Annotated in this window: 118 protein-coding genes, 1 pseudogene and 1 riboswitch (2 of these 120 running past the window's edge); of the genes and pseudogenes, 76 read left to right on the top strand and 43 right to left on the bottom strand. The window is 38.7% G+C overall.

The window, feature by feature from the left end:
- The 7 genes from larC to V7108_RS18445 form a co-directional block, all read left to right on the top strand.
- A protein-coding gene (larC, locus tag V7108_RS18415; RefSeq protein ID WP_335512929.1) for a nickel insertion protein crosses the window boundary here: on the top strand, positions 1–37 show its end. It extends 437 nt beyond the left edge of the window; only the last 37 of its 474 coding nucleotides appear in the window; its start codon lies off the left edge, out of view; it ends in the stop codon at positions 35–37.
- Between the two features lie 313 nt (positions 38–350).
- Positions 351–848, top strand: coding sequence for a TRAP transporter small permease (locus V7108_RS18420; RefSeq protein WP_335512931.1), 498 nt, complete (start codon positions 351–353; stop codon positions 846–848).
- Position 849: 1 nt separating this feature from the next.
- Positions 850–2145: a TRAP transporter large permease gene (locus tag V7108_RS18425; protein ID WP_335569035.1), complete on the top strand. Its 1296-nt coding sequence runs from the start codon at positions 850–852 to the stop codon at positions 2143–2145.
- A 51-nt stretch (positions 2146–2196) separates the two neighbouring features.
- Entirely contained in the window at positions 2197–3222 is a 1026-nt protein-coding gene (locus V7108_RS18430; protein WP_420489055.1) for a TRAP transporter substrate-binding protein, read from the top strand.
- A 101-nt stretch (positions 3223–3323) separates the two neighbouring features.
- The gene (locus tag V7108_RS18435; RefSeq protein WP_335569036.1) at positions 3324–5150 is read left to right on the top strand and encodes a sensor histidine kinase; all 1827 of its coding nucleotides are present in this window, start codon (positions 3324–3326) and stop codon (positions 5148–5150) included.
- Positions 5150–5923 (top strand): response regulator transcription factor, encoded by a 774-nt coding sequence (locus tag V7108_RS18440; protein ID WP_335569037.1) that lies wholly within the window; start codon positions 5150–5152, stop codon positions 5921–5923. The genes V7108_RS18435 and V7108_RS18440 overlap by 1 nt, the downstream gene beginning before the upstream one ends.
- Positions 5924–6468: 545 nt before the next feature.
- Entirely contained in the window at positions 6469–8676 is a 2208-nt protein-coding gene (locus tag V7108_RS18445; protein ID WP_335569038.1) for a glycoside hydrolase family 3 protein, read from the top strand.
- A 71-nt stretch (positions 8677–8747) separates the two neighbouring features.
- Here the strand turns inward: V7108_RS18445 and V7108_RS18450 are convergent, their stop codons facing one another.
- Complete coding sequence (locus V7108_RS18450) at positions 8748–9233, bottom strand: QueT transporter family protein (RefSeq protein WP_335569039.1); 486 nt, start codon at positions 9231–9233, stop codon at positions 8748–8750.
- An 8-nt stretch (positions 9234–9241) separates the two neighbouring features.
- Positions 9242–9287: riboswitch (PreQ1 riboswitch) on the bottom strand.
- Positions 9288–9451: 164 nt separating this feature from the next.
- Here V7108_RS18450 and V7108_RS18455 point away from each other — a divergent pair.
- The 10 genes from V7108_RS18455 to V7108_RS18500 all read left to right on the top strand — a co-directional run bounded on the left by V7108_RS18455 (position 9452) and on the right by V7108_RS18500 (position 19351).
- The gene (locus tag V7108_RS18455; protein ID WP_335518696.1) at positions 9452–9946 is read left to right on the top strand and encodes a hypothetical protein; all 495 of its coding nucleotides are present in this window, start codon (positions 9452–9454) and stop codon (positions 9944–9946) included.
- A gap of 174 nt (positions 9947–10120) precedes the next feature.
- Positions 10121–10981 (top strand): energy-coupling factor transporter ATPase, encoded by an 861-nt coding sequence (locus tag V7108_RS18460; RefSeq protein WP_335569040.1) that lies wholly within the window; start codon positions 10121–10123, stop codon positions 10979–10981.
- Positions 10981–11868 (top strand): energy-coupling factor transporter ATPase, encoded by an 888-nt coding sequence (locus tag V7108_RS18465; RefSeq protein ID WP_335518690.1) that lies wholly within the window; start codon positions 10981–10983, stop codon positions 11866–11868. The genes V7108_RS18460 and V7108_RS18465 overlap by 1 nt, the downstream gene beginning before the upstream one ends.
- Positions 11861–12703, top strand: a complete 843-nt coding sequence (locus V7108_RS18470; RefSeq protein WP_335569041.1) for an energy-coupling factor transporter transmembrane component T family protein — start codon at positions 11861–11863, stop codon at positions 12701–12703. Before V7108_RS18465 ends, V7108_RS18470 begins: the two co-directional genes overlap by 8 nt.
- Before the next feature lie 215 nt (positions 12704–12918).
- A complete protein-coding gene (locus V7108_RS18475; protein ID WP_335518684.1) occupies positions 12919–13470 on the top strand; it encodes an ECF transporter S component in 552 nt (183 codons plus the stop codon).
- A gap of 197 nt (positions 13471–13667) precedes the next feature.
- The gene (licT, locus tag V7108_RS18480; protein WP_335513086.1) at positions 13668–14501 is read left to right on the top strand and encodes a BglG family transcription antiterminator LicT; all 834 of its coding nucleotides are present in this window, start codon (positions 13668–13670) and stop codon (positions 14499–14501) included.
- A gap of 473 nt (positions 14502–14974) precedes the next feature.
- Positions 14975–16843, top strand: a complete 1869-nt coding sequence (locus tag V7108_RS18485; protein ID WP_335569042.1) for a beta-glucoside-specific PTS transporter subunit IIABC — start codon at positions 14975–14977, stop codon at positions 16841–16843.
- A 69-nt stretch (positions 16844–16912) separates the two neighbouring features.
- Positions 16913–18352: a glycoside hydrolase family 1 protein gene (locus V7108_RS18490; protein ID WP_335569043.1), complete on the top strand. Its 1440-nt coding sequence runs from the start codon at positions 16913–16915 to the stop codon at positions 18350–18352.
- Between the two features lie 117 nt (positions 18353–18469).
- The gene (locus V7108_RS18495; RefSeq protein WP_335569044.1) at positions 18470–18886 is read left to right on the top strand and encodes a VOC family protein; all 417 of its coding nucleotides are present in this window, start codon (positions 18470–18472) and stop codon (positions 18884–18886) included.
- Positions 18887–18958: 72 nt separating this feature from the next.
- Positions 18959–19351, top strand: a complete 393-nt coding sequence (locus tag V7108_RS18500) for a globin (RefSeq protein WP_335569045.1) — start codon at positions 18959–18961, stop codon at positions 19349–19351.
- A gap of 57 nt (positions 19352–19408) precedes the next feature.
- On the opposite strand, the gene V7108_RS18505 is transcribed toward V7108_RS18500, so the two are convergent.
- The 4 genes from V7108_RS18505 to V7108_RS18520 all read right to left on the bottom strand — a co-directional run bounded on the left by V7108_RS18505 (position 19409) and on the right by V7108_RS18520 (position 23471).
- Positions 19409–20164, bottom strand: a complete 756-nt coding sequence (locus V7108_RS18505; RefSeq protein WP_335569125.1) for an SDR family oxidoreductase — start codon at positions 20162–20164, stop codon at positions 19409–19411.
- 130 nt (positions 20165–20294) lie between these two features.
- A complete protein-coding gene (locus V7108_RS18510; RefSeq protein ID WP_335569046.1) occupies positions 20295–21587 on the bottom strand; it encodes an ABC transporter substrate-binding protein in 1293 nt (430 codons plus the stop codon).
- Positions 21588–21675: 88 nt separating this feature from the next.
- Positions 21676–22503 (bottom strand): carbohydrate ABC transporter permease, encoded by an 828-nt coding sequence (locus tag V7108_RS18515; RefSeq protein ID WP_335513069.1) that lies wholly within the window; start codon positions 22501–22503, stop codon positions 21676–21678.
- On the bottom strand, positions 22503–23471 hold the full coding sequence (locus tag V7108_RS18520) for a carbohydrate ABC transporter permease (protein WP_335513067.1): 969 nt from the start codon (positions 23469–23471) through the stop codon (positions 22503–22505). Before V7108_RS18520 ends, V7108_RS18515 begins: the two co-directional genes overlap by 1 nt.
- Before the next feature lie 144 nt (positions 23472–23615).
- Here V7108_RS18520 and V7108_RS18525 point away from each other — a divergent pair, with 144 nt between their 5' ends.
- The 3 genes from V7108_RS18525 (at position 23616) to V7108_RS18535 (ending at position 28087) form a co-directional block, all read left to right on the top strand.
- Positions 23616–25472 (top strand): sensor histidine kinase, encoded by a 1857-nt coding sequence (locus V7108_RS18525; protein WP_335569047.1) that lies wholly within the window; start codon positions 23616–23618, stop codon positions 25470–25472.
- The gene (locus tag V7108_RS18530) at positions 25469–27055 is read left to right on the top strand and encodes a response regulator (protein WP_335569048.1); all 1587 of its coding nucleotides are present in this window, start codon (positions 25469–25471) and stop codon (positions 27053–27055) included. The genes V7108_RS18525 and V7108_RS18530 overlap by 4 nt, the downstream gene beginning before the upstream one ends.
- Before the next feature lie 204 nt (positions 27056–27259).
- On the top strand, positions 27260–28087 hold the full coding sequence (locus tag V7108_RS18535) for a glycerophosphodiester phosphodiesterase (RefSeq protein ID WP_335569049.1): 828 nt from the start codon (positions 27260–27262) through the stop codon (positions 28085–28087).
- Between the two features lie 45 nt (positions 28088–28132).
- Here the strand turns inward: V7108_RS18535 and V7108_RS18540 are convergent, their stop codons facing one another.
- The gene (locus V7108_RS18540; RefSeq protein WP_335513056.1) at positions 28133–28909 is read right to left on the bottom strand and encodes an AraC family transcriptional regulator; all 777 of its coding nucleotides are present in this window, start codon (positions 28907–28909) and stop codon (positions 28133–28135) included.
- A 130-nt stretch (positions 28910–29039) separates the two neighbouring features.
- Here V7108_RS18540 and V7108_RS18545 point away from each other — a divergent pair, with 130 nt between their 5' ends.
- The 6 genes from V7108_RS18545 (at position 29040) to V7108_RS18570 (ending at position 35346) form a co-directional block, all read left to right on the top strand.
- Positions 29040–29798 (top strand): sugar phosphate isomerase/epimerase family protein, encoded by a 759-nt coding sequence (locus tag V7108_RS18545; RefSeq protein ID WP_335569050.1) that lies wholly within the window; start codon positions 29040–29042, stop codon positions 29796–29798.
- Positions 29799–29906: 108 nt separating this feature from the next.
- Positions 29907–30629: a ThuA domain-containing protein gene (locus V7108_RS18550; protein ID WP_335513051.1), complete on the top strand. Its 723-nt coding sequence runs from the start codon at positions 29907–29909 to the stop codon at positions 30627–30629.
- A gap of 2 nt (positions 30630–30631) precedes the next feature.
- Entirely contained in the window at positions 30632–31666 is a 1035-nt protein-coding gene (locus tag V7108_RS18555; RefSeq protein WP_335513049.1) for a Gfo/Idh/MocA family protein, read from the top strand.
- Positions 31663–32682: a Gfo/Idh/MocA family protein gene (locus V7108_RS18560; RefSeq protein WP_335513047.1), complete on the top strand. Its 1020-nt coding sequence runs from the start codon at positions 31663–31665 to the stop codon at positions 32680–32682. Before V7108_RS18555 ends, V7108_RS18560 begins: the two co-directional genes overlap by 4 nt.
- Entirely contained in the window at positions 32679–33647 is a 969-nt protein-coding gene (locus tag V7108_RS18565) for a sugar phosphate isomerase/epimerase family protein (protein WP_335513045.1), read from the top strand. Before V7108_RS18560 ends, V7108_RS18565 begins: the two co-directional genes overlap by 4 nt.
- A 28-nt stretch (positions 33648–33675) precedes the next feature.
- Positions 33676–35346, top strand: a complete 1671-nt coding sequence (locus V7108_RS18570; RefSeq protein ID WP_335513043.1) for a glycoside hydrolase family 13 protein — start codon at positions 33676–33678, stop codon at positions 35344–35346.
- Positions 35347–35450: 104 nt separating this feature from the next.
- On the opposite strand, the gene V7108_RS18575 is transcribed toward V7108_RS18570, so the two are convergent.
- Positions 35451–36806, bottom strand: a complete 1356-nt coding sequence (locus tag V7108_RS18575; RefSeq protein ID WP_335569051.1) for an MATE family efflux transporter — start codon at positions 36804–36806, stop codon at positions 35451–35453.
- A gap of 220 nt (positions 36807–37026) precedes the next feature.
- Here V7108_RS18575 and V7108_RS18580 point away from each other — a divergent pair, with 220 nt between their 5' ends.
- The gene (locus tag V7108_RS18580; protein WP_335569126.1) at positions 37027–37203 is read left to right on the top strand and encodes a hypothetical protein; all 177 of its coding nucleotides are present in this window, start codon (positions 37027–37029) and stop codon (positions 37201–37203) included.
- A gap of 96 nt (positions 37204–37299) precedes the next feature.
- Here V7108_RS18580 and V7108_RS18585 read toward each other — a convergent pair whose 3' ends face one another.
- The gene (locus tag V7108_RS18585) at positions 37300–37692 is read right to left on the bottom strand and encodes a hypothetical protein (protein ID WP_335569052.1); all 393 of its coding nucleotides are present in this window, start codon (positions 37690–37692) and stop codon (positions 37300–37302) included.
- A gap of 111 nt (positions 37693–37803) precedes the next feature.
- Complete coding sequence (gene liaG, locus V7108_RS18590) at positions 37804–38655, bottom strand: LiaG family protein (RefSeq protein WP_335569053.1); 852 nt, start codon at positions 38653–38655, stop codon at positions 37804–37806.
- 170 nt (positions 38656–38825) lie between these two features.
- Here liaG and V7108_RS18595 point away from each other — a divergent pair, with 170 nt between their 5' ends.
- The 11 genes from V7108_RS18595 to V7108_RS18645 all read left to right on the top strand — a co-directional run bounded on the left by V7108_RS18595 (position 38826) and on the right by V7108_RS18645 (position 49750).
- On the top strand, positions 38826–39158 hold the full coding sequence (locus V7108_RS18595; protein ID WP_335569127.1) for a rhodanese-like domain-containing protein: 333 nt from the start codon (positions 38826–38828) through the stop codon (positions 39156–39158).
- Between the two features lie 18 nt (positions 39159–39176).
- Entirely contained in the window at positions 39177–40148 is a 972-nt protein-coding gene (locus V7108_RS18600) for a bile acid:sodium symporter family protein (RefSeq protein WP_335569054.1), read from the top strand.
- 164 nt (positions 40149–40312) lie between these two features.
- On the top strand, positions 40313–40732 hold the full coding sequence (locus V7108_RS18605) for an SRPBCC family protein (RefSeq protein WP_335569055.1): 420 nt from the start codon (positions 40313–40315) through the stop codon (positions 40730–40732).
- Positions 40733–41101: an ArsR/SmtB family transcription factor gene (locus V7108_RS18610; protein ID WP_335569056.1), complete on the top strand. Its 369-nt coding sequence runs from the start codon at positions 40733–40735 to the stop codon at positions 41099–41101.
- A gap of 802 nt (positions 41102–41903) precedes the next feature.
- Positions 41904–43784 (top strand): molecular chaperone HtpG, encoded by a 1881-nt coding sequence (htpG, locus tag V7108_RS18615; protein WP_335569057.1) that lies wholly within the window; start codon positions 41904–41906, stop codon positions 43782–43784.
- A 405-nt stretch (positions 43785–44189) separates the two neighbouring features.
- On the top strand, positions 44190–44420 hold the full coding sequence (locus V7108_RS18620; protein WP_335569058.1) for a hypothetical protein: 231 nt from the start codon (positions 44190–44192) through the stop codon (positions 44418–44420).
- Between the two features lies 1 nt (position 44421).
- Positions 44422–45051 carry a TorD/DmsD family molecular chaperone gene (locus V7108_RS18625; RefSeq protein WP_335569059.1) on the top strand — a complete coding sequence of 210 codons (630 nt, stop codon included), beginning with the start codon at positions 44422–44424 and terminating at the stop codon, positions 45049–45051.
- Positions 45041–47242 carry a molybdopterin-dependent oxidoreductase gene (locus tag V7108_RS18630; RefSeq protein ID WP_335569060.1) on the top strand — a complete coding sequence of 734 codons (2202 nt, stop codon included), beginning with the start codon at positions 45041–45043 and terminating at the stop codon, positions 47240–47242. Before V7108_RS18625 ends, V7108_RS18630 begins: the two co-directional genes overlap by 11 nt.
- 16 nt (positions 47243–47258) lie before the next feature.
- Entirely contained in the window at positions 47259–47822 is a 564-nt protein-coding gene (locus V7108_RS18635; RefSeq protein ID WP_335517468.1) for a 4Fe-4S dicluster domain-containing protein, read from the top strand.
- 2 nt (positions 47823–47824) lie between these two features.
- Positions 47825–48631 carry a dimethyl sulfoxide reductase anchor subunit family protein gene (locus V7108_RS18640; protein WP_335569061.1) on the top strand — a complete coding sequence of 269 codons (807 nt, stop codon included), beginning with the start codon at positions 47825–47827 and terminating at the stop codon, positions 48629–48631.
- A gap of 27 nt (positions 48632–48658) precedes the next feature.
- On the top strand, positions 48659–49750 hold the full coding sequence (locus V7108_RS18645; RefSeq protein WP_335569062.1) for a 4Fe-4S binding protein: 1092 nt from the start codon (positions 48659–48661) through the stop codon (positions 49748–49750).
- 43 nt (positions 49751–49793) lie between these two features.
- Here the strand turns inward: V7108_RS18645 and V7108_RS18650 are convergent, their stop codons facing one another.
- From V7108_RS18650 to V7108_RS18660, 3 genes are all read right to left on the bottom strand, one after another.
- Positions 49794–50183, bottom strand: coding sequence for an SET domain-containing protein (locus V7108_RS18650; protein ID WP_335517461.1), 390 nt, complete (start codon positions 50181–50183; stop codon positions 49794–49796).
- 147 nt (positions 50184–50330) lie between these two features.
- Positions 50331–52061, bottom strand: a complete 1731-nt coding sequence (ade, locus tag V7108_RS18655; RefSeq protein WP_335569063.1) for an adenine deaminase — start codon at positions 52059–52061, stop codon at positions 50331–50333.
- 23 nt (positions 52062–52084) lie between these two features.
- A complete protein-coding gene (locus V7108_RS18660; RefSeq protein ID WP_335569064.1) occupies positions 52085–52555 on the bottom strand; it encodes a nucleoside deaminase in 471 nt (156 codons plus the stop codon).
- 374 nt (positions 52556–52929) lie between these two features.
- On the opposite strand from V7108_RS18660, the gene uraD reads away from it, so the two are divergent.
- Positions 52930–53427, top strand: a complete 498-nt coding sequence (gene uraD / locus V7108_RS18665; RefSeq protein ID WP_335512280.1) for a 2-oxo-4-hydroxy-4-carboxy-5-ureidoimidazoline decarboxylase — start codon at positions 52930–52932, stop codon at positions 53425–53427.
- On the opposite strand, the gene V7108_RS18670 is transcribed toward uraD, so the two are convergent.
- On the bottom strand, positions 53417–53692 hold the full coding sequence (locus tag V7108_RS18670; RefSeq protein ID WP_335569065.1) for a hypothetical protein: 276 nt from the start codon (positions 53690–53692) through the stop codon (positions 53417–53419). The genes uraD and V7108_RS18670 overlap by 11 nt on opposite strands.
- A gap of 27 nt (positions 53693–53719) precedes the next feature.
- On the opposite strand from V7108_RS18670, the gene pucL reads away from it, so the two are divergent.
- Genes pucL through V7108_RS18695 form a run of 5 tightly spaced genes read left to right on the top strand, consistent with a single transcriptional unit; the run spans position 53720 to position 58889 of the window.
- On the top strand, positions 53720–54673 hold the full coding sequence (gene pucL, locus V7108_RS18675) for a factor-independent urate hydroxylase (protein ID WP_335569066.1): 954 nt from the start codon (positions 53720–53722) through the stop codon (positions 54671–54673).
- Positions 54670–55029, top strand: coding sequence for a hydroxyisourate hydrolase (gene uraH / locus V7108_RS18680; RefSeq protein ID WP_335569067.1), 360 nt, complete (start codon positions 54670–54672; stop codon positions 55027–55029). The genes pucL and uraH overlap by 4 nt, the downstream gene beginning before the upstream one ends.
- Positions 55030–55037: 8 nt before the next feature.
- Complete coding sequence (gene allB, locus V7108_RS18685; protein ID WP_335569068.1) at positions 55038–56432, top strand: allantoinase AllB; 1395 nt, start codon at positions 55038–55040, stop codon at positions 56430–56432.
- Positions 56413–57639, top strand: coding sequence for a M20 family metallo-hydrolase (locus V7108_RS18690; RefSeq protein WP_335569069.1), 1227 nt, complete (start codon positions 56413–56415; stop codon positions 57637–57639). Before allB ends, V7108_RS18690 begins: the two co-directional genes overlap by 20 nt.
- Before the next feature lie 11 nt (positions 57640–57650).
- Positions 57651–58889: an ArgE/DapE family deacylase gene (locus V7108_RS18695; protein WP_335569070.1), complete on the top strand. Its 1239-nt coding sequence runs from the start codon at positions 57651–57653 to the stop codon at positions 58887–58889.
- Between the two features lie 63 nt (positions 58890–58952).
- Here V7108_RS18695 and V7108_RS18700 read toward each other — a convergent pair whose 3' ends face one another.
- Both V7108_RS18700 and V7108_RS18705 read right to left on the bottom strand, forming a co-directional pair.
- Entirely contained in the window at positions 58953–59588 is a 636-nt protein-coding gene (locus V7108_RS18700) for an FMN-dependent NADH-azoreductase (protein WP_335569071.1), read from the bottom strand.
- 131 nt (positions 59589–59719) lie between these two features.
- Positions 59720–59869 carry a hypothetical protein gene (locus V7108_RS18705; RefSeq protein WP_335512273.1) on the bottom strand — a complete coding sequence of 50 codons (150 nt, stop codon included), beginning with the start codon at positions 59867–59869 and terminating at the stop codon, positions 59720–59722.
- Between the two features lie 211 nt (positions 59870–60080).
- Between V7108_RS18705 and V7108_RS18710 the strand changes: the two genes are divergently transcribed.
- The 6 genes from V7108_RS18710 to V7108_RS18735 all read left to right on the top strand — a co-directional run bounded on the left by V7108_RS18710 (position 60081) and on the right by V7108_RS18735 (position 64208).
- Complete coding sequence (locus tag V7108_RS18710) at positions 60081–61016, top strand: dipeptidase (RefSeq protein ID WP_335512272.1); 936 nt, start codon at positions 60081–60083, stop codon at positions 61014–61016.
- The gene (locus V7108_RS18715) at positions 61013–62041 is read left to right on the top strand and encodes a P1 family peptidase (protein WP_335569072.1); all 1029 of its coding nucleotides are present in this window, start codon (positions 61013–61015) and stop codon (positions 62039–62041) included. The genes V7108_RS18710 and V7108_RS18715 overlap by 4 nt, the downstream gene beginning before the upstream one ends.
- Positions 62042–62048: 7 nt before the next feature.
- On the top strand, positions 62049–62279 hold the full coding sequence (locus tag V7108_RS18720) for an excisionase family DNA-binding protein (protein WP_335512270.1): 231 nt from the start codon (positions 62049–62051) through the stop codon (positions 62277–62279).
- A 60-nt stretch (positions 62280–62339) separates the two neighbouring features.
- A complete protein-coding gene (locus tag V7108_RS18725) occupies positions 62340–62753 on the top strand; it encodes a DUF488 domain-containing protein (protein ID WP_335512282.1) in 414 nt (137 codons plus the stop codon).
- Between the two features lie 205 nt (positions 62754–62958).
- The gene (locus tag V7108_RS18730; protein ID WP_335569073.1) at positions 62959–63693 is read left to right on the top strand and encodes a GDSL-type esterase/lipase family protein; all 735 of its coding nucleotides are present in this window, start codon (positions 62959–62961) and stop codon (positions 63691–63693) included.
- Between the two features lie 47 nt (positions 63694–63740).
- Positions 63741–64208: an SRPBCC family protein gene (locus V7108_RS18735; RefSeq protein ID WP_335569074.1), complete on the top strand. Its 468-nt coding sequence runs from the start codon at positions 63741–63743 to the stop codon at positions 64206–64208.
- A gap of 79 nt (positions 64209–64287) precedes the next feature.
- Here the strand turns inward: V7108_RS18735 and V7108_RS18740 are convergent, their stop codons facing one another.
- A complete protein-coding gene (locus V7108_RS18740; RefSeq protein WP_420489201.1) occupies positions 64288–64596 on the bottom strand; it encodes a DUF3889 domain-containing protein in 309 nt (102 codons plus the stop codon).
- A 185-nt stretch (positions 64597–64781) separates the two neighbouring features.
- Positions 64782–65429 (bottom strand): PAQR family membrane homeostasis protein TrhA, encoded by a 648-nt coding sequence (gene trhA, locus V7108_RS18745; RefSeq protein WP_335569076.1) that lies wholly within the window; start codon positions 65427–65429, stop codon positions 64782–64784.
- A gap of 130 nt (positions 65430–65559) precedes the next feature.
- On the opposite strand from trhA, the gene V7108_RS18750 reads away from it, so the two are divergent.
- Positions 65560–66150 (top strand): DUF1836 domain-containing protein, encoded by a 591-nt coding sequence (locus V7108_RS18750; RefSeq protein WP_335512265.1) that lies wholly within the window; start codon positions 65560–65562, stop codon positions 66148–66150.
- 17 nt (positions 66151–66167) lie between these two features.
- On the opposite strand, the gene V7108_RS18755 is transcribed toward V7108_RS18750, so the two are convergent.
- Entirely contained in the window at positions 66168–67724 is a 1557-nt protein-coding gene (locus V7108_RS18755) for a glycosyl hydrolase family 28-related protein (protein ID WP_335569077.1), read from the bottom strand.
- 115 nt (positions 67725–67839) lie between these two features.
- Here V7108_RS18755 and V7108_RS18760 point away from each other — a divergent pair, with 115 nt between their 5' ends.
- Complete coding sequence (locus V7108_RS18760; RefSeq protein ID WP_335569078.1) at positions 67840–68325, top strand: peptide ABC transporter substrate-binding protein; 486 nt, start codon at positions 67840–67842, stop codon at positions 68323–68325.
- Positions 68326–68547: 222 nt separating this feature from the next.
- On the top strand, positions 68548–68862 hold the full coding sequence (locus V7108_RS18765) for a DUF3892 domain-containing protein (protein WP_335569079.1): 315 nt from the start codon (positions 68548–68550) through the stop codon (positions 68860–68862).
- Positions 68863–68945: 83 nt separating this feature from the next.
- Here the strand turns inward: V7108_RS18765 and V7108_RS18770 are convergent, their stop codons facing one another.
- Positions 68946–69821: a LysR family transcriptional regulator gene (locus V7108_RS18770; RefSeq protein ID WP_335569080.1), complete on the bottom strand. Its 876-nt coding sequence runs from the start codon at positions 69819–69821 to the stop codon at positions 68946–68948.
- 167 nt (positions 69822–69988) lie between these two features.
- Here V7108_RS18770 and V7108_RS18775 point away from each other — a divergent pair, with 167 nt between their 5' ends.
- The 7 genes from V7108_RS18775 (at position 69989) to V7108_RS18805 (ending at position 74012) form a co-directional block, all read left to right on the top strand.
- Positions 69989–70927, top strand: a complete 939-nt coding sequence (locus tag V7108_RS18775) for a DMT family transporter (RefSeq protein WP_335569081.1) — start codon at positions 69989–69991, stop codon at positions 70925–70927.
- 115 nt (positions 70928–71042) lie between these two features.
- Positions 71043–71375 (top strand): hypothetical protein, encoded by a 333-nt coding sequence (locus V7108_RS18780; RefSeq protein ID WP_335569082.1) that lies wholly within the window; start codon positions 71043–71045, stop codon positions 71373–71375.
- Positions 71376–71387: 12 nt separating this feature from the next.
- Positions 71388–71633: a hypothetical protein gene (locus V7108_RS18785; protein WP_335569083.1), complete on the top strand. Its 246-nt coding sequence runs from the start codon at positions 71388–71390 to the stop codon at positions 71631–71633.
- Complete coding sequence (locus V7108_RS18790; RefSeq protein ID WP_335569084.1) at positions 71608–71964, top strand: DUF2085 domain-containing protein; 357 nt, start codon at positions 71608–71610, stop codon at positions 71962–71964. Before V7108_RS18785 ends, V7108_RS18790 begins: the two co-directional genes overlap by 26 nt.
- A 245-nt stretch (positions 71965–72209) precedes the next feature.
- Positions 72210–72644: an HIT family protein gene (locus V7108_RS18795; RefSeq protein ID WP_335569085.1), complete on the top strand. Its 435-nt coding sequence runs from the start codon at positions 72210–72212 to the stop codon at positions 72642–72644.
- Positions 72641–73264 (top strand): histidine phosphatase family protein, encoded by a 624-nt coding sequence (locus V7108_RS18800; RefSeq protein ID WP_335569086.1) that lies wholly within the window; start codon positions 72641–72643, stop codon positions 73262–73264. Before V7108_RS18795 ends, V7108_RS18800 begins: the two co-directional genes overlap by 4 nt.
- 49 nt (positions 73265–73313) lie before the next feature.
- On the top strand, positions 73314–74012 hold the full coding sequence (locus V7108_RS18805) for a nucleotidyltransferase domain-containing protein (RefSeq protein ID WP_335569087.1): 699 nt from the start codon (positions 73314–73316) through the stop codon (positions 74010–74012).
- A 36-nt stretch (positions 74013–74048) separates the two neighbouring features.
- Here the strand turns inward: V7108_RS18805 and V7108_RS18810 are convergent, their stop codons facing one another.
- Entirely contained in the window at positions 74049–74609 is a 561-nt protein-coding gene (locus tag V7108_RS18810) for a maltose acetyltransferase domain-containing protein (protein WP_335515132.1), read from the bottom strand.
- A gap of 135 nt (positions 74610–74744) precedes the next feature.
- Between V7108_RS18810 and V7108_RS18815 the strand changes: the two genes are divergently transcribed.
- The gene (locus V7108_RS18815; RefSeq protein ID WP_335515135.1) at positions 74745–75320 is read left to right on the top strand and encodes a GNAT family N-acetyltransferase; all 576 of its coding nucleotides are present in this window, start codon (positions 74745–74747) and stop codon (positions 75318–75320) included.
- Between the two features lie 41 nt (positions 75321–75361).
- Here the strand turns inward: V7108_RS18815 and V7108_RS18820 are convergent, their stop codons facing one another.
- Together V7108_RS18820 and V7108_RS18825 are read right to left on the bottom strand one after the other, a co-directional pair.
- The gene (locus tag V7108_RS18820; protein WP_335569088.1) at positions 75362–76126 is read right to left on the bottom strand and encodes a DUF3891 family protein; all 765 of its coding nucleotides are present in this window, start codon (positions 76124–76126) and stop codon (positions 75362–75364) included.
- A 173-nt stretch (positions 76127–76299) separates the two neighbouring features.
- The gene (locus V7108_RS18825) at positions 76300–76695 is read right to left on the bottom strand and encodes a secondary thiamine-phosphate synthase enzyme YjbQ (RefSeq protein ID WP_335569089.1); all 396 of its coding nucleotides are present in this window, start codon (positions 76693–76695) and stop codon (positions 76300–76302) included.
- 98 nt (positions 76696–76793) lie between these two features.
- Between V7108_RS18825 and V7108_RS18830 the strand changes: the two genes are divergently transcribed.
- From V7108_RS18830 to V7108_RS18850, 5 genes and pseudogenes are all read left to right on the top strand, one after another.
- Complete coding sequence (locus V7108_RS18830; RefSeq protein WP_335569090.1) at positions 76794–77192, top strand: GNAT family N-acetyltransferase; 399 nt, start codon at positions 76794–76796, stop codon at positions 77190–77192.
- 13 nt (positions 77193–77205) lie between these two features.
- Positions 77206–77712 (top strand): annotated as a pseudogene (locus V7108_RS18835) (histidine phosphatase family protein); the annotation flags it as partial.
- Between the two features lie 27 nt (positions 77713–77739).
- Positions 77740–78270, top strand: a complete 531-nt coding sequence (locus tag V7108_RS18840) for a GNAT family N-acetyltransferase (protein WP_335513624.1) — start codon at positions 77740–77742, stop codon at positions 78268–78270.
- Between the two features lie 37 nt (positions 78271–78307).
- The gene (locus V7108_RS18845; RefSeq protein WP_335513585.1) at positions 78308–78694 is read left to right on the top strand and encodes an iron chaperone; all 387 of its coding nucleotides are present in this window, start codon (positions 78308–78310) and stop codon (positions 78692–78694) included.
- 64 nt (positions 78695–78758) lie between these two features.
- Positions 78759–79379: a hypothetical protein gene (locus V7108_RS18850; RefSeq protein WP_335569091.1), complete on the top strand. Its 621-nt coding sequence runs from the start codon at positions 78759–78761 to the stop codon at positions 79377–79379.
- Positions 79380–79684: 305 nt separating this feature from the next.
- Here V7108_RS18850 and V7108_RS18855 read toward each other — a convergent pair whose 3' ends face one another.
- Positions 79685–79819, bottom strand: coding sequence for a hypothetical protein (locus tag V7108_RS18855; RefSeq protein ID WP_335569092.1), 135 nt, complete (start codon positions 79817–79819; stop codon positions 79685–79687).
- 147 nt (positions 79820–79966) lie between these two features.
- Between V7108_RS18855 and V7108_RS18860 the strand changes: the two genes are divergently transcribed.
- Both V7108_RS18860 and V7108_RS18865 read left to right on the top strand, forming a co-directional pair.
- Positions 79967–80815 carry an alpha/beta fold hydrolase gene (locus tag V7108_RS18860; protein ID WP_335569093.1) on the top strand — a complete coding sequence of 283 codons (849 nt, stop codon included), beginning with the start codon at positions 79967–79969 and terminating at the stop codon, positions 80813–80815.
- Between the two features lie 759 nt (positions 80816–81574).
- Entirely contained in the window at positions 81575–81901 is a 327-nt protein-coding gene (locus tag V7108_RS18865) for a YnfA family protein (RefSeq protein ID WP_335513595.1), read from the top strand.
- A 31-nt stretch (positions 81902–81932) separates the two neighbouring features.
- Here V7108_RS18865 and leuD read toward each other — a convergent pair whose 3' ends face one another.
- From leuD to V7108_RS18935, 14 genes are all read right to left on the bottom strand, one after another.
- Positions 81933–82517, bottom strand: coding sequence for a 3-isopropylmalate dehydratase small subunit (gene leuD, locus V7108_RS18870; RefSeq protein WP_335569094.1), 585 nt, complete (start codon positions 82515–82517; stop codon positions 81933–81935).
- A complete protein-coding gene (gene leuC, locus V7108_RS18875; protein ID WP_335569095.1) occupies positions 82517–83935 on the bottom strand; it encodes a 3-isopropylmalate dehydratase large subunit in 1419 nt (472 codons plus the stop codon). Before leuC ends, leuD begins: the two co-directional genes overlap by 1 nt.
- A 192-nt stretch (positions 83936–84127) precedes the next feature.
- On the bottom strand, positions 84128–85234 hold the full coding sequence (leuB, locus tag V7108_RS18880; RefSeq protein ID WP_335513601.1) for a 3-isopropylmalate dehydrogenase: 1107 nt from the start codon (positions 85232–85234) through the stop codon (positions 84128–84130).
- Between the two features lie 46 nt (positions 85235–85280).
- Positions 85281–86813 (bottom strand): 2-isopropylmalate synthase, encoded by a 1533-nt coding sequence (locus V7108_RS18885; RefSeq protein ID WP_335513603.1) that lies wholly within the window; start codon positions 86811–86813, stop codon positions 85281–85283.
- Entirely contained in the window at positions 86800–87831 is a 1032-nt protein-coding gene (ilvC, locus tag V7108_RS18890; RefSeq protein WP_335513605.1) for a ketol-acid reductoisomerase, read from the bottom strand. The genes V7108_RS18885 and ilvC overlap by 14 nt, the downstream gene beginning before the upstream one ends.
- Before the next feature lie 23 nt (positions 87832–87854).
- A complete protein-coding gene (gene ilvN / locus V7108_RS18895; protein ID WP_335513607.1) occupies positions 87855–88376 on the bottom strand; it encodes an acetolactate synthase small subunit in 522 nt (173 codons plus the stop codon).
- Complete coding sequence (gene ilvB, locus V7108_RS18900; protein WP_335569096.1) at positions 88373–90100, bottom strand: acetolactate synthase large subunit; 1728 nt, start codon at positions 90098–90100, stop codon at positions 88373–88375. Before ilvB ends, ilvN begins: the two co-directional genes overlap by 4 nt.
- Positions 90101–90653: 553 nt before the next feature.
- Positions 90654–92321: a dihydroxy-acid dehydratase gene (gene ilvD / locus V7108_RS18905; protein WP_335569097.1), complete on the bottom strand. Its 1668-nt coding sequence runs from the start codon at positions 92319–92321 to the stop codon at positions 90654–90656.
- Between the two features lie 11 nt (positions 92322–92332).
- The gene (ilvE, locus tag V7108_RS18910; RefSeq protein ID WP_335513613.1) at positions 92333–93241 is read right to left on the bottom strand and encodes a branched-chain-amino-acid transaminase; all 909 of its coding nucleotides are present in this window, start codon (positions 93239–93241) and stop codon (positions 92333–92335) included.
- 422 nt (positions 93242–93663) lie between these two features.
- Entirely contained in the window at positions 93664–94398 is a 735-nt protein-coding gene (locus tag V7108_RS18915; protein WP_335569098.1) for an exonuclease domain-containing protein, read from the bottom strand.
- Complete coding sequence (locus V7108_RS18920) at positions 94398–95366, bottom strand: DUF294 nucleotidyltransferase-like domain-containing protein (RefSeq protein ID WP_335569099.1); 969 nt, start codon at positions 95364–95366, stop codon at positions 94398–94400. The genes V7108_RS18915 and V7108_RS18920 overlap by 1 nt, the downstream gene beginning before the upstream one ends.
- Positions 95367–95423: 57 nt before the next feature.
- A complete protein-coding gene (locus tag V7108_RS18925) occupies positions 95424–96704 on the bottom strand; it encodes an ammonium transporter (protein ID WP_335569100.1) in 1281 nt (426 codons plus the stop codon).
- A 154-nt stretch (positions 96705–96858) separates the two neighbouring features.
- Entirely contained in the window at positions 96859–97194 is a 336-nt protein-coding gene (locus V7108_RS18930) for a MerR family transcriptional regulator (RefSeq protein WP_335569101.1), read from the bottom strand.
- 142 nt (positions 97195–97336) lie between these two features.
- Complete coding sequence (locus V7108_RS18935; RefSeq protein ID WP_335513622.1) at positions 97337–97618, bottom strand: hypothetical protein; 282 nt, start codon at positions 97616–97618, stop codon at positions 97337–97339.
- Between the two features lie 396 nt (positions 97619–98014).
- Here V7108_RS18935 and V7108_RS18940 point away from each other — a divergent pair, with 396 nt between their 5' ends.
- The gene (locus V7108_RS18940; protein WP_335569102.1) at positions 98015–100768 is read left to right on the top strand and encodes a dynamin family protein; all 2754 of its coding nucleotides are present in this window, start codon (positions 98015–98017) and stop codon (positions 100766–100768) included.
- A 49-nt stretch (positions 100769–100817) separates the two neighbouring features.
- Here the strand turns inward: V7108_RS18940 and V7108_RS18945 are convergent, their stop codons facing one another.
- From V7108_RS18945 to V7108_RS18955, 3 genes are read right to left on the bottom strand one after another with little or no spacing between them, the layout of a single operon-like run.
- Positions 100818–101225 (bottom strand): DUF1761 domain-containing protein, encoded by a 408-nt coding sequence (locus tag V7108_RS18945; protein WP_335569103.1) that lies wholly within the window; start codon positions 101223–101225, stop codon positions 100818–100820.
- 48 nt (positions 101226–101273) lie between these two features.
- Entirely contained in the window at positions 101274–102245 is a 972-nt protein-coding gene (locus tag V7108_RS18950; protein ID WP_335569104.1) for a glycerophosphodiester phosphodiesterase, read from the bottom strand.
- A 15-nt stretch (positions 102246–102260) separates the two neighbouring features.
- Positions 102261–103223 (bottom strand): D-2-hydroxyacid dehydrogenase, encoded by a 963-nt coding sequence (locus tag V7108_RS18955; RefSeq protein ID WP_335569105.1) that lies wholly within the window; start codon positions 103221–103223, stop codon positions 102261–102263.
- A gap of 180 nt (positions 103224–103403) precedes the next feature.
- Here V7108_RS18955 and V7108_RS18960 point away from each other — a divergent pair, with 180 nt between their 5' ends.
- Complete coding sequence (locus V7108_RS18960) at positions 103404–104588, top strand: MFS transporter (RefSeq protein ID WP_335569106.1); 1185 nt, start codon at positions 103404–103406, stop codon at positions 104586–104588.
- A 50-nt stretch (positions 104589–104638) separates the two neighbouring features.
- Here the strand turns inward: V7108_RS18960 and V7108_RS18965 are convergent, their stop codons facing one another.
- Positions 104639–105919, bottom strand: a complete 1281-nt coding sequence (locus V7108_RS18965) for a GDSL-type esterase/lipase family protein (RefSeq protein ID WP_335569107.1) — start codon at positions 105917–105919, stop codon at positions 104639–104641.
- A gap of 294 nt (positions 105920–106213) precedes the next feature.
- On the opposite strand from V7108_RS18965, the gene V7108_RS18970 reads away from it, so the two are divergent.
- Genes V7108_RS18970 through recQ form a run of 4 tightly spaced genes read left to right on the top strand, consistent with a single transcriptional unit; the run spans position 106214 to position 111349 of the window.
- Positions 106214–107359 carry an acyl-CoA dehydrogenase family protein gene (locus V7108_RS18970; protein WP_335513194.1) on the top strand — a complete coding sequence of 382 codons (1146 nt, stop codon included), beginning with the start codon at positions 106214–106216 and terminating at the stop codon, positions 107357–107359.
- 15 nt (positions 107360–107374) lie between these two features.
- The gene (locus tag V7108_RS18975) at positions 107375–108940 is read left to right on the top strand and encodes a fatty acid--CoA ligase (RefSeq protein ID WP_335569108.1); all 1566 of its coding nucleotides are present in this window, start codon (positions 107375–107377) and stop codon (positions 108938–108940) included.
- A gap of 20 nt (positions 108941–108960) precedes the next feature.
- A complete protein-coding gene (locus tag V7108_RS18980) occupies positions 108961–109230 on the top strand; it encodes a hypothetical protein (RefSeq protein WP_335569109.1) in 270 nt (89 codons plus the stop codon).
- Entirely contained in the window at positions 109223–111349 is a 2127-nt protein-coding gene (recQ, locus tag V7108_RS18985; protein WP_335513192.1) for a DNA helicase RecQ, read from the top strand. Before V7108_RS18980 ends, recQ begins: the two co-directional genes overlap by 8 nt.
- An 88-nt stretch (positions 111350–111437) precedes the next feature.
- Here recQ and V7108_RS18990 read toward each other — a convergent pair whose 3' ends face one another.
- Positions 111438–112226 (bottom strand): formate/nitrite transporter family protein, encoded by a 789-nt coding sequence (locus tag V7108_RS18990; RefSeq protein ID WP_335513188.1) that lies wholly within the window; start codon positions 112224–112226, stop codon positions 111438–111440.
- Between the two features lie 184 nt (positions 112227–112410).
- Here V7108_RS18990 and yfkAB point away from each other — a divergent pair, with 184 nt between their 5' ends.
- Complete coding sequence (gene yfkAB, locus V7108_RS18995; protein ID WP_335569110.1) at positions 112411–113529, top strand: radical SAM/CxCxxxxC motif protein YfkAB; 1119 nt, start codon at positions 112411–112413, stop codon at positions 113527–113529.
- A gap of 30 nt (positions 113530–113559) precedes the next feature.
- Here yfkAB and V7108_RS19000 read toward each other — a convergent pair whose 3' ends face one another.
- Complete coding sequence (locus tag V7108_RS19000; RefSeq protein WP_335513184.1) at positions 113560–114777, bottom strand: MFS transporter; 1218 nt, start codon at positions 114775–114777, stop codon at positions 113560–113562.
- Positions 114778–114959: 182 nt separating this feature from the next.
- On the opposite strand from V7108_RS19000, the gene V7108_RS19005 reads away from it, so the two are divergent.
- On the top strand, positions 114960–115343 hold the 5' portion of the coding sequence (locus V7108_RS19005; RefSeq protein ID WP_335513182.1) for a threonine/serine exporter family protein. The gene runs 378 nt beyond the window's last position; 384 of the gene's 762 nt are visible here — the first part of the coding sequence; it begins with the start codon at positions 114960–114962; its stop codon lies beyond the right edge, outside the window.

A 115343-nucleotide genomic window follows, 5' to 3' on the forward strand; every position in this document is an offset into this window, starting at 1 on the left:
TGAACAGGTTTGGCAGGCGTTGGATAACAAGGAGTAATAGTTCGAAAATAGGGTCAAGGCTGTCCAAATCGGGACAGCCTTATTTAAGTTTGTATTTTATATTACATAATCTAAACCTTTATTGACGGGAAAGAACTTGAATGCTAAACTGATTTTTGATAATTCGTTTATTAAACAAACAAAAATAAAAAAACGTATTAATAGAGCGAAATTAAAAATGAAAAGGCTTTCTGGAAATTCCAAACCTAAAAAAATCACAAATACTTCTAAAAAAACAACATTTTAAATGTTCCTTCTAATTCGTAAAATGATAAGTAGGTAAACGGTTTCAAAGAAGAGGGGGGATTCACTTGGATTATATCAAGAAGTTAATTAAAGCTATAGACACTATTTTCGAAAAATTCACTTTACTGTCTTTAGTGGCGTTAATTTTAGTTGTAACCACACAGGTTATGACACGGAAATTATTTAATTTTGTATTCTTTTGGTCCGAAGAAATTACACTGTTACTGCTTGCATGGTTTGCCTTTATGGCTATAGCGATAGGCTTTAGGGAGTATATTCATTTAGGAATTGATTCCTTTACCAACCTATTTCCTAAATCTTTTAATAAAGTCTTAGATAAAATCATTCATGCTTCGGTTTTTGCTTTTGGTTTTTACCTCGTAGTTCAGGGGTGGGAGTTTACATTGTTGACGGCGGAATCGACTCTACCCGCAACAAAACTTCCAAGCAGTGTCACATATGTGGCGATGCCGGTCACAGGTATTATGATTTGTGGTTACTCGCTCCTGCAATTCTTTAACATTAATACATCTAGACATAAGGATTTGGAGGAGGATATGTAAAATGGATACAAATACAATCGGAATTATCATCTTACTTTCCAGTTTTGTTATTTTAGTGCTGCTTCGCTTTCCGATTGCTCTTACGCTTGTGGCGTCATCCTTGCTAACAGTAATCTATATGAAAATTCCGCTGCCGGTTATCGGTCAGCAAATGGTCCAAGGAATGAACTCTTTTTCCTTGCTGGCCATCCCATTCTTTATCCTAACTGGACAAATAATGAGCGAGGGTGGATTAGCACTCAGAATCGTAAATTTTGCGAGTTTACTAGTTGGTAGAATCCGCGGTGGACTTGCAATGGTAAACAGCGTGGCAGCTTTGTTTTTTGGAAATATTTCTGGGTCAGCTGTAGCAGATGTTTCGTCCGTCGGATCCGTCATGATTCCCATGATGAAAAAGAAGGGCTACGAAGCAGATTATGCTGTTGGGGTTACCATCGCTTCCGCCATCCAAGGTGTTGTAGTACCACCGAGTCATAATCTCGTCCTATACTCTTTAGCAGCAGGGGGCGTATCCATCGCGAGTCTATTTATGGCAGGTATCGTTCCTGGATTCATCATGTTAATTTCACTCATGATTACAGGCTATATTATTGCTAGAAAAAGAGGATACGGGAAAGCAGATCCTGTTCCAAAATCACAAATCGGAGGAATTATCTTTCATGGAATGCTATCACTAAGTCCTGCCGTCATAATATTAGGCGGGATCATGAGCGGATGGTTTACGGCTACCGAGTCAGGTGCATTAGCATGCTTATATTCTTTTATTCTAGCATTCATTGTCTATAGAGAAGCACCCATTTCAAGTATTGGAAAAATATTAACAAGAACAATGAGAACGGTTTCGATGGTATTTTTCTTAATCGCCGCCTCCGCTTCATTTGGCTGGATACTGGCGTATCTGCAAATTCCTGCAATGGTAACCGATCTGTTCTTAAGTATTTCAGATAATCCGCTGATCATTTTATTAATTATTAATATTCTATTGCTATTACTCGGTGCACCAATGGATATGGCACCAATGATATTAATTATGACACCGATCCTGCTTCCAGTGGTAACGAGCTTTGGAATGGATCCTGTCCATTTTGGAATCGTCTTAATCTTAAATGCGGGAATTGGTTTATTGACACCGCCAGTTGGAACCGTTTTATTCGTTGGGTGTGCGATAGGTAAAGTATCCATCCAACAGGGTACGAAGGCCATGATGCCATTTTTCTATGCATTACTTGTTGTTCTGTTAATTATCACCTATATTCCTGAGGTTGTTATGTGGCTTCCTAATATGTTAGCCAAGTAATCTGGGAAAATGGTGAATATTATATAAAAAAAATTTAAAGGGGTGTTGATTTTGTTAAGAAAGAAAGTTACTGGCATTTTAGCTGCATCGTTATTAATGGGTACAATCCTTGCAGCGTGTGGGAAAGAGGAAGCAAAGCCGAGCAATGGCGGTACCAAGGAAGAGGAGAAACCATCCTATACGTTCCGTTTAGCGGACAATCAGCCGCCTGATTATCCAACTGTCCTTGGTGACAAAAAGTTCGCTGAATTAGTGGAAGAAAGAACGGATGGACGTATTAAAATTGAAGTTTATCCATCTGCTCAATTAGGAGATGAAAAATCAGTTCTTGAACAGGTTCAACTTGGAGCTATCGAATTTACACGTATCAACTCCAGCCCGCTTGCCGAGTTCAATAATCAATTTACTCCAATCGGACTTCCTTATGTCTTTGAGAGCGAAGATCACTTATGGAATTTCTTAAATGGGGATATGGGAACAAAATTACTAGATGGTCTTGAGCAATCTAAGATGAAGGGATTAGCTTATTACGATTCAGGTTCACGTAGTTTTTATTCTACGAAAGAACTTAAAGGTGTAGAGGATCTAAAAGGATTAAAGATTCGTGTTCAGCAAAGTAAAATCAATATTGATTTCATGGCTGCTTTAGGTGCAAGTGCTACTCCAATGCCATATGGAGAAGTTTTCAGTGCTCTTCAAACAGGTATCATTGACGGAGCAGAAAATAACCTGCCAAGTTTAGATTCATCTAACCACTATCAAGAAGCTAAGAACTTGATTCTAGATCATCACCAACGTATTCCTGAAGTCCTACTAATTAGTAAAGTAGCTTGGGATAAGCTTGACAAAGAAGATCAAAAGATCATTAAACAAGCAGCTCTTGATTCAGTAGAAACACAAAGAGCTGAGTGGGATAAATATGAAGAGAAATCTACAAAGAAATTAAAAGACGCAGGTGTTACATTTACTGAAGTTAAAGATCTTAAACCTTGGACAAATGCTGTAAAGCCTATGATTGATGAATATTCAAAAGAGTATAAAGAGGTAATGGATGCGATTGAAAAAGCTCGTCCATAATCTGTAGGTACAGAAATACCTAGCTGGTTATTTTCTCCATTTACCAGCTGGGTCTTTTCTGTTTTTATTATAGGTAAGAATAGAAATAAGGAGGTGGAAGAATGCAGACGCGGCGGAAGAAATTAGATGACTTTATTGAACGATATATTCTCTTGAAAAATCAATCTCTAATGACGAAGCTTTGTATTTTTTCCAGCTTTCTCGTTATTTTTCCTGTCCTTTCAGTGGCAATCATTTCATATGCCCGTTCATCAGTTGAATTGGAAAATGAGCACAGACAATACAGCGGACAAGTTATTGAACAAGTAGAATCCCATATTGAATATTATTTACAGGAGTTTGAGATTACTAGCTTAAAAATTATTAACTCTCCAGAAGTATCAAGTCTTTTTAAAAATGAAAAGAATGCTAATGTAGTGGAAGCGGCACGGAATACCTTGAAATATGCAGCGTATTCTCGTGCGGATATATCGAATATCACGGTTTTAGTGGATGATGATATTGTTATTGATACGCTCGGGCTAAGGAATTTCTATCCTTCGGTAAAAATAAAAGGAGAATATTGGTATTCATCTGTTCCGTTAAACGGCATGCCAATGTTAGTAACCCGAACTCTAAAACTTAAAAATAAAGAACAGCCTGTGATTTCACTTGTCAGAAGATTATACAATCCGGAAACTCTGCTCCCTGTCGGAATGCTCATTATGGATATAAATTTTAGAAGAATTGAAGAAATTTCAAACAAAGTAACCATTAGTAGAAACGGATATTTCTTTATATTAGATGCCAAAGGGCATTATGTCTATCATCCCGATTATACAAAGCTAGGCACAAAGGTTGAGTTCAGCGAGCTCTTACAGCTTCAAAATAAAGAAAGCAGGACACAAATATTAAAGAATAAGCGGAAGGATTTTGTTACCTATACATATTCCCCAAATCTAGGCTGGGGCTTCTTTACAGCAGTACCCTATAAAGATTTGACGGGGGGAATTATACAAATTGGAAACACCATTATCGTGACAATCTTAATCTCGTTGACCATTGCTTATTCAATTGGTTTTATTTTTGCCACTAGCATCATTCGCCCTATCCGGCGCCTAAAGCGGTTTATGAAGGAAGTAGAAATCGGAAATCTAAGCGGTCGGGTACAAGTGGAATCAAATGATGAAATTGGGCAGCTATCAGCGGGTTTTAATAATACAGTTGAAAAACTCTCTAACCTGCTTGAAGAAGTATATGTTTCTAAATTACGTGAAACGGAAATGTCACTTAAACAAAAGGAGATTGAAATTAAGATGCTTCAGTCCCAAATGAATCCGCACTTTTTATACAATTCCTTAGAAACCATCAGAGGGATGGCATTAGAAGAAAATCAGGAGAATATTGCCATTATGTCTTTTTCTTTGGCAAAGCTTCTCCGCTATAATCTTAAAAATGATTCGTCAACTGTAAGTCTAGGGGAGGAAATTAAATTCTGTAAAACGTATCTGCAGATTCAAAAGTTTCGCTTTGAGGAACGTTTTGAGTATGAAATAAATATTCCAGAATGGGCGATGCAGCTGCAGGTTGTAAAATTTTCACTTCAGCCCTTAGTTGAAAATTGCTTTGTCCATGCCTATGGTCAATGTAATCAAAAATTCAGGATTACCATTTCCGTCGTTCTCCATTCTGAGTCTTCTTTTACCATTCGAATTGAAGATACAGGTACTGGGATACCAAACCATATTTTAGATGATCTTACAAAAAAAATTAATCAAAAAACAGCAAACTATGATGGACAAAACATCGGTATCTTAAATGTGCAGCAAAGGATCCATCACGTGTATGGCCCTGATTATGGACTAAGTATTAGGAGTCAATTGGGAGTAGGAACAGTGGTAGAGATGGTGCTGCCTATGAAGGAAATGAGTGATGAAGGTGAGATGTAATGAAAAGAATCTTGTTAGTTGACGATGAGAGATGGGTACGGACTGCTCTTAAGTGGACCATAAATAAATTGAATCTTCCCTTGGAAGTAGTCCACGAATGTCAAAATGGATTGGAAGCCCTGGATTGGATTAAAGTGAATGACGTGGACCTAATACTAACGGATATCCGAATGCCAATTATGGATGGACTTACTTTGGTTAAGGAACTTAGTAGTCTAAACGGGGCATATAATGTTATTGTGATCTCTGTCCATGATGAGTTTCAGTTTGTCCAGCAAGCAATGCGGAGTGGTGTTACGGATTATCTCCTTAAACCAATTGAAGAAACGGAATTAAAGGTTTGTTTGGAGAAATGGTTAACTAAAATCAGCAATGAAGAATTAACGAGTAAAACGATTGTTTCTGAAAAAGAAAATCTCCCATTATCGACGATTGACCGTGTCTTGGAATATATAGAGAAAACGCCTTTAGATCAAATCACGTTAAAAGAAGTAGCGGAGAGTATTCATATCAATCCCAGCTACCTTAGCCAGCTGTTTAAACAACAGCTCAATATAAAATTTGTTGATTATATAACAGAATTAAGAATCGAAGAGAGTAAGCGTTTATTGCAACATACAACCTTAAGGATGTCAGAAATCGCTGAAAGAGTAGGATATTCTGATTTAGCCTATTTTAGTAATAATTTTAAGAGAATAGTAGGATGTTCTCCATCAGAATACCGGAATATCAAAAGCAAAACGGGTGATGGAAAATTAAATAAGATAAGATGAATCAGAAACTTATATTCTGATTCTTTTTTTGACTGTTTTGACTAAGGTTGTTGTTTTTATTATAGGTTATTAATTTATTATTTTTGTTTAAGCCGCATATCGTTCGGACACCTTGACTCGGAAATTCATCAGGCTTGTCTGAAGTTGCTTCAGGTTCGGACACCTTGACTCGGAATTTCATCAAGCTTGTCTGAAGTTGCCACAGGTTCGATACATTCCTCTTAGATTCATCAAACCTTTTTAGAAGTAGCCTTTTAATTTAAAGGTAAATCGTACAAAAAGCAACAAAGTTTACGAAAACAGCCCTTTTTTAGGCTGTGTTTAAAAGAAGCTATCTTTAGTGGAGAGGAACTCAATAGATAAAAATAACTACAGCGTTTGCATAAGAAGGAATAAAGTCATAGGTCTTATTATCTAAATATTCTAAATATAAAAAAACTACAAATATACCTAAAAAAACTCACTACTTGGCAGACTACTCTAAATTATATCATTGGACATAGATAAGGGTTGTAAACGCATTCAATAAAAAAGGGGGAAGAAAAATGGCTTCATTATCAAAACAAATTAGAAAGTCTTCTAAACTAAGAAAAAAACTTCTCGCAACCGCACTAACTCTATCATTAGTTGCTCCAGTTATTGGACCACAGGCTAGTTTTGCAAATGAAGATTTAGGGTATGTTGACCCAACTACGACTACTAATCCGGGAAACTCAGGGGCAAACACAGTTACTTATCGTGTACAAGCTGACCCGGCTACAGGGCAACCGGAAATCGAGGCAGCAAAGAAAGTTGTCCTTAAAGTCGATGGCAAGCAGTTCAGAGATTTGGATGGGGACAAGAGCCTTGATACATACGAAGACTGGAGATTACCTGTTGAACAACGGGTAGCCGATTTAGTATCAAAGATGACACTTGCTGAAAAAGCTGGATTGATGCTGATTAACACACACACTCCACTCGCGAATCCTGTAGACGGCAGATATGTAAAAGCTGATGATTCGATGATTGTTGGCAAAAACATGCGATACGTCATCTTCCGTCAAACACCGACTGTAGATGTGATCGCAAAATATACGAATCAACTGCAAGAACTAGGTGAGGCATCAAGATTAGGTATCCCGGTTGTTGTTACATCGAACCCACGGAACCATGCCTCCACGGATTACACTAATATTGCTGCAAGTGAAGGACAACATTCTTTTTGGCCGGGCCCATTAGGTTTTGCAGCAGCTGGTGACACGGAAGCTGTAAAGGAATTCTCTGAAATTGCTGCACAGGAATGGAGAGCTGCCGGAATTCGCAAAGTCTACGGGTATACTGCGGATATCGCTACAGATCCACTATGGGCAAGAATTGAAGATACATTTGGCGAGGATCCTAAAGTTGCTTCAAATATGATTTATAACGTTATAAAAGGATTTCAAGGTGATGAGCTTGGTAAAGACAGTGTTGCAATAACTGTAAAGCATTTCCCTGGTGGCGGAGCACGTGATAATGGTCTGGATCCACACTTTGTGGAGGGTAAATTCAATCCATACCCGACTGAAGGAAGTCTGCTTGAGTATCACATTCCTCCTTTCGAAGCAGCTATCGCAGCGAATGTATCGTCCATCATGCCTTATTACGCTTATCCAAGCAATGATAGTGCCGACCAAGGATTACCTTGGTACAGTGAAGACCAGCAATTTGAAGAAGTTGGTTTTGCATTAAACAAATCGATCTTAACGGATTTCTTGCGCGGTCAGCTTGGTTTCAAAGGATATGTTAACTCCGATACGGGTGCCGTTGGAAATAATGCCTGGGGTGCCGAAAATTTAACAGCGGTTCAAAAAATGGCCAAAGCAATTAATGCAGGAACAGATATTATTTCTGGATCATCTGATCCTACTCTTATAACTAAAGCCGTTGAACAAGGCTATCTTACAGAAGATGAAATTAACAAATCCGTTACCTTATTGCTAACAGAAATGATGAATTTAGGTCTGTTTGAAGACCCATATGTAGATCCACAAAATGCTCTTGATGTGGTTGCTAAGCCAGAATCACAGCAACTAGCAGATGAAGCACATCGTAAGTCGATTGTTCTTCTACGCAATGACAAAAATCTATTGCCTTTAAAAGATGCAAAGCTTAAAGATGTAAAACTTTACGTCGAGATGTTCCCTGGTGGAACCGATGGAGCGAGCACCAAGGGATTAATCGAGACCATTAAAAAGCATGATCCTTCTGTTACAATTACGAATAATCTTGCAGAGGCTACACATGCATATGTTTATGTTAAACCAGTTCAGTCAAACTGGGATAATAATCCTAGAATCACTGTAGGTCCTGAAACAGGAATCACAAATGTCGATAGAATTATCGATATTCAAAAAGCGGTTCCGACTATTACTGCAGTAAATATGACCAATCCTTGGGTACTTGATGAAATTGAACCAAATGCAGCAGCATTAATCGGTACTTTTGGTACAAAAGCTGAGGCTATCGTTGATGTTATTCGAGGAGAATTTAATCCTATTGGAAAACTTCCATTCGCGCTTCCTGCTAGTATGACAGCAGTAGACAACGAAGTCGGAGATGTTCCTAGTTTCGCACCAGAAGAAGATCCTGCATATGCTTATGTGAATAAATCTGGTAATGCATATAAGTATGGATTTGGTCTTTCCTACAATCAAGGTAAAGCGATAGGAAAACCTGACCATGCTGGTGAAACAGGAAAACCTGCTCATGCCGGAAAATCCTCGAAATAATAAACATTAGCACAATATAAGATTGAACAAAAAAGATGCTGCTTCATTCCCTGAAGCAGCATCTCTTTTATCTATACTCTTTTTTCGAAATGAACTCGTTTGTTAATAAAATATATGATCGGCATACCCACGGCCATGACAACAAATTCTCCAGCTGCTACCGTCAGCCAAGTAAAGAAGAATGGCAATTCAAATGCCAAGTTTAGTTCAAAGGCAATAATAAACATCGTGAAGGTGAATACTACCGTATTGAGTATCATTCTGGTCCAAATTCCTTTGATAAAACGTGAGGATAGGATGGTAATGGTCAAGGCAATTACCGATTGTCCGACACCGAAAATGAGGTCATAGGCAACCATTGGTGAGAAGAAAAGATTGCTAAAAAATACACCCAAAACGATGCCGAAGATGTATTTTTTATTGAAAACGACTAGATGGTTAAACATTTCGGATACACGAAATTGCACATTTGTGAAGCCGAAGGGTGCGATGAATCCGGATACAGCAATATATAAAGCCGCCAAAATCGCGTTTACGACAAGTGTTTTTAATTTCATATTCAATTATCTCCTTAGTTTTTTTTACGTGGGAGGTTCTCGAACCACGTTTTATTGACAAAATACTATACTAGTATATATCAATCTACTAGTCAACAAGAAGTTAAAAGTTTATCCTCATTTAATAAATTATGTTAGTAAAGTATATTTTATGTAAAAATTCTGGATAAAATTTCCCCTTTTGTGCATTCTAAAAGGTAAAAAAGGATGTGTGATCGATGGATTTTAGAAGGAAGCTTTTGCTGGTTATCATGATATTGCCGTGGCTGACGGTACCATTCCTAGGAAGGCAGGCATTAAAAAGATTTTCCCTTACTTCACTGTTTATTGGCATTTTATTTGGGGGCCAGTGTGTTTATGCTCACAGAAAGAGCTGGTGGAGAGTTTATCCAAAAATATTCCCGAATTCAATGGCGGAAATACCATTTATCGCAGGACCTTTTTTTGTAGGAGCAATATGGATCCTAAAATATACATATGGTAAATTTCTGCGTTATACGTTCCTTAATCTTGGAGTAGATTTTTTTCATGTCTATATTTTTGTCGCTTGGTTAAAAAAGTTAGGCGTTGTATCTCTGATTAAATTGAAAGAATATCAAGCTCTACTTTTATTAACAGTCAATGCCGTCGTTATGTATGGATTTCAATGGCTGATAGACAGCAAAGTAGCACCTAATAAAACGAAATCACTGCTTACAAGAATCTTTTCGTAACTTATTATCGATAGGAAACTCAAAAGATTATGATTTGCTACTATTTTAAAAAATAATTTAATACTTCAGAATACCCCCATTGAAGACTTCGTGCTATTATATTTCTAATGAAAACATAACTATGGTTGAATAATATTCAGAATATTAATAAAGTAAAGTGAGAGGGGGGACTGGATGAAACCGATTATTGTTTTTGATGATGTATCTTTTTCATATAAGATCAATGAAAACTCTTCTGTTGATGTTTTAAAAAATGTCTCTTTTTCCATTTTTCCAGGTGAATATGTAGCGATTATTGGTCATAACGGATCTGGTAAGTCAACGTTATCCAAGCATTTTAATGGGCTATTGACGCCGGCTTCGGGCGATGTTTGGGTGCAAGGCTATAATACCAAAGACGAAAGCAAAAAGCTCGCTATTCGTAAAGGTGTTGGTATGGTGTTTCAGCATCCAGATAATCAAATTGTTGCGACCATCGTGGAGGAGGACGTAGCCTTTGGGTTAGAAAATACTGGAGTACCAAGGGCAGAGATGAAACAAAGAATTGATGAAGCGTTAGAGGTCGTAAAAATGTCTGAATTCCGGAAAAGACCGCCGCACCACCTATCTGGAGGACAAAAACAAAGAGTAGCTATAGCGGGTGTGCTCGCGATGAAACCGGATTGTATCGTATTTGATGAGTCTACAAGCATGCTTGATACGTTTGGCAGAAATGAAGTCCTTCAGGCGATACGGCAGCTGAATAAGATGGGAATGACGATTATTACCGTAACGCATCGCATGTCCGAGGCAGCGGAAGCAGACCGAATTATTGTGGTCGAAGATGGTAGAATTGTAATGGACGGTAAACCTCGTGATATTTTTAAACATAAACAAGTACTTATGGATCTGCAGCTTGATGTACCAGCCGTTAACCAGATGGCTGAAAAGGTCCATCAGCAAATTCCATCTTTTTCAAATGAGTTAATCCAAGAAGATGAACTGATTAAAGAAGTAAAGAGAGTATCACAAGCAAGGAGCAGGGAGATGGTTTAATGCCTGGAAAGCCAATGATAGAGATAGAAAATCTAGGTCATACTTACATGAAAGGAACTCCGATGGAGCATAAGGCTTTAAAGGGGACAAGTATGGTCGTGAATGAAGGGGAATGCATTGCGATTATAGGGCATACCGGATCAGGGAAATCCACCTTAATTCAGCATTTTAATGGTCTAATCCGCCCCGATTCAGGGAAAGTCATCATTGATGGGGCAGATTTATCAAAAAAACGAATTGATATAAAAGCGTTAAGGAGAAAGGTTGGACTTGTTTTTCAAAATCCTGAGGACCAAATATTTGAGAAGTTAATTGGTGATGACATTGCCTATGGACCGTTTAAGCTTGGTTTGCCCTTGAAGGAAGTAAGGGAACGAGTTAAATGGGCGATGGAAATGGTCGGGTTGAATTTTGATGAAATGAAGGACAGGCAAACATTTGCCTTAAGCGGAGGGCAGAAACGTAAAGTTGCACTCGCTGGTATCTTAGCCTTAAAGCCTAAGATTTTGGTTCTTGATGAACCGACAGCAGGACTTGACCCAAGATCACGAAATGAGCTGCTTGATAAGATAAAATTCCTGAATAAAATGGAAAACCTGACAGTCATTTTTGTTTCACACAATATGGAAGAAGTCGCTTATCTAGCAGACAGAGTGTATGTGATGGCGGACGGCTCGGATGTATTATCTGGGACGCCAGAAGAAATCTTTACTGACAAGGATAACCTTCAGCGATACCAAATTGGAACACCCGAAACGGTACATGTTTTATATCGGTTAAAAGACTTGGGTTACCATGTAGACACTGCTGCTTTTACGATCTCGGAAGCAGCAAACGAAATTGTAAAGGTTCTCACCAATGATGGAGAGGTGGAGAATCATGGCTAGTGAGTTTGAATTATCACGAAATATTACCATTGGGCAATACGTTCCGACGGGTTCCTTTATCCATCGGCTAGACCCGAGAATAAAGCTATTCGTGTTCACCATTCTGGTTTTAGCCATAGCTCTCAATACTAGTTATTTGGGAAATGCTTTCGGTCTGCTATTATCTATTTATTTATTCTGGGCATCCAAAATACCAATCAGTTATGGCTTATCGGGTATCAAGCCGGCTATTCCCTTTATCATTCTATTAGCTGTACTGCAGCTGATCTTCCAAGGAAATGTTTTTTCTGGCGGAACAGTATTCTTTGAATATGGATTTATCTTAATTACGAGTGAAAGTATTCGATTGGTAATCGTTTCAGCGGTACGGTTTGTAGAAATTATTTTACTAAGCAGCGTTCTTACTCTATCGACTTCAACAACAGAATTAACACATGCCATTCAAAGTCTCTTAAGCCCTTTGAAGAAAGTGAAGTTTCCTGTCCATGAAATGTCATTGATTATTACGATCGCGATTCGCTTTGTCCCAACCTTTGCGATTGAAATGGAAAAAATGATGAAGGCACAAGCATCAAGAGGAGCAGATTTTGGTTCAGGAGAATGGTGGAGAATCATTCAGAGAACGAAGGACATGTTTCCCATTATTATCCCTTTATTTACGATTGCTTTATCGAGGGCAGAGGATCTCATCTTAGCGATGGAATCCCGCTGCTACACACCAGGAAATGATAGAAGTGCCTATTCGGTTTACAAAGCACTTGGACGAGATTATATAATATTAATAATTGGTATACTAGTATCTTTAGTATTACTATTTTATCCGTTTCCATATTAGATAAAGGCTTGTTTTCGTAATGATTGTTGTTAAAATCTTAAAGCCGATTTTAACGTGGAAATAGTTATTTTGGGCTTTAGAATTTAGTTTGTAGCTCTTTTCTCACTAAATGTATTCTATTTTCTGCGGAAACTTAGCACAATCATTAAATTTTGTTCTAAATAGCAACAAAGTATAAGAAAAGAGCCTAGATAAATTTTAAGGGGAGAAAGAGAATGAAGGGTTCATTAACGGTTAGAAATATTGTTATTGCTGGTGTCCTTGGAGCGATTGCCATTCTTTTAGGGGTAACCCGTATTGGATATATTCCTGTCCCTACGGCGGCTGGAAATGCCACCATCATGCATATTCCTGCCATTATTGGGGGGATTATGCAAGGACCAGTTGTGGGTGCAATTGTTGGACTTATATTTGGTGTTTCATCTTTCTTAAATGCAACGGTGCCATTATTTAAGGATCCATTAGTTGCCATACTGCCGCGGCTTTTTATTGGGGTTATTGCATGGCTTGTGTACGTGGGGATTCGCAAGAAAAGCGAGTATCTTGCTATTGGTACGGCAGCATTTTTAGGTACTTTGACCAATACAGTACTTGTGTTAACGATGGCTGTTGTAAGAGGTTATATGGCGGCCGGGGTAGCTTGGACCGTTGCCATCACCAGTGGGATTCCAGAAGCCGTTGTCGGTACGATTGTGACACTTGCTGTCGTCCTGGCATGGAAACAAATTGGTAAACGGAAAAAATCTAGAATTTCAGAGGATTTATAATCCAGTATTCTTCAGTGTGATACCATTTTCTATTAATGGATTGCGTACTTTTTTAAAAGATGATAGAATTTCTATAAATTAAATTATTTATATTTAGGATTGTTACTGATAAATCAGGCAAAACCTAAGACTAATAAATCCGTTTATTAGTCTTAGGTTTTATTTTTTTACAAATATATTCACAATGGGTGATTAAGATGAAAATCGCAAAGGTAATCAATAATAACGTGATCAGTGTCATGGACGATCACAATAAGGAATTAGTAATCATGGGGAGGGGTATCGCGTTTCAGAAACGCCCTGGTGATGCTGTGGATCAGACAAAAATCGAAAAGATTTTCAAATTGGATAATAAAGATGTCTCAGAAAAATTTAAGACCTTATTATATGATATTCCATTAGAATATATGGAGATTGCCGAGGGGATTATCAATTATGCAAAGGAAACGTTAGGTAAAAAGTTAAATGAGAGTATTTACGTTTCATTAACCGATCATATTGTCTTTGCTATTGAAAGAAATAAAAAAGGCTTATTGATTTCGAATGCATTGCTTTGGGAAATTAAACGAATTTATAAGGATGAGTATGCAGTTGGTTTAAAGGCGATTGAGAAGATTAACAATAGGCTTGGGATTTCTTTACCTGAAGATGAGGCAGGATTTATTGCTATGCATATTGTAAATGCAGAATTAAATGAAGAAATGCCGAATGTTGTAAATATCACCAACCTTATTCAAGATGTTCTTAACATCGTAAAATATCATTTTAAAATTGATATTGACGAGGATTCATTAAATTATTTTCGTTTTCTTACGCACTTAAAGTTTTTTTCACAAAGGCTATTTAGTGGAACCTCACTAGGAAGTAAAGATGATTTCCTATACGAGATGATGAAAGAAAAGTATAAAGATGCGATTGCTTGTGTGGTAAAGATTAGAGATTATATCCAGAAAGAACATAGCAAGAATATAACAAAGGAAGAAATGGCTTATCTAGCTATTCATATCGAACGGGTAGTTAACCGAAATTAAGACTCATAATAATTTAAAAAGAAAACGTTGACAACGAATGAAAGCGCATGCTATTCTAAACTTATAAATTACCAACTTAGTAATTTTGTTAGGATTGTTACTGATAATGCAGGCAAAACCTAAATTGTAATGTCATATTTTTGACGTGCAATTTAGGTTTTTTTGTACCAATGGATCAATTAAATGTTAATAATAATTCTTTTTAGGATTGTTACTGGTAAAGCAGGCAAAACCTAAATCATGGCTGCCAATGGGTATGCTTTGATTTAGGTTTTTTTATTAATCGTTGTTCCTTATGTAAGGAAATTGCAGTGTGGCCAGCTGCTAATATTTCGTGGAGCATTGCCAAAACTAAATACAACAAAACAGGATTGTTACTGGTAAAGCAGGCAAAACCTGAGTAGCTGAAGTGGAGATTATATGTCCATTTCAGATACTCAGGTTATTTTTTTGAAAAATAGGAGGGTTAAACGATGGATTTCAATAAAACAGCCAACGGAATACTTGAACATATCGGCGGAGAAAAAAATGTGCAGCATGTTATTCACTGTATGACGAGATTACGCTTTAACTTGCATGATAATAGTAAAGTGGATCGCAAGAAAATTGAAAAAGTTCCTGGCGTAATGGGAACGAACGTTAGTGGTGACCAGTTCCAAATCATAATCGGGAACGATGTATCAAAAGTATATAATGCGATTTTAGGAAATAGCTCTATAAAAACAGAAGGTTCAAGTAAAAAGTCAGGTAAAAGTAAGAACGTTATTAATACAATTCTCGATGTGATTTCAGGTACATTCACTCCAATCCTGCCTGCGATTGCCGGAGCCGGTATGATTAAAGGATTGTTGGCAATTGCGCTTACATTGGGTTGGTTATCAGCGGAAGACCAAATTTACATTATTTTAAATGCGATAGGTGACGGTGCCTTTTATTTCTTACCAATATTGTTAGCAGTTAGTGCGGCAAGAAAATTTGGAAGCAATGTATATGTGGCAGCAGCAATTGGAGCTGCGCTTTTACATCCTACCTTAACAACTCTGTTGAGTGCAGGTGAAAAAGTTAGCTTTTTAGGATTGCCTGTAACCGCTGTAACGTACTCTTCATCGGTTATTCCAATTTTGCTCGCAGTTTGGGTCGCATCTTATGTAGAAAAATGGATCGATCGAATTACACCTAGTGTGGTTAAACTCATTGTGGTACCAACTCTTACTCTAGTAATAGTTGTTCCGGTAACGTTAATTGCATTAGGGCCAATTGGTTCAATTATTGGTAACTGGCTTTCTGTTGGAGTTGGCTTATTATTTGAACATGGCTGGATATTTGCAGGTTTAATCTTAGGAGGTACATGGTCATTAATCATTATGACGGGTATGCACTACGCGTTTATACCAATTGCCATGAATAACATTACGACAAAAGGCTATGATGTTATTTTACCATCCATGTTTATGGCGAATTTAGGGCAGGCGGGTGCAGCTTTTGGAGTAGCATTACGTTCAAAAAACAAGTCATTTAAATCTCTTGCCATGACAACAAGCTTAACAGCCGTTATGGGTATTACAGAGCCAGCGATGTACGGTGTTAACATGCGCTTAAAGAAACCATTCATTGGTGGATTAATCGGTGGTGCTGTTGGTGGAGCTTATTACAGCGCTGTTGGAGTAAAATATTTTATTCTTGGTGGTAATGTTGGTTTACCGGGCGTAGCTTCATTTATTGGTGAAACATTTGTGTTAGCGTTATTAGGATTACCAATTGCCTTCGCAGCGGGTGCCATTTCAACATATATTATGGGATTTAAAGATGTAGATAGTGAAGAAGAAGTAGAGACACTGGAATCCAATGAAGTAGATGTGAATGAATCTAAAACGGATGGAATTGTTGCAGCTGAAAAAGTGTACAGCCCAATTAAAGGAGAAATGAAGCCTTTATCTGAAGTGAATGATCCTACTTTTTCAAGTGGAATTATGGGAAAGGGATTTGCTATTCAGCCGGCAGAAGGTAAAGTAGTTTCTCCTGTTGCAGGCAGAGTGACCACTATTTTTAAAACAAAGCATGCTATTGGTATTACGAGTGATAATGGAGCAGAAATACTGATTCATGTTGGTTTAGATACTGTAAAACTTAATGGTAAACATTTCACTGCATATGTTAAAGATGGTGACTTTGTGGATGTAGGTAAGACCCTTGTCACGTTTGATATGGAAGCAATAAAAGCTGAAGGGTATGACTTAATTACTCCAGTGATTATTACAAATCCTGATCGCTATCAAACGATTGAACCAGTAAAACAAGGCAAGGTTGAGGAACGCGAAGCATTTTTAGCTTTACTAGTGTAGTTGTAAAAGGAGGGGAGAAACTCTCTCCTCTATATAAATAAATCAAAATAATAATATGAGGTGAAAAAAATGGTTGAAAATTATAAGTTTCCAGAAGGATTTCTATGGGGCGGGGCTACTGCTGCAAATCAATTAGAAGGTGCTTACCGGAAAGGCGGAAAAGGTATGAACTTGGCAGATGTAATGCCGGGTGGAAAAGTAAGATTAAAAGTTATTTCAGAACCTGGTTTTGATTTTAAGATCGATAATGAGAAATATGTTTATCCCAATCATGATGGCATTGATTTCTATCATCGGTACAAAGAAGATATCGCACTTTTTGCTGAAATGGGATTCAAAACTTATCGCATGAGTATAGCATGGAGCCGAATTTTCCCTAATGGTGACGAGTTAGAACCAAATGAAGAAGGTCTAGCTTTCTATGACCGTGTATTCGATGAACTAAAAAAATATAATATTGAACCAGTTGTAACTATTTCTCACTATGAAATTCCCCTTTATTTGATTACAGAATATGGCGGCTGGCGCAACCGTGAAGTTATTGGATTCTTTGAGCGTTATGCAACTACCTTATTCAAACATTATAAAAGTAAAGTGAAATACTGGTTAACCTTCAACGAAATCAATGGGGCAACACACATGCCGTTATTGGGACTTGGTTTTTCTCCAGAAAGCGAAGAAACTAAGTTACAAGATAGTTTTCAAGGTCTTCATCATCAATTTGTCGCAAGTGCAATGGCTGTAAAAGCAGGACATGAAATTATTCCGGGAAGTCAAATCGGTTGTATGCTTATTTATGCACCGACATATTCTTATGATTGCAATCCTGATAATGTAATGCATGCACTGCAAGAGCAACGTTTATTTAACAATTATTGTGGTGATGTACAGGTCAGAGGAGCTTATCCAGCTTTTGCAAATCGTTTCTTCAAAGAAAATGGCATTAACCTTGATATTAAAGATGGCGACTTAAAAATTATTAAAGAAGGTACTGTTGATTTCATTTCTTTTAGTTACTATATGTCACGCACAGAGAAAAGGAATAAAACTCCGGAAGAAGTTGGACAAGGTAATTTGATTGGCGGTGTAAAGAACCCATTCTTAAGTGCTAGCGAATGGGGCTGGGAAATAGACCCTGTTGGTTTAAGAATTGCTTTAAATCAATTATTTGACAGGTATCAAAAACCACTTTTCGTCGTAGAAAATGGACTTGGTGCTTATGATAAGGTTGAAGAGGATGGCTCAATCAACGATGATTACCGTATCGATTATTTAAGAAGCCATATTGAAGCAATGGGTGAAGCCATTGAAGATGGTGTTGAATTAATGGGATATACAAGCTGGGGTTGTATTGACTTAGTAAGTGCTTCTACTGGTGAGATGTCTAAAAGATATGGTTTTATCTATGTAGATAAGCATGATGATGGCAGTGGTACATTAGAACGGAAAAAGAAGAAATCATTCTTCTGGTATAAAGATGTCATTGCAACTAGCGGTGAAAAACTATAAAACTTTTTAAGGGTCTAACCTGTCACTTTTGAACGTGAGTGCAGGTTAGACCTTTTTTAAAGAGTATTTTAATGCTAAAATATCTTCAATCTTGAGAAAACGTTAAATGAACGATAAATGGGGAATAGTATGCTACATCATGTTGAGATATATGTTTCAAGCCTTCCTAGAAGTATCGAATTTTGGGGCTGGTTGTTACCTAAATTAGGATACGAACAATTTCAAAAATGGGACTCCGGTATTAGCTGGAAATACCGGGAAACCTATCTTGTCTTTGTGCAAGCGGAAGAAAGATTTTTGAAGATTCCCTATCATCGCTGCAGGGTGGGGCTAAATCATCTTGCATTTCATGCAAAGTCAAAGGAACATGTTGATGATCTCACGGAAGCTTTACGGGAGAAAGGAATACAAATTTTATACAAGGACAAGCACCCATATGCTGGTGGAGATGACTATTATGCTGTTTTTTTTGAGGACCCCGATCGTATTAAAGTAGAACTAGTTGCTCCAAGCATGTATGAAGGTATTTTTTAAAAGTGTGATATAAATCACGAAAGTTCATCGCTTTTATCTTTATAATCTAAAGAAAGTAAAGGGGTGTGTGACTTGGAATATAATTTTAAATCATTATATAGCGAAATTGGCGGTCAGGAAACGATTGATAAGCTTGTAGCTGCATTTTATCCTCGTGTTTATGCAGATCCTGAATTGAGACCCCTGTTTGAAGGGGACATGAAGGAAATAATGAGGAAACAGAGAATGTTTCTTCCACAATTTTTAGGTGGTCCGGCGCTTTATAGCCAGGAATTTGGACCTCCTGCGATGAGACATCGTCATCTTCCTTTTGAGGTTACTCCAAGAAAAGCAGAGTGCTGGCTTCGCTGTATGAAGGAAGCTTTTCAGGAAATAGGACTTTATGATCAACCAGCAGGTCTAGCTTTTTATGATCGGTTAACACAAGTAGCTGGTATTATGGTGAATAGCCCCGATAGAGAATAAAGGATCAAAAGGGTATCTGCAAAAATTAGGTACCCTTTATTGGTGAATAAAAATCATTTAGCTTCTTAGAAAGCCACCTTCTGAATTCAATATCTGCCCTGTAATCCACTCTGCTTCTTCGCTGACAAGGAATGCAACGACGCGGGCTGCATCGTCTGGAATTCCAATACGCCCTAATGGAAATTTAGGCAGCAATTCTTTTCTAATTTCTTCGTTCATCCATCCCGTGTCCGTAGGACCAGGATTTACGGCATTAACTGTAATTCCAAGTGGTGCAAGCTCTGCGGATAAGGAAAGGGTAAAGGCAGAAATAGCCCCCTTCGTCGCCGCATAAGCTAATTCACCAGGCATTGGTCCAAGCCCTTGCCCGGATGTAAGGTTAATTATTCGGCCATTTTTCTTTTGAGACTTTCTAAACCGACGTGCAAATTCTGCAGATAGTAGGAAAGTAGCTCTCATATTTACTGCATAATGGTTATCAAGTGTTTTTGCATCTAAATTCAAATATCCATCTCTTGTGGAATGTGCTGCATTATTAATAAGAATGGCAGGAGTACCTAATTCGGAAGTTACGACATCCATCAAATTAAATGGTGCGTTGGGATCAGCCAAATCAACTTCATAGTTTGCACAACGAACACCATATTCCCTGATGTTGTCTTCGAAATATTTAACCCAATCGGTATTTGAACCCCAATGGGTAAAGAAAATATCTGCACCAACTGAGGCTAGTTTATTGCAAATAGCAGCTCCAATTCCATTTTCATGACTTACACCTGTAATTAATGCAATACTGCCATTTAGATAATAGATAAAAATCCCTCCCTTAAAGTTTGATAAATATAGTTGCGCATAGCTAAATTTGGTTTCGGATGCATGATTTTAATGTGGATAGCTTGAAAAAAAAGCACATCAGACTCTATTGATGTGCTTTTTAGTATTTTTATTTTTTCAATTTAGCCCAGGTTGCATCAAGTGCTTTCATGGCTTCTTCCTTTGTTTTTTGGCCGCCTACATATGCTTGCAGGGTTGCACCAAATTCTTGACCTGCTCCATCAGGATACTTCATAAACTGCCATTGGTAGGCTTTTCCTTCTTTTGAATATTTAAGAAGGTCCGCACCTAGAGCACCAATATCTTCTGGGGCTGCTTCAATTGTTTTAAAGGCTGGAATGTATTTAAATTCCTTCGTCAATGCTGTTTTACCTTCTTCAGATGTAACCATCCAGTTTAAGAAATCTTTGGCAGCTTTTTTGTCTGCTTCCGGTGCTTTGTTATAGATAACCCAGTTGCTTGGTACATCAATCATTAATTTATCTGATTGAGCTGGGTCATCACTAAGTGCTAATGGAATGAAACCAACTTCTAGGTTTGGATCTAATTTATCTAGCATTGGCTGAATCCAGTTACCTTGCTGAATCATTGCCGCTTCACCTGTAGCAAATAGTGTTACTTGAGTGTTGTAGTCTGTGGTTAAAGGATTTTTGTTGCCGTATTTCATTGTTAAATCTAATAGCTTAAAGAAATTATCGAATTCTTTATTTCCTACTATTTTCGCTGTGCCTTCATTTAAACCTTTGATAAAAGAATCTGGATCTTCTTGGTATGCGAATGGAACATTCATCCCGTGGTTAGCTAATACCCACCATTCAGCATATCCAATTGAGAATGGTGTAATGCCTGCTGCATCAAGCTGTTTCGCGGCTTCCTCTAACTCAGAAAATGTCGTTGGAAGTTTCGTTATCCCAGCTTTTTTAAATAACTCTTTATTGTAAGCAAAACCATATCCCTCCATATTAAAAGGCATACCGTATACTTTTCCATCGATCGTCATTCCATCTAAAGTACCTTCAAAGGTATCCTTTATCCAAGGCTGGTCAGATAAATCTTCAAATTTATCTTGCCACACTAGAGCTCCTTGGTCACCGTCATTTGTAAAAATATCAGGTGCTTGATTAGATGCGAATTTAGCTTTAAGAGCTGCGGAACCATCCGCACCGCCGCCTACTGTTTCAATATTAAACGTCACGTTTGGATTTTGTTTTGTATATTCATCTGTTAACGCTTTTAACTGGTCGGCAATTTCTACTTTCCCTTGGAAGATATCAACTACTACTTTATCGTCCTTACTACCGCTGCTTTTTTTATCTCCAGATGTACTGTCACTAGAACATGCGCCTAAAAGTAGTGAAGCGGATAGTAAACCTGCAACGATTGAATACTTTTTGAATGCCATTTGGTTTTCCCCCTAGAATAATAATGATATATTTTTATATCTCTGCTGTCTGGTATTTAAGACAGCAAAAAGGTGTTCCCCGAACAAATTACTTAATAGAACCGCTGGTAATTCCTTGGATAATGTGTTTTTGCATACTAAAGAAGAAGATTAATAATGGAATAATCCCGATTACTAATGCTGCAAGTGCTAAATCCCATTGCTTTGTATACTGCCCAAAGAAGAAGAAAGTTGCCAATGGAATCGTTCTTAACTCTGGATTTTGAAGCACTAAGGATGGTAATAAGAAGTCATTCCAAATCCATAAGCTGTTTAAGATAACAATGGTGACCGTAATTGGTTTTAATAATGGAAAAACAATTCTCCAGAACACGCCAAACCGTGAACAGCCGTCAATAATAGCAGCTTCTTCAAGCTCTAACGGAATTCCTTTGATAAAACCGTGATACAAGAAGATCGTCATACCAGAGCCAAAGCCAAGGTACATAAAGACAAGTCCCCATAAGCTGTTTAAAAGTCCCAAGTTCCCCGCCGTTTTTATAAGCGGAATCATAATCGATTGGAACGGAATGATCATCGCAGCAACGAATGTCATGAAAATGATATTGCTGATTTTCTTTTTGGTTCGAACGAGCATGTACGCAGCCATCGAACAAAAGATTACGAGAACGATATTACTGCCAATGGTAATGATTAATGAATTTTTAAATACGGTTAAAAACTCTAATTTTTCGAATGCGTTTACATAGTTATCAAACATCAACACTTTAGGCAAGGCTGATGTGTTGGTTAAAATCTCAGCAAATGGTTTCAAGGAGTTTGAAAACACATAATAGAATGGGACTAAGAAAATAAGACCGAGCAGGATAGCTAGGATTTCAACAATAGATGTTCTCCATGTGTACCTGTTGCCCATTAGGATTCAACCTCCCTTTTCTTAGAAATCGTAACTTGAAGAATGGTAATCGCTGCTACAACAATGAAGAAAATTAATGCTTTTGCCTCACCAATCCCGTAGCGGTTATTAACGAACGCTTCTGTATAAATGTTAAGCGCCAGCATTTCTGTTGACTTAAATGGACCACCGTTTGTCAAAGACAGGTTTGCATCAAAGACTTTAAAGGATGATGCGGTGGTTAAAAATAAACAAATGGTTACGGCTGGTGCAACAAGCGGCATTGTGATATGACGAAGGACTTGGAAGCGATTCGCTCCGTCAATTCTTGCTGCTTCGATTAACTCCTGCGGTACGTTCTGCAGGGCAGCGATATAGATAATCATAATGTAACCTGCACCCTGCCAAACACTGACGATAACGATTCCCCAAAATGCAGTCTTCGCATCCCCTAACCATGCTAGCTCAAAAAGAGGGATCCCCGTTAACTCACCTATGGAAGCAAAACCTTTTACAAAAATAAACTGCCAGATAAATCCTAAAATCAATCCACCAATTAAGTTAGGCATGAAGAACACAGTACGTAAAACGTTCTTAGTTTTTAACTTCTGCGCTACTAGTAAGGCCAATCCAAACCCGATAAGGTTTGTTAAGATAATGGCAACGACTGTATATTTTGTCGTAAGAATGAAGGACTGTTGAAATTGCTTGTCCTCGGTAAATAAGTATTTGAAATTATCCAGACCCACCCATTTGACCGAACCTGTAACTCCGTTCCAATCGGTAAAGGCATAATAAATGCCTGTAAAGAAAGGGATTAAAACAATAAGGATAAAAGCTAATAAAACAGGTCCTACAAATAAAGTAAATAACCCTGCTTCCTTCCATTTCTTCTTATTCAGAAAAGAAACAGACTCAGCTGCTTTCGTATTTTTCTGATTTGCGAGGGCCGCCCCCTTAACTGTATCCAGCTTACTTTCGTTATTCATTCCCTGCACCTCCATACCCTTATTTTAGTGATTGCAAAAAAATATGAAATGGCTTACATTGACCACTAGGGTGGAAAATATTGAACAGGTCAAAATGTTGCACGATGAAAGAGAGCTAAATGTTGTGCTACAATGTTCTAAAAAATGACACAAGGGGGAAAGGTTCGTAACCGTGATGAAATGAGATGGGGTATAAGAAAAAAGCTAATCTTCTTTTTATTGTTGGCAACGGTTCTCCCTTTTGGGACGGCCATTACCGTAACTTATTTTTATACAACGAAGTCACTTAATGATCGGTCTGTAACATTGAATCATGATTTGATGTTAAAAGGTCAGGAAGAGCTATCCGTATATTTGGAAGATGTTGCCCAAATGTCATCTGTCCTATATCGGTACACTCCTTTTATTAATGTGATGCGTAATGGGGTCTCCTCGAACTTAGTTGTAAATCAAGAAGAAGTCCGCAGGGTGCTAGCTTATTTGTTTAATTCACGTCCGGAAATTGAACAAATGCATTTATATATTCATGAAGACAAGGAGTCCTACACCAACTATCATTCAAGAATCAGCGGCAGGGCAAAGTATGAGAATATATTTTCCCACCCCTACTATGGACGGTTAACTGCCGTTGATGGTTATTCTCTTATTGAACCTCCGCATGAGATTTATAGTTATAACAATATATCCGTTATTCCTAATTCTCAAAAGGTCAATGTTTTAAGCTTCCACAATGTGATTCAGGATGTACCATTAGCAGATGTATTAGGGTTTTTATCAATCGATATCAATCTTTCTAAAATTAGTGCAATAGCCGATCGATTATATACGAAAGACGTCGAAGACCTTTATATTATGAATGAAAAGGGAATGATTATTTACTCTTCCAATGAAAATGAAATTGGAATGGAAAATAAAGAAAAGTGGTTTGAGCAAGTGAAAAAGGAGCCGGAAAGCGGGAAAAGCCTTGAGTGGAAGGATGATCATTTTTCCGGTGTCATCGTTTACGGGAAATTTACGGATTCGTTTAAGGACTGGTCAATTGTGAAAAGAATCCCATACGATGTGCTTTATCAAGGAGCTAGAGAAACTGCCCTAATTAACATTTTAATTGGATTTGCTACACTCGTATTTGCAATGCTCGGGACCATGTTTGTTTCCTTTAAGCTTACAGCTCCTATAAAAGTGTTAATTGGCAATATGAAAAAAGTCGAGAAAGGTGAATTGAAGGCAGATTTCGATTCATTAGGTACCGACGAAATCGGAATGCTTGGAAGGCATTTTAAACTAATGCTTGCGAAAATTGATGAGTTGATTGAGAGTGAGTATAAATTGGAGATAGAAAATAAGGCGTCACAGCTGCGAGTGCTGCAATCGCAAATCAATCCTCATTTCCTATATAACGCCCTTCAATCAATAGGAACGTTAGCGCTCAAGTCGAATGCGGTCCCCGTGTATTCCTTGCTGACATCGTTATCGAATATTATGAGATACAGTATGAATATGAAGGACGATATTGTTTCATTTGGATCAGAGCTGAACCATGTAAAATCCTACCTATCCTTACAAAAACAGCGATTTGACGAGCAGTTTGAATTTAAACTGAATATCGAGGAAGAAGTCAAAGAGATACATGTTCCGAAAATGATTTTACAGCCCATCGTAGAAAATTGTTTTAAGCATGGATTTGATCAGCGCATAGAAAATGCATGGATTGAAATTGAGGCCCTTTTTGAGAATGACAATAGAGTTGTTATCCATGTGAAGGATAATGGGATTGGTCCAAGTAATGATCAACTTGAAAAAATCCGCCAGGAACTGTTTCATGGTAATTCAAAGACAGACAAGCAAAGAGAATCAATAGGATTAAAAAATATTTATGATCGTTTGCAGATTTATTATCACAATCAGGCAAACCTGATAATTAACCGGAATGAGGAAGGTGGTTTTACGGTTACCATCCAAATTCCAAAGGAAATGCCAAAAGAGGTGGAGCACTCATGAAAGTGTTAATCGTTGATGATGAAAAACATGTTCGGGAAGGTATTAGGCTGCTTGGAGAATGGGAAGAGAATGGAATTTGTGAAATTTATGAAGCAGGAAATGGTGAAGAAGCCATTTTGCTGGTTGAAAAGTTAAAGCCTGAGATTATTTTTTCAGATATGAAAATGCCAAAAATGGATGGGACACAGCTTCTTGAGTGGATAAAAGAGCACCATCCTAATAGTAAGACAATTGTGGTCACCGGTTACGATGATTATCAGTATATGCGAAAGGCTATTCACTTTGGCAGTTCCGATTATCTATTAAAACCAGTTGACCCTAGTATTTTAAATGCGACGCTAGAAAAAGTGGTGAAGGAATGGAAAAAGGAAGAAGCGGAACGGAATAGCAAAGTAAGCAGTACACAATTAATCAATGAAATGAAGCCTGTTTATCGTGATCGTAAGCTAACCCAGTTGATGAATAGCTTAGTTCTAAAGGAAGCTTCCTATGAAGAATTTGGTTTTCATCTATCTCATAATTATACCGTGGCACTGGTTCGAGTAGGCGGAAAAACGATTGAGACGTTTCAAGGTGACCGGGACTTAGCCTACTTCACCGTTCTAAATATCATTAATGAAATTTTGATGGAAAATGAATGTGGGATTGGCTTTCGTTACTTATCCAATAAGGGAGAAATTGTGATTATCTTTTGGGATAAGTTCCCGCTAATAGAAAAGCTTTTAATCCAAATCTATAGGACGCTAAAGAATGGATTGGGAATCTCCTGTCCGATTGCTGTTGGGAAACAGGTGAACAATAGTTCTATGTTAATGGATTCCTATGAGCACGCAAAAAAAGTTTTATTAAACAGTAATATTTTAATGGTTAAGGAAACTAGAGTTTACATGCCGGATACGAAACCTTCCCCGTCCTTAAGAAGCCTAATTGCGTATTCCTCAAGTATCGAGCTCGCGGTACAAGCGGGAGAAATTGAGGCTTTTGGTGACGTGATCCAGCAAATCATTGGAGATTTTACCAAAGACGGGTACCTATCCCTCCATCAGCTGCTCCATTTTGAAAATGAATATCTCGTTATAAGTCGCCGCTGGTATAAGAATTTCAATATTTCGATTGAAATTTCAGACCAGATCGAAAAACGAGTCGATATATTTTTCGATCAAAACGGTTCCTTTCAGCTGGAAGAATTTGTGAAGCGAATTAAGCGCGAGATAGTGGTTTTTTTGAAAAAAGTAAAGCGAAGCTCGATCCAGAAAAATAGTAACATTATTTATGACATAGAAAAATATTTGCAGGCAAACTTCGACCGAGATGTAAAGCTGCAGGAAATTTCTGAGCAGTTTTACATCAGCAGAGAATATATCTCTAGGAAATTCAAACAAGAATTCCAAGTGAATATCTCCGATTATCTTGTAAGCATCCGAATGAAAAAGGCAAAATCATTATTAAAAAATAGTCAGCTAAAAATCTATGAAATTGCTGCCATGATTGGCTATCAGGATGACAAGTATTTTCGAAAGGTATTTAAAAAGGTTGAGGGCATTACGCCAAATGAATATCGTGCAGAATATGTGAAACAGTGATAAGCAGAGATAGGATCCTATGCTCTGCTTATTTTTTTTACAATAGGAAATAGAATGAATTTTTTGTAAATTTATCTATGAGTAATTCACTATGTTTATTTACATGACTTTAATTAAGTCTAAATGGTAACTACATATTGGCTAAACAATTCTCCCGTACAATTTTATTTGTAGTAACAGCATATAAAAGGGAGATGGAGAAAAATGAAAAAAGCATTTGTAATTGGAGCGAGCCTGGCTTTTAGTTTATTATTTAATCCTTTTCAACAGGCTTTTGCAGCTGAAACAACTGGGGAAATACGACAAGTGGATCTTGTTGCCCACCGCGGAGCAACAGGGTATGCACCGGAAAATACGATTGCCGCTTTTGATAAAGGCGTCGAAATGAAAGCAGATTATATTGAAATTGATGTCCAAAGAAGTAAGGACGGGGAATTGGTTATCATTCATGATAATACGGTTGACAGAACAACAGATGGGACGGGGTATGTGAAGGACTTGACCTTTGAACAGATTAGAAGTCTTGATGCAGGCAGCTGGAAGGGCGAACAATTTACTGGTGAGAGAATTCCTACATTCGATGAAATTCTTGACCGCTATCATGGAAAAACGGGTATTTTAATAGAATTAAAATCACCTGAGCTTTATCCTGGAATTGAAGCACAAGTAGCCCAAAAATTAATCGAACGAAATCTAGATAAGCCGCAAAATGAAAAAATCATCATTCAATCTTTTAATTTTGAATCTATGAAACTAACTAACAGCCTGTTGCCGAAAGTACCGATTGGTGTCCTTACATCCAATAGAGCCCACACAACAGAACAAGCGTTGAAAGAATTTGCAACCTATGCGGATTACTTTAACCCAAGCTACGGAATCGTATCAAAAGAATTGGTTGATCAAGTGCACTCTCTTGGAATGAAAATCCAATCCTGGACAGTTCGCAGCCATGAAGCAGCTCAATTTCTTTTAGATATGAACGTGGACGGAATTATTACCGATTATCCTGATTATGTAGATCCAAGAAAATAGGACAAACTATTACAAAAAGAGGGAAAGCTTTCATCCCTCTTTTTTCTAATATTCTTGACGTCTGTATATCCCGGGAGCAACGCCATATCTCTTATGAAATACTCTATGAAAGTATGGATAGCTGCCGAAGCCGCAATCCACGGCAATTTGCTCGAGTGTCAAGGATGTGTATTTCATTCGCTCAATTGCAGCGGATAAACGGATTTCAAGGGCATATTCAATCATCGTTTTCCCAACGCTGCTTTTGAAAAGATGAACGGACCGCGAGATGCTAAGACCAGCATGCCTAGCCACATCCTCGACTTTAAGTGAGGTCGTAGCATGTTCTTCTATATATCGCATCATCCTTGTCACAGAATAGGGAGCGTTGAAAGAAGGCACTGTTTCATTAATGGCCCGTTCTAAAGTTAAGCAGAGAGCTCGCAGCAAATAGCTTGTGAGCTCTTCGTTTTGGCTGGAAGAGGGACGACGTTTTTCAATCATGATATGGCGCCATAGAACCAGCAGCTTATCATCCAAATCGATACTGGAGACATCCGGTTTTTCGGAAGTGTTCCACCATTCGTCTATCCATGTGCCTTCGCAGACTAAGTGATAGTCGCCGCTTTTTTGGCCAGCATTTACTAGAAGTTCATAGTGATCCCCTGGTTTTATAAGCAGCAGGTCCCCTTTTTCGAGCTTCATTTTTCTACCTTTCACTACTACCTCACAAAGTCCATCTGTTTGCAAGCGGAATAGATAAGAGGGGTATCCGGATTTATGCTGCGAATGATATCCATTTCTGTGAAACGAGTAGCCGCAAAAAAGTATATTTGTGGTCATAACCATTCCTCTTTTTTTATAAAAATAGCAAAATAATAGATGTTTTAATTATATCATCTATGTTTAATTGCAGAAACAGCCGTTAAGATGTAATCAAATAAGGAAGGTTCCAAGAAATGGAGGAGAAGTTATGACCAGCATTCCAATAGCTGTCCAAATGTACACCTTGCGGGAAGAGTGTGTACAAGATTTTGCTGGAACGTTAAAAAAAGTAGCTGAACTTGGTTTTGATGGTGTTGAATTTGCGGGGTATGGCGGATTGACTGCCAAAGAGGTAAAGGGGTTATTGAATGAATTTGGGCTAAGGGCAGCAGCCAGCCACGTGCCGCTGGAAGAATTGGAAAACAATCTGTGTCAAGTTATTGAAAATCAGAAAATATTAGGAAGTAACTATGTGGTCTGTCCGTACTTGCTGCCAGATCGCCGCACGAAAGAGGATTACAAAGCACTAATAACATTTCTAGATCAAGCTGGTGAAACTTGTCATCAGGAAGGCATTATCCTTTGCTATCATAACCATGATTTTGAACTAGAGCGCATATTCAATGACAGAACAATCCTTGAAACTATTTTTGATAAAACAAACGCGAACAATCTAAAGGCAGAGCTGGATGTTTATTGGTTGACGAAAGCGGGTGAAAATCCGGTTGAGTGGATCGATCGTTATAAAAATCGAACACCGCTTATTCATTTGAAAGACATGACGACAGATGATGAACAGTTTTTTGCTGAGCTTGGAACTGGTGGCGTTGATATTGAAGCCGTGATCCAAAAAGGAAAGGAAAACGGAGTCGAGTGGTGGGTAATCGAGCAGGATGTTTGCCGCCGTTCACCCTTTGAAAGCATTGAAATCAGCATGAATTACTTAAAATTATTGAAGGATAAGTAGGTATTGAGTTCAATATTTTCCACCCTACGTGTCAATGTAAGCCGTTTCAATAATTGTTTAATCTATTAAAATGAGAGATAAAGTAAACTGAAAATGGAGATGTTTATTATGGTAAACGTAACAGTATGGAATGAAAACCGTCACGAACAAAAAAATCCAGTTGTAAGGGATATTTATCCTAACGGCATCCACGGTGCAATCGCTGAATTTCTTAAGGCTGAAGGATACGCTGCAGGAACAGCAACCTTAGACGAACCGGAGCATGGCTTAACGGATGAAGTTCTGGAAAATACAGATGTATTAGTTTGGTGGGGGCACTTAGCACATGGTGAAGTAAAGGATGAAATCGTTCAAAAGGTTCAGCAGCGTGTCCTTAACGGCATGGGTCTGATTGTTCTTCATTCCGGACATTTCTCCAAAATCTTTAAAACCTTAATGGGAACAAGCTGTGATTTAAAATGGCGGGAAGCAGACGAAAAAGAAAGACTTTGGGTCATAGATCCAAGTCATCCGATTGTAGAAGGTATCTCTGAGTATATTGAATTAGAAAAAGAAGAAATGTATGGGGAACATTTTGATATCCCGCAGCCAGATGAACTGATCTTTACAAGCTGGTTTGAAGGAGGAGAAGTGTTCCGGAGCGGATGTACATACCAACGCGGGAACGGAAAAGTATTCTATTTCCGTCCAGGTCATGAAACCTATCCGACTTACCACAATACAGACATTCAACGTGTCATTACCAATGCGGTGAAATGGGCAGCGCCGGTAAAGCGTGAGCGTCCGGTTTATGGAAATGCTAAACCACTTGAAGTAATTGGAGGAAAGTAAACATGGAAAAGTTACGAGTAGGTGTAATAGGCTGTGGCAGCATTGCTCAGCACCGTCATTTACCTGAATATCAATCGAATAAAAATGTGAAGCTCATTGCTGTTTGTGATATCAATGAGGATCGTGCACTTAGCGTGGCAGAAAAATATGGTGTTAAAGCCTATACGAACTACGAAGAGTTAATAAGCAGCGGTTCAGTGGATGCAATCAGTGTTTGCACACCAAACTATCTTCATGCCCCAATTTCGATTGCTGCATTAAATGCAGGTATTCACGTTCTATGTGAAAAACCAATGGCTACTTCAAAAAAAGAAGCTGAAGCGATGATTGCAGCGTCAAAAGAAAGCGGCAAAAAGTTAATGATTGGGCATAATCAGCGGTTTGTACCATCTCATCAAAGGGCACGCAAGTTAATCGAGGACGGAGAAATCGGTAAAATTTATAGTTTCCGAACAGCATTTGGTCATAGAGGACCAGAAGGCTGGAGTGTCGAGGGTAAAGAAGGCTGGTTTTTTCAAAAAGAAAAAGCATTTGTTGGTGCCATGGGTGACCTGGGAGTTCATAAGACCGATTTACTCCGCTATGTTCTAGGTGAAGAAATTACAGAAGTAGGTTCTTTTGTGGAAACAAGCGCAAAAGATTTCGCTGATGTTGATGATAACGCGGTATGTGTCCTAAAAACCGAAAGTGGTATTATCGGAACCCTTGCGGCAAGCTGGGCTTATGTAAGCAAGGAAGATAACTCTACGATTATTTATGGAGAGAAGGCCATTCTTCGTTTAGAAGATGACCCAACGAATTCTTTAGTGGTTCAATATGCGAATGGTGAAGTAGTGAATTATCAGCTTGGCAAAATTCAGTCCAATGACGCTGGTGGTCAGAAAAATTCACATGTGATTGATAAATTTGTGGATTCAGTTGTTCATGATCAAGAAGTACCGGTAACCGGTCAGGAAGGTATGAAATCATTGGAGGTTATTTTGGCAGCACTCGAGTCCAACAAAACAAAACAAATTGTAAGAGTGAGAGAACGATGAAAAAACTTCGTATTGGAATCATTGGGGTTGGCGGTATTGCTCAAAGCCGCCATATCCCTGCGTTTATTCAACTAAATGATTGTTGTGAAATTACAGCACTATGTGATATTAACATTGAACGAGCCCAGGAAACTGCAGATAAATATAACATCCCTCAAGTTTTTGCGGATTATCATTATCTTTTTTCACAGGTTGATGCAGTATGTATTTGCACACCAAATAAATTCCACGCAGAAATCACAATTGCTGCTTTTGAAGCGGGAGTCCATGTATTGTGTGAGAAGCCGATGGCGTTAAGTACGGAGGAATGTGAGAAGATGGTCGCCGCATCTAAAAAGGCAGATAAAGTTCTTGCCATTGCCTATCATTACCGTTTTATGAAAGAAGCCCAAGCAGCCAAAAAGGTCATGCAAGATGTAGGGAAACCGCTTGTGGTAAGGGTACAGGCGTTAAGACGCCGCAAAGTACCCGGATGGGGAGTGTTTACCAATAAAGTCTTGCAGGGCGGCGGCAGTTTAATTGATTATGGCTGTCATCTGCTAGATTTAGCTCTTTGGCTGATGGGCAATCCAAAACATCTCACGGTGACAGGCACTGTCTATAACACGTTAAGTAAGACACCTAATCAAGTCAATCAATGGGGTTCGTTTAATCATGAAACCTTTAATGTTGATGATCATGTGACTGCCTATATTCAATTTGAAGGTGGTCCCTCTATGTTGTTTGAAACATCATGGGCGGCCAACATAAAGGATGACGCCGAGCACCTCAGTATTTCAGGTGTAGACGGAGGCCTAAGTGTTTTTCCATTTGAACTTTACACTACGAAAAACGGAATGCTATTTAATAGTGAGCCAGCTTGGTTACCTGGTGATGATGAACCAGGTCTTCTTCAAGCAAAGAATTTTATCAATACTTGTCTAGGTCTTGAAGAGTTGGTAGTGAAGCCAGAAGAGGCACTTCAGGTTTCACAGATCATTGATCAAATATATGAGAGCGGGGGAAATCATTTATGAAACTAGGGGTGTTTACCGTCCTATTTGCGGAAAAGTCGTTTGAAGAAATGCTCGATACTGTTAAGGAAGCAGGCCTTCATGCTGTTGAAATTGGAACTGGCTGTTACCCTGGAAACAGTCATTGTGATTTAGACGGATTAATAGAGAGTGAGGAAGCCCGCAAGCAATTCATTAAAAAAGTCAAGGAACGGAATCTAATCATCAGTGCGTTTAGCTGTCATGGCAATCCTATTTCACCTGAAGAGGCATTCGCCAAAAATTCTCATGAAACTCTTTTAAAAACGATTAAACTTGCTTCACTTTTGGGTGTACCAGTTGTTAACTGTTTTTCCGGTACTGCTGGAGATCATGAAGGAGCGAAATATCCAAACTGGCCGGTCACCCCATGGCCGAACGAATATGGCTCAGTCTTACAATGGCAATGGGAAGAAAAATTAATTCCATATTGGAAAGAAGTTGGCCAATATGCGAAGGAACACAATGTAAAAATCGGGCTGGAGCTTCATGGCGGCTTTTTAGTACACACACCTTACACACTTTTAAAACTTCGAGAGGAAACTTGTGACGCCATTGGTGCAAACTTAGACCCAAGTCATTTATGGTGGCAGGGGATTGATCCCGTTGCAGCAATCAAAATATTAGCAAAAGAAAATGCAATTCACCATTTTCATGCGAAAGACACATACATTGATCAGGAAAATGTGAATATGTATGGATTAACGGATATGCAGCCTTATGGAGAATTAAGAACGCGCGCATGGACCTTCCGATCAGTTGGCTGTGGACATAGTATAAAAGAATGGTCAGATATGATGAGTGCGCTTCGGACCTATGGATATGATTATGTTGTTAGTATTGAGCATGAGGATGCAATCATGTCTATTGAAGAAGGCTTCAAACGTGCGGTAGCCAACTTGAAGTCTGTTTTAATTGAAGAGCCTGTTTCGCAAATGTGGTGGGTATAGGTACAGACATCAAGGAAAGGGTGCAGATATGAATAAAAAGTGGTGGAAAGAAAGTGTTGCTTATCAGGTGTACCCCAGAAGCTTCATGGATAGCAATGGCGATGGGATTGGAGATTTAAAAGGAGTAGCCTCTAAATTAGATTACTTAAAAGCATTAGGAATCGACGTAATTTGGTTGTCACCGATGTATAAATCACCTAATGATGATAATGGTTACGATATATCAGACTATCAAGATATTATGGATGAATTCGGTACCATGGCAGATTTTGATGAACTGCTTGAAGGCGTTCACAGCCGGGGAATGAAATTGATTCTTGATTTGGTCATCAATCATACGAGTGATGAGCACCCTTGGTTTATTGAGTCCCGCTCTTCAAAAAACAGTCCAAAACGAGATTGGTATATTTGGAGTGAGGGCCAGGATGGGAAGGAACCGAATAACTGGGAATCAATTTTCAGCGGTTCAGCATGGAAATATGATGCTGCCACTGAGGAATATTTCATGCATATTTTTTCAGAAAGGCAGCCTGATTTAAACTGGGAAAACCCCGAGGTTCGCAATGCTTTATACGATATGGTGAACTGGTGGCTGGACAAGGGAATCGACGGTTTCCGAGTTGACGCCATTTCACATATCCGAAAAGAACCAGGATTTCCTGATATGCCAAATCCGGAAAACTTAGATTATGTACCTTGTTTTCCTTACATGATGAATGTGGATGGAATTGATGAATGGTTAACGGAGTTTTCTCAGAAAACCCTTAAAAACTATGACATTATGACGGTTGGAGAAGCAAATGGTGTTGGGCTTGATGACGCCGATAAATGGGTAGGCGAAGAAAACGGTTATTTTAACATGATTTTTCAATTTGAATTTCTAGGCCTTTGGGAAAAAAATGCAAAAGGTGAAGTTGACATTCGTGCGTTAAAAAAGAATTTAACCAAATGGCAAAAAGGATTGGATGGTAAGGGCTGGAATGCCTTGTTTATCGAAAATCATGACCAGCCTCGCCGGGTTTCAAGCTGGGGAAATGACAAGAAATATTGGAAGGAAAGCGCGAAAATGCTTGGAGCTATGTATTTCCTTATGAAAGGGACTCCGTTTATCTATCAGGGTCAGGAGATAGGGATGACCAATGTCCAATTTCCTTCTATTGAGGATTACGATGATGTTGGGATGATTAACTTCTATAAGGTTGAAACAGCGAAGGGCAGATCTCATGATGAAATCATGGAGATTATTTGGGAGCAATGCCGCGATAATGCTCGCACTCCTATGCAATGGAATGCCGGCAATATGGGCGGTTTTACAATGGCGGATCAAACATGGCTGGGCGTTAATCCGAATTATCGTGAGATTAATGTTGAAGCACAATGGGATGACCCGGATTCTATTCTATCTTTTTATAAAGAGATGATCCAATTACGCAAAAATCATCCATTGTTTGTATATGGAACCTATGAATTATTGCTGCCAAATCATCCTAAATTGTTTATCTATACCCGTAAATTAGGAGGGAAAAAGGCGATCGTCATCAATAATTTTAGTGGTGAATCAACAAGGTTCCAGGTTCCAAAGAGTGTGTCTTATTCTAAGTCGGAACTCGTCCTTCATAATTATCAAACCGCTGATAAAAAACTGCGGAAGGAATTTACACTTAAGCCTTATGAAACAAGAGTATATTTACTGAAGTGAAATCAGGATCGGCAGAGATCTATTAAGAAATATATTTATTAGTTATAAAACATACAAAAAACGTAAGGAGTAGAAGCCCCTTACGTTTTTTGTATGTTATTCTATTACCAATCTAATGCTAGTTTTTTAAACCGCTCCCAAGGTTTGGACTGCCATCGCCTTAAGGCAAAACAGCCGCGCAGCCATTCATCTGCTCCTTGAGCAAGCCATACTCCTAAAAGTCCCATGCCAAAGTGAACACCAAATAAATAGCTAAGAAGAACGGCTACTCCCCACATAGAAATAACCCCAATTACAACTGGAAATCGAACATCACCAGCTGACTTTAGTGAGCTCATTAAGACAATATTCATGGCTCTTCCAGGTTCAACGAAGACAATGGCCCATAAAACCGGAAGACCAATCATAATAATGGATGGGTCTTTCGTAAATGCATTTAATATGGAATCCCCGCCTATGGCCAAGACGAGTGAGGCAAGGGTGGAAGCAACCATTGCAATTTTTAATGTGCGAATTCCTCGTTTTAAGGCACGGTCATATTGTTTACCCCCAATATAGCGTGCGACTAGAAGCTGGGTACCTTGTGCAAGCGCGAGTGTGAACAAAAAGCATAGCATACTAATATTCAAAATATAAACTCTTGCAGCTAAAGAGGCTGTACCCATTGTAACTACAAAGCTCGTAATAACCACCTGGGATAATTGGTAAGAGAGATTTTCCCCTGCGGACGGAATTCCTATCTGGAGCAATCCTCGAATATCTGCTTTTTTTACGTTGAATATGTCCTTGAAAACTATTTTTAAAGAAAGCCGGCTATACAACAAATATAATAGAGCGATAACAGCAAAGAACCGTGCTGCAAAAATCGCCCAGGATACACCCGTCACACCTGTAACCGGCAGCCCAAATATACCGGTAGTGGCAATAATATTTCCGCCAATGCTTATTAGATTCATATAAACGGTGACCATCATGGATTCTTTGATAAATCCATTACTGCGAAGGATTGCGCTTAAGGCCAAAGAAATAGATTCGAAAAAGAGTGATAGTGCACATATTCGTACAAAGGTAAGCCCATAGTCAAAAACCACTCCTTGAACATTATAAAGACGAAGCAGCGGTTCTGCTAAAACAAAAACAATAATGGCAATCAAAATTCCAAACCAGAAGTTCAATCCAAAAACGGAGTAAGATAATTCCCTTGCGCGCTTAAGTTTTCCAGCACCAAGATTTTGACTGATTAAAACAGTTGCACCAATGGATGTGACATTAAATACCAAAATAAAGACGTTTAACAGTTGGTTCGCTACACCAACACCGGCCACTGCTTGATCGGAGTAATTACCTAACATCAATGTAGCCACAATTCCCATTCCCATATGAAGCGACAGCTCAATTAAGAGCGGCCATGTAATCGTAAAAAGTGTTTGTTCTTTAAGATTCTTATTTTGTTCCTGCACGAGATTCTCCTAGTCCTAAGTCGTTTTATAAACTATGTTTTATTTTACTCCTATAGGATGGAATTAGAAATAGTAAAATAATAGTTTAACAGGCTAAAATGATCTGCATATGGAAAAATAATAGATTTGTTATCTATCCAGTTATTTGCTATTTATATAACTTATAACACCCAAAAAAATATTAATAACACCAGGAATAGAAAAACTATATGGCTATAAGCTGCAAAACTTTTATGACAATACAAACCTGTGGAAAGAAGTTATTTATCCAGGGGATTTACATGTACTTGAGGAAAGAGGGCGGAAACTGGCCATGCAAGAAACGGTCACAAGCCTCTATCGAATTATTCGTCCTGATGGTGAAGCAGAGGAAGGCGTGGAAGGACGCTGGTTATGACGATTTTCCCATTGCGGTAAATGTTTCTGTTCGGCAATTTCAAGAGAACTTACGTCCTTTTTTGTCCCAAAAAAGAGACCTTCATTTGAAGGTCTGTTAGCTTCCCCATTGTAATTCTACTCTTAAGGTACAGCAGTTCGGGGGTGCATGTGGATCTGTGTGTGCTTTAAGTTCAAATGTCACACCAGTTGGCGTATATTTTGTCTTCACAGGCACTTTTAGTCCAATCGATTTAATTAACCTATCCACTTCTGAATTGTTTCCCTGCTGGGCAGCTGTCATTAATTTAACATCAAAGCCTGGATCGCCTAATCTGTCTAACAGGAGGCTGCCTTGGTCCATTAATAGCCGATAGGTCTTAATGGACTTCTTGAAAACATTTGGATCCACCTGCGGATATTGGCGGTGCATTGGCTGATAATAATGATTACTGGGGTAAACGGGCGGCTGAGTGTGTGGTGGGTTTGGATAATGGTAATAGTACATCATAACGCTCCTTCCATAGTAAAAGCACGAGGCATTATACGTTATGACAATTGAACTTTTTTGGTTACACGTAAAAAGCGCATGGATGACGAAGTCCATGCGCTTTTTATAGAATTAGTTAATAGTAACAGTGCCGCTTGAAACGGAAATATCTATCTTATGCTTACCAGATCCATGGGTTCCTTTAAGGCTTTTCTTATCACTATTAGTAGTGGTTAAAGGAAATTCACTCGAAATATTTCCACTGCTTACGTTTCCATTTAAAGTAAAATCAGCGTTATCGGGCAAATCAAGGTTCACATTTCCAGAACTAAGATCAATATCAATTGAATCATTTAATTTATCCATTTGTACGGAGAACTTTCCAGATGAAACATCTGCATTAAGAGAGCCGGTATAGTGTTTAATATCTAAATTTCCAGAACTAAGATCGAAAGTACCTGTTTTTGTAGTTAAAGTGTCAATTTCAACATTGCCAGAAGAACCATCATGTGTAAATTCATCCACTTCTAACTGATCAAGATTTACATTCCCTGAACCAATATCCAAAGAAAGTTTATTTAATTTCATTGATTTGCCGGAGAAATCCAAGCTGCCTGAACCAATTTGAATGTTCATATTACGGTTAAAGTCTTTGGGAATATAGACTTTTAGCTGCCTTTTTCCTGAAAAAGAGAACCAATTAAACATTTCCTTTTTCGTTTCAACTAATAACCTGTTGCCTGTTTTTTTAACGGTTAATGAGCCTTTGCCAGTTAACACCGCTTCTACATCATTTCGGTCTTCAGGAATAATCGTAGTCCTAACGCTGCCCACATTAATCTCAATACTGTCTATGGTTTTTGACAGCTCAGCCCTGCCATCCTTACTTCCTCCAAAAGCAAAACCATTAAACTGGAATGACTGATAAAAAACAATATATAACCCTGTGATAATTAATAGGAGAACCACAATTCTCTTCATCATAAATCCCCTGCCTTTACTTCTTATAGCTTAATAATATGGGATTTCCTGAAAAATACGAATGAACTTGAGATTTATTTATTACTAAGACTTGAGACGTATTTAGACATTAATATCAATATAAACTTTTCAAATACCGAAAGATTAAAAATGTGATATTCTTTGTAATGGAGGTGTTACCATTGAAAAAAATTAGTCCAAAAGAACTTCATGAGAGAATGCAAGGTGAAGAGAAAGTGCTTCTTCTAGATGTTCGATCAGAAGAAAAATATAATGAATACCATATAGAAGATCAGAAGTGTCTAATTCTGAACATCCCGAAAACAGTGATTTTCATTCTGGAAGAAGGAGATGTGCTGGCACAAATATCGAAGGAACAACCAGTCGTTGTTACTTGCACCACTGGAAATTCCGCAACGAAATGTGCTGATATTCTGGACGGTCTCGGCTACCAAGTCGAAGTTTTAGAAGGTGGTCTTACGGCTTGGAAGGAATTTAGAAAATAAGTTTGGGGAGAAAGCAACATGCTGCAGAAGATAAATAAACAACTAGAAAAAATCATGCCCTTAATCACTCCCACAAGTGTCGTATTAGGAGTGTTACTCTCTGTATATATAACAGACTTTTCATATTTAATCCCTTGGATCTTTGCGTTTATGACATTTGCAGGAAGTTTAAACTCGAATTTCAAATCTTTATCAGATGTGGTCAAGCACCCGCTTCCCATACTTGTTGCGATGGTGCTATTACATATCCTGATGCCAATATGGGCCTGGGGTGTTGGTCATGTAACGTTTCAAGGGGATATTTTTACGATTACTGGCATTGTGCTGGGTATGGCGATTCCAACTGGGATAACTAGCTTTATTTGGGTTTCAATTTATAAAGGTAATATCCCGTTGACCCTTTCGATTATTCTTATTGATACCATCCTTTCTCCATTGATTGTTCCGTATTGTCTGTCATTCCTAATCGGTGAAAAAATTGAAATGGACTTTATGAGTATCATGCAAGGATTAGTTGGAATGATCGTGCTGCCTTCACTTCTAGGAATGTGGTTAAATCAGAGGTCAAAAGGGAACACGGTGAAAAAACTAAGCGCTGCATTGGCACCTTTTTCAAAAATCTGCCTAGGCGTTGTGGTCATGTTAAATGGTGCAGTAATCGCACCTTATTTAAAAAATATAAATTTAAAACTAATTAGTATTATTGTAGTGGTCTTTTTTATTGCCTTAACGGGGTATTTATTTTCATTTCTACTAGGTAAACTAATCAGAAGTGATCGGGATACAATTGTATCGTTGACCTTTTCTGGTGGAATGAGAAATATCAGCGCTGGTGCTGTTATTGCTGTCACCTATTTTTCCCCGGCCGTTGCTGTACCGGTAGTGGTTGGAATGCTTTTCCAGCAAATCCTCGCGTCCTTAACCGGAAATTTTTTAGCCCGTTATTATGACAAGAAGACCATTTATTTTGAGCAGAGTCATAGGATTTAAAATTTTGGCACTTCCTTCTGGAAGTGTCTTTTTGTATGGCAAACGGTTGTAACGGGAAAAGTAAATGAGAAAATTTCGTATTGACATGAAACCAAAAGGTTTTATATAATTCAAGAAGCGAAACCAAAAGGTTTTATATTTTATTGTGAAGGCAGGAGAAATCAATGGAAAATACATTACAAGATATTAAACAAACAGTTGTCATTAACGCGCCTATTCAAAAGGTTTGGGAGCAGGTATCTTCTGCAGAGGGCATTTCTGCCTGGTTTATGCCAAATGATTTCAAACCGGAAGTGGGAGCAGAGTTTCATTTACAATCCCCATTCGGTCCATCTCCGTGTAAAGTGACTGAGTTTAATCCTCCTCATTCACTTTCGTTCAAGTGGGATACAGAGGGCTGGTTTTTATCGTTTAGCTTAAAGGATTTGGGTGATAAGACTGAATTCACCGTTATTCATGGCGGCTGGCCTCAATCTGACGCAATGATTGGCAAGGCTAACCAAAAGGCCTCTGATATTAGAGAGCATATGTCTCAGGGCTGGGCTGGTATTGTTCAAAAACTTCGTACTCTTTTGGAGAGCTAAGTGTCATCCTCCGCACAAAAGCATGATGTATTTCAAGCGATTGCTGATCCCACTCGGAGAGAAGTACTAAAGTTACTTGCGGAAAAAGAGCTGCCGATATCAGAAATAACATCTCATTTTTCCATCAGCCGAACAGCTATTGCCAAGCATCTTCAAGTTCTTTCCGAAGCGGAACTGGTAAGCGGACGAAAGGTTGGGAGAGAAAAAATTTATCGGCTGCACCCAGAGCCGTTAACAGAGCTTAAGCAATGGCTATCCTTCTACGAAAAATTTTGGGAAAACAAGCTATCTATCCTTAAGCATATTGTGGAAAACCCTGAAGATCATAGGCTGCAGGTAATCAAATCAGAAGAAACCGACAAAAAGTAATGTCGGTTTTTTTGTGTGTAGATTTATAGTGACTGAATGAAGAAATATTAAGGTGTTTGGGTAACTTTGAGAGGTTCATAGTTACCAAGAGATGGAATCATAAGGAGATTGGGTAACTATGAGAGGGTTATAGTGACCGAGAGATGGAATCATAAGGGGTTTGGGTAACTATGAGAGGTTTATAGTGACCGAGAGATGGAATCATAAGGGGCTTGGGTAACTATGAGAAGGTTATAGTTACCGAGAGGTGGAATCATAAGGGGCTTGGGTAACTATGAGAGATTTAAAGAGTACCGAAGAGCATAGAGAAACAGCATTTGGGTAAACGCAGGAGGCCTAGAGTGACCGAGGAGAATTCAGAATATGCATTTGGGTCAATGCAGGGGGCCCTGAGTGACCGAAGAGCATTCAGAAAAAGCATTTGGGTAAATGCAGGAGGGCTAGAGTGACCGAAGAGCATTCAGAAAAAGCATTTGGGTAAATGCAGGAAGCTGGAGTGACCGAAGAGCATTCAGAAAAAACATTTGGGTCAATGCAGGAGGCCTGGAGTGACCGAAGAGCATGGGGGATCAGCAAATGGGTAAATGCAGGAAGCCGTTGGAAGAGAAAAGTTGTAGAAACTAAGCATATTCCAATCCAAAGTCAAAAAAAAGACAGGCGGCACATACAAAAGTGTGCCGCTATTTTATTGACATCGTCATAGAATTTATGATATTTAATTAGTGTCGATGTTAGCACTCTAAAGTCGAGAGTGCTAATCGTTAAAAAATAATTGAATCCAAATAAGTTAGGAGAGATTTCAATGGCAAAAAAGCAGTTTAAAGCTGAGTCAAAAAGGCTGTTAGAAATGATGATTAACTCTATTTATACCCATCGTGAGGTATTTTTAAGAGAGTTAATTTCAAATGCAAGTGATGCAATTGATAAAATCTATTACAAAGCATTAACAGATGATTCGTTAAGCTTCAATAAGGACAGCTACTTTATTAAAGTAATTGCAGATAAGGAAACGCGAACCTTAAAAATTATTGATACCGGTATTGGTATGACGAAGGAAGAGCTTGAGACAAACCTTGGTACGATTGCAAAAAGCGGATCTTTAGCTTTTAAAAAGGAAACAGAACTAAAGGATGGCTATGACATTATTGGTCAATTCGGAGTCGGCTTTTATGCTGCATTTATGGTGGCAGACGTAGTTACTGTAACAAGCAAGGCATTAGGCAGCGAGGAAGTCTACAAGTGGGAATCAAATGGAGCAGAGGGTTACACCATCGAACCAGCTGAAAAGGATTCGGTTGGAACTGAGATTGTCTTACAGATCAAAGAAAATACCGAAGATGAGAATTACGATGAGTTTTTAGAAGAGTATCGTTTAAAGTCAATTATCAAAAAATACTCAGACTTCATACGCTATCCAATTAAAATGGATGTAACTGGCAGAAGACCAAAAGAAGGCAGTGAAAACGAGTTCGAGGACTATGTGGAAGAACAAACACTTAACAGCATGGTTCCAATTTGGAGAAAGAACAAAAGCGAACTTACAGATGAAGATTACGAAAATTTCTATACAGAAAAACGTTACGGATTCGATAAGCCGCTTAAACATATTCACATCAGTGTTGATGGCTCAATCCGCTACAATGCGATTTTATATATCCCAGAAAAAACTCCATTTGACTTCTATTCAAAGGAATTTGAAAAGGGCTTAGAACTCTATTCAAATGGCGTTTTAATTATGGACAAGTGTGCAGACTTATTACCGGATCATTTCAGCTTTGTTAAAGGGATGGTAGACTCTGAGGACCTGTCTCTAAACATTTCAAGAGAAATGCTTCAGCATGACCGTCAATTGAAGCTAATCTCAAAAAACATTAACAAGAAGATAAAAAGCGAATTGCAAAGTCTGTTAAAAAATGAACGAGAGAAGTATGAAGAATTTTATAAATCATTTGGACGCCAGTTGAAATATGGGGTTTATAGTGAATTTGGTGCCAATAAAGAAGTATTACAGGATCTCATCATGTTCTACTCTTCAAAAGAGAAGAAGTTCGTAACATTGGATGAATATGTATCAAGAATGCCAGTAGATCAAAAATATATTTATTACGCTTCTGGTGAATCGATTGAACGAATCGATAAACTTCCGCAGGCTGAGTTTGTTTCTGAAAAAGGCTACGAGATTCTTTACTTCACAGAGGATATCGATGAATTTGCCATCAAAATGTTAATGAACTATAAAGAGAAAGAATTTAAATCTATCTCCAGTGGTGACTTAGGAATCGAAGGAGAAGAAAACAAGAGTGATTCCGAAACAGAAGAGAAGGAATACCAAGAAATCTTTGACTATATGAAAAGTATTTTAGAGGGTAAAGTCAAGGATGTTCGCGTTTCAAAACGCTTAAAGTCTCACCCTGTCTGCCTGGCTACCGAAGGTGACATCTCTATCGAAATGGAAAAAATTCTTGCTGCCATGCCGGATAATCAAAATATCAAAGCCGATAAGGTGCTTGAAATTAATAAAAATCATGAAGTATTCCAATCTTTAAAAGAAGCTTTTGAAAAGGATAAAGGAAAGCTAGATCTTTATACGAAGTTACTCTACAATCAAGCGCTCCTGATAGAGGGATTGCCAATCCAGGACCCTGTTGAATTTACAAATGATATCTGTAAAATAATGGTATAGACTAGGCTTTGGCTTTAACTATTGCTGGAAACTCAGAAAATTAAACTTTGCCGTTCTCATTTTTTGAATGAGGGCGGCTTTTTTCTTTTTGGAGGCGTCATTGATTGTGTGAATTTTTCAAGTGCGACAGCCTAAACATTTTTCTATATAAATTAAAAAACATAATTTTTTCATAATATCTTCACGCTTTTGCCATTATTTCGCCCTTATAATTAAGACTTTTAATATATACTCATTTCATAAGTAATTGTACTATATACATTATAAAATTATGGGAAATGTTGGTTTATACCTTAAAATTCATTATTCTACACCATTGGAGCTTAAAGTTTATTTAGATCAATTAGTTTGATCACTTTTTCACAAAGTATTTTTAAAACAAAATTTGAAGGGAGTTAAAGAGATATGAAAACTTTTCTTTGCCTATCAATAAATTTAATGATTGTCCTATCCCTGTTAGGCTGTGAACAGCAAGCAAAAGAGAGCATAAAAGAAAAAGTTCAAATGGTTCCAAATGAAGAATATGTGGGTAATCCAAATCCTTCCATAAAGAAAGAAATGAAATTAACGGATGAGGAAAAGATAGAATTTGAGAAGCTTCAGAAGGAAATCCAGTCTAAAAACGAGGTTGAATAATATGACCATCAAACAAGAAAGTGTAATGAAACATGAAGAACGATTATTATTCTACCAGATGTTTTGTCATTACTATCGAGGGGATTTACTTCAACTGACTCGAGAACAGTGGAAACAGTTAGTCCAGATTATAAAAGAACAACAAAATACTAGTTTAATAGACGAAGTGGCGCAAAGCTTAAAGATGTTAGAAGAACTAAAAGAGAACACCATTCAAACTCTTGAACATGATTACAATCGTTTATTTGTGGGTCCCAATAAGCTATTAGCGTCACCATTTGAATCGAGTTATCGGAACTATGAAGGAAACGTATTACAACAGGAAACGTTGAATGTACGGAACTTTTACCGTTATGTTGGACTTCAAGTGGCGAATGAAGGTCAGGTTCCAGATGATCACATTCAATTTGAATTAGAAATTATGCTGCACGTATTAAGTCAACCAACGACCGAAAATCTACAAATCTACAAAATGTTTTTAGATAAGCATCTCTTGCAATGGGGATTCAAACACTGTGAGCGAATCCTGCAAAATAGTCAAAATCCCATTACCTATGCGATGGCCGTTATATTAAAAGAATTTTTACAAATGGAAAAAAGGATGGAAGGTGGGAATAAACATGTTAACTGAAAATGTTTCTCGTCGAACTTTTCTAAAAGGTTCTGCAGCATTAAGTACCCTTTTAGGACTTGGGACCATCGGAGGTATAGCAGCGAATGGCCTTGTCCCAACAGCAGCTGCGAAGTCCAATAGCCAAAAACAACAATTTTTCAATGCCTGCCCCCGAAATTGTTATGACACATGTTCGATTGTCACAACGGTAGAAGACGGCAGAATTACGTTTGTTACTGGGAACGAAAAAAACCATTACACAAAAGGAAGACTTTGTGTAAAAGGAAATACGTATCCACGAATCGTCTATTCTCCTGACCGAATTAAATACCCTATGAGGCAGAAAGGGCGCGGAACGGGAAATTGGGAAAGAATTAGTTGGGATGAAGCTTACACAATCATTGCCAAGAAAATTCTTTCCATCAAAAAAGAGTACGGAAACACACTGCCAATTTGCTTAAATAAATATTCAGGAAACTTCAATATTTTAAACTATGCAACGGAAGGGATGCTTTCAAGTATTGGGTATACCACACGTGCTCAAGGAACACCATGTGATCCAGCCGGTTCGGATGCCCAAGCATTTGATATGGGGACAGCCTATAACAATGATCCTGAGCAATTTATGGACGCAGAGTATATCATTCTTTGGGGAGCGAATCCAGCGTGGACATCTGCCCACTCAATGTATTTTATTGAGCAGGCTAAAGAAAAAGGGACAAAGCTTGTTGTCATTGACCCATTGATTACACAAACCGCTTCGAAGGCGGATGAGTATATTCAAATTAAACCAAGTACAGATGGGGCCCTAGCCCTTGGAATGATTCGTTATATTATGGATCAACATTTATATGATGAAGAATGGGTAAACAACCATGCGATTGGGTTTCATGAATTTGTGTCATATGTAAAAAAGAATATTACCGTTGAATGGGCAGCTGAAAAAACAGGTGTACCACAATCCCTGATTGAAAGAATTGCCCGTGAATATGCAACTTCGAAACCTGCTAATATTTGGATTGGTTTCGGAATGCAGCGTCATACAAACGGCGGTTCTATGGTTCGCGCGATCGACGCACTTGCTGCTATAACAGGAAATATCGGTAAAAAAGGCGGCGGTGTCAATTATATCGGCGGGGAAACGTGGGGATTTAACTACCATACAATGAGCTTTGGAGCACCTGAAGGAACCGCAGGCGAAGCTGATCGTTATGTCAATATGAACAACTTTGGTGCACAAGTCCTTGAGACACAAGATCCTCCGATTAAGATGATGTGGATTGCCTGCCGTAATCCAATTGCTCAGGACCCTGAGCCAAATGTAGTCAAAAAGGCATTTGATCAAATGGATTTGATCGTTACAGCAGATCTATATATGAATCAAACAGTAGAATATTCGGATATTGTCTTACCTGTCACAACTCCGTTTGAGACGGTTGGAATCAATGTGAGTTACTGGCATTACTGGATGAATGTGAATGAGCAGGCGATCAAACCATTATATGAAACGAAAAGTGATTTAGAAATTGCCATGGGGCTTTCGAAGAAGTTGAATGAGTTAGAATCAGGTTCCTGTACATTCCCAGTTTCAGGAGATCTTGTTGAATGGGTTGAAAAAGAATTTAACGATGACATTAGGGAAATGTTCGGCGTTAAAAGCTGGGATGAATTACGAAAAAAGGGTGGAACAGTTAAGGCAAACGAAAAGGTAACCGTTGCCTGGGAAGACTTAAACTTCCGAACTCCATCTGGTAAATATGAATTTTACTCAGAAAAGGCCGTTGAATATGGTCACCATCCACTTCCGGTATTTGTAGAGGAATATAAAGCACCAAAAGAATATCCGATTCGCTGTATTTCACCACACTGGAAATTAGGCATTCATAGTCAATTTCAGCATATCGATTGGTTAGGCGCCATCCAAGAGCATCCATTTGTTGAAATGCACCCGGATTTGGCCAAGAAACATTCCATTCGTGAAAATGATATGGTCAACATCCTAAATGAAGCAGGGTATTTGACCCTTCCAGCCAAACTAACAAAGACCATTCCGACAGATACGGTTGTGATGTATGAGGGCTGGTGGAAAGATGTGAATTATACCGAAAACTTTAATGTAAAGGCATTGCCTTCGGATATGGGTAACTATAAAAAAGGCCAGCTTGGAATCGCCTTCCATGATAATTTTATCAAAATAGAAAAAGCGTAAAGAGGAGGGAGAAACAATGGCGAAAAAACTAGGGTTTTTAGTAAATATTGAACGTTGTATCGGGTGTCATGCTTGTGAAATTTCTTGTAAAAGCTTTTACCAGCTTGAACCATCTATGAGACGGAGAACAGTACGGGAGCTGCCGGAGGATCTTGTGGGTTCTCCCGTCCGTGCTTTTGTATCAACTGCTTGTAACCATTGTGATGAGCCTGCCTGTAAAAAGGCTTGTCCAGTTGGAGCTTATACGAAACGTGAAGAGGATGGAATCGTTGTTCATAATCAAGATCTTTGTATCGGATGTCAAATGTGCGGAAAGGCATGTCCATACGGTGTGCCGCAATACAATCCTGTTAAGAAAAAAATGGACAAATGCAGTATGTGTTATGATCGATTGGATGTAGGTGAATCGCCAATTTGTGTATCAAAGTGTCCGATGGAGGCTATTGAAATTGTGGATTACAATGAAGCGAAACTTTCTGGTGCGGTGAACGTGGTGCCGACATTTGCTGATCCTTCCATTACTCATCCAACTACTCATTTTATTTTGCCAAAACCGGGCAAACAGTTTAGGAGGGTATAATCATGCATGATCTTCCACTTGTGATCTTTACCATTTTGTCACAGCTTATATTAGGAGGATTTGTGACACTATGGTGGATAGATCGAAAAAAAGCTGGTATAACGCAAAAAACGGGATTACTGATATCGATTTCTTTGCTTATCCTTGGCGGTTTTTCACTAGTAGTTTCCATGCTCCACTTAGGTCAACCTTTTTTCGCGTATCGTGCAATCTTAAATATTGGAGTCTCATGGCTAAGTCGTGAGGTAGCATTTTATGGAGCATTTGTAGGGTTACTATTATTTTATACTTGGTTTTGGTACAAGGAAGATCGGGCAAAGCGCAGCATGCTTGGCTGGATCTCTTCAATTATTGGGGCTATCGCCATCTTTTCATCAGCCAAGATCTATATGATTGCAGCCATTCCTGCTTGGACTGGAGTCAGTACTCTTTTCGCTTTCTTTCTAACATCACTTTTATTAGGTCCTCTATTCGTGGCTGCTTTTTTAGCAATTAGAGGAGAACTAAACGTTAATATTACAGGGTTTTTAATTTTGTCGCTAGTTGTTTCAGCTGTGGTGATGGTTGGTTATTTTTCATCACTGCTTGCTGGTCTGCCAGAGGCAGTTGAAACTGCTAGATTAACGTTCAAACATGTATTCTTTTGGATAAGGATTACGATGTTCATGGCAGCTTCTGCGTTATTATTCCTATCCTATAAAAATAGCAAATGGAGAAATGTAAAAATCTATTCTCTAGCATTTGCAGTTTTACTCGTTAGTGAATTTTTAGGCAGGGTTTTATTTTATGAAACAGCTATTCATTTGTAGGTAACTGTTTGCGAGGGGGGGAGCAGAATGGATTTGTTAAAATGGGTAAAGGTAATGGATCAAAAAATGACGTCATTGAGGGTCGAGCCAAATTTATGTGCGCATTTGATATCCCCGAAAAGCACTTGTCAAAGCTGTGTTGACCATTGCCCAACAAAAAGCATTTCTTTTTCGAAAAAACAGATTGAAATAGATGATCATTGCTTGGAATGCGGGCTTTGTTCAACCGTTTGCCCAACGAATGCACTGCTATTTAATCGCCCCCCTCTCAATCAAGTCATTTCAGAACTTGTTCATCTATGTGAACAAAATGAAATAGTGTACTTGCATTGTGAAAAAATGACCGTATCAGATAGGGATGTGACAACTTTAACGGTGCCGTGTTTAGGAATGATTCCAAGAGAAGCATGGGTTACTGTATTGAATAAGTGTCAAAATCTTACTATCTATCATTCTGATACAAGTTGTACTTCCTGTGAAATAACAACAGGTGAAAGAGTTTGGAAAAAAGAGCTTCATGCTGGAGAGAAGATGGCAGGTTCTTCTATAGAAATTACTTCCGATATCACTTATTCTGCGAAGCACAAATCGTTTGATCAAGATCGACGGGCCTTCCTATCCGGCTTTTTTAATGAAATCAAAGCCACGAATAAGTTAGCTATTAAAGAACTATTAGGAAGTTCTGAAGTTTCATCCTACCAAGAAAGAAGGCAGGAGAATACACATTCAAAAGTTAAAAGAGAGTTGGCGGGTGTGTCTCATCATTTATATGAGAAGATGACCGGTGAATCTGCTCTTCCTTATATGAATAAACGATTTTTTCTTTTGACTCAATTAGAGGAAAATGAAACCTTGCAAAAACAAAAGGATATCAGGCTGCCAACTATTACGGATGATTGTAATTTTTGCGGTGCTTGTACGATTTTGTGTCCAACTGCAGCGTTGAAAATGGATACGGACAATAACCGGAAATCGATCACACTCGATCCTGCCAAATGTGTAGACTGTTCATTATGCGAAGATATCTGTTTTACGAAAAGTATCCAATTACAGCACATGCAAAACAGAACCCTTCTCAAAAAGGAGCAGCGACTTCTCGTAAAGGGCAGCAATCAGTAAACCCTATCATAGTGCAAAAAAATAACAGCCCAATTCGGGGCTGTTATTTTTCTTGCTTTTCTTTATCAAACCAAAGCAGTTCTTGATCTTCTTCATCACCATTATAGTTAATCAGTAGCTCTTCGCCTGCTTTAATATCTTTGTAAGCAAAAAAATCAAACGTATGGTTTGGAAAATTAATCTCATAGGTGGCATTTGGCTGATACGAGTGGTTAAATAGCATCCCGTATCCCAAGAGAATGCATGTATGGTTAATACCATATTCAAATGCATAGTCGGCAAGCAATGTTTTTTCAATGTGTTCATGCTCTGCATTTGGATATGCGATAACAGGTGCTTCATGGATCAGTTCGCCTTTTTTTATATCACGTGTCGCAAATACGCCTCTATTGAACTCTCCGTCACTAAGCTGTGAAGATTTTATTTCTATCATGTTGGTCACCTACATTTACTTTCTTTGAAATCAATTTTCAGGGCTCATTTCTTAAGCTTTGTTACCTTTTTTAGTTTGACAGGTAATGGCATTGAAAGCAACCATTTTAGGTTTCTCGCATGATAGTTTGTCTAAAAACCACAAAATTTAAACGCAGCTTATGTCAATATGTTCGAACTTTGATACCTTAAACAAACCTTTGTCGGTTAGTTTTAATTCTGGAATGACTGGCAGAGCTAAGAAGGAAAGAGTTAAAAAGGGATTGAATTGATCGTTTGCCCCCAGCTGTTCAAGGGCGATGTGAAGGTTATTGAGCTTAGCATAAACCTCCTGAAATGAGCTGTCAGACATTAATCCTGCAATGGGCAAATTTAATGATGCCAGAATTTGGCCATTTTTAATGACAACAAGCCCGCCCTGCATTTCTTTAATGGTATTTGCAGCTAAAACCATATCTTCATCATTCGTCCCGGCCACTATGAGATTATGCGAGTCATGGGCAATTGTCGTCGCGATGGCACCATATTTTAAACCTAAGCCTTTGACAATGCCTAAACCTATTTGCTTGGTCAAATGGTGCCGCTCGATTACGGCAAGCTTTAACTGATCAGCACTGATTGAGGGTTGGAAGAATCCTTGACTGCAAATATCCACCTCTTCCACGATATGATGAGTGATAAGACTATTCGGGATAACTTCGATGATATTGCTTTTTTTTGAGGGTAAGGAAATGGTGAAATGGCTTGCCTGAATTTCATCAAAATGAACTGATTTTTCCAATCCATGTTTATGCTTGTTACTACAATCAACGATTAATTTGCCATCTTGTACGACTGCAACCCCGTCCTTATATACATGTGATATCCTGACACTATCTAGGTCATCGACGAAGGAAAAATCAGCTTTGTAGCCTGCAGCAATCGCACCCTTATCTTCAAGCCCAAAACATTCTGCTGCATTGATGGTAGCCATTTGAATTGCAGTTATCGGGGATATTCCGCCCTGGATTGCCAGCCGGACATTGTGATCAATACTGCCCTCAAGCACAAGGTCATCTAAATGCTTATCATCTGTAACAAAAAGGCACCTTCGCGCATTGTGATGATTTATGATGGGAATTAACTTCATTAAATCTTTTGCAACAGTGCCTTCGCGAATCATTAGATACATTCCGCTCCTAAGGCGTTCTTTGGCTTCTTCAGCCGCGGTGCTTTCATGATCTGTGCGGATGCCGGCAGCCATGTAGACATTTAAATCATTACCTCTAAGCCCCGCCGCATGTCCATCTACTTTTTTACCGAATCGTTTGGCGTCAGATAATTTATTCAGCATATCATCCTGAGCCTGAAGAACTGCAGGGAAATTCATAACTTCAGCTAACCCTAAGACGCGTGGATGGTGGTAGAAGGGAAATAAATCAATTGCGCTCAAAGAAGCACCAGAGTTTTCAAAGCTTGTAGCTGGAACACAAGAAGGAAGCATAATATAAATATCAAAGGGAAGGTTTTCGGAAGAATCAAGCATGTATTGAATGCCGGCAGTACCTAAGACATTGGCAATTTCGTGGGGATCGGCAATCACGGTCGTTACACCATGGGGCAGAAGAACTTTTGCAAATTCACTAGGTGTGACCAAGGACGATTCAATATGCACATGACCATCAATAAAGGCAGGAACAACATAACTTCCCTTTGCATCCACAATATATTTTCCATCATATTTCCCGACACCCGCGAAATAACCGTCCACTATGGCGATATCACCTTCAATGATTTCTCCGTTAAAAACGTCAACAATTTTTCCGTTTTTAACGACGGTATCGGCAGGTACTTTTCCTGAGGCTACTAAAATTCTGCGGGTTAATTGATTTCTCTCCATTCTAAACACCCTCTATTGTCAGATTAGTAATCTACTTTATTCCTCGAACTTTCCCATGTTTGAAAAGGAAGATTGGCATCATCTGTGGAAATCTGTTTCATTGGTATTTTTCTAGATTGCATTGGAAGTTCAAGCTGCTCATAGATGAAATGGTCATCAAACCCTATTTTTGCTGCGTCCTGTTTAGTGCAGGCATAATAAACAGCTTTTGGTCTTGCCCAGTAAATCGCACCAATACACATGGGACAAGGTTCACAGCTCGTATAGATTTCACAATCAGTTAGTTGAAAGTTGTTTAAATAACGACAGGCTGCACGAATGGCCTGGACCTCAGCATGTGCTGTAGGGTCGTTCGAGGCGGTCACTTCATTACGTCCTACTCCAATAATTTTTCCGTCCTTTACTACAATGGCTCCAAATGGCCCCCCGTGGCTGCTAAGAACATTATTGAGCGCTTCCTCAATTGCCTTTTTCATAAAATGAATTTCGGACATATAACCTCTCCATTCTGTGTTAGTTTTTAAGGCATGTAATCCTATGAATTAATTTGTGGCTGGGTATATAAGTTATTCTCATTATTCTCTATCATCGATAGAAATGCTTCAATGATGGCAGGTTTGTTTACATGATTTTTTTATCAGCGGTTATAAAATAACTTGTTAGATTATATGACACTAATGTAGATACTATTTCGGCAATTCGATATTATGGTCAAAATTGGCAGGACAAGTTAGCTGTACCACCGACAGTTGACAAATAGACGAGCCATTTATAAAGATTCATAAAATTAGAGATAGAACAGGTGGGTATTTTTAGGAGGTCTAGAATATATATAGTTTTAATAAAAAGTAATAGGGGAGACGGGGCTGTGTTTTCAATAGACGATATCAATCTAATGAACAAAGAGGAATTTGTTCGAAAAGTTGGCTGGGTGTTTGAACATTCTCCTTGGGTGGCTGCGGAGGCCTGGGGACATCAGCCGTTTCTATCGCGTGAAAACCTCTTGCAAAGAATGATTTCTATTGTTCAAAGTGCGGACGAATCCAGGCAGATGGCATTGCTCCGTGCACACCCAGATTTAGGAACAAGATTGCAAATTTCGGAGGTCTCCCAGAAAGAACAGGCTGGTGTGGGGCTTGATAAGCTTACAAAGGAGGAATATACAGAGTTTCATTTGCTTAATAAATCATATGTAGCCAAATTCAATTTTCCTTTTATTATGGCGGTAAAGGGGCAAAGCAAGGAAAATATTTTATCCGCCATGAAACAAAGGGTTCTTCATTCTTACGAGGAAGAATATAGCATAGCCTTACAAGAGGTGTATAAAATTGCTGGCTTTCGATTGAGTGATATTTTCATAGGATGAAAGGGTCATGGTGACCGAAGTTTAAAAAATAGAGGTAAGATTGTGCCCATAATCTCGCAGAACCGAATTTACGGGCACAATTACGGTTGAATTGTGCCCATAATCTCGCAGAACCGAATTTACGGGCACAATTACGGTTGAATTGTGCCCGTAATCCCGCAGAACCGAATTTACGGGCACAATTACGGTTGAATTGTGCCCGTAATCCCCGTTTAACATATTTACAGGCACAATCTTTATTGCCGACCATGATGCGTTCTGACAATCAACATCAAAAGGAGGCTGACTTAATATGAAAAGAACAATGAGCTATGGGAAAGCAGATGTGTGGGTCTATCGAACATACGCAAAGCCGTTAACCGGGGTTCGTTCCATTCCCGAATCCACCTTTTCAGGAAGAAAAAACATTCTCTTTGGGATGAATGTAAAAATCGCCGTAGAAGGGGAAGCATTTTTATCCTCCTTTACAGATGGTGATAACACGTTGGTTGTTGCAACCGATTCGATGAAAAACTTTATCCTTAAGCATGCAGGTGATTATCAGGGAGCCACCCAGGAAGGATTTCTTGAGTTTGTCGCCCGCCGTTTTCTTGAGACATATTCACATATGACGGGAGTTAGTATTTCAGCTGAACAGATTTCTTTTGAAGAGCTTCCTGTCCCAGCAAATAACAGCTTCGAACCAAGTCCGCTTGTATTTCGCTACTCAGTAAATGAACAGGCAGCTGCTTCAATTGAAGTGAAACGGGAAAAGGATAAAATCCAGACGACGAATCATGTAAGCAGTTTGAAAGGTCTTAAGCTTATTAAAGTTAAGGGCAGCTCATTCTATGGCTATGTGAAGGATGAATATACCACATTGCCGGAATCCTTTGACCGCCCGCTGTTTATTTTTCTAAATATTGATTGGAAATATAACGATATCGAAGATGCAAGAGGAGATAAACCTGATAGGTATGTGGCAGCAGAACAGGTTCGAGATATTGCCTATACCGTCTTTCATGAGGAGAACTCTCCATCCATCCAAAATCTTATTTACCGAATTGGCAGTAGAATCCTAGAGCGTTTTCCACAATTACTAGAGGTCACCTTTGAATCCAATAACCGAACTTGGGAAACGGTGCTGGACGAAATTTCTGCCCCGCAGGAGGGGAAAGTGTTTACTGAACCTCGTCCACCATTTGGCTTCCAATGTTTTTCCATGACACATGCTGACCTCGAAAGTGAAGGAGAGTCAAGCAAATGACCGGAAAGCTGACAACACATGTCCTTGATATCAGCATCGGGAAACCCGCTGTCGGTGTGTTAGTCGAGTTAGTACGGGTCGGTCCAGACAAAAAAATAAAAACCATCCAAACTGATTATACCAATGAAGATGGCAGATTAAATCACCCTCTTTTAGAGGGAGATACTATGAAAAAGGGGATCTATGAACTTCATTTTTATGTCGGAGACTATTACCGAAGTCGCGGAACATTCACTGAAGACCCCTCATTTTTGGATTGTGTTCCCGTTCGATTTGGTATTTCTGAACCGGGTTCCCACTATCACGTACCGCTTTTGATCTCACCGGGAGGGTACAGTACCTACCGAGGGAGTTAGGAGGGAAAATGAGTACAGAACTTTGGGTGAAAAACGGATATGTTTTTACAGAAGAAGGGTTTCGGTATGCAAGTATAAGAATTATAGATGGCAAGATTGATGCTCTATACGAGTGCGAACCTGAGCCAATAAAAGAAAACAAAAATTCCATAGATGCAAGTGGCTGCCTAGTCGTTCCTGGATTTATCGATGCACATGTTCATTTTAACGATCCAGGCCGTACCGAGTGGGAAGGCATTGAAACGGGAAGCCGTGCAGCAGCCATCGGCGGCACTACAACGATCTTTGATATGCCCCTAAATTGTTCTCCTTCCATAACAAACTTGAAAAATTTACAAAGTAAAACAGCGTACTTAACCTCTAAATCACATGTTGATTATGCTCTATGGGGCGGAATGACTGATGATTCCGTGAAAAATAAAGCGGAACTAGACCAGATGTGTGAGGGCATTATCGCATGGAAGGCATTTATGTCTGAGAGCGGTATCGATGATTTTCCCTTTGTATCACCTGGCCAATTGGAGCAGGCAATGAAAATCGCAGCACAACAAAGGAAGATCCTTGCCTTGCATGCAGAATGGGAGGAAGAGATTCAACCCCTTACCACTTTTTATAAAAGACAAAATAGCACCAATGAGCGTAAGGCATTTCTTGCAAGCAGGCCGATTTCTGCGGAAGAAAAGGCGGTTAGTTATGCATTAGAGAAGGCTGCGAAATATGGTACATCACTCCACTTCGTTCATATCAGTTCTGCGAGGGTTGTTAAACTCATTCAACAGGCAAAACAAAGTGGAATGGATGTGACAGTCGAAACATGCCCACATTACTTACTTTTTGATGAAGAAGATTTCCTTCAAACCGGAGCCATCCTGAAATGTGCCCCGCCGCTCAGGTCAAGAGAAGTAGTAGAGGGACTATGGGAATGTATTGCAAATGGCTGGATTGATACGGTTGGATCTGATCATTCCCCCTGTCCTTATTACATGAAAAACACGAACTCAATTTGGGAAGCATGGGGTGGAATCCAAGGAGTACAATTTACATGGCTTGCCTTACTCGATGAGGCGATGAAAAGGAGTGTTCCATTTAAAGATATCCTTCCTCTTGGCACTGCTAATGTTGCAGATCGGTTTGGAATATCGGGACAAAAGGGAAGGATTCAAACAGGCTTGGACGCGGATTTAGCCCTGATTTCATTAGATGAGACCACGACTGCAAATCAACAATGTATTGCATTTCGAAATCAATATTCCCCCTATGAAAATAGAAAATTTCTGTTGAAAATAAAAAAAACGCTGCTGCGAGGCAATGTAATTTACGACGATCAAACCGGAGCAGCCACAAAAAAGTATGGTCAATATATACAGCTAAGGGAGGAAGCAGATGGCTCAGTTCCCCACTAATCTAAATGAGGCAATAGAATGGCTGGCCTCATTTGGAGGTGAGCCGGATGGAGGTGTAACTCGGACACTTTATTCCCAGTCTTGGAAAGACGCCCAGCAAAACTTAAAGGGCTGGATGGAGGAAGCAGGGCTGCTCACAAATTATGATTGTGTTGGAAACTTATTTGGGAAATTGCCTTCATCGAACCCGAATGACCAAACGATCTTGATTGGCTCACATGTCGACACTGTTAAATCTGGCGGTAAATATGATGGGGCTTATGGAATCATTGCTGGAATTCTAGCATTAATTCAGTTGAAAAATCAGTTCGGGCAGCCAAGTATCAATCTTGAAGTGGTTTCTTTTTGTGAAGAGGAAGGCAGCCGCTTTCCAATCGCTCTCTGGGGTTCAGGGATGATGACGGGGGTTTATTCATATAAAGATATTCGTGATATCAGGGATTCAGAGGGCATCAGCTTCGAGACGGCGATGATGGCAGCAGGATTTGGACGTTCTGAATACAGGGTCCGGGATGATATCCAAACTTTTATTGAACTACATATCGAACAAGGACCCACCCTTGAAAAAGTTAATAAATCAATAGGTATTGTCAAGGCAATTGTCGGTCAAAAGCGGTTTCGAATCACAGTGAACGGCGAATCGAACCATGTTGGTACAACTTCAATGAAATGGAGAAGAGACGCTCTCCACGGAGCAATCAACATGATTCATGACTTATATGAAGGTGTAAAGGAATACGATGAAGATCTTGTAACAAGTGTGGGACAGTTATTTGTGGAGCCTAATGTACCAAACGTTATTCCTAATCATGTGCAGTTTACTGTCGATGCCAGACATCCAAACGAATCGGTCTTGAGCTCTTTTTGCCAGCAATTAACCAGTAGGTTTGAAACCCATGCCAAAAAACATGATCTAGATATAAAGATTGAGATGTGGCATGAGGTTCATCCGGCCCAGATGGATCGTAAACTAAATGAAATGATAGACAGCATTTGTACTGGCAGCAGTATTGCCTCCCATTGGATGAATAGTGGTGCCGGCCATGATGCACAGCTATTTGCTCGCATTTGTCCTACAACTATTCTTTTCGTTCCCAGTAAGGGGGGGATTAGCCATTCACCACTGGAGTTTACCTCAACCAAGGATTTAGAAACAGGTTTAGATGTACTCATTAAATTTTTACATCAATTAGCGTACAACCGCTGAGGAGTGATTTTATGACTGATGATAAAGCAAAGCTGGTGCAGTGGATAGAGGACCATGAGGAGGACCTAATCGCTTTTTTAAAAAAATTAGTCCAGACGCCATCCGATAATCCAGCTGGAGATTGTTTGCCGATAGCCAAAGTTCTAGAAGTACAGCTTTCCGAGCTTGGGTTTAAAGATGTAGCTTTACTAGAAGTAGACGAGGCGAGTGTAAAAGCCAACGGGATGATTAGTATGGCCAATGTCCTTGCTCCTACAGTCTTTGGTGAAGGGAGCAATGTTGTATTAAATGCACATGGAGATGTCGTTCCTCCTGGGTTAGGGTGGAGTGTCGACCCGTATGGAGGAGAAATTGTGGATGGGAAAATGTACGGGCGTGGGGTAGCAGTGTCAAAGTCTGATATTGCAGCTTACACCTATGCCGTACTTGCATTAAAACAGGTCAAAGAAAAACTGTCTGGAAGAGTAGACCTTGCGTTTACATTCGATGAAGAAACAGGAGGAGAAATTGGTCCGAAGTGGCTTATCGACCACGGTCATATCAAACCTGACCAAGCCATTGTCGCGGGATTCAGCTATTCAGCTGTGAATGCCCATAACGGCTGTTTACATTTTGAGGTTAAAACGATCGGTAAATCAGCACATGCAGCCCTGCCGCATACAGGAATGGATGCGATTGAGGCAACTACTAAAATTACAACAGCTTTATATGATTATCGTAAGATCTTGGCGGAAAAAAAATCATCGATTCCAGGAATAGATTTTCCAACCTTGAATGTAGGGCTGATTTCAGGAGGAATCAATACCAATGTCGTTCCAGATGAATGCACCATTCGAGTGGACAGACGATTAATACCAGAAGAGGATTTTGTTGAAGCAGAATCTGAGTTTCGGGAACTCGTCAATCAAGCTGTTTCGGATTTTCACGGGATTAATGTAGAAATAAGAAAAATCCTCCATGCCAAGAGCTTTGGCCCCGTTCCAGAGAATACACCATTGATTCGAGCGTTGGCTGCCAATTGGAAAGAAATATTACAGGAGGACGAAGAGTTACCAGTCCACGGAGTACCGTTATACACCGATGCCCGCCATTTCTTTGCGGCAGGAATTCCTACCATTATGTTTGGTGTCGGTCCGAAAGCGTTAGAAGAGGCAAATGGACATCGGGCAGATGAAAATATTCGTCTTTCCGATTTACAGGCTGCCACAAAGATCATTGCTTGTACACTTTATGATTTGTTGCGTACGTAAAAAATTACACGTAAACTTTATCATCAATAAAATAAGCCAACGATTACGTTGGCTCTTTGTGTATTAAAAGGTATGTGCTAAATCTTTCGCCCGAGCAATCGCGTTTTCCTTAATTTCTTGGGCTTTGTCAGGCATTGCATTGTGACCTTCTACAAATAATCCTTCAAATGATGGGACTCCATAAAATTGCATGATAATCTCAAGGTAGCGGTGACCCATTTCCATTGCTGCAGCAGGCCCATCGGAATAAATGCCGCCACGCGCTTGGATATGAAGGGCCTTCTTGTCTGTTAATAGACCAATTGGTCCCTTTTCCGTGTATTTGAAGGTTTTTCCTGCAACCGATACGGCATCTATATAGGCTTTCATGACAGGTGGAAAGGAAAAATTCCATAATGGTGTTACAAAAATATATTTATCTGCAGTAATAAATTGCTCACAAAGCTCGGATAGCCTGCCAACCTTTGCTTTTTCTTCGTTGGAAAGTTGTTCGAAGTCTGAACCTGTTCGGAGTTTCCCCCAGCCGCTAAAGACATCGACATCAAGTTGAGGGATATCTTCTTTATAAAGATCCATATTAATAATCTCATGATCAGGATTTACTTCTTTGTAAGAATCAATAAATGCTTTCCCAACTGCCATACTATACGACTGTGTATCGTCATGAGGATGACCTGTTATGTATAATACTTTTGTCATTTTCGTATCAATCCTTTCTGTATCTAGCATGCATTCTAGTTTGTGTAATGAAGGTAAATCTTATGCAGATACAAAAACAGATACAGACCAAAAATAAAAGGAATTTGCGCTTTGCAAACTCCCTTTATTTTTTAGTTATTATTTTCGCTGAAGTAAGGGTTTCCGCTAATGTTTGCACGCATTTCATCCGTTATTGTAATCGGCACATTTACAGCAGAATTAGCAGCGGAAGTTTCATTGTTTTGAATACTTCCATCATAATGAATCGGGTTATTTGTCATAGGTAAATTCACCTCCATCAATCTAGTTTATACATAAATTTTACTATTTATTTACTTGTATTCATAGGTAATTTTTATTATTCTAAATGCTATTTCCACTGGTAATTATTTACTGTGATTGCTTGCTGGTATTTGAGTGTTTAGTTTTTCCTTCATTTAACCTTTCCTTGTTATTTATGATAAAATTTTTTACAAAAGGAGGAAGCTCTCTATGAAACTAATTGACCTGCATTGTGACGCATTATTAAAGCTTTCTGAGGGAAATGGCACGCTGCGTTTTGCTGATGCGAAAGAATTGCAGACAAACAAAGCTCGTTTACATAAAGGGCAGGTTAAGGTTCAATGTTTTGCAATCTTTATTGAGCCAGCCATCCCATCGGACCTGAAGTTTCAGGTGGCGCTTGAACAAATAGATTATTTTTACAAGGAAGTCCTCGGGAAAAATCCAGATATCATTCATATTAAAGAATGGTCCGATTTTGAACGAATCAATATTGGCCAAATTGGTGCTATGTTAACCCTTGAGGGGATCGATGCCATTGGCAATGATTTAATGAAGCTTCATATTCTTTATCAGCTGGGGGTTCGTTCCGTTGGGTTGACATGGAATAATGCGAATTTAGCTGCCGACGGAGCGGGGGAACCGCGCGGGGGCGGATTGACGCTGTTTGGAAAGGAGATTGTAAAGTTTAATAACGAGCACCAGATTCTTACGGACATTTCTCATTTAAGTGACAAGGGAATCTGGGAGGTAATCGAATTAGCTAAATATCCCATTGCCAGCCATTCAAATTCACGTACTCTCTGTAACCATCTTCGAAATGTTACGGATGAACAGGCAACGGCGATGTTTAAGAGAAACGCAATGATTCATGTGGTCTATTACCCCCCTTTTATAAAGGAATCCGGGGAAGTCACCATCGATGACCTTGTGAAACACATTGATCATTTCTGTTCATTGGGTGGAGTCAGGCATATTGGATTAGGTTCAGATTTTGATGGAATATCCATCTTTGTTAAAGATTTAGAGGACGCCTCGAAAACTCAAAATCTAATCAATGAATTATTAAAGCATTTTAAAGAGGATGAAGTACGAGGGTTTGCCTATCAAAACTTCCTCGACCATCGGCCAGGTGTGTTAGGATGAAGGTCAGAGAAACTGGTATAACTGTAGGAAAGCTGCCGATAGGTATGAAAAATTGTATTACAGATGTCGAGGGTGTTATGGTTGGCCATGTAACCCTGGATTACCCATTAGATGCTGCTGGTGAGGAATATGCGTGTACAGGAGTGACCGCGATACTCCCTCATCAAGGGAATGTATTTAAACAAAAAGTAACAGCCGCGAGCTATGTGATTAACGGCTTTGGAAAAACAACAGGGCTCGTTCAAATCAATGAATTGGGTCAAATTGAATCACCGATTATGTTAACAAATACGTTCGCTGTTCCGGCTGTTACCCAAGGAACCTTAGAATACATGCTGGCTGAAAATCCTGAAATTGGTGAAACAACAGGTACGATAAATGTTATTGTGGGTGAGTGCAATGATAGTTATTTGAATTCGATTCGGAAATTTCCAGTTAAGCCGGAGCATGCGATTGAAGCAATTCGTAACGCTTCGGGTGGTCAGGTTGAGGAAGGTGCTGTTGGCGCTGGCAAAGGGATGATTTGCTTTGGTTACAAAGGCGGGATTGGTACGTCTTCACGTACCACCGGTGAATATACAGTTGGATGCCTTGTTCTCACAAACTTTGGAAAGAAGGAAGAATATCAAGGGTTTCGTTTTTCTGAAGTGGAGGGACTTTCGGAGACTGCAGATGGATCCATTATTATGGTGCTGGCAACAGATGCTCCTTTGAGTGACAGACAGCTTTTGCGTGTCGCAAAGCGCTGTGGAATCGGACTGGGCAGAACTGGAAGCCACTTTAGCCATGGCAGCGGTGATATCGTAATCGCCTTTTCAACAGCACATAAAATTGATCATTTTTCTGAAGTAAGTACGGAACAGCGAATTCAATTGCGAGAAGATCATCCTCAAATGAACCAGTTATTTACTGGAGCAGCTGAAGCTGCCGAGGAAGCCATTTTAAACTCACTTTCTCAGGCAGTGACAACAAAAGGAAGAGCAGGAAGAGTAGTAAATACTATCACCTTTACGGACGGGGAATGAAATAAATATGTATCTAACCATAAAAGAAACAGCAGAATATTTATCAATGCCAGAATCAACCATTGAAGACCTAATCAAACAAAAAAAAATCCGTGCCATCCATGACGGAGAAAACTGGATCATCAACAAAGAACAATTCAACACCCACCTAAAACAAATAGAAAAATACAAACACCTAATCGAAGAAATCCTAAACGAACCCATCCCCGAAGACCTGGATATAAAAGATGAGGACTAAATGAGTTGGTGAGTTGGTGAGTTGGTGCCTGTCACCGCCCGTGGACACTGTCCACGTGGAATGGACACTGTTATCAGAAGACTAATAAATAAGGAGGGAACCCTTCTGAATAATCTCTTCCTGAAAAGGATTTATGAGCCATTTGATGAGTTGGATGGTTTTCGGATCTTGGTGGATCGGCTTTGGCCGCGTGGGATTTCGAAGGATGCAGCCAAGTTGACGGCATGGGAAAAGGAGATCGCTCCTAGTCCTGAGCTTCGAAAGTGGTTTTGTCATAAGCCTGAGTTGTTTGAGGAATTTCGAGTAAAATACATTGAGGAATTACGTACAGATGAACAAAAACAGATGATAATCAATCAAATCATAGCCATGACTTCAAAGGGGAGAGTTACTCTTCTTTATGGTGCTAAAGATCCTGTATATAATCATGCGATTGTACTTCAAGAAGAGCTAAACAGAATTATAATGAATTAATAGCCTAAAATGAGGAGCTCCGCGATAAACAGGGGCTCATTTTTTTATTTATATCTCTCTATTTCTAAGAGGATAATTACACAAATTTCTTGAATATGTAGGATATACAATCTTGGAGTTAAACTCACAGATACTACCAACATGAGTCTGGGTGTAACTGGGAAAACTCCTAAATAAATCAGCAAAAATAGGAGTTTAAAATGAAATGAAAAATTATATCCTTTTCTTCTGTATTATTTTAGTAGTATTCGGTATGTATACCGGTATTCGTAGTTCTTCGGCCAGTACAAAGGTTATTAACCTTGTAGCCCTCGGTGATTCTATCACACATGGAGTAGGGGACCCTGCAAAAAAGGGGTACATTGAAGGCCTTAAAGTATTATTGGAGGATGTACAGAATACTCCCGTCAAGGTGAGTAACTTTGCTATACCTAGATATTCAACTGATAAAGTTCTCGAGCAACTGCAGGATAAAAAAATCAATGCGCAAATAACAAATGCAAATTATATTATTCTTTATATCGGAACGAATGACTTTAGAAAGAGCGCAAACCATCAATTTAACCCACTTGATGTAAAAAAAGTAAATGAGGGTAAAATTAACTTCACTACAAACCTTAATAAAATCCTTGAAATCGTTAGGAAAGACAATTCTGTGGCTCCTATTTTTGTTTTAGGTTTATATCAACCCTATATAGAATACTCGAACCGCCAAGAAATCCTAAGCACCATTGAAGATTGGAACAATGAAATTGTCCAAGTGGCAGGTCATTTTGATCGCACTTACTTTGTTTCCACGCTTGACCTATTTCAAGATAAGCCCAAAAGCACCTATTTCAGTGATTCCCTACATCCCAATCCTGCTGGCTATAAACTAATTGCTAATCGATTATCTGAAAAAGTATTAAAGGAAATGAGTATTAAATCATCATCAAATTAGAAACCATAGTGAAATAAGCTATGATTAATGAAAAAGGGAGTATTTGCATGATAACACTAAACGAAAAACCCATTGTAAAAGCAGAAATGCTTATTCGCAAACCAGTTGAGGAAGTATATGAAGCTTTTATCAACCCTGAAATCACGACAAAATTCTGGTTCACCAAAAGCAGCGGCAGATTGGAGGAGGGAAAGCGAATCAGATGGGATTGGGAGATGTATGGTGTTGGGGACGAATTAGATGTAAAAGAAATAGACCCAAACAAGCTTATTCGCATTGAATGGTCTGACGGAACAAAGGTAGAGTGGAAATTTACTTCCCGAAACGACAATCAAACATTTGTATCGATTACCAACACAGGTTTTTCAGGTAGCGGAGATGAAATGACTGCACAGGCCATTGACTCAATGGGTGGATACACGATGGTCCTCTGCGGGTTAAAGGCGCTCCTTGAGCAAAATATTATTTTGAATCTTGTATCCGACAAAGCCCCTGATGCGATTGTTCAAAAATAGAAATTTCTTTTATACAAGGTACTACAAGAAAAGCCTCCATGGATTGGAGGCTTCTCTCGTAGAAATTCCCGTTTAACCATCATCTAGGTGTTTCTTTATAGGTGACCTTAATAACTTTTTGGGTCTGATTATTAAATTCAATATCGACAAAGACGCCAAATTCCTTTTGGGTCCCTTTTAACCATAGTTTGAATTTTTCTGTTGATGAAACTTCGCCCGGTACCTTTCCAATATGAAGATAATCCACTACCTGCGCATTGGGATATTTTTTTTGTGTTTCTTTGACAGCAAGTTGCCCCCACTTGGCATAAGAAGGAATAGGTTTTTGCTGGGCATAGGCAGTGTTGCTAAAATAGCTAGTATATAAAGGACTTGAGAAGAAAGTCATTGTTGCGCAAATAAAAATAAATAGGATTCTCACGGTTTCCAACTCCTTTTTTACTTAATATGCGAAAACGAGTCATGGCTTATGTAATTTACGTTCAATCTATACGTAGGGAAATACTTGGAGGGTAGTAAATTCTATAATGAAAAATGGAAAATGCCTCTACAACAACAGAGGCATTTTCCATTTTAGATAACATATAAAAACACACATAAAAAGTGAGACAAGCTGCCAAGCATAATGAAAATGTGGAAAATCTCATGAAAACCCATGTATTTTGATTGAAGAAATTTTGGTTTAGCTCCGTAAATGACTCCGCCGATTGTATAGAAAATGCCTCCCAGTATTAATAGAAATAAGCCAGCCGGGTCTAAACTACTTGCTAAAGGAGAGAAGAAAAATACAATCATCCAGCCCATTACAAGATACAATGCCGTTGAAATCCAGCGTGGGCAATTAAACCAGACCATCTTGAACACCACTCCGCTTAAAGCCACCGCAGCAATGATTGAAAATAGAATATTACCCGTGGTGCCATTCAAACTAATAAAGCAAAAAGGTGTGTAAGTACCTGCGATTAAAATAAAAATCATCGAATGATCAAGCCGCCTTAGAAACGCGATAACGTGATCACGTGCAATTACCATATGATAAGTGGCAGATGCAGAATAAAGGAGGATCATGCTGACGCCAAAGATAATAACCGCAGCAATTGCCATCGCTGAAGTGGTTGTGCTTGACACTTTCACCAGCATTGCGAGGAGTCCGACGAACGATAGCAGCGCCCCTGTTAAATGCGTAAGTCCATTAATTGGTTCCCGAATATAATTGCTCAAAATAAAACCCTCCTAACACAACATGTAGTTTCAATAACTACTTATAATGATAAAGGTAATTCAACATCTAGTCAATAGATATTTCTTGGGATATACTAGTAAGAAGAACATGCAGGAACGGGGTTTTACGATGGAAAAAATCCATGAAGTTATGGAAGAACTTGCTCTAGAGGCAAACCTACTGTTAGATGAAATACCGAATATTGATTTATATATGGACCAGGTCATTCAGTTATTTGAAAATAAATTTAGAGATACTAAGCGAAATGATGAGGAAAAAATTCTAACCAAAACAATGATCAATAACTATGCGAAAGGGAAGCTTATTTTTCCAATAAAAAATAAGAAGTATTCCAAGGAACATTTGATTTTGATGAGCCTAATTTATCAGCTTAAAGGTGCTCTGTCGATTAACGATATTCAAGTAACGCTTGATGGAGTTAACAAAAAGATTATTAAAGAAGATATCGAGTTAGATTCTTTTTATACGAGTTACTTATCTCTTTCTCAAAGAAATGTAGAGGTTTTCAATGAGGATATCGATGAGAGAGTGAACGATGTTAAGGAGGAAGTAACGAAAATGGGGGAAAAGCATTCTCCGTATTTAGAACAGGTGCTAATGATTTCTTCGCTTGTACATATGAGTAATTTATATCGAAAAGTCGCAGAAAAGCTGGTAGATGAAATTGTTGTAGAAAAAGAAGAAAAGCGTCATCGATGATTAAATCTTTGACGCTTTTATCGTTCTTTCACATTTTCAACGATTATATCTTGTACACCTGCACCAATATCAATTGCTTTTGTACCAGAATTACGAACCTCAACGTTACTTATTTTGACAGAGTCCGCAAGGTTTTTTCCTCCGTAAATTTTTATGGCTGCACTAGCACTTTTAAAATCCTTGATTGAGATGTTTTTTAGAACAACATTCCTAGCGCGATACTGAATCGCAATAACAGGGTTTCCATTATAGTCGTATTCCCGGTCACCGATACATGTAAAGTAATTAACCACAACATTTTTATAGGCAGAAACAACCAAGCACCGTGGAGTGGAATATTTATATAGATCTGTAAAAATTGGTGCAATTGCTGCAAGATTTATTGCTGAAATATTGTAGGCAGATTTAGACTCTGAATCTGTGCTTTTGTGGTGTCCGATATGACGGAAATTGTAACTGCGGTTATCGTTTAAAGAAATATGCCCAACAATTTGCACATTCGATGCGGCAGACGAATCTTGGTGAGCCTTAATTTCAACTCCGCCAAAACACCTCGCAGATGAATTATTAACTAATAAAATATTCCTGGAACCATCATCAATTTCAATCCCATTTGAATTAGAAAAACCTTTCTGGTGAGCGCGACCGCTTGGGTCACACATATGAGAGCGAGAAATAAAAATGTAGTCGCTATGATGGGTGGTAATTCCATCATCTCCGAAACCATAACCATTTAGATTATCGAGCCAAACGTACTTACTACCACCACATGCTCTGTAGCCGTCTCCAGCATAATTGTACAAGGTAGAGGAAATATCAAAGCAATGCAGACCTGGATTAATGCCTTCTACATCTTTTACCCAGCCATAGGTGACATTTGCATAGGTTAAACAGCTGGAATAGTTACCCCAGGTACTAGTCTTTGTTACATTCCCAAGCCTTTCAACATTCCAGTTTAAACTCATTCCCTGCACAAATAAATGATGATTTCCTTTCCTGTGGTTTGCGTTGGTAATGAGTCTGGTTTCCTTTGCTGCTTGGTCATGCAGCTTGATTGTTGTTTTGCCTTTTCCAGCACCAACGAGAATGGTCCAAGAAGGCATGCAAATACCTTTTGTAATAAAAACACCCTCGGGAACGATAACTTTTACTCTTCCATTTCCAAACGCTCTTTTAAAAGCTTCCGTATTGTCTGTTTTTCCATCACCTATACCGCCAACGTCTAGAATGTTTACTTCTTTCTTAATGGTATTTAGCAAATGACTATACTCGTCATCCAGCTTAGTTTTCCACTTAGGGTATACATTTCCAACAGAATCAACCAGAATCTGAGTTGGTTCTAGCAGGATGAAGGGTTTTGCAAAACAGCGATAAAACCCCTCAAGCACCTTCTTATAAAAAGGAACGGGAGTAAATTTATGGTTTATCTGAGGACGAGGCTCATGCTCACTACATTTCTGGAAAAGCTGTTCCGTTTCCTTAATGACGGCTTCGATATCAAGCTGTTTTTCAGTAATTTTCACTAACAGTTCTCCATTTTTTCGAGGATCATGATATTTATCCAAATACAGCATAATTTCTCACTCCAATTATTCAAGCTTGGTAGAACTATTATTACCTAAATAAGGTAAAAGCTCTTGAAACAAAATGATTTTAACTCCGTCTATAGAAATAAAGGGGGAATGATGTTTGAGGAATAAACAAATAAGTATCCTTTTCATTCTTATACTAGTTCTTACTGCTTGCACAAGTAAAGAAAAATCAAAAGAACATTTAGGTGAGATTTACAGTATTGCGTTGGATGCGATGATGGAAAAAGACAAGGCATTAAATAGTGAGATGGAATTTATCGCAATCAATATGAGCACTATGAAGGAACTAAGCAGCAAGGATAAGGAAGAAATAATAGAGTTTTTCGAGGGAAAGTATGGGGTTGAGGTCATGGATGCTGACTTGGAGAATCTTAAAGAGCAAGGTTTATACGAATCAGAAAAGATGGCGATAAGAGGTGTTCTGCTGAGTTTTGAAACAGTGATTTTTAAATATAATAATACCGTAGTCTTTGAAGGTTCTAAATATCATTCTGCACTAGGCGCGATTGGAGTGGAAATTACCGTTCATTTTAAGGATGGAAAATGGCAAATAAAAGAGGTAAATGAAACTTGGATAAGTTAATACAGGCGTCCTAAACATCATAAAAAAAGAAGCTGTTATTGTTACATTAAACAACATTAACAGGTTCTTTTTATATATTTATCCCTGCTGCAAACATCCCAATAGGGTGGGTGCCAGCAACACAAAGCCTAGAATTTGGGAATTTTTTGTAGGTTTTGTGTACATTTGAATATTTTCTAACCGTTAACCACAAAATACTAACATATGTTCGGAGGTGGAAGGATGGAAGAGAAAAATTTTGAGAAAATTTATGAAGAATACAAGCAGCAAAGTGAGCAGCAGGCACATTTAGAGGCGGCTCAAAGCACCCCAGGTGATAAAGAGGAAATTGTTGCTGTGAGAAAGAATGATGATGGGGACATTATCGCTTTTAAAACAAGCTCAGGGCGAGAGTTGGATTACATTACCGCTCTAACAGAGGCAAAATCAGGTCAGATTGCCCATGTTGATGTTTTCCACAAATATGGAAGAGATATCATCCGCAGTGAACCTGACGGGATAAAAGAAAACAATCTTGATCAACTGCCGGAATTTTAAGTGGAAATAAAATGGCAACATATTCCGTTGGTAAGCCTTAAGAATGTAAATTAAAATGAGTGCCGAATTGCAGGATTTGGCACTCATTTTTCTTTGTTGTTTCTATATGATAAATATTCTAGAAATTTCTTGGATGCAAGGGAAAGTGATTTTTGTTCTCTCATGGCAACACCAATATTCCTAAAAGCAGGAACTTCAAGCTCTTTCGCTATAATTTTGTGAGGAATACGCTTTAATATCAATTCCGGTAATATACTGATTCCTAGTCCATTTTCAACCATGGACATAATGGCATAGTCATCCCATGTTGTAAAATTTACATGTGGCGAAATTTCGTGTTTCTTAAAAATTTCAGAGATTTCTGCTTTTGCTCCCTTTTCCAACAGCATAAACGGACTATTCAGTAAGCCGTTAATGGGAAACTTTTCGCAATTAGCAAGAGGATGATTTTGTGGAATCACTACCAGCAAACGGTCTTGTTCCAAAAAGATAGTTTCAAGTTCTGCTGTTGTAGGCAGCCGCAAAAATCCAAAGTCAACACGTCCATTTATGATCCAGTTTTCAATTTCTGTATAATCACCTAGAAGAAATTCGAAATCAATCTTTGGGTAATCCTTCTTAAAAATTTTAATCATGTTAGGGAGCCAATGAGATGCTACGCTGGAAAAGGTCCCAATACGAATCATTCCAGATTCCATATCGTGTAAGTCTTCGATCTGCTTCATTAAGATTTCATACTCATTGCAAATTCGCTTTAATTGGGGCAGTAGCTTTAATCCATCAGAGGTTAAATTGATACCGGCATGTCCTCTTTCAAAAAGGAAAATTCCCCATTCCTTTTCTAAATCGTTAATCATACGGCTAATCCCAGACTGTGAATAGTCCAATATTTCGGCCGCTTTTGTAAAACTACCGTATTCTACTGCTTTGACAAATGCCATATATTTTTGGATATTCATTTCTCTTTTCTCATCCCATCTGATTTTATCATACCTCTCATGATAAACATTCGTTTTTGTAATGTGTGTAATAATGATATATTTTTACTATTAAATATTCAAGTTCGGAAAGGAAAAGGTTAAGCATCTGCGAAATAGTTGTTTCACAGATGCTTTTGGGGGAAATGATGAAATCAAAAATTCAGTTTATATTATCCATGATGATTTTCGGTACGATTGGTTTAGTGGTTCGATATATTGATCTATCCTCGAGCGAAAGAGCTTTACTAAGCAGTTTCATAGGTTGCTTATTTTTACTGTTAATATTCTTCATGATGAAGAAAAAAATATCATGGAATTTAGTTAAAGCTAATGCTTTATGTTTGATTCTTTCAGGTATTGCTTTGGGAGGAAATTGGATTTTTCTTTATCAATCGTATGACCATACGACAATTGCCAATGCAACCCTAGGTTATTACTTTGCACCTGTATTTGTAATGATTCTTTCTCCCTTTGTACTTCGGGAACAGCTATCCATCAAGAAAATGGTGTGTATTGGTGTAGCGATCATTGGGATGTTAATGATTTTAGGAGAAGGCGTGAGTGCCTCCGGATCAGAAGATCTACTTGGACTAACCTTTGGATTAATCGCAGCTGCATTTTATGCTGCGTTATTACTTTTAAATAAATTTATTAAAGATATGGGAAAGTTAGAGCTGACCATCATTCAGCTTGGAACAACCACTTTACTTCTAATGCCATATGTTTTCGTGACCTCTGGCTTTGGTATTTTTGAAGTATCAAGCTCTTCCATTCCTTTTATTTTAATTTTAGGGATTATCAATACAGGGATTGGGTTTTGGTTGTTTTTCTCTGGTATGAAAGGATTAAGAGGACAGAGTATAGCTATGCTCAGTTATGTGGATCCATTTGTAGCTATCTTGATCTCTGCCATTATCCTGCAAGAACAAATGACAATTGTTCAAATGCTTGGTGGTGTACTGCTATTAGGTTCTACATGTGTTAGTGAAATTAGATCAGACAATAGTTTAAATCAATTAATGAAAACACGGCTGAATAAAGTTAATAACAGTGATGGCAATAAAAGAAATGGCTCAGTCTTATAAACTGAGCCATTTCTTTTATTACAAAAATAAAAAACACGTACATGTTTAATAGAAAAAGGTTTTTTGCCTAATAAATGGAATATAATTAAAAAAGTACTTCTTAGGGGGATAAGCAGTGAGGATTTTGAGAGTAATTGGGGCAGTTGTTTCGATTGGAAGCTTTCTATTTTGTAGTTTCATTTTACTTCAAAACCCATATACCCATTCAAGTGTGGAACCAGATGTGTTTATTTCCTTTACTATAATGTACTTAATGCCTGTTATGGTTGCAATTTATGCTAGTATTTCTAGAAAGGCCAAACTGCTATTGGTATGTTCTATCTGGGCATTGCCGCTTAGTTTGTATGGTTTAGCCACACCTAGTGTATTTGAATTTTTTGTAATAGGACCTATTCTTCTACTGATTGTAGGAATCCTAATGTTAAAGAATACGAGATTTAAAGAATGAAAGGTGACATTTATGTTTTTTCTTTTGCTCACAGGAATGATTATTCTATTTGTGGTCGGAACTACATTGTTGGTGAAAGGTGAAATCCTATATGGTTCGATTGTGACTGGCGCAGGTATTCTATTGCTGCTGACTGTATTGATTTATTATGGAAGGAAGAAGTACCGAAAAAAGAAATATGACTGTACGCCAGACTGTGATTGTGGCCCAGATTGTGATGGAGGACCTGATTGTGATTGTGGACCAGATTGCAATTAATCTAAAGCGGATAACCGACATTGTTCCTTGTCACCGGATGAAATCAAGGAGTCTAACCATTAACGGATATACACTGCCATTATGCGCAAGATGCACAGGTATCTTAGCTGGCTATTTATTTTTTCCATTTTTTTTGATCCTGAATTTGAATTTTCCTTTATGGCTGGGGATAGTATTAAACCTTCCAATGGTGATTGATGGCTGGACACAAAAAAGGAAATACAGAATAAGCAATAACTCATTAAGATTATCAACTGGCATCGTGAGCGGCTTGGGTCAAAGTATGATTATCGTAAGTGTGAGTCAAAAGATTATTTCTATTTTTTTATAACAAAAGTACACGCTTATCCATTTCAAACTCGTCCAATAAAGCATTAAATAATATAGAACGATTTTGAAGGGAGTGAGTGTGATGTTAGACTCCTTATTTGAATTTATAAAACAGCTGATTTCACTGATTTATCAATTCTTTTTAACAATTTTAGAAATGCTGCAAAATATATTATAAAGGTCGAGATTTAAGGCCTTTTTTTGTTAGAGTAAGAGTATTAGAATTTCAAAAAGGTTGTGTTTAAAATGGCCTGCTTAGGTTGTAATTTGGCTAATAAAATTCAGCCAGTCTATGTTGTTTACGAGGATGACTTTGTTTGCTGTTTTTTGGACCATGAACCATTCAATGAAGGTCACGTGTTAATTTTGCCGAAGAAACATATTTGTGACCATGATGAACTTGACGGTAAAACAGCAAATTCAATTATGAAAGCATCCATTCTGTTATCAAAAGCCATAAAAAAACTGTTTCATCCAGATGGGATCATGATCTGCCAAAATGGCGGGATATTTAATGAATTAACACACTACCATATGCACGTGGTACCTAGATATAAAGATCAATCATTTGCCGATTTTTATTTAGATGATGAGATTATCATAGAAAATGAAACGAAGTTAAAAGAGACAACTAGAAAACTAATTGAAGCAATAAGTGAAATAAGGAGAGACCGATTATGATCACACTATACATAACAAGGCACGGAGAAACAGAATGGAACACTGAAAAAAGAATGCAAGGCTGGCTGGATTCAAACTTAACCGAAAGCGGGATAAAAAATGCGGTATGTTTAGGTGAAAGATTGAAAGAAACAGAGATAACAGCTATTTTCTCAAGTCCAAGCGGGAGGACGAAAGCCACTACCGGCTTGATACGGGGAGAAAGAAATATTCCTGTAATTTATGATGAGAACTTGAGGGAAATTAAACTGGGTCAATGGGAAGGTAAGACTCATTCATCCATTAAAGAAATGTATCCCACAGAGTTTGAGTCATACTGGAATGCACCGCATCTATTTACGACTATTGGAGGAGAAAAGTTTGAAGAAACACGAGCAAGAGCCATTCAGGTATTAGATCGAATAAAAAGAGAATATAAATCTGGAAATATATTAATTGTTACTCATTCTGTAGTCATCAAATGTTTGTATTCATTTTTTAAGAATTCATCAATTGAAACCTTATGGGACCCTCCTTATATTCATGATACGAGTCTTACGATTGTTGAAATGGATGAGAGTGGTTATAAGCTTGTATTAGAAGGGGATACAACTCATCTAGGATCTATGAATTATATATAGAAGATGATTTACTTTTTATAAAAAATATGGGGTGTTGAAGATTAAGAGAATGGAAGCTTACAAAGCTGCTGAATTATTTACCTTAAACCATTTTCCCGACTGTCATGGTGCCTTATTAGCTGGAAGTGTCGTTCGAGGTGAGGCCACCGAAACATCTGACCTTGATATCGTGATATTTGATAAGTATCTTAAATCAGCATATAGAGAATCTGTCATTGAATTTGGCTGGAATATAGAGGTTTTTGTACATAACTTAACTTCTTATAAGGATTTTTTTACAAGTGATTGTGAAAGAGCGAGGCCTTCCTTGCCTAAAATGGTTTCAGAAGGAATCGTGTTAAAAGATAGTGGAATCATGGAGCACATTAAACAAGAGGCAATAGATTTATTAGAAAACGGTCCCCAAGAATGGTCAGCTGAAACCATAAGAATCAAGCGTTATTTTATAACAGATGCTCTTGATGATTTTATAGGTTGTACAGATAGAGCGGAAGAAATATTTATAGCGAATACACTTGCTGAATTAGTTAGTGAATTTGTCTTGAGAACGAATCGACACTGGATTGGTGCTTCTAAATGGGTAATCCGTTCATTGAGAAACTATGATGAAAAGTTTGCAGAGTGTTTTGTGAATGCCTTTGATACTTTTTATAAAACTGGGGATAAAAATAAGGTTATTGCATTGGTTGATGATATCCTGCAGCCATTTGGCGGAAGGCTATTCCAAGGTTTTTCCATAGGAAAGTAGTAAAAAAGAGCTTAGACTAAGCTCTTTTCATTTTCTTTATATTTGAATTTCTTTAATAATCCTTGCTGGATTCCCGCCAACGACAACATTGTCTGGTACATCTTTCGTCACGACTGCACCAGAGGCGATAACGACATTATTGCCTATATTAACCCCAGGATTAATGACCGCGCTCCCGCCAATCCAGACATTGTGGCCGATATAAACCGGAATTCCATATTCGGCTCCAGAAATTCTCTCAGTTGGATTTATTGGATGGGTTGCTGTATAGATATGTACACCAGGGGCAATAAAACAGTTATCACCAATATGAATTTCACAAACATCTAAAAATACACAATCAAAATTCGCATAGAAATTCTCGCCAATATGGATGTTGTACCCATAATCACATCGGAATGTTGGTTCTACATAAAGACTTTTTCCAGTTGAACCGAATAGTTCTTTTAATAGAATAGTCCTTTGCTCCTCATCGGTTTCAATCGTTTGATTATATAATCTGGTAAGTCTTCGGGCATTTATACGTCCTTGTAATAATTCAGGATCTGCTGGATTATAAAGTTCACCAGCCAGCATTTTCTCTTTTTCAGTTGTCAACTTCAAACACTCCTCATTCAATAGCCAATAAGACAATTGTATCATATTGTGCGAAAACGTTAAAAAATACCACATATAATGGGTTAATTTTACACATACTTTCCTCATTATGACTTAATATAGAGGAGTATAACAATGCATTGGTATGAGAAATTAAATCAGTATTTTCCCGTTGAGGAAATGAAATCGAGAGAGCATATGGAAACACTGCTAAAAGAGCGTTCTGATATTTATCATAAAGATGAGGGACCTAATCATGTGTTGATGTATGCTGAATCGGATGATTTTGTATTTATTGATTATCTTTTTGTTTCAGGAAATGCCCGTGGCCAGGGACTTGGTCATAAGTTGATCGAAAAAATGAAACATAAAGGAAAGCCCATTATCCTCGAAGTTGAACCAGTGAACTATGAAGACAGCGATAGCGAAAAAAGGCTTCATTTTTATAAGCGAGAGGGCTTTGAACACGCAAATTCTGTTGGTTACGAAAGAAGATCGTTAGCTACTAATGAGCTTAATAAAATGGAAATCCTCTATTGGGCACCAAATAACGAGTCTGAAGAGCAAATTTTTGAAGCGATGAGAAAAACGTATGATAAGATACATACCTATAAGGATCGACATTTTTATGGGGAATCCTACGAACCAGTTGATGATGTATTAATCTTTAGCGAAAATCCACAAAATCAAAATATATTAGACAACCTATGAGAAATGCTTTACTCCATAATGGAGTAAAGCATTTTTGAAATTTATTTAAAAACTATCTTCCTAATAGAAACAGGGGTATCTTTGTATGCTTGTAAAACGCCATTTTTCTCAATTTGTTCTTTGCTTACAGCTCTAAAGGGCAATTCTACTTCCATTTCACCTTTCAAAGGGGAGAAGGAAAGCGAAACACTTTCTTGGTTTTCCCAATGAGCGACAATTGGTTGTTCCGTAACAAAGGAAAATAACTGTGGAAATCCATTGCGAAAAAAAGGGTGGATCCCTTTATTATCGCCAGGTTCATTTAGACTGATAAACAGGGATAGGTAATCACAAAACTTTAATAGATCTAAGTGGTACATCAGGGTTTCTTGTTTGTGCTCATTACCGGCTAATTGTAATTCCTTTGAAAGCCTTTCCTGTCTTTGCTTTTCTTCTTTCCAAAATTCCCTGACAGCTGGCTCGCTAGGATCCTGAATGAACGAGGTATAGTGCAAGCTGCATAATAACCCTGCGTACTTGCTCATTTTTTCTACCTCATCTAATCCCTTTTTATAAAAAGTAATTTTGAGTGATAGTGGGTAATCAATAAAAGAGTATGGTTTCTCGGTTTGATCATTCCATACCGGAGACGAATCCAACTCAATCCAGCCTCGGTCATGTTCTTCGATTGCAAGGAGTATTTCTTGGGTATGATTATCATCAAAGAAATACTCCCCTTTGCAATTTCGGGCAATAACGCCAGCAATTTTTGCGTGGTCATTCTGAGTTACCAAAGAATAGTTTTGTTTCCGTTCTAGTACAATCATTCTCGTAAATCCCTTTCTTTGCAAAACCGAACTTGTCCGGTTTCTCATGTTACCTACTATATTTCCTTTCATCAGTAGATTTAAACTACAAAGTTAAGAAAAGAGACATTTACAAAAGAAGGAAAAAAGCGATGTAATAAAGAATTTACTATTTCTGCTATATATATTTTAGGCTAGAGTATTTTCACGTAAAAAGTTCGTGTGCGTGGTCCGTCAAACTCGCAAAAATAGATACCCTGCCACGTACCTAACAGCAGTTGTCCGTTTGCAATAATAATATATTGTGAAGCCCCGACAGTACTAGCTTTCATATGGGCTGCGGTATTGCCTTCCATATGGCGATCAAGTTGGTGGTGCCATGGATAGACTTCGTCAAAGCGCCGAATCATGTCGCGTTTCACATCCGGATCTGCATTTTCATTAATGGTAATGCCTGCAGTTGTGTGCGGACAATACACAATAGCAGATCCTTCCTGAATGTTATTTTCTGAAATGAATTCCTGAACCTGATCGGTGATTTCTATCATTTGATCACGGGTGTTTGTTTTTACCGTAAATTTTTTAAGCATAGAATACTTCCTTTCGAATCTTTTACAAATTATTATAGTCGATATCTTGAATTTTTCATCTAAAGTATTATCAGTATTATAATAGGGGGGATTAACCAATGAATCACATACATATCCGAAAGTATCAAGAGAGTGATTTTAATAGAATTCAAGAGTTAAACGAGGAAGAGGGCTGGAGTAACTTAGTAGAAAAGAACGAAGATACAAAAGAAGCATGGAAAAATTCAAATGTTTCGTTTGTTGTGGAAGCAGAAGATGAAGGAATAGTTGGATATATTAGAGGTTTTACCGACACGCGTATCACTCTATATATTTGTGAATTGCTAATTGATAAAAAGTACCGTGGTACGGGTATTGGCAGAGAGTTACTCCGATACGTTCATGCTCAATATCCAAGTACTCGAATGGAACTTCTTGCTTCAAGTACCTCTCATACATTTTATGAGGCTCAGGGATATCGGCCATTTTACGGGTTTAGAAAAACATTTGAAGAATAGGGGCGAAAACATTATGAAGAAAATTTATCTTATCAGGCATTGTGAGGCTGAAGGGCAACCGGCGGAATCAGCATTAACAGACAATGGTTACAAGCAAGCTAACCATTTATCTGAATTCTTTAGAGGGGTTCCGATTGATCGCATTATTTCCAGTCCATATAAGCGTGCTGTGCAAAGCGTAGAGCCACTTGCAAAAAGAATGAATCTTGAGCTTGAAACTAACGAGCTATTAACAGAACGTGTACTTAGTTCCAAAAATCTTTCTGATTGGCTTAAAAAACTAGAAGCCACCTTTGATGATTTTGATTTGAAATTTGAGGGCGGAGAGTCTAGTAATGAAGCAAAGAAGCGAATCATAAAAGTAATGGATGAAGTTCTACAAAGTGAAGAGCTAAATACCATCATTGTCACACATGGAAACTTACTGTCCTTACTTTTAAATCATTATTACCATCAATTCGGCTTTGAAAATTGGAGAAACTTACGAAATCCGGATGTGTTTCTTTTGAAAATAGAGAACGAAACTATAACATATGAAAGATTGTTACTGGAATCCAACCATCACTTATCATTAATTAAACCAACTGTGGAGTTAAAGAATGAATATCTCGCATTCTATAACGAATGGGTAGAAAGCAAAGAAGATATGGTCCCATGGGTTATTCAAAAGGATCCATCGGACTTTGAGGCAATGGTCCAATTTTTAAAGGGTAATGAGCAAGGACGTAATCTGCCAGAAGGCTGGGTGCCTGATTCAACGTTTTGGTTAATAAACCAAGACAAAAGAATAATTGGTGCTGTAAATATAAGACATCAATTAACACCTTTTCTTTTAAATCGTGGAGGACATATTGGTTATGGTATTCGCCCGTCAGAGAGAAGGAAAGGTTTTGCGACCAAATTATTGTCATTGTCTCTTGAAAAAGCAAGAGAGTTAGGGATACGAAAAGCCCTTGTTGTATGTGATGAAGAGAATACAGGTTCCTTTAAAACGATAATTTATAATGGAGGAATACCAGATACCGACTTTATTGAAGAAGATGGAAACATTATAAAGAGATTTTGGATAGAATTATAAATATATCAATATGAATTTCAATAAGGAAGGAACAACCATGGAAGCAAAAAAAACAATTAATTCTATCGATGAATACATCATTCAATTTCCCATTGAAGTGCAAGCAATACTACAAAAGTTAAGGGATGTGATCAAGGAGTCAGCACCAGAGGCAGTAGAAAAGATAAGTTATCAAATGCCGACTTTTTACTTACATGGAAATCTAGTACATTTCGCAGCCAATAAAAATCACATTGGATTCTATCCAGCTCCTAGTGGGATCGAGTCTTTTAAACAGGAATTATCACAATATAAATGTTCAAAAGGAGCCGTCCAGTTTCCTAAAGACAAACCGTTACCATATGAAATAATTAGTGAAATCGTCAAATTTCGGGTTACAGAAAACAAGGTGAAGGCAGAAGCAAAAAGTAAAAAGAATAAATAGAGTGAAACCCTGAGTAACAGAAATGAGGACATAACTATAAAATTATAAAAGTAGAGGAGTTAGTATGAAACGAATGCCCTTTGAACGACCAACAGAACATTATGATAAACGTATCCTTTCAATAGATGAGCAAATTTGTGCATTACTGAAGGAGAGAAAGGATGTATCTAACAATAATCCAGGATTTCCCCCGTCAGAACAAATTGAGGAATGGGCAATAAAGTACAATCAGTATGAGGATGTATTAAATTCGATATTTTCGACATTAAGAATGGAAGAAGAATTTAAACCTGGAGTTGAGCCTGAGAATTTTATCAAGCATTTACCAATCCTAAAATCGGTTGAAAAAAATGATAAGTTGTACACGATCACTTTTATTCGACAATTCGAGAATGCCAGCGTTGTCCAATTAAATATTGATTGGGAAGAAAGAGCGGAAGATATAGATGACCGTCACCACCTGCGGCACATGAGTCATCACCCATTTCTCGAGCTAAGTTTAGGAGAAAATTACGAATGCCGACAAGATAGTGGAAGCGGCTCTGAAGGACACTTCCGACAAAATTATATTGTATCTCCACCCATTCCAGATGATACTTCTGGGCTTAAGCTAGTATTTAAAGAATATCATGACTATTTCAAGGGCAAACCAACTGGTCTTGATATAGTATTCCATTTGGATTAAGTCTTGTCCTTGATCAGTGTAATGAAGGACAAAACCAATGGGATATTATAAAGATTTGTCCTTCATCGGTGTTATGAAGGACAAAACCAATGGAATATTATAAAGATTTGTCCTTCATCGGTGTTATGAAGGACAAAACCAATGAAAATTTATAAAGATTTGTCCCTCATCGGTGTTATGAAGGACAGAACTAATGGAAAATTATAAAGATTTGTCCTTCATCGGTGTTATGAAGGACAAAACCAATGAAATATTAAAAGGTTTTGTCCTTCAACAATATGAAAACATGCTTATCTGTTGTTAAGTCAGCTTTTCTTCCCTTGGTATTTCATCTTATACTCGGCTTCGCTCATATTTGGGTTCTTCCTAGGAGTAGTTTTGCTTAGCGCCTTCTTCATTTCCTGACTTGCATCATCGTTCGTATTATATTTTCCATCCATATAAATCCCTCCCTTTCTTTTTGTTACTTATTATCAAACTTGGTAGCTTTATTCATTCCTGAAATTTAAAAGAAGGAGGAAAGATGGATATGTATATCGAATATTGAAGTGGCTTTATTCAAATACAATATATAAGGGGAAAACATAATGAAAAGCTGGAATCAAATGCTTGTTAGCACTGAGCGCGGAACTTTTGAGATATTTACGAAAGGTGAGGGGGAACCTATCTGTGTCACCCATCATTATTCTGAATTTAATGAGACGGGAGATTATTTTGCTGAAACTTTTACAAAGACACACAAAGTTTATTTAGTGAACTTACGTGAAGCAGGGAATTCAGTAAAGGCAATAGAACCCTATCAACTTAGTATGCTAGAAACCATTTTTGACTTAGAAGCAATTCGTGAAACATTAGGATATGAAAAGTGGGGATTTGCTGGTCATTCTACTGGAGGAATGTTAGGAGTCATTTATGGAATCTTTTATTCAAGCAACCTGAAATTTAATGTTATTGTCGGTGCAGCAGCTAGAGAATATTCGACATTTTCCTCAGATTGTATTTATAATAAAAATCATCCAAAGTACAAAAGAATGCAAGAATTGATGGAAGTGTTGAAACGTTCAGATTTATCTTTGGAAGAAAGAAACAAGCTTTCAGGTGAACGAACAAAATTATCATTACATAATCCGGAGCGATATGATGAGTTCTTTAATTTAAACATAAGGAAGAAAATATCCGCTTCCCGGCTGAATTTTTTTAGCCGAGAAATTCAAATTTTTGATGTTACAAAAAAATTAACGCTCATTTCAACCCCAACGTTAATTATGTGTGGAAAATATGATGTTCAATGCCCACTGCCATACTCATTAGAAATGAATGAATTAATACCTGATTCAAAGCTAGTTGTTTTTAATAATAGCAATCATTATCCTTTCCTAGAGGAATCATATTTATTTAAAAAGGAATTTAACAACTACATAAATGAACTTAGTTAGAGAAATAAAAATGCTGAATCGATATTTCCGATTCAGCATTTTGCTACTCTCCTGGGTCATCGCCACCATAGTCTATGTCATTATCATCATCATTACTATCATTGAAAAAATAATTAATTTTTTCAATGATAGTTTGTTTAGGTTCCAGAATTTCATTATCAGTACTTGCTCCCATAAATGTCGAAATTGAATAGGTCTGAATCATTTGCTACTTATTATTTGTTAAGATTAAGAAGAGTATAGTTATGGAGAGAAGTATGAGTAGAATAATGAACACTAGTTTAAGCAAATAACACCACTCCTTAACATGTCTATTATTAACACTATGATATGTAAACTTTTTTATACCGAGCGGCTGTATCAAATTAGATCGGGGCAGTTCTCTGATTACCGCTGAAGTGACTTTTAAGGTAAAACGGTAATCAGAAGCCGAATCTGATTCCCTCAGGAGTGATTTTTAAGGTAAAACGGTAATCAGAAGTCGAATCTGATTCCCTCAGGAGTGGCTTTTAAGGTAAAACGGTAATCAGAAGCCGAATCTGATTCCCTCAGGAGTGACTTTTAAGGTAAAACGGTAATCAGAAGCCGAATCTGATTCCCTCAGGAGTGACTTTTAAGGTAAAGCGGTAATCAGAAGTCGAATCTGATTCCCTCAGGAGTGACCTTTAAGGTAAAACGGTAATCAGAAGCCGAACCAGATTACCTTAAGAACGACTTTCAAAGGTAAAAGGTAATCAAAGTCAAAAGGATGTGATGGTAATGATTCAAGCAACAGTATTGTTTATTTTAGCAGGACTAGCAGAAATAGGAGGAGGGTACTTGATCTGGCAATGGCTGCGGGAGGGGAAGCCATCCTTCTGGGGACTAATTGGAGGAGTCGTGTTGGCCTTGTATGGCGTAATAGCAACCTTTCAGGCCTTTCCATCATTTGGACGAGTTTATGCTGCATACGGGGGAGTATTCATTGTGCTTTCACTCTTGTGGGGATGGGGCATCGATAAAAAGACTCCAGATTTATATGACTGGATCGGCGGCGGAATATGTTTAATAGGTGTTTTGGTGATATTATTGGCTCCAAGACAATAGAAAATGAGCTTGGATATCCAAGCTCATCGTTTTATTTATGTGCTAACTCATACTGAGAAATCTTATCTTCATAGTTTAAAGTAACACCAATCTCATCCCAACCATTTAGCAGCATTTCCTTAGGATACGGAGCAATATCAAATGAAAACTCCAACCCCTGATTATCGGTAACCACTTGGTCTTCGAGATTCACAGTCAGCGCGTAGCCTTCCGTTTCAGCATTACGCATAATAGTTTGAACTTGTTCTTCACTCGCTACAATTGTAAGAATCCCATTCTTGACGCAGTTATTTTTAAAAATGTCTGCATAGCTTTGGGCAATAATAACCTTGAAACCAAAATCTTGAATCGCCCATGGGGCATGTTCACGAGAGGAGCCGCAGCCAAAGTTTTCACCTGCTACCAAAATAGAGGCATCCTGATATTTAGGGTGATTCATCGTAAAATCCTTACGAAGGTTACCTTCGTCATCAAAGCGCCAGTGATAAAATAAAAATTGACCAAAACCGCTTCGTTCAATTCTTTTAAGGAATTGCTTTGGAATTATCTGGTCTGTATCAACATTACTCCGATTTAACGGGCAAACGATTCCTGAATGAATGCGTAACGGTTCCATTATAATACCTCCTGAGCTGTGAACTGACGAACATCTACGAAATGGCCTGCAATAGCGGCAGCTGCTGCCATTTCAGGGCTGACAAGGTGGGTACGTGAACCGTTTCCTTGACGACCTTCAAAATTTCGGTTAGAAGTGGAAGCACAGCGTCCGCCTGGAGGAACAATGTCATCGTTCATGGCCAGACACATACTGCAGCCAGCTTCACGCCATTCAAAACCTGCTTCTATAAAGATTTGATCAATACCTTCTTTTTCAGCAGCAAGTTTAACACTAAAAGATCCAGGAACAACAATTGCTTTTACCTTAGGATTAACTTTGTGCCCACGAATTACGTCTGCTGCTTTGCGTAAATCACTTATGCGAGAATTTGTACATGAACCGATAAAAACATGGTCAATCTCTACATTTGAAATCGGCTGGCCGGCTTCAAGGCCCATATATTGAAGCGCTCGGGAAATTTCATCTTTTTTATTCAATTTTTCTTCATCTTCTGGATTTGGAACAGAAGCCGTAATCGGAATACACATACCTGGATTTGTTCCCCAAGTGACTTGTGGTTCCACTTCAGATGCCTCAATTTCAACCACCGCATCATAGTTGGCACCTTCATCTGTAGCAAGGGAACGCCATTTTGCCACTGCTTCTTCGAAGGCCTCATCTTTTGGAACATGACGGCGGCCTTTCATATATTCAAAAGTCGTTTCATCAGGAGAAATTAAACCTGCTCTTGCACCAGCCTCAATGGACATATTACATACGGTCATACGCTCTTCCATTGAAAGGGAGCGGATCGCTTCACCTGTATATTCCATTACATAGCCAGTTCCAAATTGAACGCCGAATTTACCGATAATCCCTAAGATTAAATCCTTTGCAGTTACGCCAGTTCCAAGCTTTCCATTTACTTTTACATTCATTGTTTTTGGAGGTGCTTGCCAAAGTGTTTGTGTCGCTAGGACATGCTCCACTTCACTTGTCCCAATACCGAACGCTAGAGCACCAAACGCACCATGTGTAGAAGTATGACTATCACCACAAACAATCGTCTTACCAGGTTGTGTCAGACCAAGCTCAGGACCAATAACGTGAACAATCCCATTGTCTGGGTGCTGACGATCGGAAAGCTCGACACCAAATTCCTGACAGTTTTCTTTTAATGTATCAATTTGTTTCTTCGAGACAGGGTCTTTAATAACATTCCTGTCACGTGTAGAAACATTGTGATCCATCGTTGCATACGTAAGATCCGGCCGGCGCACTTTGCGTCCGTTCATTCGTAATCCTTCAAATGCCTGAGGAGAGGTTACTTCATGAACAAGGTGCAAATCAATATAGAGTAAATCTGGTTTTCCTTCTTCTTGATATACAACATGCTGGTCCCAAACCTTTTGGATAATATTTTTTGGTTTTTGCATAATGTCCTTCCTCACGTTCATAGATTTTGTTAAAAACTATTCAACCAAATATACTGGAGATTAATCCGCTATATCAGCGCTAAATCAAATATATCGGCGACAAAACAAATATCAGCGATAGAAAACTTATAGGTAGGGGAGAAGCCGCCGGACTGCTCGAGCCCGACGGCTTCTTAATCGCCCCGTTATATTTTATACGTAACAGCTCATGATACATTTAGAAGCGTTTTGCGACTTAATATAATCAACAATTAGACGAGTCATTTCGTCTGTGCCCACTTGTCTGCCTTCAGGAATATGAAGATCTGCTGTATGGACTCCACTATCCAAAATCGACTGAACGGCATCTTCGATTAATTTCGCCTCATCGTTTAATTGGAAAGAGTAGCGCAGCATTAATGCAGTTGATAAAATCATTGCAGTTGGATTGGCAATCCCTTTGCCGGCAATATCCGGTGCTGAACCATGAACAGGTTCATATAAACCAACACCATCCTCACTCAAGCTAGCTGAAGCAAGCATTCCCAATGAACCTGTTAGAACAGAGGCTTCATCACTAAGAATATCACCGAACATGTTCTCAGTAACAATAACATCGAACTTTGTAGGATTTGTAATCAGTTTCATTGCAGCTGCATCAACCAGGACATGCTCAACAGTAACATCTGGATACTGAGCTTTTTTCTCTTCGACAATTTCGCGCCACATCTTACTTGACTCTAAGACGTTTGCTTTATCAACAGAGGTTAGGTGTCCACGCCGTCCTTGTGCTGCTTGGTATGCTTTGTCTACGATTCTTTCAATCTCTTTACGCGTGTAAGCAAGTGTATCAACCACTGTTTGACCGTTGTCGCGTCTTTCACTTGGGGTACCAAAGTAAATCCCGCCTGTCAGCTCGCGGACGATTAATAAATCACTGCCTGCAACAATTTCCTCTTTAAGAGGGGAAGCATGCAGTAAATTTTTAAATCCTTTAATTGGTCTTAAATTTGCAAATAAATCAAGTGCTTTTCGAATACCAAGTAATCCTCTTTCAGGGCGTAAATGGGAGGGGTTGTTATCCCATTTAGGGCCGCCAACTGCACCTAATAATACAGCGTCCGCCTGCTTACAAGCTTCAACTGTTGATTCTGGCAGCGGAGTGCCGTATTGGTCAATGGCTGCCCCTCCGATTTCATGGGTTTCGAAGGTAAAACTATGATTAAACTCATCTGCAATTGCATTCAAAACGTCTTTCGCAGAATTAATAACTTCCTTGCCAATCCCATCACCAGGTAGTAAGACAATACGTTTTTTCATTCGAAGCAACCTCCTCATCATTTTTTACATCGCCTCAGAAAGACTTTTAAACTTGCACAACAGCTTTTTGGTTAAAAAACACTCGATTTACAGTGTTCAAGAACGCTTTAGCCGAAGCTTCTAATACGTCCTGAGCCGATCCACGGCCGCTTACTTGTGCACCATCGACCGTCATTTTTACATGTACTTCGGCCAATGCGTCTCGCCCTTGACCAACTGAATTTAATTTATAATCAGTAAGATGAATTTCTTCTTTAATTAGAGCTTCCAAAGTATTCATTAGAGCTTCAACGCTGCCTGAACCCGTACGGGCAGTTTCCACTCGAACACCTTCTGGGGTGTGGAGTGCTACTGTTGCAGTAGGGAGGTTGGCAGAACCATAATGGACCTGGAAAGCCAAAAGCTCATATTTTTTAACATCAGCAACGGCTGTTTGGATGTCTGTTAAAATGGTAAACAAATCTTCATCGGTTACTTCTTTTTTCCGGTCGGTGAGCTGTTTAAAAGCTGTAAATGCTTCTTGAAGCTTTTCAGCTGATAATGTGAAGCCCATATTTTCAATTTTATCCTTAAATGCATGACGTCCTGAATGTTTACCGAGAACTAAATCATTTGATTGAATCCCAACCATTTCAGGAGTAATAATTTCATAGGTTAAGGTGTTTTTTAATACACCATCTTGATGAATTCCCGACTCATGGGCGAAGGCATTCTTTCCTACGACTGCTTTATTGCCAGGAACAATCATTCCTGTAAAGCGGCTGACTAAATCACTAGTACGCTTGATTTCTTTTAAAACAAGATTCGTAGTATATGGATATTTATCTCTTCTAATATTTAAAGCAACAGCAACTTCTTCAAGTGAGGCATTTCCTGCACGCTCACCAATGCCATTAATGGTACCTTCCACTTGGGTAACTCCGTTTTCAATTGCAGCAAGGGAATTGGCAACAGCCATCCCTAAATCATCATGACAATGGCAGGATAACGAAGCCTTGTGGATATTTGGAACATTTTCTCTGATATAACGGAACATGTAACCATATTCTGATGGAGTTGCATACCCTACAGTGTCAGGAAGGTTAATGACGGTTGCTCCGGCATCGATGACCTTCGTAATGATCTTGACAAGAAAATCTAGATCAGAACGAGAAGCATCTTCTGCTGACCATTCGATATGAGGGAATCTTTGTTTTGCATAGGCTACCATATCGACAGAGGTTTGAATGACTTCCTCAGGTGTTTTAAACAACTTATATTTCATATGAATAGGGGAGGTTGCAAGAAAAACATGCAACCTTGGTTCTGCAGCATCTTTTAATGCGTCCCACGCAATGTCAATGTCCGATTTGGTTGCTCTTGCCAGTCCAGTAACAGAACTATTTTTAATCGCCCTGGCAATTGCTCTTACTGCCTCGAAATCCCCTTGGGAGGAAGCCGGAAATCCGGCCTCCATTATATTCACGCCAAACCTTTCTAGTTGTCTAGCGATTTCTAGTTTTTCAAGCTGATTTAAATTTACCCCAGGAGATTGTTCACCATCACGTAGTGTCGTGTCAAAGATGTTAACGTGAACCATTTACCACCACTTCTTTCTTTTGGTTTACAGGGTTTTTAATAAATGGCATTAAGGCACGAAGCTCACGGCCAACCACTTCAATCTGGTGATTGTTTTCACTGTTGTTAATTGCGTTAAATTGTGGACGGTTTGCTTGGTTCTCCAAGATCCAGCCCTTCGCAAATGCACCAGTTTGAATATCTTTTAATACTTCTTTCATGCGTGCTTTTGTATCTTCGTTAACAACACGTGGTCCAGAAACGAAATCTCCCCATTGTGCAGTATCAGAGATTGAATAACGCATGTTTTCTAATCCTCCTTCATATAGAAGGTCAACGATTAATTTCAATTCATGTAAACACTCGAAGTAAGCAACTTCTGGCTGATATCCAGCTTCAACAAGAGTTTCGAAACCAGCTTTGATAAGGGCTGTAGTACCGCCGCAAAGAACTGCCTGCTCTCCGAATAGATCTGTTTCTGTTTCTTCTTGGAAAGAAGTTTCCAAAACACCTGCACGAGCAGAACCGATTCCTTTCGCATAAGCAAGAGCAAGTTCACGTGCTTGACCTGTATAGTCTTGGTATACTGCGTAAAGTGCTGGAACACCAGCGCCTTCTGTATACGTACGACGTACTAAGTGCCCTGGACCTTTAGGAGCAACTAAGAATACGTCAACATCAGCAGGAGGAACGATTTGTGTAAAATGAACGTTGAAGCCATGGGCAAATACTAATGAGTTACCAGCTTCAAGGTTTGGTTTAATGCTTTCTTCATATACTTTAGGCTGCATTTCATCTGGAAGTAAAACCATGATAACTTCAGCTTGTGCAGTTGCTTCAGCAACAGATGTAACTGCAACTCCATCTTCAACTGCTTTATCCCAAGATTTTCCTTCGCGTAAACCAACAACAACGTCAAATCCGCTTTCCTTTAGGTTTAATGCATGGGCATGACCTTGTGAACCATAACCAATTACTGCAATCTTTTTCCCTTGTAATACTGCCTCTTGAATATCTCCGTTATATAATACTTTTGCCATTATAATCATCCCTTCGAAAATGTTTATTTTATTTGAGAGTAGGTAGTTAACTCGTTAACCTGTGGTTGATGTCCGCGCAAGAAGGCGGTTAGTCCTGTTCTAGCAATCTCTTTAATTCCATATGGACGAAGCAGATCAATCAATGCGTCAATTTTATCTGGGCGCCCTGTAATCTGAATCGTTAAGCTGTCTTTGCTTACATCAATGATCAATGCACGGAATGGATCGATAATACCGTTGATCTCACTGCGAAGCTGTGAACTGCCCGCTACTTTAATTAAAGCAAGTTCACGTGCGACAATGGCTTTATCGGTAATATCCGAAACCTTTAAAACATCAATTTGCTTGTTTAGTTGTTTTGTAACTTGTTCAAGCCGCTGTTCATCCTCGACTTCAACGACTAGGGTCATTTTTGATATCCCTTCCGTTTCAGTTGGACCAACTGAGATACTTGAAATATTAAATTGTCGTCTTAGTAATAGACCAGTGACTCGATTTAAGACACCGCTTCGATCCTGAACGGTTAAGGAAATAATCCGTTTCATGAAGGTTTCACCCCAATCATTTCGTGTATACCTTTGCCAGGAGCAATCATTGGGAATACTTTTTCCTGCTGAAGCACTCGGCAATCCATTAAAACAGGACCGTCATAAGCAAATACTTCAGGAAGCTTTGTAATTAATTCTTCTTGGCTCTCAATCTTTAAGCCTTTAATTGAATAGCTTTCAGCAAGCTTCACAAAGTTAGGCTGCGTTTGAAGGATGGACTCCGAAATACGGTTGCCGTGTAATAATTCCTGCCATTGTCTAACCATACCTAGGGCACCGTTATTAACGATAATGATTTTGACAGGAAGATTCTGTTCATAAATGACGGATAATTCCTGTAACGTCATCTGGAAACCAGCGTCACCGACAATGGCTACTACTGTGCTGTCCGGAGAAGCCATTTGTGCTCCAATTGCTGCAGGGAACCCGAAGCCCATTGTTCCAAGTCCGCCAGAAGTTACCCAGCGATGAGGTTTATCAAAATTGTAATATTGTGCTGCCCACATTTGGTGCTGACCAACGTCTGTCGTAACAACGGCTTCACCATTGGTTACTTTATGAATGGCTTCAATCAGCCATTGCGGTGACATTCCGTTTGGATCATGCTTATACCATAATGGGTATTCTTCTTTTAGCTTCGTTAATGTTTCTAACCAATCCTCAGAATCTGGTGATTCCGTTGTCTGATTCATTAGTTCAACTAATGCTTCTTTTGAATCTGAAACAATTGGAATTTGAGTTGGAACATTTTTACCAATTTCAGCAGGATCGATATCAATATGAGCAACCTTCGCATTTGGAGCAAAGTGCTTTAAGTTCCCGGTGAGTCGGTCATCAAAGCGGGCACCGATATTAATGAGTAAATCTGCTTCGTACAATGACATGTTAGCTGTGTACGTTCCGTGCATGCCGGCCATTCCAAGAGAGAGAGGGCTGGCTGCTGGGAAAGTCCCAAGACCAAGAAGGGTGGTTGTAACCGGAATCTTATGCTTTTCTGCAAAAGCGGTTAATTCTTTTGATGCTTTTCCGTGAAGAATGCCAGCACCTGCAAGAATGACCGGCTTTTTTGACTTTGCAATCGCGTCAGCAAGTTTTTTGATTTGCAGCGGATTTGGTTTTGTTGTCGGCTGGTAACCCGGAAGATTAATCGTTCCTACTTCAGGCACCTTAGATAATTCTCCAGCAGAGATATCCTTTGGAATATCAATTAACACTGGACCTGGACGGCCCGTCGAAGCGATATGAAAGGCTTCTTTTACAATCCTTGGTAAGTCTGAAATGTCTTGTACCTGGTAATTATGTTTGGTGATGGGTGTTGTTATAGCCATAACATCCGCTTCCTGGAATGCATCTGTTCCAATGACACTTCGTGCAACCTGACCGGTGAAAATCACTAGTGGTAAAGAATCCATCATTGCATCTGTAATTCCGGTAACCAAGTTGGTTGCGCCAGGTCCCGAAGTCGCTAATACGACACCGGCTTTTCCAGTAATGCGGGCATACCCTTCAGCAGCGTGAATACTTCCTTGCTCATGACGGAAAAGGACATGATTGATTTTGCCTCTTGCACGATAAATTGCATCGTATATTGGCAGAACGGCACCACCTGGATACCCAAAAATGGTATCTACTTCTTCATTAATTAATAAGTCAATGAGCAGGTCTGCACCAGTTTTTGATGCCGTACTTGTTTGGGAGTCCGGCTTTGCTTCTACTTTCACCTCGTACCCCTCCTTGTAAATGTTTTAATTTTTCGAAAATATATTTAGGATTATACCTGAAAAATATCGGAATTTGTCAAAAAATTTGAATTTGGTGATAAAAACCAAAAAGGTAAGATTTCTAACAAAATAAAAGAAGGCCATAATCTCCCCAAATAAACTGCAGTCAAAAAAGAAAAGCAGAATAGATCGGGGAGAAATGGCCTTCCATTTCTCGGTACCACCCGGTTTTACAGCATTCTCACGAATACTGCCTCTTGAAGCGATTAACACATTCTAAAACCGCTTCTTTTTGTAACAGGTGCCATACTGGTCACCCGATTGAGCCTAATTAGATAGGACTGTTCAGCTCAATACTCAGGGATGATGTCGGAATAAGGTGTATTACTGGGCTTCCAGCAACCCCAGCTCTCTGAAAATACATGTTCTTATTCCTTTATTCCCGTCATCGATTTGTACTATAAACTTTTCAAAAACTACTGATAGGTCTTTAACCTCGGCTATTAAAAGGGAGCCTAAACCCTGAATAGGTTAAAGTGGCAGCAATTTTTATTTAAATTTTCATAACCCCGCCAGTGTTGGCAGATGTAACTAACTTTGCGTATTTGGCTAGGTAGCCGGTTTTGATTTTTGGTTCTGGCTTTTGCCATTGACGGCGTCTTTCTGCCAGTTCCTCATCATCTATAATTAGTTCGATAGATCTTGCTTCTAGATCAATTAGGATTTTGTCACCATTTTCAACAAGTGCAATAGGTCCGCCTTCCGCTGCTTCCGGTGAGATATGACCGATGGAGATTCCTCGACTTGCGCCTGAAAAGCGTCCATCAGTGATTAAAGCAACTTCTTTACCTAAACCGCGACCCATAATAGCGGAGGTAGGGGCAAGCATTTCTGGCATTCCGGGTCCGCCTTTTGGACCTTCATAGCGAATAACTACGACGTGCCCAGCTTTTACTGTGCCATTATTAATGTTTTCTTGAGCTTCATCTTGTGATTCAAAAACAATTGCCTCACCTAAAAAGGTTTTAATTGATGGATCTACAGCTCCAACTTTGATAACTCCGCCATCTGGTGCAATGTTTCCGTATAGGATGGATAGTCCACCAACAGGGCTATACGGATTATCTTTTGTCCGAATGACAGCTTCATTTGTTATTGTTGCATCCTTCACATTTTCAGCAAGCGTTTTTCCTGTAATACTTAAGCAATCTTGATGGAGTGCTCCTTCCACTTTACATAACTCATTAAGAATGGCACTAACTCCTCCAGCGCGATGTACATCATCCATAGAGTAATCAGACGCAGGCATAATTTTTGCTAAATATGGAACTCTTTCAGCAATTTTATTAATTTCTCGTAAATCATATTCAATGCCTGCTTCATGAGCGATAGCCAAGGTATGAAGAACGGTGTTTGTCGATCCACCCATAGCCATATCTAAAGCAAATGCATTGTCTATTGCTTCACGAGTGATAATATCACGTGGTTTAATATCTTTTTTTACTAATTCAACTAAGTGTTTCGCTGCTTGGCGAATTAACTCATGTCTTTCTTCAGATGTTGCAACGATTGTTCCGTTACCCGGAACCGTCATTCCTAATACTTCCATTAGACAGTTCATTGAGTTTGCAGTAAACATTCCAGAACAAGATCCGCAAGTAGGGCATGCTGCAGTTTCAATATCAAGCAGCTCCTGCTGAGTCATTTTTCCGCTATGGTAGGCTCCAACACCTTCGAAGACAGAAGTCAAAGAAAGATTCTTTCCGGTAGAGGATACACCTGCTTCCATCGGCCCGCCTGATACAAAGACAGAAGGGACGTTGGTTCTAACTGCAGCCATTAACATTCCTGGTGTAATTTTGTCACAGTTCGGAATGTAGAAAACACCATCGAACCAATGTGCATTAATGACAGTTTCTGCACTATCAGCTATAATTTCACGGCTTGGAAGGGAGTATCTCATTCCGATATGTCCCATTGCGATTCCGTCATCAACACCAATGGTGTTGAATTCAAATGGAATTCCGCCAGCCTCTCGAATGGCTTCTTTTACGATTTCACCGAAATGATTAAGGTGTTTATGTCCAGGGATAATTTCAATAAATGAGTTGCAGACCCCGATAAATGGTTTGTCTAGGTCCTTCACTGTTACCCCAGTTGCGTATAATAGGCTGCGGTGGGGGGCTCGATCGATCCCCTTTTTAATCATATCGCTTCTCATTGTTTTATCTCCTAACTAACAACTGCGTGGTTTGTAGATTCTGGGTAACAAGCCACTCCGTCCGTTGTTACGATTTTTCTGAATTCCTCTAAAAGGTCGTTTGTAATGACTCCAGGCTTTCCATCACTAATCTTGCGGCCATCGACACTTATCGCGGCAATGACCTCAACAGCTGTTCCGGTTAGGAACACTTCATCTGCAACATACACATCGTGCCGAGTGAAAGGAGATTCTCTAACCTCATAGCCTTTCGCCCTTGCTACATCAATAATAGCGTTTCGGGTAATACCTTCTAACGCCCCTAAGTAAACAGGAGGTGTGAAAATTACTCCATTTTTTACGATGAATATATTATCTGCAGAACCTTCTGTTACGTAGCCTTGATCATTGAGCATTAAAGCTTCTTGGACACCAGCTTGGTTGGCCTCTAATTTAACAAGAATATTATTTAAATAGTTTAATGATTTTATTTGTGGACTTAAGACGTCCGGGCGATTTCTTCTGCTGGGCACCGAAGCAATTTTAATTCCATTTTCATAAAATTCCTTTGGATACATGGTTAGTACCTCAGCGATAATAATAACGCTTGGCTTTGAGCAGGAGGAAGGGTCCAGTCCGAGGTTTCCTTTACCTCGTGAGATAACAACACGAATATAGGCGCTGTCCAGTTCATTTTTTCTAATCGTATCGACAATTAATTGTGTCATTTCTTCCTTTGTATAAGGAATATTCAACATAATGGATTGTGCTGATTCGAACAGTCTTTTTAGGTGGGCATCGAGTCGAAAGACGTTTCCGCTATAAACACGAATGCCTTCAAATACTCCATCTCCATATAAAAATCCATGATCAAAAACTGAAACTACAGCATCCTCTTTCTTGACAAATTTATCGTCAAGGAATATCCATTGACTTCCCAACCTAACCACTCCTTTTAATGATGAAACGCATTAGATAGTTAAAAACTGTTTGTAAAAAAATATCTATGCCTTATCTCCTATGTAAGGGATGCTTCGAGGCATATTTGATTGTAAGAATTTTTAATACAAATTATATTTTCAGTTATCTTACACCCAATCTAAATCTTGGTCAACATAGAAATCTGACAATTCAAATAAATCGGATAAACTGGTAGCGTTTACAACGTTGATAAATTAAGGTTGGGAAGAAATTAAAATAGTAAAAAAATTTTTTTTGAGGTTTTATTGTACAGGGGAATCGGAGAAATCTAGCGAGGGGATTCTACTATAATCAACTGATAAAACAGCTTGGATTAATCAGTTAATGAATAAATATAGATATGAACAATAGTTTACTACTATACTTATTTTTTAACGTGCTGCTACTTAATTTTTGCCAGGTATTCATATACTTCTCGTAAATTCTTATAACCTAGGGACTGAGCGAGTCCTAAATAATTGCCCCAGACATGAGCAGTCAATTTTGCGTCCTCCAGGGCATGGTGCCGGTTGATTACTTCAATTCCACATTGTTCGCATGCCTCTTCTAGTGGAATTGATCGAATTATAGGATTTGATAAACGCATCAGAAAGGAGGTGTCAATGATTCTGTGTTCGAATCTAGTTTTTAATACATCCCATGTTAGTTTTTGTATAAATGACTGTTCATGCCTGGCGTGATGGGCAACAAGAGGATGATACTTAACGAATTTGAAGAAATCTATTAATACATCTGAGGCTGTAGGTGCAAGATGTAAATCTTCATTGCAAATGTTGGTTAAGGCAGTTATTTCAACTGAGATAGGGTATGGAGAATGTACCAATGAATAAAAAGTTTCTGTTTTAACTATTTGGCAGCCTTTCATTTTGATCGCACCGATGGATATGACTCGATCTCCTTTTTCGGGATAAAAGCCAGTAGTTTCTAGATCAAATACTACAACCTCTAAATCTTGAAGGGGTGTGTCTAAGCAGTTGTTTTCTTTCATTTCTTTTTGAAGATGTCTGATGAAGGAAATATTTTGCATATTGGTTTGTCCTTGTACACCAGCATAAATGTTGGAACTAAGTCTGCCTGATATCTGTCTAAAAAATTGAATCATTTCATTCATTCCCATTAGGTATCCTCCTTTTCTATTAAATTTCGTACATAACGATACAGTGCTGCCCCATTTTTTAGTATTTCCTTTATTTCCTCCTTTTGCTTTTTGGAAAGAGGGCAGATAGGCAGATAATGACTATTTTCGTAATTGTCAGATTGTGATAATGATAGACGAAGGATAAGTAATTTCATAAATTGCTGTTTATATAATTCTTTCATATTAAATGACAGTTCAAATTCTGACAGTTTTTCCAGCCTTGTAAGAGTAGAAGTTTCCATTATATTCCCTTTTAAAGCCAATAGACGAATACCGTTTACATATGGAAAGAGGGCTGTCTCTTTTATATTCAAGGAGCCTGTATGTGGTCCGTGTGTTTCCACTAGAATTTGACCAAGTACACCAATTCCTTTCTTTCGGTATAGTGTATTATTAAGTATTTTTTTTAAGAGGTCCTCTTTATGGATCAACTGATAAACTTCTAGCTTTACATTGTTTAGAAGGCTTGCTTCACCATAAAGGGATCGTCCATCAATAAATATCAATAAATGGCGAACGGATTCCCAGTTTGAGTTGTTGGACCAGTTTGTTACTTGTTGTCTCCATTCGGGAAGTGATTTACACCATAAAGGATTACTTGCCATAACACCTCCATCACAATAAGCATACCCTGCTAGCAGCAAGCCGCAGGCAATTTCTTTTCCTAATTGCAAAAAATAATCATTTATTTCTGTGCCTCGCTGCTGATAGATAATGCCGTGGTCCTGATCACTCCAAAGTGATTGCTCAAACCGTCCAGCACTGCCCATCATAAAAAAAGTAAAGGGGCAGGGAAGGGAGCCGTATTTTTCTTCCGTTTGTTTTACGGATACAGAGATGACGCGCTGTATGATTTCATTGTGAAGATGATTTAATTGAATAGGATTATCAGAGACCCAGTTGATTTGGTCATCACGAAATCTTCTAATCTCTAAGTAGCTAGTCATCCATTTCCGTACCTCCTTTTTAATAAACAGTCTTCTATCNNGATAGAAGACTGTTTATTAAGCATTTAGCTTTGAATCTGAAGGAATTATTGTTTTATCCATTTTTACCATTTCAGGGTAACCGTAGCTTCCATGCTCACTCATGTCAAGACCGATAATTTCTTCTTCTTCAGTAACACGTAAACCATTCATGACTGCCTTCATAATGGTTAAGAGGATAAAGGAGACAATAAAGGCGAAAGCCCCGCTCGTTACAACACCGAGTGCCTGAACACCAAGTTGGTGAAACCCGCCGCCGTAAAATAAACCCGGCTTACCAACTGCAGCCAATTCTGGTGTTGCAAACAACCCTGTTGATAAGGTTCCCCAAATCCCTGCTGTGCCGTGCACAGATAAGGCAGCGATAGGATCATCAATTCCTTTGCTTTCAAAAAGTCGAATGCTATAAAATACTAAAAATCCTGCAATGAAACCAATTAAGACTGCGGCCCAAGTATCTACAAATGCACAGGAGGCTGTGATGGCAACTAATCCTGCTAAGGCTCCATTTAACATCATTGGAACATCTGCTTTGCCCATTACAATCCAGGAAATTATCAGCGCTGCAATCACGCCGGCACCAGCCGCTAAGTTTGTGTTTAGTGCAACGAATCCAAAGAATGCACCATCCACAGAAACGGTACTTCCTGCGTTAAATCCAAACCAGCCAACCCATAACACTAATACGCTTAACGCAGTAAAAACTTGGTTATGTCCAGCCAGATTGTTGGCGGAACCATCTTTATTATACTTTCCGATACGGGGCTTTAGAATGATTGTCGCTGCAAAGGCTGCCATCGCACCTGTTAAGTGAACCACTGTCGAACCTGCGAAATCTTGCTTGCCATGATCTGCTAACCAGCCGCCGCCCCAAATCCAGTGGGCAATCGGTGGGTAGACAATGACGGAAAATAGTACAGCGAAGACGAGGTATGCTCCTAATTTTGCTCTTTCAGCAAAGCCTCCAAAGGCAATGGTTAATGATATCCCTGCAAAGGCTAATTGAAATAAAAAGAAAACAGAACCGGAAAGTGCCAAACCTTTGATTTCGTATCCAGAGTAGAAGAGGTCCGAAAGTCCGATAAGTGGATTTCCTTCACCAAAGATTAACCCAAAACCTACTGCCCAAAATACTATCGATGAGATTCCAAACGTAAGTATCGTTTTTCCGGCTACATGGCCTGCATTTTTCATGCGAGTAGATCCAGTTTCCAGCAGAATGAATCCTCCGATCATTAAGATGACAAGTACTGCTCCAACCATTACCCATAAACTATTCATTAAGAATAAAGTATCCATTTCTTTTTCCCCCTTTGAATTCGTGTTAATATTCTTACCGTTCGGCGTATTTGTATTTTTACATGGATGCAGAAGGGAATCTACAATTATGTAAGGTTTCCTACCATGGTTTTTGAGGAGATGTATAAATCAATAGAAAAAATCCACCTTCTGCTTAAGAAGATGGACCTTTTCGTATGCCGAATTGTGCATTCAATTGTCCTTGAATCATCTTTCTTGTAATATCCTTCTCATTTTGCTTTTTCTGAGCCCGAAGCATTTCTTTTCTAATTTCATGTGTTTGAACACCATCCTCGATCTTGTTCGCAATTTCCACTAATAACTCAACATCTGCAAACGAATATTTTCTGCTTCCGCCTGCAGACCTTTCAGGAAAAATTAATCTTCGTTCCTCATAATAGCGTATTTGCCGCTCTGAAAGGCCGGTTAGGTCCCTTACAATCCCAATCGTTATCACCTTTTTATCTTTATAGGAAAAGTCATTTGTCATTTATTTCCTCACCTCTCCTTTTGTTTATTTTATTACAATTTTGAATCTTTACAATATTATATGTTAGATTTTCTAACATTGTTTTAGGTTTACGCCTCATAATAAAAAAACCGAGCTTGGCTCGGTTCTTTAACTTTCTTTCTTAATATTCTCCATCAAAAGGGGTGAATGGGAAGTTAAAGCGTCTTTCCACTTGACGCAGACGTTGGTTGACACGTTGCAAGCGGCGCTGAAGTTGATTGATTTCTCTTTCTTGACGTTGATTTTCCCTTTCTAGCTGATTGACTCTGCGCTCAAGTTGTTGTGGTTGTCGATCAGGATCAAACTGATCTTGTAGGACAAACTGGTCTTGTTGGACGTATGGATCATACGAATTGTAATCATACTGAACTGGCGGTGCTTGATAATAGCCATAAGGATACATTGGGCAACTCTCCCTTTTTGATTTAATACCCTATAGATTATGTAGGTATATGCGGAGAGTGTGGGCCAACGCCTAAGTAGCCCATAATAAATAAGAAATATAAAGTTATGTTGAGCAACCTATATCCCTAACCACTGGAGGAAAGGAAGCTCGCCACAGAATGATGAAAGTAAAAGATGGAGGCAGAAATGCCTCCGCTTAATTTATCCATCTTGCTAAGTAATTTAAGGCTTTGTATTCAAATTGATATATAATTGAAATAAGAATAATAAAAACGTTTGGTAGAATCTTATAATTAGGACTAAAAATGGATACTTTGTTCGAAATGTATAGAGGAATAAATCTGCCTCTTTTCCATATGAATGCAAAGAAGTGTGAAACGGGAGGGTATCAGACATGACATTGGAAAGTCAGTTAATCAACAAAACATATTATCAAATGTATATAAATGAACATGAAAAGGCGCAGCCGATACGTGTGTTGGGTGACGCGTATCAGGAAGAACTCCAGAAAGATTTACCTGATTTAACTTCAATCCGCTTTGCACAGGGTGAAATTTATTTTCACAATCGAGATTTTGAAGCAGCTATATTCAAATGGGAAAACATTGCAGGAGACCTTGAACTTTGGGCGCGGAAAAATATAGCGGATGCTTACTATGAATCAGGGCTTCTTTCCAATGCGGAGGACCTTTACCTGTCTATTGATACAAACAATCTTACCTTAAAAACGGAAGTGGCACTTCAGCTGTTTTCTCTTTATATTGAACGAGGCAAGCAAGAGGCATCAGTAGAGATTATTAAAAAGACGATTGATTCAAACCCAGATTATCCTAATGTGACATCAATTGCCCGTGCCTATTTTGAGGAACAACAGGACTGGGAAAATGCCATTGAGCTGGCGGTAAATGAAGCGAAACGAACTAGCTCTCTTGAATGGTTTGATATCGTGAATGCTTATGTTCAAAAAGGGGTTACAACCAATTTACATCCAACCTATTTCTTACAAGCCCTATTTGAGCTTTATCATTTAGATAAGGGGACGTTTGAAGAACTGACAACATCCCTTTGGAACAGCTACAAAAATGAAGAATCCTATTTTACGTGGTTAAAAGAATTGAATCAGCTTCTGCTGAATCTTGATATCAGCCGCAATGATCAATGGCAATTGCTATCAAATCTGCATCACGAATCCTATTTTAGTTTATTAAATGGAAACTACTTTATTAAAACTCTTGAGGAACTTGTACCAGAACTATTAACAAATTGGCTTCGATTATCTGTCAGAGAGCATACCGTTATGGTTTCAGCTGCAGTATTATCATGGAATGAACTTTTCCCTACAAGCATTAGTAAGGCAATTGTCAGTGAGGCTGAAAATCTTATTGGTGAAACAGAATGCCATATCGATGAATTAGAAGAGTGTTTAGCTCTATTTGAAGCAATAACGAATTGGGCGCAAATGCATGATATGGGTGAAAATAATCGCTTGAATTGGGTTGTAAACCAACTGAACGATTTTGAAACCCATCACTTGTTCATTACAGGATTAGCCGGCAGTGGTAAATCTGCTTTTGTTAATACCATTCTTGGAGAAGAACTGCAGGATAGCCCTACTTCTTCACTCGTGATGTTTAAGGACAACGAGGACGTAAATATACTAGAAATAACTGATCAAGAAACCCTTTCACTCGAAGACTTTACTCAATTTCAAGAGAGAATGGACCGACGCCGAAATGCCCTGGATTCGATTTTTGAATTTCAACAGCCGTTTCCTTTTTTGTATGAGCAGAAACTGGCATTAATTGAAACACCAGGTTTAAGCGGAAACCACCGAGATCGTTATGAAGTGCTACAATATCTTCAAATGGCAGATACATTATTATTTGTCTTAGATGCAAATGCTTCGTTTACGGATAAAGAGAAAGCTGCTCTTTCACAAATTCAGGAGCTTGCTCCTGATATTCCAGTCCATTTTCTTTTGAATAAAATGGATACGATTGCGAATGAACAGGAAGCAATTAGAATTTTCGATGAAACAAGTTCAAAGATTCATAGTTATTTACCTGAGGCTCAAGTATTTGCTTTCTCCTCTCAATATGAAAGGGGACAGCAATTAGTCGATATGAAAGATTTCCTTAAATCGATTAAAGATACTAGAAATCTCGCAGATAAACGGTTGGCGAAGCTTTTATACTTTATCAGGACAACAATTTCCAGACTGTTGCAAAAGAGAATTGATGTTGAAAATCAATTAATTGAATCTGTGCGTTGGAATGAAGAAGTGGTAATGAAGTTAAATGGGGCACTTAACCAATTTAAAGATGCGGAGTCACAAAAGATAAAAGTTATTACAAGATCTTTCCGGACCATTAAAGAATCCATCCAAAACGAAATTACGAACTCTGTACCGAAGCTGCTGCAAGAATGTTCCGAGTTAATTAAGGAAGACAGCAATCTTAGCACGATTCATATGGAGCTCAATGATGTAATGAACAGTAGAATACAAGATTTCTTGGAGAAAGAGGTAATGGCAAAATACTATACATTACTCCAAGAATGGATTATTAATAGTAAAGAAGAATTTGAGCAAGGTCAGGAATTTTTAAATGAAATGGCAGAAGGTTTGAATAGCTTGTATGGGGAAGAAAGAATTAAGATAGAATGCGACTTTAAAGTTCTGGATGATTGGCGCCGTGATACGGATAGAATGACGAGCAGGGTCCAATTAGAAAAGGTCAATATATTGCTTCGTAACACTCCATCACAATTTTTATTTAAAAGTGCAGGGAAACTATTTGGCGCCTTATCTCAAAATAAAGCTATGCTTTATAACAAATACAAAGCATTTGTTAAAAATGATAACTATTCAGAACCAACTGCAATTGTCACGGAACGGTTCTTCCAACAGTTTGAGCTATTTGAAAAATCATTGGAACGAGACATCACCATGTTTTTCAGACAGCCAATGAATATTCTTAATGAAGCAATCGAGGAATCACTTTTGCATATATCTACCAATCAAGATGTATTGAAAAAAATGAATACCAATCCCGAAATGTTCCGCGATCCGTTAACATTATTTGAGGTAAGACTTCGTCAATTTGAATGGACTACAGTCGCAGGAAAGGGAGTACAAACCGCGTATTAATTAATAGAAAAAGGGTGCCTCAGATTATACATGAGGCACCCTTTCTCTATTAGACAAATGCAGCAATGATGATTCCCATAATCGTTAAGGACACGATGTGATAGCCTGCACTGATGAAGAATAGAGTATAGTTTCGGCCTTCAAAAAATGTTGGGGATAATTCCCTAAAAGCAGCAATTAAACCGATTAAAAAGCCAAATAATGCTCCATCTAAGATCGTAACTCTGTCCAATAATTGAATGAACAAAGAAATAACCACTGCGGTGAAAATTCCTCCAAGTGTGGTTAATCCATAACCCACGTAGGCACCCTTCGGATCAATATCCTCCATTTTTTCACCTAAGGCTTTCATCCATATGTTAGAAAAAAGTACTGGAGAGTACCAGAGTGCTCCAATGATCATATTTGCGATAACTGCTAAAATAATGGCAAATATACTTATATTTGAAAAATCCATTCCAAGTACCCCTTTATAGTATTCAGTGAATTCTAACATAAGTTAAATTCAATATAAAACGTTAATCTGTATTATCAACCTAGTTCCACCCTTTTCTTTAAGAAGCTTTAGTAATAAATCAGGTCGATTCGTCAAGATTCCATCAGCACCTGTGTCAATGAGTTCTTCCATTGTTTTCGGATCATCAATGGTCCAGTAATGGATGTTCATTCCGAGCCGGTGCGCCCCATTGATTAATCTTTTGTCAGTTAAGTCAAAGCCACTGTCTTCCATAGGTAATTGAAAAGCATCTACTTTCGGTACATAAAGATTTCGTAAAAAGAATTTATGAAAGATCACAAAGCTTTTAACCTCTTGTCTTCCGGCAGATAAGGCGACCCGGCCTTTAGCATATTTATCAAATGTTGTTAGAATATCTTGGTCAAAAGCTGCAATGATCATTTTATCTTCCATTTGATATTTCTCAATCAGGCTCCATAATTTTGAAGCAATTTCGTTTATTCTTTCAGGAGGATTGTCGTCTTTGATTTCTATTTCTATTTTCATCTTTCCGAATGCTTGAAACATTTCATCGACCGTTGGGATATAGACACCCTTACCGCGGAAGCTATAGTTGCCTTCTAAATCAGTAAAATGATAACCAGCATCAAGCCCTTGAATTTCTGCTAAGGTCAGGTCTGACACTGCACCTTTTCCATTTGTTGTTCGGTCGACCGTTGGGTCATGAATAGCAACTAAGTGACCATCTTTGGTAATATGTATATCCGTTTCGAGGACATCAACCCCCAAGTTAACGGCATTTTCAAAGGCTGTCATGGTATTAGAGGGTGCTAACAGCTCCCCGCCTTGATGGGCAATGACTAATGGACGCTTTGGATTAAAAAAGCTTTTTTGTTCAATCGTTTTAACTGGGAATAAATTAATCACCAAAAGGAAAATAATGATCGCAGAAACCATCATCTTAAAAGAGAGAAATACTCTATTCCCTCTTGTCACGTTTTCTATATTGCTTGGCTGCATCGTACTGATCCTCTTCTAATAGCCCTTTAAAAAGTCAACAAGATTAACAGAAGGCTGTTTACCAGAGAGATAGTCTAGTAAATTTGGGATGAGAATATTTTCAATCACTCTTTGATTATAATGCTCAGTTGAACCAGAGGTATGAGGGGTAATGATTACATTTTCCATCTCCCACAATGGACTATCCACACTGAGTGGTTCTCGTTCAAATACATCTAAACCCGCACCAGCAATGATCCCCTCACGTAATGCATGTATCAAAGCTTCCTCATGAACAATTTCGCCACGTCCAATATTAATAAAGAACGCAGTAGGTTTCATAAGGTCGAATTGCTCGGAGCAGAATAAACGGTGGGTCTCCTTAGTAAGAGGCAATGTGACCACTACATAATCGCATCGGGGAAGAATTTCATTTAATTGATTTGTAGTATACATCTCATCGACAAATACCTGCTGTCTTCCGGAATGGCGAACGCCAAGCACCTTCATTCCAAATGCCTTTGCAATTTTTGCGGTTTCTCTTCCAATGGAACCCACTCCAATGATTCCAACCGTTTTTTTATGCATTTCCAGCTTCATTCCCGAATGGTCCCATTTCCTTGCTTGTTGGTTTCTTAAATAGGTATGAACCTTACGTGTTAAACCAAGCATGAAGGAAAAAATAGTTTCGGATATTGGATAGGCATGTACTCCATTCGCACTTGTAACAGTAATATTTCTTGATTCTAGGAGTTCTAAAGGTAAGCTATTGACACCTGCACTCCAAGTTTGAAGCCATTTAAGCTTTGAATTAGGTGCTAGACATTCTTTCTCTATACCCTTTTTCCAGCCCGCTATGATTTCTGCATCAGATAAATGATTCTGCCAAATCTCTTTATCTTTTCCAGTAATAATATTCCAATCAGGAATAATTTCTTTTATTTGATCGATAAGATTCTGCTCTATGTTTTGGGTAATGACTATTTTTCTCTTTCCCATAGGTTCCTCCATATTGATATCGTTTACTTATATTCATGATAACGGAATTTAGTAAAAAATGATAACGATTCTCGCTGATTTCATAATTTTCTTTTAATTGGTTGTATGCTATTATTTAGTGAAACGAAATAAACATAATTATTCAAATCTTCAGTAGGAAGATAGATAGGCGGTGTTACATTGAAGGAGCGTTTGTGGACTAAATCTTTTGTTATGTTGATGGTTGGGAATCTTTTTGTTTTCATGTCTTTTCAAATGCTTATTCCTACGCTACCGCCTTATATTAAATCTATCGGTGCCACGGGATTAGAAATTGGACTTGTTACTGGGTTGTTTGCATTCGGTGCTGTAATTATTAGACCTTTTATTGGGTATATGCTTGAATACAAACACAGGAAATCACTTGTCTTAATTGGGGCAGTTATTCTTTTAGCTATTACTATTCTTTATCCATTATCAAGAATCGTCATGATATTCCTGCTTATCCGTTTTGTCCATGGTCTTGCCTGGGGTTGGTCAACAACCGTGAATGGTACAGCGGCAGTCGATGTCATTCCATTTTCTAGACTTGGTGAAGGAATGGGCTATTTTGGGCTATCAACCACGATTGGATATATCATTGCCCCTAGTTTAGGAATCTTTCTATATAATGTCACTACATTTACGAACCTCATTGTAATTTCAAGCCTATTAGGGTTTATTTCTGTCGTATTGCTTGCACTGGTTCGCTACCAAACACCAGAAGCCGTTATTAAAACTAAAAAGGAGAATCTTAAATTTTCCTACCTTGGTTCATTAGTGGAGAAAACGAGCTGGTACCCATCACTTATTACCATCATTATTTGTCTTGGGTATGGCTCGGTTTCAACCTTTATCGTTATCTTTGGGGAAGAAAGAGGCATGGACCAAATCTTTTTATTCTACATTCTTAATGCGATTATTGCTTCGGCAGCTAGACCGTTTGCAGGAAAGTGGTTTGATGAAAAGGGTCCGGTCGCTATTGTTTACTTCTGTATTTGTGCTACATTTGTTGGATTGTGGGTTCTTTCTTACGCGCAAACCAATTTCATGCTTGCTATAGCTGGAGGGTTGTTTGGACTTGGTTTTGGCTGTGCATTACCAACCTTACAATCCTGGACACTTTCCATAACACCATCCAATCGAAGAGGTGTAGCCAATGGGATGTTCTTTTCATCGATTGATTTAGGGATTGGCTTAAGCGGTGTAATTTTTGGTTTATTGGCTCAATTCGTCGATACAGCCAGCCTCTTCCGCATAGGAAGTCTATTTCTGATAGCAGCGATCATACTAACGGTAATCGAGGTACGGAAAAAAAGAGTCACTCCAAAGGAAAGTTCTGTTTAATAAAGAAAGGTCAGTTCCTCTAAATTAGTGGGTCTGACCTTTTTTTAAAATTAAACTCCTTGTCTACGTCTTTTTTGAATTTGTAATGTAACAAAACCTGCTAATAGGATTACTGAACCTATTGCAACAAAGTTGTAGGCAGGGGAAGCTGTGTTTGGAATAGCATATCCAGTTGCTTTTACTGCCGGTGTTGGTGCTGGTGTAGTTGATACAGGTGTTGGAGTCGGTGTAGGTTCTTTAACTGGCGGTGTCGGTGTTGGATTTTCAGCCGGCGTTTTTTCTTTAATATTTTCAATTGTTATCGTTTGAACTACTTCAATGCCGTTTCCATCTAGGATATAAATAGTGTAGGTTCCATTTTTGGTTACCTCGAATTTATTTTCAATGATTGCTGTTCCTATTGGGAAACCATCCTCATTGTAGAAATTATCAGCTGTTAAGGTTCCTTCCAACCACATCATTGAAAGAACTTCTTCTACATTAGTAAGAACTTCGATCGTAACAGGACCAGTTGTTTCTTCCGTTTGAGCTGGAGTTAATTCAACAGTAGGTTCTTCAGGAAGTAAAGGAATGAGTATCTCCGTTGCTAATCCAGCAAGTACAGCTTGCCCTACTGAAGTAGGATGGATGTCGCCGGGAATAATATATGTCGATTGATTGTTATCAAATACAGTTTTTGCGTTTGCAACAAAAGTGCCAGGTACATTTGAAAAAGGCGAAATAACATTTGTATTTACACCCGTTACAATTTGCTCGCCAATACTATGTAGGAAAGCATTAAATTGGTTGTCAGTACTTGGACCAAAAGGATTGTAAATATTATATAGGATAATAGGTGCATCAGTGTTTAAGCTTCTAATTTTCCCGAAAATGGATTGCAAATTTTTACCTAATTGTGCAGCAGCTAGTTCTACTTTAGGCTGAAGTGCAGCTGGGTCTACTGGAGTTCCATTATCAATAATAGTCCTAAGGCCTACGGCTCCCATTAAATCATTACTACCAATATTCAGTGTAAATACATCGGCATTCTGAATTGCTGCTTCATTAGCAGGATCATTAACTTGTGCTAAAATGTTTGAAGATGTCCATCCTCCGCCGCTAATATTGGTTACATTGAAAAATCCTTGTTCTAGTATTAAGTTTGGAAATGACTTTGATGATTTTTTTGTATTTCCATTGGTATCATCAAGATTCCAGCCATAGGTAATCGAATCCCCTAATGCAACAAGATTAGGCTTTTCTACGTTTTCATCTGCAAAAGCAAATGAGGAAAAGAAGGTGCTAAAGGCAAACATGAGTGTTAATAAAATTGAAAATCTCTTAAATTTCATTTTAAATCCTCCAAACTATTATTTTCTATTGCCAAATTCTATTATAATCTCCTGTTTTTCGAATATTCAATATATATAATTCTACAATTTATGCAAAAAGACCTATGACTTTTAGAATGTAGAAGAAAGAAATGTAATAAATGTCTAGTTTAATATTCAAAATATTCTTTACGTTTGGTACAATAGGTTGGGGAAGTAATGTCCAAGATGTAATTACGATTGGAGAGGAAAAAACGTAAGCTATCCCTTTTATTGAAAGCGCTTTATTTACTAGCAGAAAGTGAGGCGACCATCATGAAGCATCCATATTTAACGGACGATCATGAAATATTTCGAAAGTCATTAAGAAAGTTTTTAGAAAAAGAGGCTGTTCCATTTTATGATCAATGGGAAGAAGATCGAATGATTCCCCGTTCCTTGTGGAGAAAGATGGGGGAGCAGGGATTCCTGTGTCCTGATTTAGACGAGAAGTATGGTGGCAGCGGTGTTGATTGGGGGTTTTCCGTTGTCATTAATGAGGAATTAGAACGGGTAGGCTCTAGCTTAGTAGGTATTGGGCTGCATAATGATATTGTTGTTCCTTATATCCATACGTTTGGTTCAGAGGAACAAAAGCAGCGCTGGCTGCCTCGGTGTGTGACCGGAGAAATGATAACTGCCATTGCAATGACAGAACCCGGAACGGGGTCAGACCTAGCTAATATTAAAACAACTGCCAAACTTGATGGGGACCACTATATACTAAATGGACAAAAGACATTTATTACAAATGGAATTCAATCCGATCTCATCCTTGTAGCGTGTAAAACGGACCCGAATGCGGTACCAAAGCATAAAGGTGTCAGCTTGCTCTTAGTTGAGCGGGATACTCCGGGATTTTCACGGGGAAGAAAGCTAAACAAAGTTGGTCTTCATAGTCAGGATACTGCTGAGTTGATTTTTGAAGATTGCCGAGTAGCTAAGGAGAATCTGCTTGGTGAAGAAGGTAAAGGATTTATATATATGATGGATAAACTCCAGCAGGAACGGCTTGTGGTTGCGATTGCGGCTCAAACTGCAGCTGAGGTTATGGTTCAGGTGACAATGGAATATGTGAAAAGCCGTGAAGCCTTTGGAAAATCAATCAGCCATTTCCAAAATACACAGTTCAAGATGGCTGAAATGGCGACAGAAGTTGAGATGGGAAGAGCATTTTTAGACCAACTAATAGCGGAGCATATGGATGGTCAAAATGTGGTGACCAAGGTTTCAATGGCAAAATGGAAGCTGACAGATACTGCAAAGAAAATCGCGGGTGAATGCCTGCAGCTTCATGGCGGCTATGGATATATGGAAGAATATGAGATAGCAAGAAGATTCCGTGATATTCAAGTTTCAAGCATTTATGCTGGTACCAACGAAATCATGAAAACCATTATTGCAAAAAATCTAGGTTTGTAAATGGGGGGAGATTAGATGACAACCACTATTGGGAAAATTTTTGAACTAACTGTAAAAAGATACCCGAACAAGGAAGCTATTTACGATGTTAGAAAAAATGTTCGTTATACGTACAAAGAGTGGAATGATCAGGTAAATCGCCTTGCAAATGCATTGTTAAACGAAGGAGTAAAAAAAGGTGACCGTGTTTCCACATTCATGTTTAATACCGAAGAATTAGGAACTGCACTTTTTGCCTGTGCCAAAATAGGTGCGATCTTCAATCCAATTAACTTCCGCTTAATGCCTGAGGAGGTGGCTTTTATTCTATCAGATGCAACTCCAAAGGTAGTTCTGTTTGAAAAGGCGTTAGAGTCTGTCATTTCTGCGATTGAAAATCGTTATGATTCTACTGCCTTTTGGTTTATTGATGAAGAAACGCCAGCATACGCAGTAAGTTATCATGATAAACTTGCGGGTTCGTCAATTGAAGAGATTCATGCGGATGTTAATGAAAATGATATTTATGCGTTCATTTATACAAGCGGGACAACGGGAAGGCCAAAAGGGGTTATGCATAGTCATCGAAATATGGTTGACCAAAGTATGCTATGTATTGCTGCTCAAAAGCTAGATTCAGAGGATGTTGGACTTGTTACCGCTCCTATGTTCCATTGTGCTGAGCTTCATTGTGCCTTTTTGCCAAGAATTCAGACTGGAGCACGAAACGTCATTCTTCATCAATTCAATCCAAAAGTCATCTTACAATTAATTCAGCAAGAGAAAATCACGAAGTTTTTTGCTGCACCAACTATGTGGAACATGCTGTTGCAAGAAGAACTAAGCCAGTATAATACGGAAAGTCTCAAGCTTGGTTTATATGGTGCTGCTCCAATGGCGCCGAGTCTAGTTCACGCTCTCCACGATCAATTCGGTATCGAGTTAGTTCAGGCCTATGGAATGACAGAAATGGGTCCTGCTATCACCTTCTTATCAGAGAAGGATCAGCTTAGAAAGGCTGGATCAGCTGGGCAAGCAGCATATAATCATGATATTCGTGTGGTTCGTACAAGAGAGGACGGACCATCTGATCCTGATGATATCGTTCCAGTGGGAGAAACAGGTGAAATTATTGTGAAGGGCCCATGCATGATGATCGGCTATTTTAACCGTATAGAAGCAACTGAAAATTCGCTGTATAAAGGCTGGTACCATTCTGGTGATATAGGGTATCTAGATGAAGACGGCTTTCTATTTGTCAATGACAGGGTGGATGATATGATCATCAGTGGCGGGGAGAATATCTATCCGCGTGAGGTTGAGGATATTTTACATGCACATGAAGGTGTACTCGATGTTGCTGTCGTTGGCCAGCCAGATGACCGCTGGGGTGAGACGGTTACCGCTTTTGTAGTGAGAAAAAATCCTAAGCTGACTGAACAAGACCTAGAAGACTATTGTAAAAACAGTGAAAATCTAGCGAACTATAAACGTCCACGTAAATACATTTTTTGTGAAGCATTGCCGCGGAATGCAAGTGGGAAAATCCAAAAATTTGTTTTGCGGAAACAGTTAGAAGAGCTGTTTACACAGGGTAGATGATAGGAGAGGGCTGCCGGGATATGTCTCGGCAGCTTTTTATTATAATTATTTGCGGATGGCAAGAAATACTGGCGGATGGCGGGAAAATACTGGCGGATGGCGGAAAATACTGGCGGATGGCGGAAAATACTGGCGGATGGCAAGAAATACTGGCGGAGGCGGATAGCGAGAAATACTCTCGGATAGCGCGAAATACTTGCGGTCATCAAAAATTGCATCGAACTCATCTAAAAAGAGGTATAATGATAGAAGATTATTTAGTAGAAGGGTGGAGACGTTTTGTTGTTTGAGAAAGCCCAACAGTTATTAGAATCTCATTTTGGATATTCATCTTTTCGAAATGGGCAGGAGCTTGCAATTCAATCTGTATTAGCCGGTGAAAATACGATTTGTGTCATGCCCACTGGCGGCGGTAAATCTATTTGTTATCAAATTCCTGCACTTGTTCTGCCAGGTACTACGATTGTAATCTCCCCGTTAATCTCACTGATGAAGGATCAAGTCGACGCCCTCGTACAGGTAGGAATTCCTGCAGCTTTTATTAATAGTTCATTAAGCTTTAGCGAAGCAAATCAAAGAATCTGGGAAGCAAAGCAAGGTATTTACAAACTCCTATATATAGCCCCCGAGCGGTTAGAATCAAGAGAATTTATTGAAGATCTGAAACAAATGGACATTCCGTTAGTTGCTGTCGATGAAGCCCACTGTATCTCACAATGGGGGCACGATTTTCGCCCAAGCTACCGGCATATCCAGCAAATGGTCCACAGTCTGCCGCAGAAACCCAACGTCTTGGCACTTACTGCCACTGCCACACCAAGGGTTCGGGAAGATATCTGTGAAACATTAGATATTGACCAAGAGAATTCAATTCTTACAGGTTTTGAACGAGAGAACCTTACTTTTTCGGTTATTAAAGGCCAAGACAGACTGCATTTTTTAAAGGATTATTTAAAAAAGAATGAAAAAGAGGCGGGCATCATCTATGCTGCCACCCGAAAAAACGTAGAACAGCTTTACGAAAGACTGAAGAAAGATAATATCAATGTTGCCAGGTATCATGCAGGGATGGGGGATGCAGAGCGTGTACACGAGCAGGAGCGGTTTTTAAAAGATGAAGCATCTGTTATGGTAGCAACTTCAGCCTTTGGGATGGGAATTGATAAGTCCAATATTCGATATGTTCTTCATTTCCAACTCCCCAAAAATATGGAGAGCTACTATCAAGAGGCGGGGCGTGCTGGACGAGACGGGCTCGAGAGTGAATGTATTCTCCTATATTCCTCACAAGATGTGCAGGTTCAGCGCTTTTTAATCGATCAGTCCAGCGACCGAATCCGGACAACACAGGAACTTGAAAAGCTGCAGCAAATGGTGGATTACTGCCATACCGAGGACTGCCTGCAAGAATTTATATTAAAATATTTTGGAGAAACCGAGACGGAAAAATGCGGGCATTGTGGGAATTGCCTCGATTCGCGCTCTAGCGTCGATGTTACAAAAGAAGCACAAATGGTAATGTCTTGTGTGATTCGGATGGGGCAGCGATTTGGCAAAACCCTGACGGCTCAGGTTTTGACAGGTTCAAAAAATAAAAAAGTAACAGAAATGGGTTTTGACAAACTAACAACATATGGAATCATGAAGGAAAAAGGGTTGAAAGAAGTCACCGATTTCATGGAGTTTCTAATTTCACAAGATTTAATTGCAATTGAACAAGGACAATTTCCAACACTTTATGTATCTTCTAAAGGGAAAGACGTCTTGGTAGGAAAAGAAAATGTCCATCGTCGGGAAAGTGTTAAAGTTAGAGAGATTTCAAAGGATGACCCGCTATTTGAAACGTTACGTGAAGTTAGAAGAGCGATTGCAGAAACTGAAAATGTGCCTCCATTTGTCATTTTTTCCGATGCCGCAATAAAGGATATGTGCGCAAAATTACCGAAGACGAATGAGGAATTTTTACGTGTAAGTGGTGTCGGTGAACACAAGCTGCAAAAATATGGCCTTGATTTTATACAAGCTATTCGTCAGTTTTGTGAAGCCCATCCAGATCGCCAGCCAGAGTTAATCCAGGGAGCTGCTCCTAAAAAGGCAGCCAAAAAGGCTGTTGGAGATTCTCACCTAGAGACCTTTCAGTTACACCAGCAAAACTTATCCATAGAGGAAATTGCTGATAAACGAGAGCTGGCGCACAGCACTGTTGAAAGTCATTTAATTCAGTGTGCTCAACAAGGGATGGAAGTAGATTTCAACAGGCTTATTCCTGAAGAATATCTCAAATTAATTGAAAAAGCAGTTGAAGAGGCAGGTAGAGATCGGCTAAAGCCCATTAAAGAGCTGTTACCGGAAGAGGTAAGTTATTTTATGATAAAGGGTTATCTCTATTTTATAAGTAAGAAAAAATAGAATCTCAAATTATTCCTGTCATCTGTCGACTTATTTCCCGGGAATTTGTCGAAAAACAAGAGCCATATTAAGTAAATAGGGCTCTTGTTTATTCCTGATAATCATCCAAAAACGGCTTATTCACAAAATAATACATCCATGCCATTAGAATACTTCCGCCAAATAAATTGCCAATCGTTACCGGTATCAGGTTATGGATGACTCCACCCCAAGAGATTGTTCCTGGATGATTCAACACAAGAGCGATAGCAAAGGTACACATATTGGCAATACTGTGTTCATAACCTGAAATGAAAAAGCAGAAAACGAAAAGAATCATTGAAAACATTTTCGGGCCATCGCCTTTAAGTCCCAGTGGAATAAAAAAAGCTAAGCAGACAAGCCAATTACATAGTATGGCTCTAAAAAACAACTCTACCGTTGGGACCTGCATTTTCTTTTCCACGACACTTAATAAAAATCCATTTACGGATGATTCTTCGTATAGACCTGTTGTAAAAATAATAAATGCAAAGAGAGCGGCTCCTAAAATATTTCCTGCATAACTGCTAATCCATAACTTTGTTACTTCGCTCCAAGCCATCTTTTTGCGCAGTGCAGTGTAGGTATAATAAAAGGTATTACCAGTGAATAAGTCTCCTCCAGCATAAGCGATTAAGATGATGGCAGATCCAAAAGTTAGAGCGGCCATTGGGTATGCAAAAGGAGAATGTTCTAAATAAAAGTAGTTTCCAGTCTTAAAGGCGACAATCACGCCAAAACCAATAAACATACTGGCAAGCATGGCTCTTAGAATGTATCGTAACAAGCTTTGTCTAAAGATTTTTACCTTCTTTAAGGCTAACTTTTCCACTTCACTTAACGGCTGCATTTCCATATAGGTATTCCCACCATTCACAGTTAGCATTTTCTTAGTGTTTTTCTGGGAACATTAAATTATGCATGTTGAATAATAAACATATTCATAACATAAGATTTTTAAAAGCTTTAAATTAGCCATAAAAGCGGTATTTCAGCTATAATGAAGTGGTTTTTCTATTATTGAGTTTAAGGAGTTTACTATGTCTGATTTTAAAAAAATTTCCCCAGAATATGACCCGTGGGAAGCATATAATGATATACAACAATATGGGAAGCCTCAACTAACCAATATCGAATTTACGACCACAACCTTATGTAATATGCGCTGTGAGCATTGCGCAGTAGGATACACCCTTCAAACAAAAGACCCTGAGGCGCTTCCACTTGTATTGCTTTTGAATAGGTTAGATGAAATTCCAGCCTTACGCTCCCTTAGTATTACAGGGGGGGAACCAATGCTGTCTCTGTCCTCGATTAGAAACTATGTGGTTCCTATTTTGCAATATGCTCATGAACGAGGTGTTCGGACGCAAATCAATTCGAATTTAACCCTTGATTTAGCACGCTATGAACCAATCATTCCTTATTTGGATGTTTTACATATCTCACATAACTGGGGTACAGTAGATGATTTCGTCGAGGGCGGGTTTGCTAGAATGGCCAACAAACCCGATTTCAAGCAGCGGGAAAAGTATTTTATCAGAATGATAGAAAATAGCAGGGAACTAGTAAAGGCGGGGGTAATGGTATCAGCGGAAACCATGCTAAACAAACGAACACAGCACCACTTGGAAAAAATACATCGTCAAATTGTAGATGAAATGCTCTGTCAGAGGCATGAGATTCATCCTATGTACCCAAGTGATTTTGCTAGTAATCTTGAATCGTTAACGCTAAATGAAATTAGAGATGCCATTCATCACTTATTAGATGTCCGCAATGAAGACGTCTGGATGCTTTTTGGAACGCTCCCTTTTTATGCATGCAGCAATAAACCTGAGGATTTAAGACTGTTAAACAGACTCTATCAAAGTAAAAATGTAACGGTCAGAAATGATCCGGATGGCCGTTCACGATTGAATGTAAATATTTTTAATGGAGATATAATTGTCACTGACTTTGGTGATACGCCTTCATTAGGAAATATCATAAATACCAAGCTGACCGATGCATACGAAAACTGGCAATCTACCACTACGGCTGGGGAATTAAGCTGCCATTGTCCAGCTGTTTCCTGCCTTGGCCCAAATATTTTGGTGAAAAACAGTTATTATAGGGATTTGGATTTTTCAAATCTCAAAAATAATATAAGCAAATAGAACAGCAGGAGAACTCCCTCCTGCTGTTTTCTATATTGTATGATGTTTTACGAGCTTTGGGTGACGCTGCATGGAGATATACAAGATGATTCCACTTATGATCAATAATCCACTTGTACTAATAAACACGGCGGAAAATCCAAAATAGCCGGAAATAACCCCGCCTAACAGCGGACCAATAATATTCCCAAGGAAACGTAAGCTAGTATTGTAGCCTAAGACTTCCCCCTGCATGGCGATGGGCGCCTCTTGACGAATGTAAGCAATCCGAACAGGAATAATCCCGCCAATGGCAATACCAAGTACAAAGCGGATGATAACCAATTGCCAGTAATCCGTCACCATAGCACCAGGAAGGTATATGATTCCTGATATAAAAAGCAGGATAACCAGGATTTTTATATAACCATGATTATCGGCAATCTTTCCCCACGTCCTTGACATCAATAGATTTCCTAAACCAGCTGCAGAAAAAGCAATGCCTGAATAAAAAGCTATGTTGGCAGGTCCATGCAATTCGCTGACAAATAAAGATAAAATCGGTTGGATGCTGAAGTGGGCGATTTGAACAAGTGCAGAAATGAGTAATACCGTCAATAATAACGGATTCTTAAAAATATGTACTAATACTTCTTTACTGGAATAATGTGATTTGCTTCCTTTTTTCGCTTCCATTACATATTCCTTTGTTGCAAAAACCAGCAGACCGGAAACAAAAATAGCAATGGAAGTCCACTTAAAGGTCAAGGCATAACCCAACGAATCCGCTAAAACCCCGCCAAGCAGCGGGCCAAGCAGCGAACCCGTTATACTGCCTGTTTGTAAGGTCCCAAGGACACGGCCGGCAATTTCTTTTGGTGTTTGGGTAGAAATAAAGGCTTGTGACATTGGAATAAAACCTGTGAAAAATCCCATCAAAAGTCGAAGCAGGAACAGCTGCCAAACAGATTGTACATAACCCATTAGAAAAATGGAACATCCCATCCCAATCCCGGTTATAATGAGAATTCTTTTTCTTCCATATCTGTCGCCAATCTTGCCCCAAATGGGTGAAAAGATAAACGCGGATACAAATGTTACTGCAAATGTTATGCCAGACCAGTGCTGAACATATTTTTCCGAAAAATCACCAAAGGTCTCTATGTATAATGAAATAAACGGAAGTACCATTGTCATACTGCCGGCAACAAAGAAGTTAGAAAACCACATAATCACGATATTTCGTTTGGCTATCTTTGATTTCGACATGTCATATTTCACTTCTTTCTGGAGGTATTTAGAGTACCTAAATACAATAATACCGAATTTTTAAATTAATGAAAGGAATACCACCTATTGATTGGTCCTCCAGCATTGGAATTGATAAAAACCCGGTTATTGATTAAACTTAGGAAATCATAGGAAGAAAAAATGAATGTGGTGAACGGTAGATGGAAATTCAAAAAGAAGAAACATATGAAATTATCGAGGTTTGCATACTCGCTGGGAAAATCATGCTGCAAAGCGGCGGGGAGACCTATCGTGTTGAGGACACAATGATGAGAATCGCTGCAGCTTTTGGAATTGAAAAAACACATAGTTATGTAACCCCAACAGGAATTATCTTTTCTGCAGAGGGCTCTGAACCTACTAAAACGAAGTTGATTCGAATCTTATCGAGGTCTACCGATTTGAAAAAGGTGGCCATGGTAAACAGCATTTCGCGAAAAATCACCTCAGGTGAAACCAATCTGCAAGAAGCATTAACTCTATTAAAAGAATTAGATGCTTTGGATGTAAGCTTCCCATTTATGGTACAGGTTGCAGCTGCTTCC

The sequence above is a fragment of the Neobacillus vireti genome, from assembly GCF_036962345.1.
Classification (GTDB): Bacteria; Bacillota; Bacilli; order Bacillales; family Cytobacillaceae; genus Neobacillus; species Neobacillus vireti_A.

What these genes read in the sequence shown, in the direction of transcription:
- V7108_RS18425 (WP_335569035.1), top strand. Translation starts at nt 850, where the DNA reads ATGGATACAAATACAATCGGAATTATCATCTTACTTTCCAGTTTTGTT.
- V7108_RS18435 (WP_335569036.1), top strand. Translation starts at nt 3,324, where the DNA reads ATGCAGACGCGGCGGAAGAAATTAGATGACTTTATTGAACGATATATT.
- V7108_RS18440 (WP_335569037.1), top strand. Translation starts at nt 5,150, where the DNA reads ATGAAAAGAATCTTGTTAGTTGACGATGAGAGATGGGTACGGACTGCT.
- V7108_RS18445 (WP_335569038.1), top strand. Translation starts at nt 6,469, where the DNA reads ATGGCTTCATTATCAAAACAAATTAGAAAGTCTTCTAAACTAAGAAAA.
- V7108_RS18450 (WP_335569039.1), bottom strand. Translation starts at nt 9,233, where the DNA reads ATGAAATTAAAAACACTTGTCGTAAACGCGATTTTGGCGGCTTTATAT.
- V7108_RS18455 (WP_335518696.1), top strand. Translation starts at nt 9,452, where the DNA reads ATGGATTTTAGAAGGAAGCTTTTGCTGGTTATCATGATATTGCCGTGG.
- V7108_RS18460 (WP_335569040.1), top strand. Translation starts at nt 10,121, where the DNA reads ATGAAACCGATTATTGTTTTTGATGATGTATCTTTTTCATATAAGATC.
- V7108_RS18465 (WP_335518690.1), top strand. Translation starts at nt 10,981, where the DNA reads ATGCCTGGAAAGCCAATGATAGAGATAGAAAATCTAGGTCATACTTAC.
- V7108_RS18470 (WP_335569041.1), top strand. Translation starts at nt 11,861, where the DNA reads ATGGCTAGTGAGTTTGAATTATCACGAAATATTACCATTGGGCAATAC.
- V7108_RS18475 (WP_335518684.1), top strand. Translation starts at nt 12,919, where the DNA reads ATGAAGGGTTCATTAACGGTTAGAAATATTGTTATTGCTGGTGTCCTT.
- licT (WP_335513086.1), top strand. Translation starts at nt 13,668, where the DNA reads ATGAAAATCGCAAAGGTAATCAATAATAACGTGATCAGTGTCATGGAC.
- V7108_RS18485 (WP_335569042.1), top strand. Translation starts at nt 14,975, where the DNA reads ATGGATTTCAATAAAACAGCCAACGGAATACTTGAACATATCGGCGGA.
- V7108_RS18490 (WP_335569043.1), top strand. Translation starts at nt 16,913, where the DNA reads ATGGTTGAAAATTATAAGTTTCCAGAAGGATTTCTATGGGGCGGGGCT.
- V7108_RS18495 (WP_335569044.1), top strand. Translation starts at nt 18,470, where the DNA reads ATGGGGAATAGTATGCTACATCATGTTGAGATATATGTTTCAAGCCTT.
- V7108_RS18510 (WP_335569046.1), bottom strand. Translation starts at nt 21,587, where the DNA reads ATGGCATTCAAAAAGTATTCAATCGTTGCAGGTTTACTATCCGCTTCA.
- V7108_RS18515 (WP_335513069.1), bottom strand. Translation starts at nt 22,503, where the DNA reads ATGGGCAACAGGTACACATGGAGAACATCTATTGTTGAAATCCTAGCT.
- V7108_RS18520 (WP_335513067.1), bottom strand. Translation starts at nt 23,471, where the DNA reads ATGAATAACGAAAGTAAGCTGGATACAGTTAAGGGGGCGGCCCTCGCA.
- V7108_RS18525 (WP_335569047.1), top strand. Translation starts at nt 23,616, where the DNA reads ATGACACAAGGGGGAAAGGTTCGTAACCGTGATGAAATGAGATGGGGT.
- V7108_RS18530 (WP_335569048.1), top strand. Translation starts at nt 25,469, where the DNA reads ATGAAAGTGTTAATCGTTGATGATGAAAAACATGTTCGGGAAGGTATT.
- V7108_RS18535 (WP_335569049.1), top strand. Translation starts at nt 27,260, where the DNA reads ATGAAAAAAGCATTTGTAATTGGAGCGAGCCTGGCTTTTAGTTTATTA.
- V7108_RS18540 (WP_335513056.1), bottom strand. Translation starts at nt 28,909, where the DNA reads ATGACCACAAATATACTTTTTTGCGGCTACTCGTTTCACAGAAATGGA.
- V7108_RS18545 (WP_335569050.1), top strand. Translation starts at nt 29,040, where the DNA reads ATGACCAGCATTCCAATAGCTGTCCAAATGTACACCTTGCGGGAAGAG.
- V7108_RS18550 (WP_335513051.1), top strand. Translation starts at nt 29,907, where the DNA reads ATGGTAAACGTAACAGTATGGAATGAAAACCGTCACGAACAAAAAAAT.
- V7108_RS18555 (WP_335513049.1), top strand. Translation starts at nt 30,632, where the DNA reads ATGGAAAAGTTACGAGTAGGTGTAATAGGCTGTGGCAGCATTGCTCAG.
- V7108_RS18560 (WP_335513047.1), top strand. Translation starts at nt 31,663, where the DNA reads ATGAAAAAACTTCGTATTGGAATCATTGGGGTTGGCGGTATTGCTCAA.
- V7108_RS18565 (WP_335513045.1), top strand. Translation starts at nt 32,679, where the DNA reads ATGAAACTAGGGGTGTTTACCGTCCTATTTGCGGAAAAGTCGTTTGAA.
- V7108_RS18570 (WP_335513043.1), top strand. Translation starts at nt 33,676, where the DNA reads ATGAATAAAAAGTGGTGGAAAGAAAGTGTTGCTTATCAGGTGTACCCC.
- V7108_RS18585 (WP_335569052.1), bottom strand. Translation starts at nt 37,692, where the DNA reads ATGATGTACTATTACCATTATCCAAACCCACCACACACTCAGCCGCCC.
- liaG (WP_335569053.1), bottom strand. Translation starts at nt 38,655, where the DNA reads ATGATGAAGAGAATTGTGGTTCTCCTATTAATTATCACAGGGTTATAT.
- V7108_RS18600 (WP_335569054.1), top strand. Translation starts at nt 39,177, where the DNA reads ATGCTGCAGAAGATAAATAAACAACTAGAAAAAATCATGCCCTTAATC.
- V7108_RS18605 (WP_335569055.1), top strand. Translation starts at nt 40,313, where the DNA reads ATGGAAAATACATTACAAGATATTAAACAAACAGTTGTCATTAACGCG.
- htpG (WP_335569057.1), top strand. Translation starts at nt 41,904, where the DNA reads ATGGCAAAAAAGCAGTTTAAAGCTGAGTCAAAAAGGCTGTTAGAAATG.
- V7108_RS18620 (WP_335569058.1), top strand. Translation starts at nt 44,190, where the DNA reads ATGAAAACTTTTCTTTGCCTATCAATAAATTTAATGATTGTCCTATCC.
- V7108_RS18625 (WP_335569059.1), top strand. Translation starts at nt 44,422, where the DNA reads ATGACCATCAAACAAGAAAGTGTAATGAAACATGAAGAACGATTATTA.
- V7108_RS18630 (WP_335569060.1), top strand. Translation starts at nt 45,041, where the DNA reads ATGTTAACTGAAAATGTTTCTCGTCGAACTTTTCTAAAAGGTTCTGCA.
- V7108_RS18635 (WP_335517468.1), top strand. Translation starts at nt 47,259, where the DNA reads ATGGCGAAAAAACTAGGGTTTTTAGTAAATATTGAACGTTGTATCGGG.
- V7108_RS18640 (WP_335569061.1), top strand. Translation starts at nt 47,825, where the DNA reads ATGCATGATCTTCCACTTGTGATCTTTACCATTTTGTCACAGCTTATA.
- V7108_RS18645 (WP_335569062.1), top strand. Translation starts at nt 48,659, where the DNA reads ATGGATTTGTTAAAATGGGTAAAGGTAATGGATCAAAAAATGACGTCA.
- V7108_RS18650 (WP_335517461.1), bottom strand. Translation starts at nt 50,183, where the DNA reads ATGATAGAAATAAAATCTTCACAGCTTAGTGACGGAGAGTTCAATAGA.
- ade (WP_335569063.1), bottom strand. Translation starts at nt 52,061, where the DNA reads ATGGAGAGAAATCAATTAACCCGCAGAATTTTAGTAGCCTCAGGAAAA.
- V7108_RS18660 (WP_335569064.1), bottom strand. Translation starts at nt 52,555, where the DNA reads ATGTCCGAAATTCATTTTATGAAAAAGGCAATTGAGGAAGCGCTCAAT.
- pucL (WP_335569066.1), top strand. Translation starts at nt 53,720, where the DNA reads ATGAAAAGAACAATGAGCTATGGGAAAGCAGATGTGTGGGTCTATCGA.
- uraH (WP_335569067.1), top strand. Translation starts at nt 54,670, where the DNA reads ATGACCGGAAAGCTGACAACACATGTCCTTGATATCAGCATCGGGAAA.
- allB (WP_335569068.1), top strand. Translation starts at nt 55,038, where the DNA reads ATGAGTACAGAACTTTGGGTGAAAAACGGATATGTTTTTACAGAAGAA.
- V7108_RS18690 (WP_335569069.1), top strand. Translation starts at nt 56,413, where the DNA reads ATGGCTCAGTTCCCCACTAATCTAAATGAGGCAATAGAATGGCTGGCC.
- V7108_RS18695 (WP_335569070.1), top strand. Translation starts at nt 57,651, where the DNA reads ATGACTGATGATAAAGCAAAGCTGGTGCAGTGGATAGAGGACCATGAG.
- V7108_RS18700 (WP_335569071.1), bottom strand. Translation starts at nt 59,588, where the DNA reads ATGACAAAAGTATTATACATAACAGGTCATCCTCATGACGATACACAG.
- V7108_RS18705 (WP_335512273.1), bottom strand. Translation starts at nt 59,869, where the DNA reads ATGACAAATAACCCGATTCATTATGATGGAAGTATTCAAAACAATGAA.
- V7108_RS18710 (WP_335512272.1), top strand. Translation starts at nt 60,081, where the DNA reads ATGAAACTAATTGACCTGCATTGTGACGCATTATTAAAGCTTTCTGAG.
- V7108_RS18715 (WP_335569072.1), top strand. Translation starts at nt 61,013, where the DNA reads ATGAAGGTCAGAGAAACTGGTATAACTGTAGGAAAGCTGCCGATAGGT.
- V7108_RS18720 (WP_335512270.1), top strand. Translation starts at nt 62,049, where the DNA reads ATGTATCTAACCATAAAAGAAACAGCAGAATATTTATCAATGCCAGAA.
- V7108_RS18725 (WP_335512282.1), top strand. Translation starts at nt 62,340, where the DNA reads ATGGACACTGTTATCAGAAGACTAATAAATAAGGAGGGAACCCTTCTG.
- V7108_RS18730 (WP_335569073.1), top strand. Translation starts at nt 62,959, where the DNA reads ATGAAAAATTATATCCTTTTCTTCTGTATTATTTTAGTAGTATTCGGT.
- V7108_RS18735 (WP_335569074.1), top strand. Translation starts at nt 63,741, where the DNA reads ATGATAACACTAAACGAAAAACCCATTGTAAAAGCAGAAATGCTTATT.
- V7108_RS18740 (WP_420489201.1), bottom strand. Translation starts at nt 64,596, where the DNA reads ATGACTTTCTTCTCAAGTCCTTTATATACTAGCTATTTTAGCAACACT.
- V7108_RS18750 (WP_335512265.1), top strand. Translation starts at nt 65,560, where the DNA reads ATGGAAAAAATCCATGAAGTTATGGAAGAACTTGCTCTAGAGGCAAAC.
- V7108_RS18755 (WP_335569077.1), bottom strand. Translation starts at nt 67,724, where the DNA reads ATGCTGTATTTGGATAAATATCATGATCCTCGAAAAAATGGAGAACTG.
- V7108_RS18765 (WP_335569079.1), top strand. Translation starts at nt 68,548, where the DNA reads ATGGAAGAGAAAAATTTTGAGAAAATTTATGAAGAATACAAGCAGCAA.
- V7108_RS18770 (WP_335569080.1), bottom strand. Translation starts at nt 69,821, where the DNA reads ATGAATATCCAAAAATATATGGCATTTGTCAAAGCAGTAGAATACGGT.
- V7108_RS18775 (WP_335569081.1), top strand. Translation starts at nt 69,989, where the DNA reads ATGAAATCAAAAATTCAGTTTATATTATCCATGATGATTTTCGGTACG.
- V7108_RS18785 (WP_335569083.1), top strand. Translation starts at nt 71,388, where the DNA reads ATGTTTTTTCTTTTGCTCACAGGAATGATTATTCTATTTGTGGTCGGA.
- V7108_RS18795 (WP_335569085.1), top strand. Translation starts at nt 72,210, where the DNA reads ATGGCCTGCTTAGGTTGTAATTTGGCTAATAAAATTCAGCCAGTCTAT.
- V7108_RS18800 (WP_335569086.1), top strand. Translation starts at nt 72,641, where the DNA reads ATGATCACACTATACATAACAAGGCACGGAGAAACAGAATGGAACACT.
- V7108_RS18805 (WP_335569087.1), top strand. Translation starts at nt 73,314, where the DNA reads ATGGAAGCTTACAAAGCTGCTGAATTATTTACCTTAAACCATTTTCCC.
- V7108_RS18815 (WP_335515135.1), top strand. Translation starts at nt 74,745, where the DNA reads ATGCATTGGTATGAGAAATTAAATCAGTATTTTCCCGTTGAGGAAATG.
- V7108_RS18820 (WP_335569088.1), bottom strand. Translation starts at nt 76,126, where the DNA reads ATGATTGTACTAGAACGGAAACAAAACTATTCTTTGGTAACTCAGAAT.
- V7108_RS18825 (WP_335569089.1), bottom strand. Translation starts at nt 76,695, where the DNA reads ATGCTTAAAAAATTTACGGTAAAAACAAACACCCGTGATCAAATGATA.
- V7108_RS18830 (WP_335569090.1), top strand. Translation starts at nt 76,794, where the DNA reads ATGAATCACATACATATCCGAAAGTATCAAGAGAGTGATTTTAATAGA.
- V7108_RS18845 (WP_335513585.1), top strand. Translation starts at nt 78,308, where the DNA reads ATGGAAGCAAAAAAAACAATTAATTCTATCGATGAATACATCATTCAA.
- V7108_RS18850 (WP_335569091.1), top strand. Translation starts at nt 78,759, where the DNA reads ATGAAACGAATGCCCTTTGAACGACCAACAGAACATTATGATAAACGT.
- V7108_RS18855 (WP_335569092.1), bottom strand. Translation starts at nt 79,819, where the DNA reads ATGGATGGAAAATATAATACGAACGATGATGCAAGTCAGGAAATGAAG.
- V7108_RS18860 (WP_335569093.1), top strand. Translation starts at nt 79,967, where the DNA reads ATGAAAAGCTGGAATCAAATGCTTGTTAGCACTGAGCGCGGAACTTTT.
- V7108_RS18865 (WP_335513595.1), top strand. Translation starts at nt 81,575, where the DNA reads ATGATTCAAGCAACAGTATTGTTTATTTTAGCAGGACTAGCAGAAATA.
- leuD (WP_335569094.1), bottom strand. Translation starts at nt 82,517, where the DNA reads ATGGAACCGTTACGCATTCATTCAGGAATCGTTTGCCCGTTAAATCGG.
- leuC (WP_335569095.1), bottom strand. Translation starts at nt 83,935, where the DNA reads ATGCAAAAACCAAAAAATATTATCCAAAAGGTTTGGGACCAGCATGTT.
- leuB (WP_335513601.1), bottom strand. Translation starts at nt 85,234, where the DNA reads ATGAAAAAACGTATTGTCTTACTACCTGGTGATGGGATTGGCAAGGAA.
- V7108_RS18885 (WP_335513603.1), bottom strand. Translation starts at nt 86,813, where the DNA reads ATGGTTCACGTTAACATCTTTGACACGACACTACGTGATGGTGAACAA.
- ilvC (WP_335513605.1), bottom strand. Translation starts at nt 87,831, where the DNA reads ATGGCAAAAGTATTATATAACGGAGATATTCAAGAGGCAGTATTACAA.
- ilvN (WP_335513607.1), bottom strand. Translation starts at nt 88,376, where the DNA reads ATGAAACGGATTATTTCCTTAACCGTTCAGGATCGAAGCGGTGTCTTA.
- ilvD (WP_335569097.1), bottom strand. Translation starts at nt 92,321, where the DNA reads ATGAGAAGCGATATGATTAAAAAGGGGATCGATCGAGCCCCCCACCGC.
- V7108_RS18915 (WP_335569098.1), bottom strand. Translation starts at nt 94,398, where the DNA reads ATGGGAATGAATGAAATGATTCAATTTTTTAGACAGATATCAGGCAGA.
- V7108_RS18920 (WP_335569099.1), bottom strand. Translation starts at nt 95,366, where the DNA reads ATGACTAGCTACTTAGAGATTAGAAGATTTCGTGATGACCAAATCAAC.
- V7108_RS18925 (WP_335569100.1), bottom strand. Translation starts at nt 96,704, where the DNA reads ATGGATACTTTATTCTTAATGAATAGTTTATGGGTAATGGTTGGAGCA.
- V7108_RS18930 (WP_335569101.1), bottom strand. Translation starts at nt 97,194, where the DNA reads ATGACAAATGACTTTTCCTATAAAGATAAAAAGGTGATAACGATTGGG.
- V7108_RS18935 (WP_335513622.1), bottom strand. Translation starts at nt 97,618, where the DNA reads ATGTATCCTTATGGCTATTATCAAGCACCGCCAGTTCAGTATGATTAC.
- V7108_RS18940 (WP_335569102.1), top strand. Translation starts at nt 98,015, where the DNA reads ATGACATTGGAAAGTCAGTTAATCAACAAAACATATTATCAAATGTAT.
- V7108_RS18945 (WP_335569103.1), bottom strand. Translation starts at nt 101,225, where the DNA reads ATGGATTTTTCAAATATAAGTATATTTGCCATTATTTTAGCAGTTATC.
- V7108_RS18950 (WP_335569104.1), bottom strand. Translation starts at nt 102,245, where the DNA reads ATGCAGCCAAGCAATATAGAAAACGTGACAAGAGGGAATAGAGTATTT.
- V7108_RS18955 (WP_335569105.1), bottom strand. Translation starts at nt 103,223, where the DNA reads ATGGGAAAGAGAAAAATAGTCATTACCCAAAACATAGAGCAGAATCTT.
- V7108_RS18965 (WP_335569107.1), bottom strand. Translation starts at nt 105,919, where the DNA reads ATGAAATTTAAGAGATTTTCAATTTTATTAACACTCATGTTTGCCTTT.
- V7108_RS18970 (WP_335513194.1), top strand. Translation starts at nt 106,214, where the DNA reads ATGAAGCATCCATATTTAACGGACGATCATGAAATATTTCGAAAGTCA.
- V7108_RS18975 (WP_335569108.1), top strand. Translation starts at nt 107,375, where the DNA reads ATGACAACCACTATTGGGAAAATTTTTGAACTAACTGTAAAAAGATAC.
- V7108_RS18980 (WP_335569109.1), top strand. Translation starts at nt 108,961, where the DNA reads ATGTCTCGGCAGCTTTTTATTATAATTATTTGCGGATGGCAAGAAATA.
- V7108_RS18990 (WP_335513188.1), bottom strand. Translation starts at nt 112,226, where the DNA reads ATGGAAATGCAGCCGTTAAGTGAAGTGGAAAAGTTAGCCTTAAAGAAG.
- yfkAB (WP_335569110.1), top strand. Translation starts at nt 112,411, where the DNA reads ATGTCTGATTTTAAAAAAATTTCCCCAGAATATGACCCGTGGGAAGCA.
- V7108_RS19000 (WP_335513184.1), bottom strand. Translation starts at nt 114,777, where the DNA reads ATGTCGAAATCAAAGATAGCCAAACGAAATATCGTGATTATGTGGTTT.